This is a genomic window from Nocardia grenadensis (genome assembly GCF_050942415.1).
Lineage (GTDB): Bacteria > Actinomycetota > Actinomycetes > Mycobacteriales > Mycobacteriaceae > Nocardia > Nocardia grenadensis.
The window spans coordinates 6,295,353-6,402,906 of the sequence record NZ_CP192054.1; the positions used below are offsets into that span (position 1 = coordinate 6,295,353).

Annotated in this window: 91 protein-coding genes and 1 pseudogene (1 of these 92 running past the window's edge); 43 read left to right on the forward strand and 49 right to left on the reverse strand. The window is 67.3% G+C overall.

All coding sequences use genetic code 11. The annotated features are described in order from the left end of the window. Both ACQPYS_RS28775 and rpsF read right to left on the reverse strand, forming a co-directional pair. On the reverse strand, nucleotides 1-372 hold the 5' portion of the coding sequence (locus tag ACQPYS_RS28775; protein ID WP_431939365.1) for a single-stranded DNA-binding protein. It extends 168 nt beyond the left edge of the window; only the first 372 of its 540 coding nucleotides appear in the window; the start codon lies at nucleotides 370-372; its stop codon lies off the left edge, out of view. A 96-nt stretch (nucleotides 373-468) separates the two neighbouring features. Continuing rightward, nucleotides 469-756 carry a 30S ribosomal protein S6 gene (gene rpsF / locus ACQPYS_RS28780; protein ID WP_063042545.1) on the reverse strand — a complete coding sequence of 96 codons (288 nt, stop codon included), beginning with the start codon at nucleotides 754-756 and terminating at the stop codon, nucleotides 469-471. A gap of 292 nt (nucleotides 757-1,048) precedes the next feature. Between rpsF and ACQPYS_RS28785 the strand changes: the two genes are divergently transcribed. Beyond that, complete coding sequence (locus tag ACQPYS_RS28785) at nucleotides 1,049-2,434, forward strand: hypothetical protein (protein ID WP_433491335.1); 1,386 nt, start codon at nucleotides 1,049-1,051, stop codon at nucleotides 2,432-2,434. Nucleotides 2,435-2,616: 182 nt separating this feature from the next. Continuing rightward, nucleotides 2,617-3,744: an NAD(P)H-dependent flavin oxidoreductase gene (locus ACQPYS_RS28790; protein WP_063042540.1), complete on the forward strand. Its 1,128-nt coding sequence runs from the start codon at nucleotides 2,617-2,619 to the stop codon at nucleotides 3,742-3,744. Between the two features lie 575 nt (nucleotides 3,745-4,319). Here the strand turns inward: ACQPYS_RS28790 and ACQPYS_RS28795 are convergent. After that, nucleotides 4,320-5,111, reverse strand: a complete 792-nt coding sequence (locus ACQPYS_RS28795) for a winged helix-turn-helix domain-containing protein (protein WP_433491336.1) — start codon at nucleotides 5,109-5,111, stop codon at nucleotides 4,320-4,322. Nucleotides 5,112-5,210: 99 nt separating this feature from the next. On the opposite strand from ACQPYS_RS28795, the gene ACQPYS_RS28800 reads away from it, so the two are divergent. Next, nucleotides 5,211-6,584 (forward strand): ABC1 kinase family protein, encoded by a 1,374-nt coding sequence (locus ACQPYS_RS28800; RefSeq protein ID WP_245664808.1) that lies wholly within the window; start codon nucleotides 5,211-5,213, stop codon nucleotides 6,582-6,584. Between the two features lie 322 nt (nucleotides 6,585-6,906). Continuing rightward, a complete protein-coding gene (locus ACQPYS_RS28805; protein WP_433491337.1) occupies nucleotides 6,907-9,291 on the forward strand; it encodes a lysylphosphatidylglycerol synthase transmembrane domain-containing protein in 2,385 nt (794 codons plus the stop codon). 107 nt (nucleotides 9,292-9,398) lie between these two features. On the opposite strand, the gene ACQPYS_RS28810 is transcribed toward ACQPYS_RS28805, so the two are convergent. Together ACQPYS_RS28810 and fadD5 are read right to left on the reverse strand one after the other, a co-directional pair. After that, nucleotides 9,399-9,992 (reverse strand): cysteine hydrolase, encoded by a 594-nt coding sequence (locus ACQPYS_RS28810; RefSeq protein ID WP_063042055.1) that lies wholly within the window; start codon nucleotides 9,990-9,992, stop codon nucleotides 9,399-9,401. Nucleotides 9,993-10,134: 142 nt separating this feature from the next. Beyond that, a complete protein-coding gene (gene fadD5, locus ACQPYS_RS28815; RefSeq protein WP_433493151.1) occupies nucleotides 10,135-11,703 on the reverse strand; it encodes a fatty-acid--CoA ligase FadD5 in 1,569 nt (522 codons plus the stop codon). Nucleotides 11,704-12,034: 331 nt separating this feature from the next. Between fadD5 and ACQPYS_RS28820 the strand changes: the two genes are divergently transcribed. Beyond that, a complete protein-coding gene (locus ACQPYS_RS28820; protein WP_433491338.1) occupies nucleotides 12,035-13,012 on the forward strand; it encodes an NAD(P)H-dependent flavin oxidoreductase in 978 nt (325 codons plus the stop codon). A gap of 135 nt (nucleotides 13,013-13,147) precedes the next feature. On the opposite strand, the gene ACQPYS_RS28825 is transcribed toward ACQPYS_RS28820, so the two are convergent. Beyond that, nucleotides 13,148-14,101 (reverse strand): MBL fold metallo-hydrolase, encoded by a 954-nt coding sequence (locus tag ACQPYS_RS28825; protein WP_433491339.1) that lies wholly within the window; start codon nucleotides 14,099-14,101, stop codon nucleotides 13,148-13,150. Between the two features lie 354 nt (nucleotides 14,102-14,455). Here ACQPYS_RS28825 and ACQPYS_RS28830 point away from each other — a divergent pair, with 354 nt between their 5' ends. Beyond that, nucleotides 14,456-16,411, forward strand: coding sequence for an acyltransferase domain-containing protein (locus ACQPYS_RS28830; protein WP_433491340.1), 1,956 nt, complete (start codon nucleotides 14,456-14,458; stop codon nucleotides 16,409-16,411). Nucleotides 16,412-16,533: 122 nt separating this feature from the next. Here ACQPYS_RS28830 and ACQPYS_RS28835 read toward each other — a convergent pair whose 3' ends face one another. Together ACQPYS_RS28835 and ACQPYS_RS28840 are read right to left on the reverse strand one after the other, a co-directional pair. After that, nucleotides 16,534-16,938 carry an RNA-binding S4 domain-containing protein gene (locus ACQPYS_RS28835; protein WP_063041963.1) on the reverse strand — a complete coding sequence of 135 codons (405 nt, stop codon included), beginning with the start codon at nucleotides 16,936-16,938 and terminating at the stop codon, nucleotides 16,534-16,536. A gap of 3 nt (nucleotides 16,939-16,941) precedes the next feature. Next, complete coding sequence (locus ACQPYS_RS28840) at nucleotides 16,942-17,580, reverse strand: C40 family peptidase (RefSeq protein ID WP_431941601.1); 639 nt, start codon at nucleotides 17,578-17,580, stop codon at nucleotides 16,942-16,944. A gap of 399 nt (nucleotides 17,581-17,979) precedes the next feature. Between ACQPYS_RS28840 and ACQPYS_RS28845 the strand changes: the two genes are divergently transcribed. From ACQPYS_RS28845 to ACQPYS_RS28865, 5 genes are all read left to right on the forward strand, one after another. Next, nucleotides 17,980-19,167, forward strand: a complete 1,188-nt coding sequence (locus ACQPYS_RS28845; protein ID WP_063041967.1) for an ATP-binding protein — start codon at nucleotides 17,980-17,982, stop codon at nucleotides 19,165-19,167. A gap of 485 nt (nucleotides 19,168-19,652) precedes the next feature. After that, nucleotides 19,653-19,943, forward strand: a complete 291-nt coding sequence (locus ACQPYS_RS28850; protein ID WP_063041969.1) for a hypothetical protein — start codon at nucleotides 19,653-19,655, stop codon at nucleotides 19,941-19,943. Between the two features lie 287 nt (nucleotides 19,944-20,230). Then, the gene (locus ACQPYS_RS28855) at nucleotides 20,231-21,064 is read left to right on the forward strand and encodes a hypothetical protein (RefSeq protein ID WP_431941600.1); all 834 of its coding nucleotides are present in this window, start codon (nucleotides 20,231-20,233) and stop codon (nucleotides 21,062-21,064) included. 15 nt (nucleotides 21,065-21,079) lie between these two features. Beyond that, nucleotides 21,080-23,050: a fumarate reductase/succinate dehydrogenase flavoprotein subunit gene (locus ACQPYS_RS28860; RefSeq protein ID WP_063041973.1), complete on the forward strand. Its 1,971-nt coding sequence runs from the start codon at nucleotides 21,080-21,082 to the stop codon at nucleotides 23,048-23,050. A 4-nt stretch (nucleotides 23,051-23,054) separates the two neighbouring features. Further along, a complete protein-coding gene (locus ACQPYS_RS28865) occupies nucleotides 23,055-23,801 on the forward strand; it encodes a succinate dehydrogenase/fumarate reductase iron-sulfur subunit (RefSeq protein WP_063041975.1) in 747 nt (248 codons plus the stop codon). An 18-nt stretch (nucleotides 23,802-23,819) separates the two neighbouring features. Here ACQPYS_RS28865 and ACQPYS_RS28870 read toward each other — a convergent pair whose 3' ends face one another. After that, the gene (locus ACQPYS_RS28870; RefSeq protein WP_030524513.1) at nucleotides 23,820-24,017 is read right to left on the reverse strand and encodes a hypothetical protein; all 198 of its coding nucleotides are present in this window, start codon (nucleotides 24,015-24,017) and stop codon (nucleotides 23,820-23,822) included. A gap of 75 nt (nucleotides 24,018-24,092) precedes the next feature. Continuing rightward, entirely contained in the window at nucleotides 24,093-24,329 is a 237-nt protein-coding gene (locus tag ACQPYS_RS28875; RefSeq protein WP_431941599.1) for a DUF397 domain-containing protein, read from the reverse strand. Nucleotides 24,330-24,608: 279 nt separating this feature from the next. Here ACQPYS_RS28875 and ACQPYS_RS28880 point away from each other — a divergent pair, with 279 nt between their 5' ends. Then, nucleotides 24,609-24,809: a hypothetical protein gene (locus tag ACQPYS_RS28880; protein WP_063041979.1), complete on the forward strand. Its 201-nt coding sequence runs from the start codon at nucleotides 24,609-24,611 to the stop codon at nucleotides 24,807-24,809. A 101-nt stretch (nucleotides 24,810-24,910) separates the two neighbouring features. Here ACQPYS_RS28880 and ACQPYS_RS28885 read toward each other — a convergent pair whose 3' ends face one another. From ACQPYS_RS28885 to ACQPYS_RS28895, 3 genes are all read right to left on the reverse strand, one after another. Beyond that, complete coding sequence (locus ACQPYS_RS28885; RefSeq protein ID WP_433491341.1) at nucleotides 24,911-25,858, reverse strand: DNA-3-methyladenine glycosylase family protein; 948 nt, start codon at nucleotides 25,856-25,858, stop codon at nucleotides 24,911-24,913. Nucleotides 25,859-26,133: 275 nt separating this feature from the next. Continuing rightward, nucleotides 26,134-28,941: an FAD-binding and (Fe-S)-binding domain-containing protein gene (locus tag ACQPYS_RS28890; RefSeq protein ID WP_433491342.1), complete on the reverse strand. Its 2,808-nt coding sequence runs from the start codon at nucleotides 28,939-28,941 to the stop codon at nucleotides 26,134-26,136. A gap of 62 nt (nucleotides 28,942-29,003) precedes the next feature. Then, nucleotides 29,004-29,264, reverse strand: a complete 261-nt coding sequence (locus tag ACQPYS_RS28895) for a hypothetical protein (protein ID WP_433491343.1) — start codon at nucleotides 29,262-29,264, stop codon at nucleotides 29,004-29,006. A gap of 736 nt (nucleotides 29,265-30,000) precedes the next feature. Here ACQPYS_RS28895 and ACQPYS_RS28900 point away from each other — a divergent pair. Both ACQPYS_RS28900 and ACQPYS_RS28905 read left to right on the forward strand, forming a co-directional pair. Further along, a complete protein-coding gene (locus ACQPYS_RS28900; protein WP_433491344.1) occupies nucleotides 30,001-31,113 on the forward strand; it encodes a DNA polymerase IV in 1,113 nt (370 codons plus the stop codon). A gap of 75 nt (nucleotides 31,114-31,188) precedes the next feature. Further along, entirely contained in the window at nucleotides 31,189-33,069 is a 1,881-nt protein-coding gene (locus ACQPYS_RS28905; protein WP_433491345.1) for an ABC transporter ATP-binding protein, read from the forward strand. Between the two features lie 18 nt (nucleotides 33,070-33,087). Here ACQPYS_RS28905 and ACQPYS_RS28910 read toward each other — a convergent pair whose 3' ends face one another. From ACQPYS_RS28910 to ACQPYS_RS28940, 7 genes are all read right to left on the reverse strand, one after another. Next, nucleotides 33,088-34,695, reverse strand: coding sequence for a molybdopterin-dependent oxidoreductase (locus ACQPYS_RS28910; RefSeq protein WP_433491346.1), 1,608 nt, complete (start codon nucleotides 34,693-34,695; stop codon nucleotides 33,088-33,090). A gap of 216 nt (nucleotides 34,696-34,911) precedes the next feature. Next, the gene (locus tag ACQPYS_RS28915) at nucleotides 34,912-35,760 is read right to left on the reverse strand and encodes an anti-sigma factor domain-containing protein (RefSeq protein WP_433491347.1); all 849 of its coding nucleotides are present in this window, start codon (nucleotides 35,758-35,760) and stop codon (nucleotides 34,912-34,914) included. Next, nucleotides 35,753-36,412, reverse strand: a complete 660-nt coding sequence (sigK, locus tag ACQPYS_RS28920) for an ECF RNA polymerase sigma factor SigK (protein ID WP_063041993.1) — start codon at nucleotides 36,410-36,412, stop codon at nucleotides 35,753-35,755. The genes ACQPYS_RS28915 and sigK overlap by 8 nt, the downstream gene beginning before the upstream one ends. Nucleotides 36,413-36,563: 151 nt before the next feature. Continuing rightward, nucleotides 36,564-37,217 (reverse strand): fasciclin domain-containing protein, encoded by a 654-nt coding sequence (locus ACQPYS_RS28925; RefSeq protein ID WP_433491348.1) that lies wholly within the window; start codon nucleotides 37,215-37,217, stop codon nucleotides 36,564-36,566. Nucleotides 37,218-37,534: 317 nt separating this feature from the next. Continuing rightward, nucleotides 37,535-38,188 (reverse strand): FAD-binding oxidoreductase, encoded by a 654-nt coding sequence (locus tag ACQPYS_RS28930; protein WP_433491349.1) that lies wholly within the window; start codon nucleotides 38,186-38,188, stop codon nucleotides 37,535-37,537. Between the two features lie 256 nt (nucleotides 38,189-38,444). Next, entirely contained in the window at nucleotides 38,445-40,850 is a 2,406-nt protein-coding gene (gene lon / locus ACQPYS_RS28935; protein ID WP_433491350.1) for an endopeptidase La, read from the reverse strand. Between the two features lie 23 nt (nucleotides 40,851-40,873). Continuing rightward, complete coding sequence (locus tag ACQPYS_RS28940) at nucleotides 40,874-41,080, reverse strand: hypothetical protein (RefSeq protein WP_433491351.1); 207 nt, start codon at nucleotides 41,078-41,080, stop codon at nucleotides 40,874-40,876. Nucleotides 41,081-41,176: 96 nt separating this feature from the next. Here ACQPYS_RS28940 and ACQPYS_RS28945 point away from each other — a divergent pair, with 96 nt between their 5' ends. Next, nucleotides 41,177-41,392: a hypothetical protein gene (locus tag ACQPYS_RS28945; protein WP_431941587.1), complete on the forward strand. Its 216-nt coding sequence runs from the start codon at nucleotides 41,177-41,179 to the stop codon at nucleotides 41,390-41,392. Between the two features lie 224 nt (nucleotides 41,393-41,616). After that, nucleotides 41,617-43,530, forward strand: a complete 1,914-nt coding sequence (locus ACQPYS_RS28950) for a hypothetical protein (RefSeq protein WP_433491352.1) — start codon at nucleotides 41,617-41,619, stop codon at nucleotides 43,528-43,530. Between the two features lie 90 nt (nucleotides 43,531-43,620). Here the strand turns inward: ACQPYS_RS28950 and ACQPYS_RS28955 are convergent, their stop codons facing one another. Then, entirely contained in the window at nucleotides 43,621-44,100 is a 480-nt protein-coding gene (locus ACQPYS_RS28955; protein WP_431941585.1) for a DUF1801 domain-containing protein, read from the reverse strand. A 214-nt stretch (nucleotides 44,101-44,314) separates the two neighbouring features. On the opposite strand from ACQPYS_RS28955, the gene ACQPYS_RS28960 reads away from it, so the two are divergent. From ACQPYS_RS28960 to ACQPYS_RS28970, 3 genes are all read left to right on the forward strand, one after another. Then, a complete protein-coding gene (locus ACQPYS_RS28960) occupies nucleotides 44,315-44,749 on the forward strand; it encodes a helix-turn-helix transcriptional regulator (protein WP_063042001.1) in 435 nt (144 codons plus the stop codon). A gap of 20 nt (nucleotides 44,750-44,769) precedes the next feature. Beyond that, a complete protein-coding gene (locus ACQPYS_RS28965) occupies nucleotides 44,770-45,180 on the forward strand; it encodes a VOC family protein (RefSeq protein WP_063042068.1) in 411 nt (136 codons plus the stop codon). Between the two features lie 71 nt (nucleotides 45,181-45,251). After that, nucleotides 45,252-46,052, forward strand: coding sequence for a VOC family protein (locus ACQPYS_RS28970; RefSeq protein WP_433491353.1), 801 nt, complete (start codon nucleotides 45,252-45,254; stop codon nucleotides 46,050-46,052). A gap of 172 nt (nucleotides 46,053-46,224) precedes the next feature. On the opposite strand, the gene ACQPYS_RS28975 is transcribed toward ACQPYS_RS28970, so the two are convergent. Next, nucleotides 46,225-47,907 carry a thiamine pyrophosphate-binding protein gene (locus ACQPYS_RS28975; protein WP_433491354.1) on the reverse strand — a complete coding sequence of 561 codons (1,683 nt, stop codon included), beginning with the start codon at nucleotides 47,905-47,907 and terminating at the stop codon, nucleotides 46,225-46,227. Then, nucleotides 47,904-48,704, reverse strand: coding sequence for a cyclase family protein (locus ACQPYS_RS28980; protein WP_433491355.1), 801 nt, complete (start codon nucleotides 48,702-48,704; stop codon nucleotides 47,904-47,906). Before ACQPYS_RS28980 ends, ACQPYS_RS28975 begins: the two co-directional genes overlap by 4 nt. A gap of 145 nt (nucleotides 48,705-48,849) precedes the next feature. Between ACQPYS_RS28980 and ACQPYS_RS28985 the strand changes: the two genes are divergently transcribed. From ACQPYS_RS28985 to ACQPYS_RS29000, 4 genes are all read left to right on the forward strand, one after another. Then, nucleotides 48,850-50,205, forward strand: coding sequence for a hypothetical protein (locus tag ACQPYS_RS28985; protein WP_431941581.1), 1,356 nt, complete (start codon nucleotides 48,850-48,852; stop codon nucleotides 50,203-50,205). A 127-nt stretch (nucleotides 50,206-50,332) separates the two neighbouring features. Continuing rightward, complete coding sequence (locus tag ACQPYS_RS28990) at nucleotides 50,333-51,136, forward strand: TIGR03084 family metal-binding protein (RefSeq protein ID WP_433491356.1); 804 nt, start codon at nucleotides 50,333-50,335, stop codon at nucleotides 51,134-51,136. Between the two features lie 365 nt (nucleotides 51,137-51,501). After that, nucleotides 51,502-51,972 carry an SRPBCC family protein gene (locus ACQPYS_RS28995; protein ID WP_063042070.1) on the forward strand — a complete coding sequence of 157 codons (471 nt, stop codon included), beginning with the start codon at nucleotides 51,502-51,504 and terminating at the stop codon, nucleotides 51,970-51,972. 9 nt (nucleotides 51,973-51,981) lie between these two features. Further along, nucleotides 51,982-52,545 carry a ribonuclease H family protein gene (locus ACQPYS_RS29000; RefSeq protein WP_063042013.1) on the forward strand — a complete coding sequence of 188 codons (564 nt, stop codon included), beginning with the start codon at nucleotides 51,982-51,984 and terminating at the stop codon, nucleotides 52,543-52,545. Nucleotides 52,546-52,918: 373 nt separating this feature from the next. Here the strand turns inward: ACQPYS_RS29000 and ACQPYS_RS29005 are convergent, their stop codons facing one another. Continuing rightward, the gene (locus tag ACQPYS_RS29005) at nucleotides 52,919-54,469 is read right to left on the reverse strand and encodes a hypothetical protein (RefSeq protein ID WP_433491357.1); all 1,551 of its coding nucleotides are present in this window, start codon (nucleotides 54,467-54,469) and stop codon (nucleotides 52,919-52,921) included. Between the two features lie 41 nt (nucleotides 54,470-54,510). On the opposite strand from ACQPYS_RS29005, the gene ACQPYS_RS29010 reads away from it, so the two are divergent. Beyond that, nucleotides 54,511-55,083 (forward strand): TetR/AcrR family transcriptional regulator, encoded by a 573-nt coding sequence (locus ACQPYS_RS29010; RefSeq protein ID WP_431941578.1) that lies wholly within the window; start codon nucleotides 54,511-54,513, stop codon nucleotides 55,081-55,083. 486 nt (nucleotides 55,084-55,569) lie between these two features. Here the strand turns inward: ACQPYS_RS29010 and ACQPYS_RS29015 are convergent, their stop codons facing one another. The 10 genes from ACQPYS_RS29015 to ACQPYS_RS29060 all read right to left on the reverse strand — a co-directional run bounded on the left by ACQPYS_RS29015 (nucleotide 55,570) and on the right by ACQPYS_RS29060 (nucleotide 65,972). Further along, a complete protein-coding gene (locus ACQPYS_RS29015) occupies nucleotides 55,570-56,196 on the reverse strand; it encodes a hypothetical protein (RefSeq protein WP_063042017.1) in 627 nt (208 codons plus the stop codon). Between the two features lie 39 nt (nucleotides 56,197-56,235). Beyond that, nucleotides 56,236-57,168: a hypothetical protein gene (locus ACQPYS_RS29020; RefSeq protein WP_433491358.1), complete on the reverse strand. Its 933-nt coding sequence runs from the start codon at nucleotides 57,166-57,168 to the stop codon at nucleotides 56,236-56,238. 186 nt (nucleotides 57,169-57,354) lie between these two features. Further along, on the reverse strand, nucleotides 57,355-58,518 hold the full coding sequence (locus ACQPYS_RS29025) for an MlaD family protein (protein WP_063042021.1): 1,164 nt from the start codon (nucleotides 58,516-58,518) through the stop codon (nucleotides 57,355-57,357). After that, complete coding sequence (locus ACQPYS_RS29030) at nucleotides 58,518-59,612, reverse strand: MCE family protein (protein WP_433491359.1); 1,095 nt, start codon at nucleotides 59,610-59,612, stop codon at nucleotides 58,518-58,520. Before ACQPYS_RS29030 ends, ACQPYS_RS29025 begins: the two co-directional genes overlap by 1 nt. Further along, complete coding sequence (locus ACQPYS_RS29035; protein ID WP_433491360.1) at nucleotides 59,609-60,709, reverse strand: MCE family protein; 1,101 nt, start codon at nucleotides 60,707-60,709, stop codon at nucleotides 59,609-59,611. Before ACQPYS_RS29035 ends, ACQPYS_RS29030 begins: the two co-directional genes overlap by 4 nt. Then, nucleotides 60,706-61,704, reverse strand: coding sequence for an MCE family protein (locus ACQPYS_RS29040; RefSeq protein WP_433491361.1), 999 nt, complete (start codon nucleotides 61,702-61,704; stop codon nucleotides 60,706-60,708). The genes ACQPYS_RS29035 and ACQPYS_RS29040 overlap by 4 nt, the downstream gene beginning before the upstream one ends. Continuing rightward, nucleotides 61,701-62,732: an MCE family protein gene (locus ACQPYS_RS29045; RefSeq protein ID WP_433491362.1), complete on the reverse strand. Its 1,032-nt coding sequence runs from the start codon at nucleotides 62,730-62,732 to the stop codon at nucleotides 61,701-61,703. Before ACQPYS_RS29045 ends, ACQPYS_RS29040 begins: the two co-directional genes overlap by 4 nt. Then, the gene (locus tag ACQPYS_RS29050; protein ID WP_431941571.1) at nucleotides 62,729-64,282 is read right to left on the reverse strand and encodes an MlaD family protein; all 1,554 of its coding nucleotides are present in this window, start codon (nucleotides 64,280-64,282) and stop codon (nucleotides 62,729-62,731) included. Before ACQPYS_RS29050 ends, ACQPYS_RS29045 begins: the two co-directional genes overlap by 4 nt. A 3-nt stretch (nucleotides 64,283-64,285) precedes the next feature. Continuing rightward, nucleotides 64,286-65,149 carry an MlaE family ABC transporter permease gene (locus ACQPYS_RS29055; RefSeq protein ID WP_030524482.1) on the reverse strand — a complete coding sequence of 288 codons (864 nt, stop codon included), beginning with the start codon at nucleotides 65,147-65,149 and terminating at the stop codon, nucleotides 64,286-64,288. Nucleotides 65,150-65,153: 4 nt separating this feature from the next. After that, entirely contained in the window at nucleotides 65,154-65,972 is an 819-nt protein-coding gene (locus tag ACQPYS_RS29060; protein WP_030524481.1) for an MlaE family ABC transporter permease, read from the reverse strand. Between the two features lie 610 nt (nucleotides 65,973-66,582). On the opposite strand from ACQPYS_RS29060, the gene ACQPYS_RS29065 reads away from it, so the two are divergent. Further along, the gene (locus tag ACQPYS_RS29065; RefSeq protein WP_063042031.1) at nucleotides 66,583-67,275 is read left to right on the forward strand and encodes a hypothetical protein; all 693 of its coding nucleotides are present in this window, start codon (nucleotides 66,583-66,585) and stop codon (nucleotides 67,273-67,275) included. Between the two features lie 100 nt (nucleotides 67,276-67,375). On the opposite strand, the gene lppU is transcribed toward ACQPYS_RS29065, so the two are convergent. Beyond that, on the reverse strand, nucleotides 67,376-68,014 hold the full coding sequence (gene lppU / locus ACQPYS_RS29070) for an LppU family putative lipoprotein (RefSeq protein WP_431941570.1): 639 nt from the start codon (nucleotides 68,012-68,014) through the stop codon (nucleotides 67,376-67,378). A gap of 636 nt (nucleotides 68,015-68,650) precedes the next feature. Between lppU and ACQPYS_RS29075 the strand changes: the two genes are divergently transcribed. Beyond that, entirely contained in the window at nucleotides 68,651-69,538 is an 888-nt protein-coding gene (locus ACQPYS_RS29075; RefSeq protein ID WP_433491363.1) for a L,D-transpeptidase, read from the forward strand. 572 nt (nucleotides 69,539-70,110) lie between these two features. Here the strand turns inward: ACQPYS_RS29075 and ACQPYS_RS29080 are convergent. From ACQPYS_RS29080 to ACQPYS_RS29090, 3 genes are read right to left on the reverse strand one after another with little or no spacing between them, the layout of a single operon-like run. Beyond that, nucleotides 70,111-72,114, reverse strand: a complete 2,004-nt coding sequence (locus tag ACQPYS_RS29080; protein WP_433491364.1) for a M13 family metallopeptidase — start codon at nucleotides 72,112-72,114, stop codon at nucleotides 70,111-70,113. Nucleotides 72,115-72,173: 59 nt separating this feature from the next. Next, complete coding sequence (locus ACQPYS_RS29085; RefSeq protein WP_245664811.1) at nucleotides 72,174-72,710, reverse strand: DUF4190 domain-containing protein; 537 nt, start codon at nucleotides 72,708-72,710, stop codon at nucleotides 72,174-72,176. A 57-nt stretch (nucleotides 72,711-72,767) separates the two neighbouring features. Beyond that, nucleotides 72,768-73,547: a pirin family protein gene (locus ACQPYS_RS29090; RefSeq protein WP_431941973.1), complete on the reverse strand. Its 780-nt coding sequence runs from the start codon at nucleotides 73,545-73,547 to the stop codon at nucleotides 72,768-72,770. Nucleotides 73,548-73,748: 201 nt separating this feature from the next. Here ACQPYS_RS29090 and ACQPYS_RS29095 point away from each other — a divergent pair, with 201 nt between their 5' ends. The 5 genes from ACQPYS_RS29095 (at nucleotide 73,749) to ACQPYS_RS29115 (ending at nucleotide 78,008) form a co-directional block, all read left to right on the forward strand. After that, nucleotides 73,749-74,252: an NUDIX hydrolase gene (locus ACQPYS_RS29095; protein ID WP_431941972.1), complete on the forward strand. Its 504-nt coding sequence runs from the start codon at nucleotides 73,749-73,751 to the stop codon at nucleotides 74,250-74,252. 79 nt (nucleotides 74,253-74,331) lie between these two features. Further along, entirely contained in the window at nucleotides 74,332-75,651 is a 1,320-nt protein-coding gene (locus ACQPYS_RS29100; protein ID WP_433493152.1) for an MFS transporter, read from the forward strand. A gap of 39 nt (nucleotides 75,652-75,690) precedes the next feature. Further along, nucleotides 75,691-76,446 carry a LamB/YcsF family protein gene (locus tag ACQPYS_RS29105; RefSeq protein WP_433493153.1) on the forward strand — a complete coding sequence of 252 codons (756 nt, stop codon included), beginning with the start codon at nucleotides 75,691-75,693 and terminating at the stop codon, nucleotides 76,444-76,446. Between the two features lie 24 nt (nucleotides 76,447-76,470). Then, nucleotides 76,471-77,148 (forward strand): 5-oxoprolinase subunit B family protein, encoded by a 678-nt coding sequence (locus ACQPYS_RS29110; RefSeq protein ID WP_433491365.1) that lies wholly within the window; start codon nucleotides 76,471-76,473, stop codon nucleotides 77,146-77,148. After that, nucleotides 77,145-78,008 (forward strand): biotin-dependent carboxyltransferase family protein, encoded by an 864-nt coding sequence (locus ACQPYS_RS29115; protein ID WP_063042048.1) that lies wholly within the window; start codon nucleotides 77,145-77,147, stop codon nucleotides 78,006-78,008. The genes ACQPYS_RS29110 and ACQPYS_RS29115 overlap by 4 nt, the downstream gene beginning before the upstream one ends. Before the next feature lie 19 nt (nucleotides 78,009-78,027). Here the strand turns inward: ACQPYS_RS29115 and ACQPYS_RS29120 are convergent, their stop codons facing one another. After that, on the reverse strand, nucleotides 78,028-79,638 hold the full coding sequence (locus tag ACQPYS_RS29120; RefSeq protein ID WP_433493154.1) for a DUF4185 domain-containing protein: 1,611 nt from the start codon (nucleotides 79,636-79,638) through the stop codon (nucleotides 78,028-78,030). Between the two features lie 205 nt (nucleotides 79,639-79,843). Between ACQPYS_RS29120 and ACQPYS_RS29125 the strand changes: the two genes are divergently transcribed. Further along, nucleotides 79,844-80,668 carry a hypothetical protein gene (locus tag ACQPYS_RS29125; RefSeq protein ID WP_433491366.1) on the forward strand — a complete coding sequence of 275 codons (825 nt, stop codon included), beginning with the start codon at nucleotides 79,844-79,846 and terminating at the stop codon, nucleotides 80,666-80,668. A 9-nt stretch (nucleotides 80,669-80,677) separates the two neighbouring features. Here ACQPYS_RS29125 and ACQPYS_RS29130 read toward each other — a convergent pair whose 3' ends face one another. After that, on the reverse strand, nucleotides 80,678-82,138 hold the full coding sequence (locus ACQPYS_RS29130; RefSeq protein ID WP_063042052.1) for a CCA tRNA nucleotidyltransferase: 1,461 nt from the start codon (nucleotides 82,136-82,138) through the stop codon (nucleotides 80,678-80,680). A gap of 604 nt (nucleotides 82,139-82,742) precedes the next feature. On the opposite strand from ACQPYS_RS29130, the gene ACQPYS_RS29135 reads away from it, so the two are divergent. The 9 genes from ACQPYS_RS29135 to ACQPYS_RS29175 all read left to right on the forward strand — a co-directional run bounded on the left by ACQPYS_RS29135 (nucleotide 82,743) and on the right by ACQPYS_RS29175 (nucleotide 97,216). After that, a complete protein-coding gene (locus ACQPYS_RS29135) occupies nucleotides 82,743-83,795 on the forward strand; it encodes an IS110 family transposase (protein ID WP_433490847.1) in 1,053 nt (350 codons plus the stop codon). A gap of 330 nt (nucleotides 83,796-84,125) precedes the next feature. After that, the gene (locus tag ACQPYS_RS29140; protein ID WP_063040370.1) at nucleotides 84,126-84,662 is read left to right on the forward strand and encodes an NUDIX hydrolase; all 537 of its coding nucleotides are present in this window, start codon (nucleotides 84,126-84,128) and stop codon (nucleotides 84,660-84,662) included. After that, the gene (locus ACQPYS_RS29145; protein WP_433491367.1) at nucleotides 84,659-87,271 is read left to right on the forward strand and encodes a DUF6049 family protein; all 2,613 of its coding nucleotides are present in this window, start codon (nucleotides 84,659-84,661) and stop codon (nucleotides 87,269-87,271) included. Before ACQPYS_RS29140 ends, ACQPYS_RS29145 begins: the two co-directional genes overlap by 4 nt. Nucleotides 87,272-88,676: 1,405 nt before the next feature. Beyond that, on the forward strand, nucleotides 88,677-92,510 hold the full coding sequence (locus ACQPYS_RS29150) for a lipid II flippase MurJ (RefSeq protein WP_433493155.1): 3,834 nt from the start codon (nucleotides 88,677-88,679) through the stop codon (nucleotides 92,508-92,510). A gap of 263 nt (nucleotides 92,511-92,773) precedes the next feature. Further along, the gene (sigM, locus tag ACQPYS_RS29155; protein WP_431939588.1) at nucleotides 92,774-93,355 is read left to right on the forward strand and encodes an RNA polymerase sigma factor SigM; all 582 of its coding nucleotides are present in this window, start codon (nucleotides 92,774-92,776) and stop codon (nucleotides 93,353-93,355) included. 122 nt (nucleotides 93,356-93,477) lie between these two features. Beyond that, on the forward strand, nucleotides 93,478-94,338 hold the full coding sequence (locus ACQPYS_RS29160) for a hypothetical protein (RefSeq protein WP_433491368.1): 861 nt from the start codon (nucleotides 93,478-93,480) through the stop codon (nucleotides 94,336-94,338). 145 nt (nucleotides 94,339-94,483) lie between these two features. Further along, the gene (gene trxB, locus ACQPYS_RS29165) at nucleotides 94,484-95,473 is read left to right on the forward strand and encodes a thioredoxin-disulfide reductase (protein ID WP_063040376.1); all 990 of its coding nucleotides are present in this window, start codon (nucleotides 94,484-94,486) and stop codon (nucleotides 95,471-95,473) included. A 41-nt stretch (nucleotides 95,474-95,514) separates the two neighbouring features. Next, nucleotides 95,515-95,847 carry a thioredoxin gene (trxA, locus tag ACQPYS_RS29170; protein ID WP_030524460.1) on the forward strand — a complete coding sequence of 111 codons (333 nt, stop codon included), beginning with the start codon at nucleotides 95,515-95,517 and terminating at the stop codon, nucleotides 95,845-95,847. Between the two features lie 175 nt (nucleotides 95,848-96,022). Further along, nucleotides 96,023-97,216, forward strand: a complete 1,194-nt coding sequence (locus ACQPYS_RS29175; RefSeq protein WP_063040378.1) for an N-acetylmuramoyl-L-alanine amidase — start codon at nucleotides 96,023-96,025, stop codon at nucleotides 97,214-97,216. A gap of 21 nt (nucleotides 97,217-97,237) precedes the next feature. On the opposite strand, the gene ACQPYS_RS29180 is transcribed toward ACQPYS_RS29175, so the two are convergent. Next, on the reverse strand, nucleotides 97,238-97,963 hold the full coding sequence (locus tag ACQPYS_RS29180; protein WP_433493156.1) for a GNAT family N-acetyltransferase: 726 nt from the start codon (nucleotides 97,961-97,963) through the stop codon (nucleotides 97,238-97,240). Between ACQPYS_RS29180 and ACQPYS_RS29185 the strand changes: the two genes are divergently transcribed. Continuing rightward, nucleotides 97,947-98,087, forward strand: coding sequence for a hypothetical protein (locus ACQPYS_RS29185; RefSeq protein ID WP_169811955.1), 141 nt, complete (start codon nucleotides 97,947-97,949; stop codon nucleotides 98,085-98,087). The two genes, ACQPYS_RS29180 and ACQPYS_RS29185, sit on opposite strands and share 17 nt — an antisense overlap. A gap of 93 nt (nucleotides 98,088-98,180) precedes the next feature. Here ACQPYS_RS29185 and ACQPYS_RS29190 read toward each other — a convergent pair whose 3' ends face one another. Further along, nucleotides 98,181-99,197 carry a ParB/RepB/Spo0J family partition protein gene (locus ACQPYS_RS29190; RefSeq protein WP_431939585.1) on the reverse strand — a complete coding sequence of 339 codons (1,017 nt, stop codon included), beginning with the start codon at nucleotides 99,195-99,197 and terminating at the stop codon, nucleotides 98,181-98,183. A gap of 57 nt (nucleotides 99,198-99,254) precedes the next feature. Next, nucleotides 99,255-100,211, reverse strand: a complete 957-nt coding sequence (locus tag ACQPYS_RS29195) for a ParA family protein (protein ID WP_169811956.1) — start codon at nucleotides 100,209-100,211, stop codon at nucleotides 99,255-99,257. 2,517 nt (nucleotides 100,212-102,728) lie between these two features. Here ACQPYS_RS29195 and ACQPYS_RS29200 point away from each other — a divergent pair. After that, nucleotides 102,729-102,983, forward strand: a pseudogene (locus ACQPYS_RS29200) (ClpP family protease); the annotation flags it as partial. Nucleotides 102,984-103,337: 354 nt separating this feature from the next. On the opposite strand, the gene rsmG reads toward ACQPYS_RS29200, so the two are convergent. From rsmG to rpmH, 6 genes are all read right to left on the reverse strand, one after another. Then, a complete protein-coding gene (gene rsmG, locus ACQPYS_RS29205) occupies nucleotides 103,338-104,084 on the reverse strand; it encodes a 16S rRNA (guanine(527)-N(7))-methyltransferase RsmG (RefSeq protein WP_433491369.1) in 747 nt (248 codons plus the stop codon). A 174-nt stretch (nucleotides 104,085-104,258) separates the two neighbouring features. Then, complete coding sequence (locus ACQPYS_RS29210) at nucleotides 104,259-104,804, reverse strand: protein jag (RefSeq protein WP_063040386.1); 546 nt, start codon at nucleotides 104,802-104,804, stop codon at nucleotides 104,259-104,261. Nucleotides 104,805-104,881: 77 nt separating this feature from the next. Beyond that, on the reverse strand, nucleotides 104,882-105,979 hold the full coding sequence (gene yidC, locus ACQPYS_RS29215; RefSeq protein WP_063040388.1) for a membrane protein insertase YidC: 1,098 nt from the start codon (nucleotides 105,977-105,979) through the stop codon (nucleotides 104,882-104,884). A 4-nt stretch (nucleotides 105,980-105,983) separates the two neighbouring features. Further along, nucleotides 105,984-106,331 carry a membrane protein insertion efficiency factor YidD gene (gene yidD / locus ACQPYS_RS29220; RefSeq protein ID WP_063040390.1) on the reverse strand — a complete coding sequence of 116 codons (348 nt, stop codon included), beginning with the start codon at nucleotides 106,329-106,331 and terminating at the stop codon, nucleotides 105,984-105,986. Continuing rightward, entirely contained in the window at nucleotides 106,328-106,729 is a 402-nt protein-coding gene (gene rnpA, locus ACQPYS_RS29225) for a ribonuclease P protein component (RefSeq protein ID WP_063040392.1), read from the reverse strand. The genes yidD and rnpA overlap by 4 nt, the downstream gene beginning before the upstream one ends. A gap of 105 nt (nucleotides 106,730-106,834) precedes the next feature. Continuing rightward, nucleotides 106,835-106,978, reverse strand: coding sequence for a 50S ribosomal protein L34 (gene rpmH, locus ACQPYS_RS29230; RefSeq protein WP_058854877.1), 144 nt, complete (start codon nucleotides 106,976-106,978; stop codon nucleotides 106,835-106,837). Between the last annotated feature and the right edge of the window lie 576 nt (nucleotides 106,979-107,554).

Sequence of the window (107,554 nt, forward strand, 5' to 3'; positions counted from 1 at the left end):
ACCCCGACTGGTCTTGTTGACCTTGGCCGTGGCGTACCGCAGCGACGGGCCGACCTCGTCGACCTCGAGCTCGACGACCGTGCGCTTCTCGCCCTCACGGGTTTCGAAGGAGCGCTGCTTGAGCCGGCCGCTGACGATCACGCGGGATCCCCTGGTCAGGCTCTCGGCGACGTTCTCCGCGGCCTCGCGCCAGATATTGCAGCGCAGGAACAGCGCTTCGCCGTCTTTCCACTCGTTGGTATTACGGTCGAAAATGCGGGGCGTGGAGGCCACGGTGAAATTGGCCACCGCCGCTCCCGCGGGCGTGAATCGAAGCTCGGGATCGGCCGTCAGATTTCCGATGACCGTGATTACCGTATCGCCAGCTGCCATGGGGGGTTCCTCCTGCTCGGTGTGCAGTCCGGGTGCACTCGCCTGTTGCGCTAGAGCCTAGAGACAGGCTCCGACGAAACGGCGGTAGCGCCGGGACTACTTGTCGTTGCGCAGAACCTTGGTGCGCAGCACCTGCTCGTTGAGGCCCAGCTGGCGGTCGAGTTCGTTCACCGTGGCGGGCTCGGCGGTCAGATCGATCACCGCGTAGATGCCTTCGGCCTGTTTACGAATCTCGTAGGCGAGGCGCTTACGGCCCCAGATATCGACCTTGTCGATTTTGCCGCCCTCGGTGCGGACAACGCCGAGCATATTCTCCAGGGACGGTCCGACGGTGCGCTCGTCCATGCTCGGATCGAGGATGACCATCACTTCGTAATGACGCACGAACCAATCACCTCCTGTGGTCTGGGTTCGGCCACGGACGGTCCGTGGCAGGAGGGTCGTCGCGTCAGCAACCGGGCAAGAGTACCCGAGTGGGCCGTAGGAAACGAAATCGATCTTCGGCATCGTGACGGGCTCGCCGGCGAAGTCACGAAATGCAATTCCGCGGTCGGCACGCGGTCGCTTTCCACCATTTTTCGCACCCCTTCCGACCTGGTCGAACGTGGGTACATCCGGCGACCGGTGCCGATACGATCACGCGGCGGCACGTGGCGGAGCCCACTAGTGTGTCGGTATGTCGATCGGACCGGCCGTGCGTGTGCCCGGGGCCGATCGCGTCGGTCGCGGTACCGCCGTTCTCATGGTTGTGCTGTTGTGCGGCGCGACCCTCGCGGTGGCATTTCTCAACAAGGCGCGCTGCGCCGGAGCCCCCTTCCGCGCCGACGGTCGCAGTGCCGCTTTCGATTACGTCAAGGATGCCCGGGTCTGTTATTCCGATATCCAGTTCCTGTGGCTGGGCCGCGATATCGATCAGCATATTTTTCCCTACGTGCACGGGGGGATCACCGCCGACGGCACCCTTACCGGCGGTGCCGTGGAATACCCGGTCCTGAGCGGGCTGTTGATGTGGCTCGGCGCGCTGGGGGCCCACAACGACGCGACCTTCCTACTCCATTCGGCGCTGCTACTTACACCGTTCGCACTGGTCACGGCCTGGCTGCTGGCCAGGCTGGCCGGGCGGGCCGCCCTGCTGTGGGCCGCGGGGCCGCCGCTGGTGCTGTACGCGTACCACAACTGGGAACTACCGGTGGTGTGCACGACCGTGGCGGCCGCCGCGGTCGTGGCCACCACCCGTTGGCCGTTACGCGCTCGTGGGGCGGTGGCGGCGATACTGCTGGGCCTCGGGTTCTGTTTCAAGATCTATCCGGCGATCTTCGTGATCCCGCTGCTGCTGTATGTGCTGACCGGCGGGGAGCGAGGGCGGGCGGGGCCGGGCGAACGTCCGGATGTGACCGGCGCACTGGGCACCGCGGCCGCCGCGTGCGGCACGGTGGTGGCGGTCAATATGCCGTTCGCGCTGGCCGGGTTCGACGGCTGGCGGGCCTCGATCGAGTTCCAGCAGCAGCGCGAAGCCGATATCACCACCAACTCGATCTGGTACTGGGGTCTGCGGCCGCTGTTCGGCGCCGACCCGTTGAGCAGCGCCGCGTTCACCGAGGTCGTGTCGGTCGCCTCGCCGACACTGATCATCGCGTCGTTCGCCGTGGCACTGGGGGCCGGGTGGCTGCGGTACACCCATTCCGGTGTGTACCCCTGGCTCGGTGTCAGCGGGGCGATGCTGTGCGGGTTCCTGCTGTTCCACAAGGTGCATTCGCCGCAGTACACCCTCTGGCTTATCCCGTTCCTGGTGCTGCTGGCGGTCCCGTGGCCGGTGGTGTGGGGCTACCTGGTCGCCGATATAGCGATCGGGGTGGGCGTCTTCCGCTACTTCTACACGATGGGGACCGGGCATTCGGTCGAGCTGATGGAGGCGGTGGTCCGATTCGGTGTCTGGGGCCGGGCCACCCTGCTGGTGGTGTTGTTCTGGGTCTTCCTGAGAGTCCCGGTGCGGACACCGGGCACCCATGCCGCGGATCCGGCGGCGGCGACACCGGTGGCCGGACCGGGGCCGCGCGACTGAACCGGTTCCAATAAAACTAGAACGTGTTACATTCAAGGTATGACACCCGTCGCGTCCCGCTGCGCCGACCACCGTTATCGGAGGTGTTCGCCGTATTCGGGCCACAAGGGTGACAGCGGCCCGATCAGCCGCCGCGCGGCAATTATGTAACTTGTTCCAGGCATAGGGAGACAGCCACCGCCATGCGTACCGATATCTGCGACCGGCTGGGGATCGAGTTCCCCATCTTCGCCTTCACCCACTGCCGCGATGTGGCGGCCGCGGTCAGCAACGCCGGCGGTCTCGGCGTACTCGGCGCGGTCGGCTTCACCGCCGAACAGCTCGAGGTCGAACTGGCCTGGCTGGACGAACACGTGGGCGACAACCCCTACGGCGTCGACCTCGTCATCCCCTCCAAATACGAGGGCAAGGGCATCGATGGCCTGTCGCCCGAACAGCTCGAGACCGAACTCGCCAAACACGTCCCGCAGGGGCATCGCGACTTCGCCGAGAAGATCCTCGCCGACCACGGCGTGCCGAAGCTCCCCGAAGAGGAGGTCCACCCGCAACTGCTCGGCTGGACCGCCACCACGGCCGCGCCGCAGGTCGAGGTGATCCTGCGGCATCCGAAAGCGAAGCTGGTCGCCAACGCGCTCGGCACCCCGCCGCCGGAGTTCGTCTCCCAGATCCAGGAATCCGGCCGGCTGATCGGCGCACTGTGCGGTTCGGTGAAACACGCGCTGAACCACAAGGACGCCGGCCTGGACTTCGTGGTCTGCCAGGGCACCGAAGGCGGCGGCCACTGCGGCGAGGTCTCCTCGCTGGTGCTGTGGCCGCAGGTCATCGACGCCGTAGGCGATCTGCCGGTACTCGCGGCCGGCGGCATCGGCGACGGCCGCCAGGTCGCCGCCGCGATGGCGATGGGCGCCGCGGGCGCGTGGACCGGTTCCATCTGGCTGACCGTGGAAGAGGCCAATGTGCCCCCCGCCCAGATGAAGACCTACATCGACGCCACCAGCCACGACACCATCCGCTCCCGCGCCTGGACCGGCAAACCGGCCCGCATGCTGCGCAACGACTGGACCGACGCCTGGGAATCCGCCGACACCCCCGACCCGCTGCCCATGCCGCTGCAGATGATGGTGGCCCTGGACGGCGTGAAGCGCGGCCACCGCTATCCGGAAGCCGCCAAGGACGTCAACTTCAACCCGGTCGGCCAGGTGGTCGGCATGATGAACAAGACGGAACGCTCGGCCGACATTATGAACCGGCTGGTCGAGGAGTACGTCACGGCTTGCGAGCGGTTGAACAAACTCAACGGCGATATCTGATCGCACCGCGGAGTCGGCTATCCGGAAGCCGAAAGCAGAACGCCGCCAGAAGTCCTTCTGGCGGCGTTCTCGTCTGTAGCCTTGTACGACTGGAACCGGCGTGGATAGCGACAATGGGCGCCGTTGGGCGAAGGCCCTGCCCACGCAAGCGGGGGTTGACCTGAGGGGGCCTCAATCCTCGCGGCGCCGCAGAAAACACAGCGCCGTTCGCGAGTGAGCCCACCCCTCCATCTTCGCGAGTGAGCTCACCGGCAAAGGTGGGGTTGTGAGCTTGCTCGTGAAGGTGCTGTGTCTTTGGCGGCGCCTCCGGCGCCGCGGGGTTGAGGCCCCCTTGGTCTCGCCGATTCGGCCTCGAGCCTTGGCCGAAGGTGCTCAATGGTCGCACTCTATGGGCGGCTCACCGCACATCGCATGCGCTTCGAGGCCGAAACGGCGAGACGGGCCTCAACCCTTTGAGGTGTCTCGCAAAACTCGACGCATAGGGTTGCGTCGGCATCGAACGGCGGATCGGCATGTGGACTTGCGCCACCGCGAGACCCGCCGGATTCGGCCCTCCGGTCGTCGCGCAAATTCGTTCAGGCGGTGGCCGCGTGAACTTCTTCGGCTTCGGCGTCGGTGCCGAGTAGTTCCTCGAAGCGGGCGATGACCTTGTTGTGGTACATCCCGAACAGGTCCTCGAACAGCGCCAGCTGGGCCGGGGTGGGGCCGGATTCCGATTCCCAGACCGCGATCAATGCCCGCCACACCAGGACGTGCAGATCGGCGGCGCCGGCGAAGTAGGCGTCGACGGCCTCGGGAACTTCGAGCACCATTTCGCCGATGGAGTTCAGGATGGCGCGCTGCATACTCGATTCGAGAGCCACCAGCAGTTTGCGAACCACGCCGATCTCGATGGCGAGAATGCGCCGATAGTCGGGAACGTCCAGCCGCGCCAGCGTTTCCAGGGTGTCGATCTCGACTTTCAGTTCGGCGAGGTCGACGCCGGCCGCGGCGGCGGCACCGTGGGCGAGACCGGTGTAGGAGAGCAGTGCGTCCATGACGATGCCGCGCTCGACCTCGACGATATCGCGGAACATCTCGATCGCGACCTCGGGCATCGGGATGGAGAACCGGAAGAGGTGCCGGTAGACGTCGAGACCGCCGGCCGCGCGGACCTCACGGATGGTGAAACCCTTACCGCGCCGTGCCTCGACGAATCCGTAGGACTCCAGCCGGCCGAGGGTGAGCTGGGCGGTGGCCCGGTTCATCTCGAATTCCTCGGCGACCTGCCGGACCGAGGGCATCAGCCCACCCGGCTGATATTCCCCTGCGGCGACGCGACGCGCCAGTTCGTCTGCGACGTCGGCGACCACCGTGCGGGATCCCATGGATGCACCTTTCTCGGCAGCTGATACGTCCCAGACAGTCTAGGCGCAAATATGCCAGACTGCACAGGAGAACTGGCGAATCGCTTCTGGGGATGAGGTATGAGCAGTCGACGTGATCCTGGTGCGCCGCCGGTGCGGCGGGCGCTGCGCAGCGCCAAGCTCGTAGCACTTCCGGTCGCGTTCGCGGGTCGGCAGGCGGCGGGCGCGGGCCGCCGGGCGTTCGGCCGTTCGGCGCAGGAGGTGAACCGGGATATCCAGTCCCGGACCGCCGAGCACATGTTCGCGGTGCTGGGTGAACTGAAGGGCTGCGCGGCCAAACTCGGCCAGCTGCTGGCGATCTACCAGCTGGCACTGCCTCGCGATATCGCCGCCCCGTACCAGGCCGCCCTGGCCCGGTTACAGGATTCGGCGCCGGTGATGCTGCCCGCCACCGTGCACGCCGTACTGGCCGAACATCTGGGGCCGGACTGGCGGGCACTGTTCCGCGAGTTCGACGATCGGCGGGCCGCCGCCGCCTCGATCGGCCAGGTGCATCGGGGGGTCTGGCGCGACGGGCGCGCGGTCGCGGTGAAGGTGATGTATCCGGGCGCCCGGGCGGCGGTGGAGTCGGATCTGGTGCAACTGCGGCGGATCTCGACCTTGGCGTCGGTGTTCCTGCCGGGCGCGGATGTGAAATCGGTGACCGAGGCACTCTGCGAGAGCGTGCGGGCGGAGCTGGATTACGCGGCCGAGGCCGATAATCAGCGGGCGTTCGCGAGGGCGTATGCCGACAGTGCCGAATTCCGGGTGCCCGAGGTACTGGCACAGCGCGGCGACGTACTCGTCTCGGAATGGCTCGACGGGATTCCGGCCACCCGGCTCATCGAGTCCGGGAGCCGGGCACAGCGGGACCGGGTCGGCGAGCTGATGATGCGGTTCGTGCTGACCGGATGGGAGGAGCACGGGCTGCTGTACTGCGACCCGCATCCCGGCAATCTACGGCTGCTCGCCGACGGGCGGCTGGGGGTAATGGATTTCGGTGCGTGCGCGCCGTGGCCGCATCCGGGTTTCACCCGGCTGGTGGTCGAGATGTGCGACGCGATCTGCAACGGTGGCCCGGCCGCGGTGGAGACGGCGGTGCGGACGCACGGGTTCGCGCTGCCGGGCCGGGCCTTCGATGCGGTGGCACTCGACGCGGCCCTGTCGGCCTGCGCGGAACCGGTACGGCATCCGCGGTTCCGTATCACCACACCGTGGTTGCGCAAGCAGGTGCTGCGTACCACCGCCCTGCGGTTGTCGAATGTGATGCGGGAGCTGACCCTGCCGCCGGAATGCACTCCGTTCGCGCGGGCCGCACTCACCATGGTCGGCACCTTGAGCCAGCTGGAATGCGAATGCGATTTCGGTGACGAACTGGAACGGTCGGTGCCCGAGCTCGGGGACGTCTTCGCGGTCATGCGGCGCGCTCCGGCACCAGGCGTATCGGCGAACTGACACGCCACCGGCCGGATACGACCAGCTCACCGTCTGGGACATTTTCCGGTGAAGAAACCTAATTTACGTAAAAAATATCCTATTTATCCTGCCCGCGGCCCGGGCGTGCGCGGTCAGCCGCCCGGTCCAGCCCAGAGCCTGCGGGTCGCCCACGCCGGCGACGAAAGAATCTCCTACGAAACAGATGCGTTGATCACCACTCACCCCTGGATTCTGACAGCGTGTTGGTGTGTATCGTCCGGCTCGGGCTCCTGCATACTCACCTGCTGGTGGGCGTGACCGGCCCGTCAGCGTCACCTCGATCCGAAAGTACCGATACGACATGCGAGTCGATGGGCGGGAGATCCCGGTCACGGGCAGTCTCCTCCAGCCGCTCACGCGGCGGACCAGCGATATTCTGCGTGTCGTCTTCGCGGCCGTCGGCGTGGCTGTCGTCATCGCCGGTTCCCTGATCACCCGGCCCGAGTGGCTGGCACTGGAACGTTCGGTTTCCAATATCGTCGGATTCCTCAACCCCGACCAGTCCAACCTGGTCTATCTGCTGTACGGGATCGTCATCCTCATCCTGCCGTTCGCGATCCTGGTGGAACTGGCGTTCGGCCGGCAATGGAAACTGCTCGCCGGTTACGCCACCGCCGGGCTCACCGCGGTCCTGCTGCTGTCCATCACACCGAGTGGGTTGTCGGCCCCACAGTGGCACCTGCAGGTGCCGGAGAATCTGGACGACAAAACCTTCCTGCAGCAGTTCCTGGACGACCCCCGCTGGATCGCCATGCTGGCCGCGGTGCTCACCGTCTCCAGCCCGTGGCTGCCGGTGCGGCCACGACGCTGGTTGTGGGTGCTGCTGCTGGCGTTCGCACCGATCCACCTGGTGGTCAGCACCGTGGTTCCGGCCCGCGCCATGTTCGGCCTGGTGGTCGGCTGGCTGGTCGGCGCGGTGATCGTGCTGCTGGTGGGTACTCCGGCGCTGGAGGTACCGCTGGACGCGGCGGTGCGCCAGCTGGCCCGCCGCGACTACACCGTCACCCGGTTCACCGTCGTTCGGCCGGCCGGTCCCGGCGCGCTGCTGCTCTCGGCGACCGTGGAGGAACGCGAGCGGGCGCTGGTGGTCGAACTGTACGGCAAGAATCAGCGCTCGCTGAGCGCGCTGCGCCAGTTGTGGCGCTGGCTGACCTTCCGTTCCAGCGAAACCGCGCCGCTGCACGGTTCCATGCATCGCGCGGTCGAGCATCGCGCGCTGATGGCGATCGCGCTGGCCGAACTCGGCCTGGCCGCGCACCGACCGGTCACGGTCGCCGGACTGCCGCGCGGCTGGATGCTGTACGCGCATACGCTGCCGGCCGGACGCTCGATCGAACAGGATCCCGCCGATACCGCGGCCCTCGATTCGGTGTGGCGGGCGCTGACTGTGCTGCGCGAACGCGGGATCGCGCACGGTGAACTGCGGCCCGCCGAGATCCGGATAGGATCCGACGGTGCGCTGTTCGGTGGCTTCACCGCGGCGGAACTGTGTGCCTCCGACGCACAGCTGCAATCCGATATCGCCCAACTGCTGGTTTCGATGACCGCGGTTTTCGGCGCCACGGCAGCCGTGCGGTCGGCGATCGGCGTGCTCGGCGAGCGGACCGTGCTCACCGCCTCGCGCCGGCTCACCAAATTCGCCATGCCGGGCGGGATCCGGAAATCCATCCCGGACTGGAAATCGGTGGTGTCGGCTGCCCGCGAAGAGGTCCGCACCCAGACCGGCGAGGACCGGATCGAAGCCGAGCAGATCACCCGGTTCAGCCGGAAGAGCCTCATCCAACTGGTGTTGCTGATCGGCCTGGTCTATGTGGCCTACCCGTTCATCAGCGCGGTACCGACCTTCTTCACCCAGCTCAAAGAGGCCAACTGGTGGTGGGCCCTGGCCGGCCTGGCGCTGTCGTCGCTGACCTACCTCGGTACGGCCGCGGCCCTGTGGGCCTGCGCGTCCAGTGTGGTGAAGTACTGGCCGCTGGTCCTCATGCAGATCGCGAACACCTTCGCCGCCACCACCACTCCCGCGCGGGTGGGTGGACTGGCCCTGAGCGTGCGCTTCCTCCAGAAGGGCGGAGTCGGCGCGGTGCGGGCCACGGCCGCGGTGGCATTGCAGCAGGCTGTGCAGGTCTGCACGCATATCGGGCTGCTGGTGCTGTTCAGCGTGGCCGCCGGGACCTCGGCCGACCTCTCACATTTCGTACCGTCGCCGACTATCCTCTATCTGATCGCCGGAGTCGGGGTGGGGATCGTCGGTACTTTCATGTTCGTGCCGAAACTGCGTCGCTGGCTCAATAATTCGGTACTCCCGCAGGTGCAGGAGGTCGTCGGCGAGCTGGCGCTGCTGGCCCGCGACCCGAAACGCTGCGTGATCATCGTGCTCGGCTGCGCGGCCCTGACCCTCGGGCAGGCGCTCGCGCTGTTCGCCAGTGTCCAGGCGTTCGGCGGCGGTACGACCTTCATCACCGTCACCATCGTGACGATGATCGGCGGCACCCTGGCCTCGGCCGCGCCGACACCGGGCGGTGTCGGCGCGGTCGAGGCCGCGCTGATCGGCGGTCTGGCCGCATTCGGTCTTCCCGCCGCGGTCGCGGTGCCGTCGGTGCTGCTCTACCGGGTGCTCACCTGCTGGATCCCGGTGTTCTGCGGCTGGCAGGTGATGCGGTGGATGACCGAGAAGAACATGATCTGAGGCGTGTTCGATTGCCCCGCCTCCGGCGGGGCGGGCCCGACCACGGATGCAGACCCTCCGGAGTAGACGGAGGATCTACGCAGACCTGCACCTCGACCGGCGGAAGGTCAATCGAGGTCGTCGAAGGCGTCTGCGTTGGTGCGGAGGCCGGCGCTGACAAGTGCGATATTGGCCAGGGAGGCCGTGTGCACCTGGTGATCGGCGGCAGCCACGCAGTCGGCGACCGTATAGACGGTGAAACCGAGGTCGGTGCCGTGGCGTGCGGTCTGCTCGACGGTGAGGTTGGTGGCAACGCCGGTCAGGAACAGCGTGTCGATATCGTTCTCGACCAGCCAGCGCGGCAGATCGTTACCGGCCAGCCCCGACAGCTTCTGGTTGTCGACGATGCGGTCGGCCTGTCCGGCGATCTCGTCGATCAGCCGGCTTCCCGGAGCGTCCGGGCGGAATTCGTGCTGGGCGGCCCCGACCGACTGCATGAACCCGGTATTGCGCACCAGCCGCCCTTCCCCTTCCGGGACGATGAACCGCGTGCAGATAACCGGCAGTCCCAGCTCTGCCGCCTGTTTGTGGAAGTCCGCGGCCCGTTGCACCACTCCGCTGGCGGCCACCGGTTCGGCCAGCATCGGGCCGAAGAACCCTTCCGGCCGAATAACGTTCACCTGCCAGTGCAGGGCGAGGACTGCAGCATGTTGATCCGACATGGCGTAGATGATCGACCATGCGCTCGCGGGGCGCACCACTGCCCGGGATAAATGCTGGCCACCGGGCGCGCCGGAGTCCCCGGCGCGGCTGTGCGCCGGATCGGCGGAACCGATCCGGCGCATGATTCACGTGAAACGTTACCTACGAATCGAGCTTGCGCAGTTCGACTTTCACGACCTTGCCGCTGGCATTGCGCGGCAGTTCCGCCACGAGCACCAGCTCTTTCGGATGCTTGTAGCGGGCCAGGTTCTCGTTGAGGAACGATTCCAGTTCCGCGAGGGTGAGAGCGTCGGCCGGATCGTTGAGCGCGACCACCGCGACCGGTACCTCGCCCCACTTCTCGTGCGCTTTGCCGATCACCGCGGCCTCACGGATCTTCGGATGCGAGAACAGGACGTTCTCCACCTCGGCGCAGTAGATGTTCTCGCCACCGGAGATGATCATGTCCTTCTTGCGGTCCACGACGTAGACGAAGCCCTCATCATCCTGGCGGACCAGATCACCGGAGTGGAACCACCCGCCGGCGAACGCATCCGCGGTCGCCTCCGGCTTGTTCCAGTAGCCCGACATCATGGTGGGGCCGCGGTAGACGATTTCACCGACCTCGCCGGGCGCCACATCGTTCATCTCGTCGTCGACGATGCGGGCCTGGATGGTGGGGATGACCTTGCCGACCGAACCGAGCTTGCGGATGGCGTCCTTGCCTTCGAGTACACAGGTGATCGGCGACATCTCGGTCTGCCCGAACACCGCGACATTGAAGGCATCGGGGAACGCGTCGGCCATCGCCTTCAGCACGGTGTCCGAGGCGGGCGCGGCACCCCAGCTCAGCGCCCGCAGCGCGAGTTTGCGCTGCTTGACGGTCGGCTCGTCACAGATCAGCTGCCACTGGGCGGGCACGCAGAACGCGGAGGTGGCCTGCTCGGCCTCCACGGCGTCGAGGAACTCGGTCGCGCTGAAGGCGCCCAGCGGATGCAGCACCGTCTTCGCGCCGAGCAGGAAAGCCGGTGCCAGGCTGCCGAGTCCGGCGATATGGAACAGCGGCGAGGTGCAGAAACCGATCGACTCCTGCTCGAGCTGCAGCGCGCGGATACAGGTGAGCGCCTGGGAGTTCATATTGCCGTAGGAGAGGATGGCGCCCTTCGGGCTGCCGGTGGTGCCCGAGGTGTACATGATGAGGCACGGCGTGTCCTCGGGGATGTCGAGCGGGGTGTGCGCATCCCCAGTCTCGGCGATCGCGTCCGCGAAGCCGACGACCCCGTCGGCACTGGTACCGCCGATGACGAAGCAGTGCTCGAGGCCCGGCGCCTGGCCCTGTACCGCGGTGGCCAGCGGCTGCAGCACGGTATCGGTGACCACGGCCTTGGCACCGCTGTCGCCGACGATATAGGCGACCTCGGGCGGAGTGAGCCGGAAGTTCACCGGGACCGCGATGGCACCCAGGGCATTGATCCCGAACACGGCCTCCAGGTACTCGGGGTAGTTGAGAGCCAGGATGAGGACCCGGTCGCCGAGGCCGACGCCGCGGCGCGCTAGGGCGTCGGCGAATTTCTGCGACCGTTCGTGCAATTGCCGCCAGGTGGTGTCGGCACCGCGGAAACGCAGTGCCACCTCGTCGGGCCGCATGACCGCATGCGTGGCGAGCTGGTTGTTCCAGTGGTTGCGACGCGATCTGATCGGCTCGGCGAGGGCCTGCGCACCGGTGGACATCCCACGTACTCCTCTCGGTACCGCGCGTACCGCCGGAGTGTCCGGCGCCACACGCAGTGTGAACATGTCGGCAGAATAACAATTCACATCAGCACCGGCAAGGAAATCGGGCACGAATAGCGGTTAATCCCGAGGAACCCACCCGAGGAGAGAGTCCGCGCTCGTTGAAGCGTGTATTTGGGGTGATACTGGCCGCTGCGCACGTCATCCAGCTACGCGAGATACGATCACATATGCGAATCACGACTCACTTCCAGGGTTGATCGGGCGATGACACCCGTGGCACCATGCAGCAGACGCGGACTATCCGCGAAAGTAGAGGAGAGCACCGATGCTGCGGACCAGGTTCACCGAGACCTTCGGTATCGAACACCCGATCGTGCAGGGCGGGATGATGTGGGTCGGCCGGGCCGAACTCGTCGCAGCCGTCGCGAACGCCGGTGGGCTCGGTTTCATCACCGCACTGACCCAGCCCACGCCCGACGACCTCCGGCGCGAGATCGAGCGCACGCGCGAACTCACCGACAAGCCGTTCGGGGTGAACCTGACCATTCTGCCCTCGATCAACCCGCCGCCGTACGAGGAGTACGCGCGGGCGATCGTGGACAGCGGGATCAAGATCGTGGAGACGGCCGGCAGCAACCCCGAGCCGTTTCTGCCCACCTACCACGAGGCCGGGATCAAGGTGGTGCACAAATGCACCAGCGTCCGGCACGCCCTCAAAGCCCAGAAGATCGGCGTGGACGCGGTCAGCATCGACGGCTTCGAATGCGCCGGGCATCCCGGCGAAGACGATGTACCGGGCCTGGTGCTCATTCCCGCCGCGGCCCGCGCACTGACCATTCCGATCATCGCCTCCGGCGGTATCGCCGACGCCCGCGGCCTGGTCGCGGCGCTGGCGCTGGGCGCCGACGGCGTGAACATGGGGACCCGGTTCCTGTGCACCGAGGAGTCCTCCATCGACCGGAAGGTCAAGGAGCAGATCGTCGCCAACTCCGAGCGTGATACCAAGCTGATCTTCCGCACCATGCACAACACCGCCCGGGTCGCCGACAACGAGGTGAGCCGCAAGGTGGTCGAGATCGAGAAGGCCGGCGGCAAATTCGAGGATGTCCGCGAACTGGTGTCCGGTGCCCGCGGCCGGCGCGTTTTCGAAGAGGGCGACCTCGACGCCGGTATCTGGTCGGTCGGGCTGTGCCAGGGCCTGATCGAGGACATCCCGAGCTGCGCCGAACTCATCGGCCGCATGGTCGGCGAGGCCGAGGAACTGATCAGCGCGCGGCTGGCCGGTTTCGTCGCTTCGGCCTGAATCGGGCCGGTTCCCCGCACCGGAACCCCTGCGCCTCCGTCGGACCAATGGCGATTCGATCCGACGCAGGAAACGCGGGAAGCCATCCGGGAAAGGTTGGCTTCCCGCACTCTCCGGCCCGCCGGGCCGTCGGGTTCAGCGCGCCGCGAGCGCGGCCACCGCGTCGTAGTCGTGCGCGGCGACCACCTCGATACCGTCCGGCAGCGCGTGCAGCCGGTGGATGGTCTCGAAGGCGATATCGCGGTCGGCGTCGAACAATCGCCCGGGCATGGGCGCCTTCTCCCGGATCAGTTCGATCTGCAGCCGGTTCCATACCGAGTCGCCGGCGAGCAGCACCCGGCGTCCGTCACTCGTGGCCAGCAGGACGCCGATACTGCCCGGGGTGTGCCCGGCCAGGTCCACGAGTAGTACCGAACCGTCCCCGAACAGATCCAGGCTGCGCGCGAAGGTGAGCACCGGCGGACCGTCGAGCTCCAGCGGTTCCAGCGACCGGCCCTCCAGTGGCCCCCGCACCACACCGGTCGGCGCGTGCGGACCCCGCAGCGCCCAGCCCAGTTCCGCGGACGGCAACCGCGCCGGCACCGAATTCGGCAGTTCGAGCACCCCGGAAATATGATCCCAGTGCAGGTGGGTGGGCAGTACGAAATCGACAGTGGCGGGGTCGAGATCGCGTGCGGCCAGTGCGTCCGCCAGCCCGAGGACCGGTTCGTCCGGCGCCACCAGTGACGGAATCGGGAAGGGCAGCCCCGGCAACACCCGCCGGTGGACATGTGCGCACAGTGCCGGGTCCACGACGAACCGCGCCGAGGGATGCTCGACGATATAGGCGCCCATCGCCATGGGCAGATGCCCAAGACTTCGCACGCCCTCAGCGACGATGGTCGTCGGCGCCGACATCCGCCCCTGGACGAGCACGGTCAACTCCACACTCGCCCGGGCCGCGGGCAGCGGCGCGGATTCCAGCCGCGCCAGGAAATCGGTATCAGGCCGCCGCGGGCGCAGCAGCCGCGCCGGGGTGGCGGCCAGCGCCGCACAGCAGCGCAGCACAGTCGGGAGAGTGGGGGTTCGTCCGTCCACGGAATCGGCCACACGGCAACGGTACCGGCCGGACCCGGGAACCAGTAGCCACAGCGGGGCGGGTCCCCCGCGATACCACGACCACGCACTACCTGCCGGTCTCCGGCGGCGCGCTGTATTCCGCGCTGGATCGCACCGGCGCAAGCTAGATCAGGTGGAGACACGCCGGCCGCGCCGAGCACGGTGATCGCGCCGCCGCGCAGATATCCCACCGGTCGATCGGTCCAGACCGTTGGCGACGGAAGCCGCACGGCGCCAGGAGTTTCGGGCAAACCGAATCCCCGGATTTCTCCGGCATAATCGAGTCGTGAGGCCATCCGCTCGCCACGGCCGCCAGGCAGTCCGGCTTTCCGCAATGTCACTACGATGATCGCTTCACCCCAGGGAGTACTCTTCCTGTTCCCGGGCGAAGGCGGGGAACACGAGCGCATGGGCCGTATGCTGGCCGGCCGCTATCCGGTCTTCGCGGATGCGGTCGCCGCGGCCGGTGACGCCGTCGCCGCCGCCGGCGGGCCCCGGGTCTGGACTCCCCGATACGGCTTCCGCCCGCCCGGCGGATTCGAGCTCGCCGCGGATACCGTCGAACCTTCGGCACATCCGGAGTTCGTCCAACCCGGCCTGTTCGTCTACCAGGTCGCGCTCGCCGAACTGCTCGCCGCGTGGGGTGTGCGGCCGGATGCGGCCGTCGGTCACGGTCCCGGCGAGATCGCCGCGGCGGTGACCGCCGGGGCGCTGCCACTGGCCGAGGCCGCGAAAGTGGTGGTGACGCGCGGCCGGGCGGCGGGCCGGCTGGCGGGTTCGAGCGCGACGGCCGAACTACTGACCGCCGAGTCCGAGGCGATCCGCCTGGTACGACCGCTGGATGGCAAGGTCACGGTCGCCGCGGTCAACGGTCCGCGGTCGGTACTGGTCACCGGCGCGTCTCGCTATGTGGAGGTGGTGGTGCGCCGCGCGGAACGCCGCGGTATCGCCACCGCCCGCCACCCGCGGGATCATCCCGCGCACAGCCCGGCCATGATCGAGGCGATACCGCGATTCCTCGACGAGCTCGGCCCGGTTCGCTCCGGGCTCTCCCGCCTACCGTTGTATTCCAGTACCCACGCGGGCGCCGTCGTCGACGCGGCCGGTATGTCCGCCGGATACTGGGCCGAAAACCTCACCGGCCGCGTGGAACTCGATGCGGCGCTACGGCGGGCGGCCGATGACGGGATGGCGATGATTCTGGAGGTCGGGCCGGAATCCCTGCTCGCACCGGCGGTCCGGGCGATACCACGGTTCGCGCACACCACCTACGCAGCCGCGGACAGCTCGGATGAGGGAACCGCTTTCCTCACCTGCCTCGCGCAGTTCCACGCGGCACGCGCACTGGGCACGGCCGCGACTGCGGACGGCCGCAACGGTGTCGAGGGACAACCGGAACCGCGCGATGGCACCGCTGTGATCGCACCGGCCGGGCGGCGTCCGGGGCCGTGCGGAATCGGAACAGATTTCCCGACAATATCTTTCGATGATCGTGACACGGCTACGCGGTCGGACCGGTCACCGCGACCGGTCGGATCCACAGCCACGGCCGAGCCCGGCCGGCGATCGAACGGGGGGGATTTGCGGGCGGAGGTCACGGGTGCCGGAACGCTGGCATCGATACGGCTCGCCGATGACCCCCCACCCACAGATATCATCGCATGGACGCGGGTTGTCGATGCCAATAGGGCTATTCGCTTCATGGCCGGGCGCGTCGCGCTCGATCCGCCCATGATGATCGATCGGACCGGAACCTACGTCGTCAGTGGTGGTTTGGGTGCCCTCGGCTCGGTGATGGTGCGCCGTCTGCTCGCCGCCGGAGCACGCGATGTGGTGGTACCGACCCGGTCACCACGGCCGGTTCCGCCGCTGCTGGAGGGGTTCGAAGAGCGGATTGTGGTGGTGCGCTGCGATACCGCCGACCGCCACGATCTGGACAACGCATTGCGCGATATCCGGGAAACCGGCTGCACCATCCGCGGAGTGATCCATGCGGCACAGGTTTTCGAGGACACCGTGGTCGATGCCGCCGTATCCGTCGATATCCCGATGGGGTCGGCGACCAGGGCCCCGCAGGCGGTGGCCGAGAACTCGATACCGGATCCGGCACTCGACGCGGGCCGGCTGGCACGTCGATTCGCCCGGATCTCGGCATCGGCGGCCCATCTCATCGAACTCACCGCGGCCGACCCGGTCGCTTTCATCGCCGTGTTCTCCACCCCGGTCGTCGGAGCGCCCCGGCCCGCCGGGGCGACGACGGCCGGACCCTGGACCTATCCGGATACCGCCGACTCCCCGTAATCCGCCGCCGGTACCCGCGAGCACTGAACCTCCGGCGCGGCCCGAGCACGTGGGCCACGCCGGAGGATAGAGATCGGGTCTACCGTTGGGCGAGCAGATGGTCGCCGAGCCGGGGAGCGGGCTCAGTGATCGGTCCGGCCGAGCAGCCGGTCGGTTTCGCGACGTTCCCGTTTGGTCGGACGCCCGGTCCCGCGGTCTCGTTGTGGCAGGGCAGCGAGCACTTCCTTGGGCGGAGGCGGTGGACTGCGGTCGATCAGGCATTGGGCGGCGATCGGAGCACCTACCCGTTTTGTGATCACCCGTTCCACGACGACGATCCGCTCCAGACCGTGGTTCCGGATCCGGATCTCGTCGCCCGGACGTACCGGCTGTGCGGGTTTGGCCGTCGCCCCGTTCACACGCACATGACCGCCCCGACAGGCGGCTGCGGCAGCCGACCGAGTTTTGAACAGGCGGACAGCCCAGACCCAGGAGTCGACCCGGGCCTGGATGGTGCCGTCGTTCGGCTCGGTCGCGGCTCGGTTCACCCGCTATACGATACGACGCGCGGTGACCACATCGTCGGCGGACAGGTGGGTGTAGGAGACCGGCTCACCGGACTGCACGGCGTTCAGCAGCAGACCGTCACCGGCGTACAGGCCGACATGACCGCCACCGTTGGTGATGACGAGATCGCCGGGCTTCAGGTTGGAGAAGGCCACCGGCGCGCCCACATGGGACTGTTCGAAGCTGGTACGTGGCAGTTTGATACCGGCCTGCTTGTAGGCCCACTGGACCAGGCCGGAGCAGTCGAAGTTGGCCGGGCCGGCGGCACCCCAGGAGTACATGGCGCCGACCTTGGTCTTGGCGGCGTCGAGCGCGATATCGCCGAGGGTCTGCTGGACCGGGGCGGGCGGCGCGAAGTTGGGCAGCGCGGGAGCGGCGGGCATGGCGTGGGGGGCCTGTTCGAGGACCTGGTTCAGCTGCTGGTTGAGCTGATCGGCCTGGTTGGCGAACTGGTCCGGTACCTCGACGTCGAACTTACCGATGCCGGGGACGTCGATCGTGGTCGTCGCGGCCGAGGCGATCGCGGGCATCGTGCCCGTAGTCGCGGCCAGCGTGCCCATGACCAGTGCGCCCTTGACAGAATTAGGCAGCTTGGATTCTCGCTGCAAGCTGTGCTTACCCACCGAGCTACGTCTCCGATCCTCGTGCTCTCCCGTCGTTCCGGTCGCGCGTCCTGCTCTATTCGCGGCGGCCGACTGCGGCGGTGACCAATGGCGCCGCCTCACTTACGAAACGACTCGACTCCACTAAGTCACAAGAAGGTTACGATGCCGCCCGGGTGTTGTCCAGCCGAACGGGTGTCCTTTTCGCGCCAACAGGGAGTACACCTGCAAAGTGCAGGCGCGCCAGCGTTTTTCGACCCGGTAACAGGTCACGCGGAGGTCTCGTCCGGGCGTGTCCCGCCGATCCCGGCCGGTGTCACGGCGCGGTGGCGCGCAAGGCTCCGAAGGCCCACTAAGCCTCTCCAGAACCCGGCATAGATACGGACAGATTTTCCGATCGGTTCGCTACGGTGTGAGGGTATGGATCCCGTGCGGAACCCGTATGCGCCCGGCGCCGGCCAGCGTCCACCGGAACTCGCCGGGCGCGGCAAACAGCTCGACGCGTTCGATATCGTCCTCGAACGGATCGCCCGGGGTCGTCCGGAGCGCAGCGTGATGCTCACCGGGCTGCGCGGGGTGGGGAAGACAGTACTGCTCAACCAGTTGCGTTCGGCCGCGGTTTCCCGGGGGTGGGGCACCGGCAAGATAGAAGCCCGCCCGGACCAGGAGTTGCGCCGGCCGCTGTCCTCGGCTCTGCACACGGCCGCGCGAGCCATCGCCAAAACGCACCACAACCAGGAACGTATCGACGATTTCCTGGGCATCCTCAAAGCGTTCGCGTTGCGCGCGTCCGCGGACAAGGGCATGCGGGAGCGATGGCAACCGGGTATCGACGTACCGGCCGTGACCGGCCGCGCCGACTCCGGCGATATCGAGATCGACCTCGTGGAACTGTTGATGGAGGCCGCGGCGCTGGCCCAGGACGTCGGCGCGGGTATCGCCGTCTTCATCGACGAGATGCAAGATCTGGGCCCGGCCGATATCTCGGCCATCTGCGGCGCCTGCCACGAACTCAGCCAGGACACGGCGCCGTTGATCGTGGTGGGGGCGGGTCTGCCGCATCTGCCGGCGGTCCTGTCGGCGTCCAAGAGCTATTCCGAACGACTGTTCGGCTATCACCGCATCGACCGGCTGGACCGGGCGGCGGCCGACCGTGCGCTGATCGCGCCGGCCGAGCGCGAGGACGTGAAGTTCTCCGACGAGGCGCTCACCGCGCTCTATCGCAAGGCCGACGGGTATCCGTATTTCGTGCAAGCCTACGGCAAGGCGACCTGGGATCAGGCGCCGGGCAGTCCGATCACCGCCGAGGATGTCGAGGTGGCGGCACCGACCGCCGAGGAGGAGCTCGCGGTGGGATTCTTCGGCTCCCGGTACGAACGGGCGACCCCGGCCGAACGCGAGTACATGCGCGCGATGGCCGACCTCGCCGGTGACGACGGTCCGGTCGCCACGTCGGCGGTGGCCGCCGAGCTGGGCCGCAAACCCGCATCACTGTCGCCGGCCCGCGACGGGCTCATCAAGAAAGGTCTCATCTACTCCGCGGAGCGCGGCACCATCGGGTTCACCGTCCCGCATTTCGGGCGCTACCTGCGCAGCGTCGCCACCTGACAGCCACGCCATCAATCTATTGGCATTACTAGAGGAATTCGTAGAAAGGCGTAGAGAGTCCGATATCGTCGGCGGACCGCCACTGCCTCCGGGGCCGCTCACACAACCGCGGACCCCGGACATCCACCCGGCCAGCGGCGCACGCTCCCGCGACATCGCCTCCATACCGGCAATACATCTTTATGCCGTTTTCTAGTGCCTCGACTAGAGATGTTCATACAGCCATCGAGTCCCGCCGGAGCGATGTGTTCGCAATTCTCGCCTGAGCGCTAGACAGCCGTATAGACCCACACAGACCGTCGGTCGAGCTGTACACATCGGCCCCCAACCGAAACCCGATCTTGATCATCGGACGAGCCGGAATCGGGATTTTGACGTACTGTGTTGTAGATCACCTTGTGTGGTCGGTCACAAGCACGCCGGGCGGCCGGCGCAGTCCGGGCGGCGTTCCACATCGCGACCGGTCAGCAACTCAGGAGGTATCCATGACACGTAGCGACATCGCGGAACTCCGATACGCCGTAAACCAGCTCCGCCACTCCATCGGGGTGCTGCGCACCCATTATGGGGACGCCGGCTCCGTACGGCGGCTGGAGAACGACCTGGAACGGCTCTGCATCGATGCAGACGAACTGGAGAAGAGCCCGCCACCGCAGGTGGCGGGCCGCCGCGGCCAGGAACCCATCTACGTCCCGGACAGCAAATCCGACGAATCGGCGTGGATGGGCGCCCAGGACGAGGGCCTCGGCTTCCACTCGCGGCCGCGCACCCAGTGATCGGCCGGAGTTCACCGCCGGATAACTGAACACCGGGCATCGGGCCACAACCCGATGATCTTCGGAAGGCCGGTCACCGCACAGGCGACCGGCCTTCTTCGTTTGCGACGTGTTCACCCGCGCAAGATCGTCAGTAAATGTGGCGCAAATCACCCACCCTCTAGCTCATCGAGATTACGCAGACCCTGCTCGTTCGATAGCGAGCCGGGCGTATGGTGCTCAGCATCACATTCGATCGCGGAGGTACCCATGACCACCCGCACCGCCGATCAGCGAGGCATCGACCAGTGAGTGCCACAACGACCACGACCGCTCCCGAAGCGGGTACAGGCGTATTCAGCAGGACCCGGGCCCGGATCACCGCCCGGACCCTACGCACGGATCGGTGGTGGCTACCGCCGCTGATCACGGTGATCGGACTGGCCGCGTTCGTCATCTACGCGACCATCAGATCCTTTGTACGCACGGCGTATTGGGTACCCGACTACCACTACCTGACGCCGTTCTACTCCCCCTGCCTGAGCACCTCATGCGTCGAAGGGGCGAGCCATTTCGGCACCCCGTTCGGCGACCTGCCGATGTTCCTGCCGCTCGGGTTCCTGGTGCTGCCATTCCTGCTCGGTTTCCGGCTCACCTGCTACTACTACCGCAAGGCCTACTACCGGTCGGTGTGGTTCTCACCGCCGGCCTGCGCGGTGGCCGAACCGCACGCGAAGTACACCGGAGAGACCCGGCTGCCCCTGATCATCCAGAACGCGCACCGCTACTTCTTCTATGTCGCGGTGCTCATCTCGCTGATCAACACCTACGACGCGGTGCTCGCCTACCACGGCAGAACCGGCGGATTCGGGCTGGGTCTGGGCAGTCTGATCATCACCGGCAATGTGATCCTGCTCTGGGCCTACACCCTGTCCTGCCATTCCTGCCGGCATATCGCGGGCGGACGGCTCAAACACTTCTCCGCACATCCGGTGCGGTACTGGTTCTGGACACAGGTCTCCAAGCTCAACACCAGGCATATGCAGCTCGCCTGGACCACGCTGGGCACCCTCGTACTCACCGACTTCTACGTGATGTTGGTGGCCGGCGGCACGATTTCCGATCTTCGCATCATCGACTGAGGAGTTTGCACGGCTATGCCCGAAGTGGAGCGGCACACCTACGACGTCGTGGTGATCGGTGCCGGCGGCGCCGGACTACGCGCGGTGATCGAAGCCCGGGAACACGGTCTCTCGGTGGCGGTGGTGTGCAAATCGCTATTCGGCAAGGCCCATACCGTGATGGCCGAGGGCGGCTGCGCGGCGGCGATGGGCAACGCCAATGAGAAGGACACCTGGGAGACCCATTTCCGCGACACCATGCGCGGCGGCAAATTCCTGAACAACTGGCGGATGGCCGAACTACACGCCCGGGAGGCCCCCGACCGCGTCTGGGAGCTGGAAACCTACGGTGCCCTGTTCGACCGGACCGCCGATGGCCGGATCAGCCAGCGCAACTTCGGTGGGCACACCTACCCGCGGCTGGCGCATGTGGGAGACCGCACGGGGCTCGAACTCATCCGCACCATGCAGCAGAAGATCGTCTCGCTGCAACAGGAGGACTACGCGCAGACCGGTGACTACGAGTCACGGATCAAGGTCTTCGCCGAATGCACCATCACGGAACTGCTCAAGGACGGTGACCGGATCAGCGGCGCCTTCGGCTACTGGCGCGAATCCGGCCGCTTCATCCTGTTCGAAACCCCCGCGGTCGTGCTGGCGACGGGTGGAATCGGCAAGTCCTACAAGGTGACCTCGAACTCCTGGGAATACACCGGTGACGGCCACGCCCTGGCGCTGCGGGCCGGCGCCCGGCTGATCAATATGGAGTTCCTGCAGTTCCATCCCACCGGGATGGTGTGGCCGCCGAGCGTGAAGGGAATCCTCGTCACCGAGGGCGTCCGCGGTGACGGCGGCGTACTGAAGAACACCGACGGCGAACGGTTCATGTTCGACTACATTCCGGCGGTCTTCAAGGGGCAGTACGCCGAGAGCGAAGAAGAGGCCGATCAGTGGCTGCGCGACAACGATTCGGCGCGCCGCACCCCCGACCTGCTGCCCCGCGACGAAGTGGCCCGCGCCATCAACGAAGAGGTCAAGGCCGGCCGGGGTACCGAACACGGCGGTGTCTACCTCGATATCGCCTCGCGACTCGGCCCGGAGGAGATCATCCGCCGGTTGCCGTCGATGCACCACCAGTTCAAGGAACTGGCCGATGTGGACATCACCAAGGAACCGATGGAGGTCGGGCCCACCTGTCACTACGTGATGGGCGGGATCGAGGTCGATCCGGATACCGGCGCGGCGCACGTACCGGGGCTCTTCGCCGCCGGGGAATGTTCGGGCGGTATGCACGGGTCCAACCGGCTCGGCGGCAACTCCCTGTCCGACCTGCTGGTCTTCGGTCGGCGGGCGGGGTTGGGCGCGGCCGAGTACGTCGAAGGGCTCGCCGAGCGGCCGGCGGTGGCCGACACCGATATCGCGACGGCGGCCCGGTCCGCACTGGCTCCGTTCGACCCACCGGAGGGCGCGTCCGGGGAGAACCCGTACACCCTGCACACCGATCTGCAGCAGACCATGAACGATCTGGTGGGCATCATTCGCAAGGAAGCCGAGGTCCGCGAGGCGATCTCCCAGCTGGAGGCCCTGCGCGAGCGGTTCGCCCACGTCACCATCGAGGGGCACCGGCAGTTCAACCCGGGCTGGCATCTCGCCATAGATATGCGGAACATGCTGCTGGTCAGCCAATGCGTGGCCCAAGCCGCGCTACTGCGCACCGAGAGCCGCGGCGGACACACCCGCGACGACCACCCGGGCATGGACCCGCAGTGGCGCAACAAGCTGCTCGTCTGCGCCGCCGACGGCGCCGGAGTCGCCGACATCCCCGATATCTCGGTGACCGTGCAGGATCAGCTGCCGATGCGGGACGAACTACTCGCCCTCTTCGATTTCGGCGAGTTGGAGAAGTACTACACCCCAGCCGAACTCGCGGCCCATCCGGCCGCGGTGGACGGCGCCGCGGCCGGGACTACGCCCGAAGGCCGCGAATCAGACAGCAAGGAGGCGTGAGCGGATGAGTTACGACGCCCGGTTCCGCGTATGGCGCGGCGATACCGACGGTGGGGAACTACAGGATTTCACGGTGGCGGTGAACGAGGGCGAAGTGGTTCTCGACATCATCCACCGGCTGCAGGCGACCCAGGCGCCCGATCTCGCGGTCCGCTGGAACTGCAAGGCGGGCAAATGCGGTTCGTGTTCGGCCGAGGTGAACGGAAAACCGCGGCTACTCTGTATGACCCGTATGTCCACCTTCACGCCGGAAGATGTTGTCACTGTGACACCGCTGCGCACGTTCCCGGTGGTTCGCGACCTGGTGACCGATGTCTCCTACAACTACAAGAAGGCTCGCGAGATCCCCTCGTTCACCCCGCCGCCGGATCTGGAGCCCGGACAGTACCGGATGCAGCAGGTGGATGTGCAGCGCTCGCAGGAGTTCCGCAAGTGCATCGAATGTTTCCTGTGCCAGAACATCTGCCATGTGGTGCGCGATCACGACGAGAACAAAGAGGCCTTCGCCGGCCCGCGGTACCTCATGCGGATCGCGGAGCTGGAAATGCATCCGCTGGATGTGGCCGATCGCCGGGATGCCGCGCAGGAGCAGCACGGACTCGGCTACTGCAATATCACCAAATGCTGCACCGAGGTGTGCCCGGAGAATATCAAGATCACAGACAATGCGCTGATACCGATGAAGGAGCGCGTCGCCGACCGGAAGTACGACCCGATCGTCTGGCTCGGCAACAAGCTCTTCCGCCGCTGACCGATCCACACGACCGTCTCACAACATCGCGACCACACCGGTCGCGACCAGCCCCACCAGCACCCCGACGAACAACGCCGAGAACACCGATCCGGTGAGTACGAAAACGCCCACCGCCGATGCCGCAAAGAGCAGGCCGACGATCAATCGCGCGACGCCGTCGCCGGGCCCGAATTTGCGGAGCCGGGGACGGGAATTCTTGATCCCTGGGTCCACATATTGTTGTCTACCCGTTACCTGTTTGACCCAAACGCGGTGATCAGGGAGAGGCCGGCCCGGGCGAACAGGTAGTTATGGCCGGTCGAACTCGCCGTCGCGTACGCCGGCGGTGAAGGCCGCCCACTCGCCCGGGGTGAAGACCAGCACCGGTCCGTCGGGATTCTTGCCGTCGCGCATTCCGACATGACCGTCGGCGAGCATCGCGATCTCGACGCTGTGGGTCCCTGGCGTAGCGGCGCTTTCTCCGGTCGCGCCGCTGACCCAGCAGGCGCCGGACAGGTCCACTCTCGTACCGTTGTCGATGCTCATCCAGATTCTCCTTCACCGCCGCGGATATCGCCGTGTTTCGAGTCGAGGGTCCCGGCGCTGCGCGCCACAAGCATGTAGCGCGATGCTACGCGCAGCACCGGCCGAGGCGGGTTTACACCCGTCTACAGGAAATTTCGTGAATCGGTACCGGTAAAATCACCGAATCTCACCCGTTATCGGACCTTCTCGGCCTATGGTGAGCTGTTGGTCGTATGTGCACACCCGGAAAACCACCGCGGACAACAGGAGTCGACCGCGGGTTCAGAAGGAGGTCGTGTGATGCGGTTGAATCTGGACGCCCCGATCCCCACCCTGCTCGCCTGCGGTGACGATCCCGGCGTGATGACCCCCGAACAAGCCCATTCGGCGATGCAACTGCATCTGGACTGCACCGTCGACGAGTGCCGGGTCCGTCGGCGCGCCCGGGCCACCCTGGTGGAATCGGGCCGCTGCGTACTGGACAACCGCGCCCTCCAATAGCGAGCGGGTTCCACCGCCGTACCGGCCGCTCACCGGCCGGACCCGACAGGTTCGGCGAAGCCGGAACCTCGGATCCTCCGGACCGCGAACGCCCCTACCGGTCAGTGCCAGCGGTGATCGGTCACCGCGGCGCGCGGGCCGAACCGTGGCTTACGAGCCTGCCCACTGATCTCGAGCAGACGGATGGTGCGATAGCGATGCGGACGTACCGGTTCGAGGTAGTCGACCATCTCGGCGTCATCCATATCGCGACCGAGCAGGGTCCAGCCGACTATCGACGCCAGATGGTAATCACCCACCGACAGCGCGTCGGCGTCGCCGAAAGCGCGCTGCGCTGTCTCCGCGGCGGTCCATTCCCCGATCCCGGGGATCGTCCGGAGCCGGCGCGCGGCCTCGGCCGGGGGCAGCGTGGTCATCCGCTCCAGGGAATCGGCGAGACGGGCCACCCGTACGATGGTCCGGCTGCGCTGCGGCCCGACATTGGCCCCGTGGAAGCTCCATGAGGGAATACGGCTCCAGGCCGCCGCGTCCGGCGGTACCAGCATCCCCGCCGGGGCCGGGCCGGGCGGCGGACTGCCGAACAGGTGCACCAGGCGGCGCCACGCGGCATGGGCGGAGACGATCGTCACCTTCTGTTCCAGGATCGCCGGGATCAGCGCTTCGAGCACCCGGCCGGTGCGCAGCATCCGCAGCCCGGGATACCGCTGGTGCGCGGCCGCCACCGTGGGGTGGATCGGTACGAAATCGTCGACCCGCTGGTCCAGGCACAGCATGCGATCGAGCTCGTCCAGGAACTCCGCGGCGCCCACGCCCCACGCGTCCGCGGTGACGGTCAGCGGATCGTCCTGGACCAGCCGGTAGGTGACCGGCCCGGTCGCCATGCGCGAGGTGTGCCAATGTGCCCCGTCCGGGGTGATCTGGTGACAGGGGTCGCCGGGCCCGCGGCGCAACGGCGCGAGGGTATGGGCGAGGTGGACCGGGGCGTCGGCGGACAGGGTCCGCGTCACCCACGCATCATCGGTGGATCCGGCTGCTCGGACAGGCACCATGCCATTGTGCGCTGCCCGGAGTAACGCCGTACGATCGCCCGGCGATGAAGACGCAGTTGAGCAAATATGCGGTTTCTGCCGTGACTGGAGGTTCCTATGATCACCGAAGCGCTCAATTGGTTACTCGATCTCTGGGGTTCGGTTTTCGCCGGTAGCTCCGGCTACCAGATTCCACCCGAGACCCTCCCATTCGGGAGTTGAGCTCTTACCAACAGCGGCCGCCCATTCGAGGTCGGCCGCTGTTCGATAACCAGGAACCCGCAGCTCACCCGGAATCAATTGTCTCCCAGCAGGATCTGTGCCAGATGTCGTCCGCGGCGGGCGGTGAGCTGGGCGGCCTGGGTCCGGCAGGAGAATCCGTCGGCGACCACCACGGCATCCGGCCCGGCGCTCTCGATTGCTGGCAGTATTCCGTTGCCTGCCACCGCCGCCGATATCTCGTAATGCCCTTTCTGCATTCCGAAATTACCCGCCAAGCCGCAACATCCTGCGATCTCTGTCACATTTACCCCCATCTGGGCAAATACCTGGCGATCTGCGTCGAAGCCGAGCACCGAATGGTGGTGACAATGCGGCTGGACGACCATCGTGCGGCCGGGGAGCCGGGGTGGACGCCAGTCCGGTTGCGCGGTGAGGAACTCGGCGAGCGTGCGTACCGCGGCCGCCACCGGCCGAGAACGCGGGTCCTCGGGCAGTAGCTCCGGCAGATCGGCCCGTAACACCGCGGTGCAGGAGGGTTCGAGGCCGATCACCGTCCCACCGGCCCGCACATGGTCGTCGAGGGCGTCGAGCGTGGCACGCAGCCGCGCCCGGGCGCCGTCCAGCTGCCCGGTGCTGATCCAGGTCAGTCCACAGCACACCGGCCGATGTGGCACCACCACTCGGTAGCCGAGCGTATCGAGCAGGCGCATCGCCGCCACCGCGATATCCGGATCGAAGGCATTGGTGAAAGTGTCGATCCACAGCATCACGGTGGTCGCGTCCGGCTTCGCCACCCGCTGCTTCGCCGCCTCCCGGCGCCGGCTGCGCCGGAAGGACCGCGGTGCGAGCTCCGGCACCTCCCGGCGTGGATCCATCCCGGCGGCCCGCATCCCGAGCCGGCGCAGCGGCCCGATCCCGGCCAGCGCGTTGACCAGCCGCGGCGCCCGGGTGGCGGCGGCCAGCCAGCGCGGGAGCATACCCAGCGTGTAGTGGTCGCGGGGGCGCAGCCGACCGCGGTAGCGGCGGTAGAGGGTTTCGGACTTGTAGGTCGCCATATCGACGCCCGCCGGGCAGTCCGTTCCGCAGGCGCGACAGGACAGGCACAGGTCCAGCGATTCGGCCACCTCGGGCGCGGACCAGTCCAGTTCCCCCCGGACCACCTCCTGCAATACCCGGGCCCGGCCGCGGGTGGTGTCCTTCTCGTCGGCCGTCGCCAGATAGGAGGGGCACATGAAACCACCCGTGCCGCGGGTATCGGCCCGGCATTTGCCCACCCCGACACAACGGTGCACCGCGGTGGCCAGGTCCCCGGCGTCATCGGCGAAGGCGAAGCCGCCCGCGCGCGGCAGCGGTGGCAGACCCGCCAGCCGCAGGTCGGCATCGAGCGGGCGCGGCTGCACCAGCACACCCGGGTTGAGGAGGTTCGCGGGATCGAACAGCGCCTTGTAACCGGCGAAGACCGCGCGGACCTCGGGTGAGTACATGATCTCCAGCAGTTCCGACCGGGCCCGGCCGTCGCCGTGCTCCCCGCTCAACGAACCACCGTGGCCTACCACCAGATGCGCCGCGTCGGTCAGGAAGGCCCGGAAGCGTTCCGGCGCGGTGGCGATGGGCAGGTCCAGCCGCACATGGATACAGCCGTCGCCGATATGCCCGTAGAGCATTCCGTCGACCTTGTGCTCCCGGGTCAGCTCATCGAAATCGCGCAGGTAGGCACCGAGCCGGGCGGGCGGGACCGCCGCGTCCTCCCAGCCCGGCCAGGCGGGCTCACCGTCGCGGGTGCGTCCGGCCAGACCGGCGCCGTCGGCCCGGATCCGCCACAGCGCCGCCGCGGCGCCGGGGTCTTCGATGATCCGGCTGTCCAGCGCACCCGCCGCCCGGCACAATCGGCGGGCCGCGGCGTGGGTGGCGGCCGCGTCCTCCCCCGCCAGTTCCACGAACAGCCAGCCGGTGCCACGCGGCAGATCGGGGACCCGCCGGCCGTGTGCGCGCACCATCTCGATCAGCCGGGCATCGATACCCTCGACCGCCACCGGCGCGACCGAGACCACCGCGGCGATATCGTCGGCGGCGGTCGCCAGATCCGGGTACCCGAGCACGACCAGCAGGGTCGCCGCCGGGATCGGCACCAGTTCCACCTCGGCTTCGAGTAGCACACCGCAGGTGCCTTCGGCGCCGACGAACGAAGCGGCCACCGAACCGCCGCGTTCCGGCAGCAGATGTTCGAGCCCGTAGCCGGATGCCTGCCGGTCGAACCGGCCCAGGTCGGTGCGCAGTACAGCGAGGGATTTCGCGGTGAACTCCGGGAGCCCGGGAACCGCGTCCAGCGAGTCGGCGAGGTGGCGGGACGCGCCGGTACCGTCGATGATCCGCAGCTCCCGGACCCGGTCGGCGGTGCGGCCCCACGCGATGGCGTGCGGACCGCAGGCGTTGTTGCCGATCATGCCGCCGAGGGTGCAGCGGTTCTGGGTGGACGGATCCGGCCCGAAGCGCAGCCCGTATTCGCGGGCCCGGCGCTGCAACTCCGACAGCACCACGCCCGGCTGCACCCGGGCGGTCCGCCGATCCGGATCGATCTCCGCGATACCGGTCATATGCCTGCTGAAATCGAGGACGATGCCAGGACCGACCGCATTGCCCGCGACCGAGGTGCCGCCGCCCCGCGGGGTCACGGCTGTGCCCGCGCTCCGCGCGACCTCCAGTACGGCCGCCACGTCGTCGTCGGACCGGGGGAAGACCACCGCCGCGGGCAGTACGCGGTAGTTCGAGGCGTCCGACGAGTACTCGACGCGCCGTCGGTGTGAGATGTCCACCGCCGCGGCACCGATCCGCGCACTCAGCTGCCGTGCGAGTGTGTCCCGTCGTGCGTCGTGGTCGGTCACAGGACCCAGAGTAGCCAGCCGGCAAGGGGGTCCGGAAACATCGACGAGGTCGCGCTGAGCAGTTACTGCGGATAGCGATCCGATCCGGGCGTGCGCATTCCACGCACAGGTGCACCGTTCGGGCGATATTCCCAGTTCGAAAAGCGGGTTTTCGGTTCCGAAGCGGGGTGGTAGACGGTTTCTCTGGGCACCGGCCCGTTGCCGGTGGGTTCCTGCCTTGGAAGGACATTATCCCCTTGTTTCTCCATTTCGACCTTCGGGATATTCCAACTGGTTGCCGGCATCACCGAAATCTTTCTGCGTTCTATTTTTCCTGCCTCCACACCGCCCGATCCAGATCGAGAAGAAGGGAACGGAAATGAGTGACTACGCAGAATTCCACGGCCCCTGCGGGGAAAGTAAAGACAAGCGCCATCCGAAGGTGGTGACGTCGCAGTCCCATCTTTAACGCGATCAGGAAGTCCGCCTGAACGGCAACTCGAACCTCAGCACCTGCATCGTCGGCAACAAAAATGCCAAGGTTTACGGAATTTCGTTGACCGAGTCGGCCTCATCCGTGTATTACCGATACACGATATATGTGGATGCCGAGGGGCCCCACGGTTTCGGTTCCGGGTCCCTCTGCCTCGCCTTCAAGGACGAGACCGACGACGTTTACTACCTGAGCATATTCAGAAGCGATAGAATGCGGCATTCCGTGTCGTTCGACAGTGATGCTCCGGCAATTAAAGAGATTTACTGGTGCGATTTCGAATTCACCGTCGAGAAAGCAACCGCGAGTCGTGATCTGAACGTGTAACCCGACCACGGACATACCTGATTTATGGCCTTCCGGGATAGCGGGTCCACCTGCCGGTCGGGGTAGCCCGGTAGGTGGACCCGCGCTCCCGAACTGTCACGCAGCTCGAAGGAAGGCGACTGGTCGCGCGGTGCCATGGTGATATGTGGCCCGTCGGCCGCCGAGTATGACTTTTCGTCTCTGGCCCACAGGCCGGCCGGCGCCGGTGCGCCGGCCCCGAAATCCCGCTCCTTGTCACCCGCTAGGAGTAAGACGGTGTCGTGGCCAGATGGCTGTTGCACGTCGACCTCGACCAGTTCCAGGCCGCGGTGGAGTACCGGCGGCATCCCGAACTACGCGGGCGGCCGGTGATCGTGGGGGGAAACGGCGACCCGGACGAGCCCCGCAAGGTGGTGACCTGTGCGTCGTATCCGGCGCGCGGCTACGGGGTGCGGGCGGGTATGGCGTTGCGGTCGGCGGCGCGAAAATGCCCGGAGGCGGTCTTCCTGCCCTTGGACGTCCCCTGTTACGAGGAAGCGTCCGAGGAGGTCATGGCGCGGCTGCGCGCGTTCACCGATCAGGTCGAGGTCTGGGGGTGGGACGAGGCATTCCTGGCGGTGGATACCGAGGATCCCGAAGAATACGCTCGGGCGATCCGGGCCGCGGTGGCAGAACTGGATCTCACCTGCGCGATCGGCATCGGCGACAACAAGCTCACCGCGAAACTGGCCACCGGTTTCGCGAAATCCGTCGGGAAGCCCGGGGTGGCCGCGGCCGACCATCCGGGAGCGCACGACGGCATGTTCCGGCTCACCGCCGCCAACTGGTCGGAGGTGATGGCCCATCGTCCGACGAACGCGCTCTGGGGGATCGGTAACCGGATCGCGGCCCGGCTGGCCGCACTAAATATCCATACCGTCGGGGAGCTGATGGCCGCCGACCGGGCCCGGCTCGCGGCCGAGTTCGGTCCGGCGAACGGTCCCGCGCTGTGGGTGATGAGTCGCGGTGCCGGTGATACCGAGGTGGTGACGAAACCGCCACCGGCGGTGGGGCGCAGCCGATCGCAGACCTTCCCGCGGGATCTCGGCGATCCGGCCGAGATCGGCGCGCAGGCGGCCCGGTTGGCGGCGGAGGTCGCGGCGGAGATCGTCGAGGCGGGCCGGACGGCCACCCGGGTCTCGGTCACCGTGCGCACCAGCACCTTCTACACCCGGAGCAAGCAGTCCAAATTTCCGGAGCCGACCACCGATATTCCCACGATCGTCGATACGGCACTGCGGGTGCTGGACCGCTTTCCACTGGATCGTCCGATCCGGTTGCTCGGTGTCCGTCTCGAACTCGCCCCGGTCGCGCAGGCGCCCGGGACCGGTGGTTCCCAGGCACCCGATGCTTGACCTGAACAATGGTTCAGCTTTTAGTGTCGGTGCACCGGAGTTCAATCGTGCTCCGGAGCGGAAGGACATTCTCAGATGAGCATGGAATCGGTGGCCTGGGACCAGATGTACCGGCGTATGCACGCGCCCGAGGACACACGGTCGTTCAATCTCGCCACGGCCCGGCGCATCCTGCGCTTCGCTCGGCCGCATAGGCGGCGGCTGATCGCCTTTCTCGCCCTCAGCGTGGCCGCGGCGGTACTGGTGGTCGCCACGCCGCTGCTCGCGGGCCGGGTGGTCGACGATATCTTCGCGGGGTCGCCACCGCGGACGGTGATGCTGCTGGCACTGGCCATCGCCGCGCTGGCCGTCTTCGATGCCGGTCTCGGCCTGGCCATCCGGTGGTTGTCGGCGCGAATCGGGGAAGGCCTGATCCTCGACCTGCGGACCGCGGTCTTCGACCACGTCCAGCGGATGCCGATCGCCTTCTTCACCCGGACCCGGACCGGCGCCCTGGTGAGCCGGTTGAACAACGATGTGATCGGGGCGCAGCGCGCGTTCAGCGATACCCTCTCGGGCGTGGTCGCCAATATCGTCACCGTGGCGCTCACCCTGGTGGTGATGCTCCAATTGTCCTGGCAGATCACCTTGCTCGCGCTGCTCCTGCTGCCGGTTTTCGTGATTCCGGCCCGGCGAATGGGCGACCGGCTGGCCGATATCCAGCGTGAGGCAGCGGGCTTGAACGCGGCGATGAGCACGCAGATGACCGAGCGTTTCTCCGCGCCGGGCGCGACCTTGGTGAAACTCTTCGGCCGTCCCGCGCAGGAATCGGCCGAGTTCGCGCTACGGGCACGGCGGGTCCGCGATATCGGCGTGCGCACCGCCATGCTGCAGACCGTTTTCGTCACGGCGTTGACGCTGGTCTCGGCGCTGGCCGTCGCGCTGGTCTACGGTCTCGGCGGCTGGTACGCGCTGCGCGGGCAGTTGGACGCGGGTGCCGTGGTGGCCCTGTCACTCCTGCTCACCCGGCTGTACTCGCCGCTGACCGCGCTGGCCAGTGCCCGGATGGAGATCATGTCCGCGCTGGTCAGTTTCGAGCGGGTCTTCGAGGTCCTCGATCTGAAACCACTGATCGAGGACGCGCCCGGCGCGCGGCCGGTCCCCGCCGGCCCCGTCGCGGTGGAACTCGACGAAGTGCGGTTCGGATACCCTGCCGCCGACAAGGTCTCGCTGGCCTCGCTGGAAGAGGTCGCGACCTTGGACACCCGCGGCGGTGAGGAAGTGCTGCACGGGGTGTCACTGCGCGCGGAACCCGGGCAGCTGATCGCCCTGGTCGGCTCCTCCGGCGCCGGCAAATCGACCATCGCGCAACTGGTCTCCCGGCTCTACGACGTCGATTCCGGCGCGGTCCGGCTGGGCGGCACCGATATCCGCGAACTCACCACGGAGTCGATCCAGGAAACCGTCGGCCTGGTCACCCAGGACGGCCATCTGTTCCACGACACCATCCGGGCCAACCTGCTGCTGGCCGCCCCGGAGGCCGACGAGGAACAGTTGTGGGACGCGCTGGAGCGGGCCCGCCTGCGCGATCTGATCGCGAGCCTGCCCGACGGGCTGGACACGGTGGTCGGGGAACGCGGCTATCGCCTCTCCGGCGGTGAGCGCCAGCGTCTCACCATTGCCCGGCTGCTGCTCAAACAGCCGCGGGTGGTGGTCCTGGACGAGGCGACCGCCTCCCTCGACTCGACCTCCGAGGCCGCGGTGCAGGCGGCGCTCACCGAAGCGCTCCAGGGGCGTACCGCCCTGGTGATCGCCCACCGGCTCTCCACCGTGCGGGCTGCCGATCAGATCCTGGTGGTCGAATCCGGTCATATCGTGGAACGTGGATCGCATACCGAACTGCTCGCCGCGGGCGGACGCTACGCCGAGCTGTACCGGACCCAGTTCGCGCAAGAACCGGTGCCGGCGGCCGCATAACGGGCCGGACGGTCACCGTCACCCGACGGTGACCGTCCGGCTGTGCCAACCTGTGGCGCCATCCGGGACCGGGTCGGCGCGCTGCTCTGTCTGCACCTGCCCCGCCCCGTCGGTGGCCCGTACTCGCAGCGTGTGCGAACCGGGTGGCGCGTCCCACCGCCAGGTCCACTGCCGCCAGGTGTCCAGTGAGTACTCCGGTGCCAGATCGGCCGCCTGCCAGGGGCCGTCGTCGACCTGGACCTCCACCGCCGCGATTCCGCGATGCTGAGCCCAGGCCACCCCGGCCACCGTCACCGGTCCCGGAGCGACCCGACCGAAGGCCGCCGGAACATCGATACGGGAAGCGGTTTTGATCGGGCCGAACGCCGACCAGCCGCGCCGGGTCCAGTAGGCCTGGGCGCGATCGAATCGGGTGACCTCGAGATCGACCACCCATTTCGTGGCGCTGACGTATCCGTAGAGACCGGGGACCACCATCCGGGCCGGGTAACCGTGCTCGACCGGCAGCGGTGCACCGTTCATACCCACCGCGAGCAGGGCGTCGCGACCATCGGTGAGCGCCGCGAGCGGGGTACCGGCGGTGAAACCGTCGACGCTGGTGGACAGCACCATATCCGCGTCCGGTCGGGGCCCGGCCTCGGCGAGGAGGTCGGCGAGTGGGTATCCGATCCAGCTCGCGTTGCCGACGAGGTCACCACCGACCTCGTTGGACACGCAGGTCAGGGTGATCATTTTCTCCACGGCGGGGCGCCGCAGCAGCTCGTCCATGGTGAGCTGTATCTCACGGTCCACCATGCCGTGGATGCGCAGCTGCCAGTCGTCGCTGGTCAACGCGGGTATCCGCAGAGCGGTATCGATCCGGTAGAAGGTTTCGTCGGGAGTGCGGAACGCCGTGAGCCCCGGGACCGGCGGGTCGGTCCCCGCCGGTATGGGCGCGGCCGCCACCTGCGGACGCGGCACCACGAACCGCCGCAGATCCGCGGTCACCGCGCGGGCACGTTCGCCGACCCACCGCCCGGCGGCGGCGGATCCGGCGGCAAGCACCACGGCCCCGGCGGCCCACCCGAGGAACCGTCGCCGCGAGGCGTCGGCAGTATCCCCGCCCGCGGCGGCCGCACCGGTGGATTCGTCCTCCGGCGCCGCGCGGCGCGGTGCCCGGGTGATCAGGATTCGCAAGGTGAGGACCCCGGCGACAGCACCGAGCAGTATCGGCACGGCGAACGCCGCCGTCGCGTTCGGTCGCTGCAACACAGCGATACCGACGGCCACTGCCAGCCCGGCCAGCAGCACACTGCCATAGGGCCGACGCCGTTCCAGCAATCCAGCCACCACGGCGAGCACCACCATGGCCGCACCCATACCGAGGAACAACACGAGCTTGTCGCGCGTACCGAACTGTTCGATCGCGAATTCCCGCAACACCTGCGGGGTGTGGTCGACCACGGTGGCCCCGGTGGCCAGGAAGGGCGAGGCCTCGGGTGCGATCAGGGCCGCGACCAGCTCCCCCACTCCGAGCACCACAGCGGCGGCCAGCAGGCCGCTCGAGCCCGCCGCGAACCACCCGATGGTCCGCCGATTCTGCCGATCCGGCCCCGGGAAATCGGTCGAACTCGTCGTATCCTGCATCGGCGTCCCCGTTCTTCCGTCGGCGCGAAGCGCGCCGGAGCTGGGAATTCGTCACGTGGCCCTTCGCGGATGGTGCCACTCACGACCGCGGCAGGGAAGACCTCGCCGCACGGCGGCACCGAACAGGTCGATATCGCTCTGCGAGGGCGCGCCGGAGCAGGGTGTCGTCCACGCCCCGGCGAGAACCCTCACGTGGGTGCACCCGGACCCGCGGACTCAGCCGAGCGCCACAGCGGCCAACGGATCGCCGGTGGGCGTGGGCGATCCGCCGTCGGGCTCCAACGTGATCGCGAGCTGGTCCGAATCGGTGAATTCGGTGACGTACGGATCGTTCGCACCCGGGAGATCGGTCAGCACACCGGCCGATCGCGGTGTCCCCTTCGCATCGATGAGCCACAACTGATAATCGCTGCCGGGCGGCGGCGCGGGAGTCGCATCGAAGGAGACAGTGGCCGCCCCCAGCGCGGCGGATACGTGGACGGTGAGAATGCCGTCGGACCCGATCGCGGCGCTGGCGGTCCGGGCGTCGGGCTGGGCCAGCACCTCCTGCGCGGTCACGGTCCCGGACGGTTCGGACCCGCGCTGGGTGACCACACCCGCCCCTACCGCGATACCGACGGCGACCACCACCGCGGCCGCTGCGCCTATCAGCGTCCACCGGCGCGAAGACGCCCGGCTACGCTCGCGGGCGCGCGCCAGCTCGTCGGTGCCGGGAACCGGTGGATCGGCTTGCGGACCGCCGGCGTCGTCGGGCGTTGCTCCGGACCGCAGCGGCCACCGCACCGCGGACCGAGCGCCCGGCGCCTGCTCGAGGGACGCGAGAATCCGGGCCTCGACGCGGGCCGGGGGGGCTTGGGCATCGAGAACCGAGAGCGCCGCCATGGCTTCCCGCACCTCTCGGACGGTGTCCTGGAAAGCGCGTACGGTCGCGGGATCGGCGGCGTCCATCCGCTCCTCGATTTCCCCGCCCTCAGCGGTATCCACCGCGTCGAGGGCATAAGGGAACGCCAGATCCAGTAGGTCGCCGCCATTCTCCGGCGAATCGGGTGGTGAGGTATCAGGCATCGGAAACAACCCCTGCTAGGCAATTCTGGAGCCGCTTCAGACCGTCGCGGATGCGGCTCTTGATCGTGGGCAGCGGAGATTCGAGGTGGTCGGCCACCTCGCGATAGGTGCGCCCGCTGTAGTAGGCGAGGGCGACAGCCTCACGCTGGGTGAAGGTCAGTACCTCGAGACAGTCGCGGACCGCCTGCTCGTCGAGCCGCTGATCCACCGTTTCGGAGACAATATCGTGATCGCGCCCCAGGTGGGTGTGGCCGTAGACGATTTCTCTGCCGGTAGCCGACTCCTCGGCCCGCACCCGGTCCACAGCGCGCCGGTGGGTGATCATCATCAGCCAGCCGATGGCACTCGACCGGGACGGGTCGTAACGTGCCGCCGCGGACCAAACCTGGAGGTAAACCTCCTGGGTGGCTTCCTCGGCGGCCGCCGGGCTGCGTAGGATCCGCCGCGCCAGCCCGAACACGCGCGGGCTGGTCTCCCGGTAGAACCGGGTGAACGCTTCCCGATCACCGTCGCCTGCCGCGAACAGCAGGTCGGCGAGCCGTCGTTGCGTCGCGTGGTCCTCGTGTCCGTCGGGACGAACCGGGCAGGACGCCCCGTCCTCGGCGCCGGCATCGGCCAACCGGATCGGGCCGGACCCCGGCCCCTTCGTCATGATCGTGCCCTCGACTGCATGGCAAGGCGTTCGCCGGGGGACCCGGCCGGGACGGGTCCGAGTCCCGGATTGTTGTCCAGATCACCGTAGCGAACGCAATGCATCATGCCGACAGTCTCGTGTAGCCGGCCCGCATACGCACCCAGAACTGTCAGGCCGGTGGCATGAGGACCTTGTCGATCATGTACACCGTGGCGTTCGCTGTCTGCACTCCGCCGCAGATCACCGTGGCGTCACCGACCTCGATGGTCTCGCCGTCCCGGGTGACCTCGACAGGCGCGCCCTGCACCGTGGCGTGTTCACCGGCGATATCGGCGGGCACGATCCGGTCGGGCACGACGTGGTAGGTGAGGATCTCCGTCAGTGTGGCGGAGTCGGTCTTCAAACTGTCGAGTGTCGCCGGATCGATTTCGGCGAAGGCCGAATCGATCGGGGCGAAGACGGTGAATTCGCCGCCGTTGAGTGTATCGACCAGGTTCACCTGCGGATTGATCTTGCCGGACACCGCCTGGACCAGAGTCTTCAGCATCGGGTTGTTCGAGGCCGCCACCGCGACCGGATCCTGGGCCATACCGCCGACCGAACCCGCGCCACTGGGCACCTGGGCCGCGTAGTCCGCGCAACCGGGACCAACGAGGCCGGCGGCCGGATCGTCCGAGGCCGGGGACGCGGACTTCGCCATCGGGCTACTCGTGGCCGACCCGACGGAGTCACTGGCTGCGTCGGTGGAACAGGCCGTCGATCCCAGCAGGGCGGCGGTCGAGACGATAGCCGCCGCAAGCACAACGCGTTGCATGCTCTTCATGGATTCCATCACTTTCGGCCAGGACGACCCGCGAGCGGGTGCACCGTGAACATTGCAAGACGGAATTCGGGTGGCACGGCGTCGCGGATGGGACCTGACCGGATTCGGCCGAAAGATACCGCTACTACATGGGGTAGCCGTAGCATTCGCCGAAACACTCGGCACCCAGATCGCTGAACTCACCAACGCTCTCGGCGACTGGGCACTCGCCCATGTCGACCAGATCCTCATCGCGCGAATAGCTTTCGACACGCACGGAACGTGCCCCCACAGCCGCTCAACGCGACCTGACTGCGCGCGAACCGATGACACAGCCACTACGCCGCCCACCCGGGTTCCGGTAGTAACCGCCGAAAACCAACAGATATGGCATAGCCGTCGGCGACAAAAGCAGTAGGCGATGCGCTGAGCTGGGCGTATAGGGCCGTACGAGTCCAGATCCCGAAATTGCCCTTGCCGCCGCGGATCACGCGGAACAGCTCCGGATCCGTGGCCGGGGAGATCGTGCGAACCACAGCGTCGGCGGTGACCAGTTCGATGGAGTGCACGTGGTCCGCCGCGTATCCGTACTGACGGCCCAGCATCCCGACGCCGCCACCGAGTACGTACCCCATCACGCCGACGTGTGGACTCGACCCGTTCAACGGCGCCAAGCCGTGCTCGGCCGCGGCGGTGATCACCTCGCGCCAGCGGGCGCCGGCGCCGCCCCACGCCCGGCGCCGGATGGGGTCGATCGTGACGCGGGACAGCCGTCGGGTGGTCACGAGAACACCGTCAGCGGCCCGCGACATTCCGTGCCCGGTGGACTGAACCGCGACCGACAGGCCCCGCTCGCGCGCGAAAGTCACCGCGTCCGCTACATCGGCCGGCGACGCGACCGGACACACCACCCGCGGGTGGTGGACGACCGAGCAATTGTCGGTGCTGATCTCGTGACGGTAGCCCTCGTCGGAAGGGTACAGCCAGGTCATCATGCGGGACATACGCATTCGCCGTGGCCCGGACGGCCGGGTGGGAAAAGGATGGCGAACGAGGACAGCGCACTAAGCAGGCGGGCGGCGGCACGGCCTACACTCATGAGAACCGAGTTTGGATTCACATTCCGGACGATATGGGCACAACCACTGCCGGTCTTGTACGAAACGGACACGACTGTCGGGGTAGCGGTAGCAGACGAAAGAGCCGCGACAACCCTTTCCGGGGTTGCCGCGGCCCGTACCCGGTGGATCAGGCGCTGGCCGCCAGGGCCCGGCCGTCCAGGGCCGGTTCCCGTACCGGTTCGATGGCGTAGGCCAGGATCTCGGCGACATCGCCCACCGGGCGGACATCGAGTTCGGCCAACACATCGGCGGGCACATCGTCCAGGTCCGGTTCGTTGCGGGCCGGGATGAACACCGTCTTCAGTCCGGCACGCTGCGCGGCGAGCAGTTTCTGCTTCACCCCGCCGATCGGCAGCACCCGGCCGTTCAACGTGACCTCGCCCGTCATGCCGACATCGGAGCGCACCGGGCGGCCCAGGGCCAGCGACACCAGCGCGGTGACCATGGTGACACCGGCCGACGGTCCGTCCTTGGGCACGGCGCCGGCGGGCACGTGGACGTGCAGGTTGCCGTCGAGCACCGTCGATTCGATGCCGATCTCACCCAGATGTGACCGCACGTAGGTCAGGGCGATCTGCGCCGATTCCTTCATGACATCGCCGAGTTGGCCGGTCAGTGTCAGAGCCCGGTCGCCCTCGGCGGTGTTGGCCTCGATGTAGAGGACGTCACCGCCCAGCCCGGTGACCGCCAGGCCGGTCGACACACCCGGCACCGCGGTGCGTTCCGCCGAATCCGGAGTGAAGCGGGGCCGCCCCAGGTATTCCTTCAGATCCGCGACGTCGATGGTCAGCAGCGGTTCCGTGACACCGATCTGCCCGGATGCCGTATCCGGCTCGACGCCCACGTCGGTGCCCGATGCGGCACCGGTCTCGGACAGGCGCGTCGCCGCCTTGCGCAACGCCTTGGCGATCAATCGCTCCAGCTGCCGGACCCCGGCCTCCCTGGTGTAGTTCGCCGCGACCTCGCGCAACGCCGCGTCGGTGACCCGGACCTCCGCGCCGGTCAGCGCGTTGCGTTCCAGCTGCCGGGGCAGCAGGAAGTCGCGGGCGATGGCCACCTTGTCGTCCTCGGTGTACCCGTCGACCGTGATCACTTCCATCCGGTCCAGCAGCGGGCCGGGGATGGTGTCCATGACATTGGCCGTGGCCAGGAACAGCACATCAGACAGGTCCAGGTCCATATCCAGGTAGTGGTCGCGGAAGGTGTGGTTCTGCGCGGGGTCGAGTACCTCGAGCAGGGCCGCCGCGGGGTCGCCCCGGAAATCCGAACCGATCTTGTCGACCTCGTCCAGCAGGACGACCGGGTTCATCGAACCGGCCTCCTTGATGGCCCGCACGATCCGGCCGGGCATGGCGCCCACATAGGTGCGCCGGTGACCCCGGATCTCCGCCTCGTCCCGCACCCCGCCCAGGGCGACCCGGACGAACTTACGGCCCAGCGCACGGGCGACGGATTCGCCGAGCGAGGTCTTACCGACCCCGGGCGGACCGGCCAGCGCCAGCACCGCGCCGGATCCGCGTCCGCCCACGACCTCCAGGCCGCGTTGCGCGCGCCGCGCCCGGACCGCCAGGTACTCGACCATCCGGTCCTTCACCTCGTCCAGGCCGTGGTGGTCGGCGTCGAGCACGGCCCGGGCCGCCGCCACATCGGTGGAATCCTCGGTTTTCACCTGCCACGGCAGTTCCAGGACGGTGTCCAGCCAGGTGCGGATCCACCCGGATTCCGGGCTCTGATCGCTGGAGCGCTCCAACCGGCCGACCTCGCGCAGCGCCGCCTCCCGCACATTGCCCGGCAGATCGGCCTGTTCCACCCGGGTCCGGTAGTCGTCGGCGCCGTCGGGTTCGTCCTCGCCGAGTTCCTTGCGGATGGCGTTGAGCTGCTGGCGCAACAGGAATTCGCGCTGGCTCTTCTCCATGTTCTCGCGGACCTCGTCACCGATCTTCTCGGTGACCTCGGCCTCGGCGATATGCGCCCGGGTCCATTCGATCAGCCGGTTCAGCCGCTGCGCGACATCCGGGGTCTCGAGCAGTTCGCGTTTCTGCTCATCGGTGAGATAGGCGGCATAGCCGGCGGTATCGGCGATGGCGGACGGACCGGTGAGCTGGTTGAAGGCGTCGATCATCTGCCACGCCTCGCGCTTCTGCAGCACCGAGACGACCAGCTTCTTGTATTCGGCGGCCAGCTCCCGGGTGCGGCCGTCGGCAGCGGGGGTCTCGACCGGTTCGGCCTCCACCCACAGTGCGGCGCCGGGACCGGTGACCCCGTGGCCGATCTTCGCGCGCCGTTCCGCCTTCAGCACCGCGGCGGGCGTACCCCCGCGCATCCGGCCGATCTGTTCGATGGTGGCGAGCACACCGTAGGCGGCGTACCCCTCGGACAGGCGCGGCGCCAGCAACACGGTCCCGGTCTGCGCGGCCTGCGCGGCGTCGATGGCCGCCTGCGCGGATTCATCCAGTTCGATCGGTACGACCATCCCGGGCAGCACGATGGGATCGGTCAGGAACAGCACCGGAAGATTCAGTGGTGTAGTCACGAACACAACCTCCAATAGTTGAGCTACACCCACTCAACTTGGTCGGGCTCGCCTTTGTTCCACCCGACGCCCTTGTTCGCCCACGGCGAAGAAGATGCCGATTCTCTGGCGTGTCGCCTGCTCATGTCTCTGTCGGCGGTTACGTGCTCTTCGGCCATCCGCACCAGCTCGACCGCTGCCGGCTGCTCGGCCGAGACCTTCGCCCTTGCCATGGCATCAAGGGTTGTCATCACGTCACCCTGAGTTCGTTCCCGGCAGAGAAGTACGACGGCGACCGAAACAAGCAGAAGCGCGGTAAGAAGAAGTAGCCGAAGGAGCGAGGACGAATGACAATTCCGCAGTACACAATCTCTCACTTCTCTCAGTCGAATCCGGCTGGAGACAACCAGGGTGATCTCGTCGCGCTGTTGCGGACCGTAGCCGCTTCGATCGAAATCCTCGGCAACGTGGCCGTGCAAGACCTGGTCTTGCACAACGAGATCACTGCCGACGGCCCGTGGCCGTCGATCACCGTCTACTACTCCGAGGAACCGAAAGAGTAGTTTCGACCTCACGCCAACCTCACCGGTGTCTCCGTCGACGCACACGTATCAACGGCTGATGCCTCGTCCGGCGCGGTGTCGGTGCGCAGGCCCCGCCAACTCGTTGTGCACAGCCGGTCATTGACCGGCTGTGCACGAGCGAGCCCGCCTCGCGCCGGAAGGAAGGCGGTTACAGCGCAAGATCGGTCAGGCGCGGGAGGCGATCGACCAGACAGACTCGACGGGTGAGCAACCGACGTGATCGCCTCCGAAATCTGCTGCACGATGATCGAAACGAGGCGGTATCCGCGCAGCACGGCAGTGATGCCGGTCCGGGCAGCATCGAGGTGATCGGGGCGCGCACCAACAATTTGCGGGATGTGTCGGTGACCGTTCCCAAGGGGCGGCTGGTCGCCTTCACCGGGGTCAGCGGTAGCGGCAAGACTTCGCTCGCCGTCGATACCCTGCACAACGAGGCACAGTTGCGGTATCTGGAGGGGCTTTCGCCCTTCGTCCGGCAGTACATCACCCAGCGCAATCGGCCGCAGGTGGACCGCGTTCTGGGACTGGGCGCGACCCTCGCGGTCGACCAGCGCCGCCTGAACCGAAACCCGCGCTCCACGGTCGCCACGCTCACCGGCATCGACGGACACTTGGGTCTGTTGTACTCCCGCCTGCCCGTGATCGGCACCGACTCGGATAGGCAGGGCTGTATCGAGCCGTTGACGACAGCCAATTTCGACCGCAAGACGCCGGAAGGGAACTGCGCGGACTGCCACGGGGTAGGCGGGCGCTGGCAGGCACAGGAAGATCTGCTCATCATTCGTCCGGACCTGCCGCTGTTCGAGGGGGCTTCGCCGTGGTACGCCAAATGGCGGTCCGGGGAGCACGCGTTCGTTCCGGCGCTCGCCGAGAAGAGAGGTGTGGACCTGCGGCGGCCATGGCAGTCGCTGCCCGCGGATTTCCGCCGCTGCGTGCTGTACGGAACAGGTACCGAGAAGATCGAGGCGACTGTCGAGATACCGAACAAGAACGAGACGGCCCGCATGACCTATACCTCGAGTCAACCACTGCGGGGTGCCCTCGCCGAGGTGGAGCGGGTCTTCGTGAACGCCCGGACACCCGGCGCCAAGGAACGCTACCTGGTCTATATGCGCAAACTTCCGTGCGGCACATGCGACGGCAGCGGGTACGGCGAAGGGGCCAGGTCCATCCGGCTCGGTGGGATGACCTTTCCGCAACTCGTCGAGGTGGACGTACGGAAGGTGCGTGACTGGGCACGGCGCCTGGCAGCGGCGGTGGAACCACGGCAGCGCGAGGTGGCCGGACCGCTGCTGCACGACCTGGACCGTAGGCTGGGGATCCTCGACCGGCTCGGCCTGGGCCATGTGCAGCTGTCGCGGAGCGCGAGCACACTGTCCGGCGGTGAACTGCAGCGCACCCGCCTCGCCGCGCAGCTCAGCACCGAACTGAGCGACATCACATTCGTCCTGGACGAGCCCGGAACGGGATTACATCCGGCGGACAAGGCACATTTGCTCGAGATCGCCCTGGAACTGCGCGCCGGGGGTAACACGGTGCTGCTCGTCGAACACGATCCCGAGCTCATCGCCCGGGCCGACTGGGTCATCGATATGGGACCCGGCGCGGGGCGCCTCGGCGGTGCGGTCCTGGTGTCCGGGCCCCCGGCAGAGGTGGCCGCTCACCCGGAATCGGTTACCGGGCGTTATCTGTCCGGTGCGGGTCCACGTCTGCGGCGAGTGCGGCGCCCGGTCGGCGATACCACCGGCTGGGTGGAGCTCCGCGGCCTGCGGACGCACAACGTGACCGCGGATCTGGTGCGGTTTCCGAGCGGTCGGCTGACCTGCCTGACCGGCGTGAGCGGTAGCGGCAAGAGCAGTGTTGTGGACGCACTCGATGCGTTGCTCGATTCGGGCAATACCGTCGTCGTAGCCGAACACGATATCGCCGTCGCCGCGGCCGCGGACTGGCTCATCGACCTGGGGCCGGGCGCCGGTCCGAACGGCGGTCGCATCGTCGCGGCGGGCCCTCCGGATATCGTCTCGGCAGCGGACACCAGTACCGCCGGATTCCTGCGGCGATACGCAGCAGGGCTTCCGCTCCTGGAGCACCGGGCACACGCCACGACCGCGGACTGACCCCATCGCCGGCACTTGTCGTCCAGCAGGTGCGGTCCCGCCCGGTCCACCGGAGGTGCGTTGATGTTCGACAGCCGCGCCCCGCAACAGCTAGGAGTTCGCCGCCCGCTCGACGAGATCGGCGAGCTGCTTCCAGGCTGCTTCCGACGGGTCGGTCAGCGCGTAGGAGGTCGGCCACAGCCCACAGCCGTCATCGAGTGACGCCTGGACACTGAACCCGAAGGTCGAGTACCGCTCCTTGTCCATCTGGCCGCTTCGGAAGAAGCAGACAACCTTACCCTTACGGGCGTAGGCGGGCTGGCCGTAGTACAGCTTCGGTGCCAGCTCCGGCGCGACGGTGGTCACGATATCGTGTACGCGTTCGGCCATCGCTCGATCCCCGTCGGGCATTTCCGCGATCTTCGCCAGTACATCCGCCTCGTCGGCAGCCGCTTTGCCGACGCTGCGGGCGCGCCGCGCCTCGTTCTTCACCTCGGCCGCACGCTGCTTCATCGCGGCACGCTCTTGCCGGGAGAAAGCCGCCGCCGACGCGGCTCGGTGCTCTTCTCCCGACTTCTCGGATTGCGTCACAGTTGGTCCTTCGCTCGGTGGCGCCGTATCTCTGTCACTTCCTCACCTTGAGAAGCGTGGCCGGGCCTCTGCTTCTCGATTTCTGCTCGATCCCTCTCGAAGAATCGGGAGGTGGTCTCCTTGCCGTGGTGATCCGCCGATCGTTACCGGGTAAGTGATCAGGGGTGATGGTGTGTCGGAGGGGGGCGACTGGTCGGGGTGAAAAGATGCGAGCATGGGCTCGGAGCGTTCGGAGGCGCAACGTTTACGCGACATTGCCGTGATCCGTCGTGTGCGCGACCGCATCGATCGGGAGTACGCGAAGCCACTGAATGTCGAGGCACTGGCCCGCGGGGCGCATATGTCGGTTGGTCATCTGTGTCGAGAGTTCCGCCGCATCTACGGTGAGTCACCGTACGCGTATTTGATGACCCGGCGAATCGAACGGGCCATGACGCTGCTGCGCCGCGGCGATCTCAACGTCACGGAGGTGTGCTTCGCGGTGGGCTCCTCGTCGTTGGGCACGTTCAGCACCAGGTTCACCGAGCTGGTCGGGGTGCCGCCGAGCGTCTACCGCCGTGACCATTCCCAGGCCGCGGCGGGAATTCCGCCGTGTCTGGCGAAGCAGGTGACCAGACCGATCAGAAATCGAGAAGCGCGTGACCAGTAGCCCTGGTTAGCGTGGTCGATATGACCCTGACCATTCATTATGCTTTCCTCCCACACACCGACCCAGAAGCCGCGCTGGGTTTCTACCGCGACATCCTGGGCTTGGAAGTCCGCAAGGACGTCGGCTACGGAGATATGCGGTGGATCACCGTCGGACCGGCCGACCAACCCGGTACCTCCATCGTGCTGCATCCGCCCGCCGCCGACCCGGGAGTCACCGATGAGGAGCGGCGCACCATCTTGGAGCTCATCGCCAAGGGCGTCTATACCGCCGTCACGCTGGCGACAGACGACCTCGACGGGCTCTTCGACCGCGTTCAGGCCGCAGGTGCGGACGTGGTTCAAGAACCTACCGACCAAGACTACGGAGTCCGCGACTGCGCCTTCCGCGATCCGGCCGGGAATCTCATCCGCATCAACCAGCTGACCTGAGTGAGCCCGGCCTGCTCGGCACCGACCATCAGAAGGCCGGCTCTGACCGGTCGAAGGAAAGGAGTCGCACTATGGTGCTCGCGCTCGATGTGATCACAATCGGTGTACCGCAGGTAGAAGCCGCACGGGCCTTCTACACGGCCGCGTTTTCGACCACTGCGACCGACAGCGACCACACCGTCCACCTGGACCTGCACAACACTGGCCGACTCGCCCTCGGCCCAATCGACGTACCGGCCTCCGATACCGCTGCGAAGACGGCAACTACGTCGTTCCCCGGCTATATCCTGTCCTCCATCGTCAACCAACCCGCCGAGGTCAAGGCCCTTATCGAAGCCGCCACAACGCACGGTGCGACAGTCATCAAGCCGCCCAAAAAGCAATTCTTCGGCGATTTCAGCGCCGTTTACCAGGCACCGGACGGCACGCTCTGGAAGGTGGCAGCCACTTCGAAAAGGGATACAGAGGTCGTTTCGGGCCCGCCGAAGCCGATGGAAACCGCGATCTTCCTCGGAGTAGCCAAGCCGAAGATCTCCAAGGTCTTCTACGAGGAGCTCGGCATGAGCGCCGACCGCGACTACGGTGACAAGTTCGTCGATTTCACCCTGACCGAGGGGGTGTGCCGGCTCGGCCTGCTACCACGCAAGGCCCTCGCCAAGGATGCCGGTGTGGAGGACCGGCGCAGCGACGTGTCCCCGCTGATACTCACCCACATCGCCGGCTCGCGTCACGAGGTCGACGCCCTGCTCACCGCCGCGGACTCTGCCGGCGGCCGGATCACCGCCACCGCAAGGCACGGCGACAATGGCGACTACACCGGGCATTTCAGCGACCCCGACGGCTACCATTGGTGCGTCACCACCTCCGGGTAACCGAGACCGGTCGGGTCCGGGTGCGAGGTTGTGGTTCCGCACCCGCTCGCAGCGAGTCGTCGGGCGACAACCAGGTTGTGGGCGCCGGACCGCCGAACCCGGACCGGCATCGCGCGGCCGACGGGCTGCCGGTGGCGATCTTCTGATCGGGCACCGCTCCCGTACCCGGAGCTCAGTGCCCGGCGAATGCCTCCGCCAGCCACCACGCGCCGCCATCGCTGGTGATCTTCGCGTCGATCACCAGCGGCCGGGCCCGGCCCGTGCGCCGGTACTGCTCGACCCACTCGCGTACCGGGGCGAGATCGGCGACCGAACCGACGGTGACACCGGTGGCGCCGAATCCGGTGGCGATGGCGGCGATATCGGTCTCCGGGAAGGTCACCGTGGCGTGGTCGGCGGCGCCGAAGTGGTGCACCTCGGCGCCGTAGGCGGAGTCGTTGTATACGATCACCACCAGCGGGAGTGCGCAGCGCACTGCGGTTTCCAGCTCGGATATCGCCATGAGGAAGCCGCCGTCCCCGGTGCCGAGCACCGGGAGCCGGTCCGGCCGGGCGAAGGCCGCGCCGATGGCGGTGCCCAGCCCCAGGCCGATCGACTGGAAGGCCTGGGTGAAACAGAATCCGTTCTCGTCGGGCACCGACAGATGGGTGGCGGGATAGCCCATGAAGTTCCCCGAGTCGATCGAGACGATCCGCTGGGCCGGCAGGATCTCGTCGAGCGCGATCGTGAGGGCGCGGGGATCGATCCGCTCACCGGTGGAGGTGTCGTCCACCGGGACGTCCTGCCAGCGGCCCGTGCGGGCGATACGGTCCGCCACCTCGGCGGTGCGGTAGCCGGTCACCGGCTCCGCGCCGGACCGCCCCAGCTCGGCCAGTACATCCCGGGCGGTCGGCGCGCAATCACCGAGCACGCCGAGATCGATCGGGCGGTGTGCGCCGATGGCGTCGATATCGTCGTCGACCTGCACCACCCGGGCGCCGGGGCCGATCAGGCGGCCGTGCCGCGTCGTCCACATGTTCAGCGCACAACCCCAGCCGACCACGAGGTCGGCGCCGGTGATGAGTTCAGCGGTGGCCGGCGAGGAGAAACCACCTGAAATACCCAGCGCGAACTCGTCTCCGGCGAAGAGTCCGTTCGCGACGGCCGAGGTGGCCACCAGCGCACCGCGGGCCTGCGCCAGGGCGGCGATCTCGGGTCCGGCGTGGCGGGCGCCGCGTCCCGCTACGAAAACCGGCCGCCGCGCGCCACGCAGCGCATCCACCAATTGCGTTACCGCTTCGGCGCCGGGCCGGACCCGCGGCAACGGCATCGGGGCCGCGACCGGCCCGGATGCGGTGGCCGAGGCGGCGGCGACGTCGATCGCCACATCGAGGACCACGGTGCGGCGCTGGGCCACCGCCGTCCGGAAGGCCCGTGTCACATCGGCAACCACGGTCCGCTCCGAGAACACCCGCTCGCTCACCGCTCCGACACTGCGGGCCAGAGCTTCCTGGTCCACCCGGAAATTGGACCGCAGTGCCGCCGCCGGACTGTCCGCGGCCAGCACGATCATCGGGGTGCGGCTCTTGGCTGCTTCGCCGATCCCGGTCATCGCGTTGGTCAGCCCGCAGCCCTGGTGCAGTGACAGCACCCCCACCCGGCCCGACATCCGCGTGTAGGCGTCGGCCATACTCGCCGCGCCGCCCTCGTGCCGTGCCGCCGTGAACGGCACGCCACCCCGGCGCAGCGCATTGGTCATTACGAAATTGCCGCTGCCCACAACCCCGAAACAGTGCCCGGCACCCAGGTCGGCCAGCACCCCGCCCACCACATCGGCGACGGTCGGACCGTAACCGGCGGAGCCGCCCGCGGTCATACCGCGCCGGCCCGATCGAGCACCGCGAGCACCCGCGACGGGCTCCCGGTACCGCCGACGATCGGCAGCGGACTCACCACCAGCATCGCGCCCACGGCGGGGAGCCGGCCGAGATTGCGCAGCGAGGTCAGGCCGTACTTGTCGTTGCCGAGGAAGTAGTGGTGCACCGGGAAGGCCGGGTCGAAACCGCCGGCCAGACCGGCGTCGACCCCGACCGTTTCCACCCCGAGCCCGGCCAGGCCCCGCTCGGTGGCCAGCCAGCGCGCACAGTCGACCGTCACCCCCGGTGTATGCGAACCCGTCTCGTCGGCATTGAGGAACTCGGCCTCGGAATTACCGCGCGCCTCCCAGCCGGTGCGCAGCAGCAGCCACGCTCCCTCGGCCAACCGGCCGTGCCGCTGCTCCCACGCCTGCACCTCGTCGATCGTGAGCAGATGGTCCGGATCGGCGGCCACCTCGGCGGTCAGGTCCAGCACGGCGGCCGGGCCGACGAGCCGGCCCACCGGGATCTGTGACACATCGTCACCGTCGCGGCCGGTGACCCAGTGCACCGGGGCGTCGAGATGGGTGCCGATATGTTCCCCGGTGTGGATGTTGTTGTGCCGCCAGAACGGGCCGGGCTCGTTGTAGGCGCTGACCTCCTCGAGACTGAAATCGATCAGATTGGCGAACGGTTCGGGCAGCCGCAGGGCCGGCGTGGAACTGCTCAACGGTGTGGTCAGATCGATCACTTCCAGCCGCCCGTCGGCGAGGGCGGCGAGGAAGGCGGGGAGTACCGAGGTCTCGGGGTTGCTCATGTCGGCACCTTATTCCGGTTTTCCGCGGCGCGTCGGCCCCACCACCAGGGCCGCACTGGGCCGGTGAGCCCTGATTGACACTCGGGACGGGCCGATGACAATGTGATGATCTCGAATACCCGATCCGGACCAAGGGGAGCGCGCGATGATCACACTCTCGTCCGGAGTGTTGATCAATTGGGAAGAACTCACCGGTCAGAGCAAGTTCGTCGTCGATCTGATCAGTTTCCCGATATTCAGCGCGGCCGCCGGTTGGCTCACCAACTGGACCGGTGTACTGATGCTGTTCTGGCCGCTGTTGTTCCGCGGTATCCGGGTTCCCGGGCTCGACGTGCTGTATCCCTATCTGCCGCGCCGGGTCCAGGTACTGCCGACTTTTTCCGAGGACGGGTCCCGGCTGGGTTTCCAGGGCTTCATTCCGGCACGTGCCGAGAAAATGGCCAGTATCTGTGTGGACAAAGCTCTGCTGCGAATCGGCAGTCCCCGGGATTTCATCCATGAACTGGATCTCGACGGTATCGCCGACTATGTCGCCGCCCTGGCCCGCAAACAGGTCAAGAGCATCGTCGACGAGGTGATGAACCGGGAGAACCCGGACCTGTGGAATGCCGTACCCCGGGCGATGCGGCAACTGATCTATCAGCGGGTGGAACGGGAGCTGCCCGAGCTCACCGGCAAGGCGTTCGATTCCCTCGGCGACAATGTCGATCAGCTCATCGACGTGAAAGGTTTCGTGATCCGGTATCTGCAGGAGAATCCGCAGATCCTCAAGGATCTCACCACCACCATCGCGGCGCCGGAGCTGAAGTTCATGGTCCGGATCGGCCTGCTCGGCGCCCCGTTCGGACTGCTGCTCGCGCTCTACCTGCACATCCACTCCGATATCCCGGTCTGGGGATGGGTGCCGTCGTGGGTGATCGTGCTGGCGGCCTCGGCGCTCATCGGTGTCGTGGTGAACATCATCGCCGTGCGGGTGGTGTTCACCCCCGGCGATCCGCAACCCCGCTACAAGTACATCTGGAAACAGGCCCTGCTGGCGAAACGGCAGCCGCAGGCGGCCACCGATCTGGCCCATATCCTCGCCTATCAGGTCCTCACCCTGCCCAACCTGTCCAACGAGTTGCTCAACGGCCCCAACGGCGACAAGACCCGACTGCTGCTCGAACAGCTCATCTCCGACGAGATCCACCGTCAGCTCGGCCGCACCACCTCGGTGGTCCGGGCCGCGTTCGGGCGACGGCAGTTCGACAATCTGAAGGTCGGTGCGGCGGGCGCGGCGGTCGGGCTGGCGCCCTCGCTGGTGGAGGACGCCGATTTCATCCGGGAACAGGCCGAGAACATCGACGAATTCGCGGCCCGCAAGCTCCAGCAGCTGACACCCGGTGAATTCATGGAAATGTTCTATGCCTCGGTCGAACAGGATGCCTGGCTGCTCTATCTGCACGGTGCCGCGCTCGGGTTGCTGGTCGGGGCCACCCATCTGCTGATCTTCGGCTGGTAATACGTATCGGCACGCGCGCCACCCGTTCGCCCCATCCCCCGAATACAAGCAGGCATGCTTGTATTTTTTCGGCCCCGCTGGAATGCTGATTTCCGCACCGATGTGCGGGACGGAGATGAGGGAACCGATGGCTGATCTGGACGCGTTACTCCGCGACCTCGCCGCGGAAGGCGCCGAGCTCGAGGCATTGGTCGCGGCTCTGCCACAGTCGGACTGGGCCCGGCCGACACCGGCGGCGGGCTGGACCGTCGCCCATCAGATCGGCCACCTCTCCTGGACCGACGAAGTCGCCACGTTGGCTGCCACCGATGCCCGGACCGGCGGCAGCGCCTTCACCGATCTGCTGACCGCGGCCGCCGCCCGGGTGGCGACCTTCGTCGACGATGCCGCCGCCGAAGCCGCCGAAACTTCACCGGCGGACCTTCTCGAACGCTGGCGGCGCGGCCGCAGCGAGCTCGCCGCGGCATTGCGGGCGGTCCCCGCGGACGCGAAGGTGCCGTGGTTCGGCCCGCCCATGCGCCCGGGGTCGATGGTCACCGCCCGGCTCATGGAGACCTGGGCACACGGCCAGGACGTCGCCGACGCACTCGGGGTGGAACGGGAACCGACCGACCGCCTCCGCTCGGTGGCCCATATCGGTGTCCGTACGAGGGATTTCGCCTACACCGTCCGGGAACTGCCGGTGCCCGCCACGGAATTCCGGGTGGACCTGCAGGCGCCCTCGGGTGAGCTGTGGTCATGGGGGCCGGCGGAGGCTCCCGAACGGGTCACCGGCCCGGCGCTCGACTTCTGCCTCCTGGTGACCCAGCGCCGGCATCCGGACGATCTGGCGCTGCGCACAACGGGCACCGAAGCGGCGCGGTGGCTCACCATCGCCCAGGCCTTCGCGGGCCCGCCGGGCAGCGGGCGGCCACCGACCGGTAAGAGCTGACAGCGCCGGCGAGCGTCACACCGTCCCCGGGACAGCCGGACATCATTGGCCGGATAGCTCATCGCGGCAGTCGGGTACAGCGCTCGCCGGCGGGTGAAAAGTACCCCCGGAGAGGGTTCCCGAAACCCCGCGGCGGTCACGGGTCGGCACCTCCACGTGGGCATGGCCGACGCGGCTGTGACGCTCGTCTCGAGTGTTCAGGCCACTTGTTCTCCGTCCGGCCGGTCCTCACCTGCTCTGATACGCTCGGCGAACCGTTCGGCGCTGCGTCACAGCCGGTGTCAAGAGGCTATCGACTCCTAATCGGCCTTAAATAAACCGGAAAGCTATAGTACTTTTAGCGGGCAGCCGTGGAGGGAGGGCCCGTGGGCTTCATCAAATACGCCAGCGACGTAACGGCGCCGATCACCGTTGCCTTCGCCTATGCCGACAATCCCCGGTCCATCCCGAATTGGATGGTGGGAGCCGCCGAGATCACCCTGTGTGGCGATCCGGAACGCGGTATCGGAGCGAAGTACGAGATCGGCTACCGGCTCGGCCCCTGGCGCCCCGTCCTCCACTGCGCGGTCGCCGAACATCGTCCGGACGCGGTGCTGGGCTACACCTTCACCGGCCCGTTCACCGCCCGGCTGACACTGCGATTCGACCCGCTCGGCCGCGGCCGCTCGGTGCTGACCTCCGAACTCGACTTCCCCGGTTCCAAGGGTTTCGCCGCGACCCTGCGCGAACGACCACGTGCCGCGCTGCTGCGCCGCGCCCTGCGGCGCAGCGAATCACGATTGCGCAGAGCGATAGAGGAATTCCACGGCACAGACCTTGTCGGGCGACTTGCGTAAGGTACTGCCATGATCATCGTGAGTACCGACGGATCGTGTCTGCGCAACCCCGGCGGAGCGATCGGCTGGGCGTGGGTGGACCACGCGGGTGGCGCGGAAAGCGGCGGCGAGGCAACGGGTACCAATCAGATCGCCGAGTTACGTGCGGTCCTGGAGGCGATCCGGGCCCACCCCGGAGTGGATCCGTTACTCATCGAGAGCGATTCGCTGTACGCGATCAAATGCGCCTCCGAATGGCTGCCGAACTGGCGCAACAACGGCTGGCGCACCTCGAGCGGGTCCGCGGTCAAGAACGTCGAACTCATCCGGGAAATCGACCATGCCATCGCGGGCCGCCCCGGCCCGGTGCGATTCCGCTGGGTGCGCGGACATGTCGGTAACTATTTCAACGAACAGGCCGATGCACTGGCCGGGGCCGCCGCGCGTAAGGCCGCGGCCACGTCCACCGTGGCCACCCGGACCGTCACCCGCGTCGCCCCCGAAACTTCCGCGGCAGCAGGGAAGGCTGCGGAACCGGCGGTTGTAACGACCGCCGACTACGCGACAACAGCGCAGGCGCTCCACCTGTTCTGATCCCTGTCCGGGATCGGAGCGCCCGCGCTGTTGTCGCCGTGGTACTGCTGGATCCGGATACCAACCGAATAGCCTCCGGCGGTGGTGGCTCGACCCACCGCCGGGGGCGCCCGGATTCTTTTTCCTCTGCTCCACTATGTTTCGGTACCCGCGATTCTTCGGAAAGCACTCGATTCTCGGCTTCCCTCTCGTCTGCGTGCCCGGCATGCGCCCACGAACATGCGCGTTTCGCAGCGGCTCGCGCCCGGAACAGCGCGATCGTCGGCCAGGTGCGGAAGCGGGCAGGACCAACGCGATGTCGTGGCCCGTCACACGGCCGGCAGCGCCCACGATTCCCGCGGCGGGCTCACCGCGAGTATGTGCCCACGCAGCGTTATTCGAGAATGAGGACGGCCGAGGCATGGGCGGGGAGCGCGAGTCGGCCATCCCGGACAGTCCGGGCTGTCGGGCCACCCGTGGGCGTCGAGGCGTCGACCGAGTACAGGGTCGACTGTTGGCCGCAGTCAACGACTTCCACATTCACGGGCACACTGCGTTTGTTCACCAGAACGATGCGGCGGCGTCCGTCGGAGCCAACGGTGGATTGGGCGTGGATGCGGGCATCGGGGTACCCGGGCGCGCCTGTCGTGGTGGGTACGAGCCGGTCGCCGAGGCGGACGTGGTCGACCATGAGTTTGGTGGCATGGTATCGCGCGTTCGGTTCTCCGGTATCCCAATCGACCAGCGATACTCCTGGGATCATGCCCGGATAGCCGGTGAACTCGGCGACTCCGAAGAGGTCGATGTCGAGCGTGAGGCACCGCGCCCACAGATAGGTGTGGAAACTCGCGCTGAGCGCCCAGTACTCGTGGGGCAGGTCCGGCGCCGGGTTCATGATGTCGGAGGGATAGGTCCCGATCTCGTTGAGGAGCATCTTGGTGCCGGGCGATAGGCGCCGGGCGATCGATGAGATGAGGCGCACCTGTTCGAGAAACCCTTCGGCCTGGGCGAAGAACGTCGACTCCCATGTCGAGGTCGGCGGATTGCCGTCCGGGCCGAACGGGTTGACGATGTCGGGGGAGGCGTAGAAGTGGATCGAGAAGGCGTCGAGCGGGATACCGGGTGCGTGGTTCGCAGGGTCGAGGAAATGCCAGAAGTACTCTGGATTGTGGTGTACATGGCTCAGCGAGAGTCCGATGAACCGCATTTCCGGGTCGAGTGGACGTAGTCGTTCGACGACCGCATCGTAGAGCCGCGTATAGACTTCGGGGCTCAACTGCCGGTTGACGTCTGGTTCGCACAGGACTTCCCAGTAGGCGAATCGGTAGTGGTGGCCGGATTCGTGCCACACCCCGTGTTCGTCGTGGAATCCGCCGGCGATGTACCAGCTGGCGAGGCGATAGAAGTAGTCGGCGACCTCGGCCAGGGACTCGTCGCGAAATACCGTGCCGGATTCGTAGTCCCAGTGGATCGCGTCGGGGTCGTCTCCGAGATCGACGTTCTCGCCACCGACGAACATCCAGTGCGGGATGGTCGCGAAGTTCGCTGTGACGGGACGCCCTTCGGCAGCCTCGATGAAGTCCTCTACATATGGGTCCAGACGTTTGAAATCCCATGAGGTCGTCGTCGCCGTGGGCGCCCTCAGCGCCGGCACGGAGACCAGCGGGTTCGAGAACCAGGGCAGGAAACGCGCGTAGTCGACGCCCAGCTCGCGCAGTGCGGCGAAGGCGCGGTCATGGGCGGGAGCGCCGCGCTCGATGGGCGGCGCTGCCCACAGGTGCGTCGTCAGAACGGTCCGTATCAGGCGGCCGGCGGACGACCAGTCGGCGAGGACAGGTGTTGCCGGCAAATGCGCGGGCGGGCTGAGCAGGGAGATGTCGGTCATGGTTCCTTCTCGGGATCGGCCGTGATTTGTACATATGTACGGTACGTTTGTGAAAAACATTTGTACAGTACGTTTGTGCAATCGGCTGATAGGGTGTGCGCATGGGGCAGAAGGAGCAACTGCTGGCGGGCGCGCGCGCCTGCATAGTGGAACGCGGTTACGCGAACACCACCGCACGCGATATCGCGAACGCGTCCGGAGCGCATCTCGCCTCGATCGGATACCACTTCGGATCAAAGGATGCGCTGCTCAACGCCGCAGTCCTCGAAATCATCGAAGAGTGGGGCGACCGGCTGACATACGCGGGCACCCTCGGCGCGGGATCGCCCGCGGACCGCCTCGAACGGTTCCTCGAAGGCATCCTCGCCGCCGGCACCGATGAGCGGCGCGTGCTCGTCGCGAGCGTGCAATCCTATGCCCAAGCAGAGTTCGTCCCGGAGCTGCGCGAACAGCTCCGCCAGGTATACAACACCGCTCGCCGGGATATCGCTGCGCTCGTACTCGGCATCGAACGCGACACCGTAACCGCCGAGCAGGCGGAGACCATCGGCTCCATCGCTCTCTCCCTGATCAACGGCGCGGTTCTGCAATGGCTGGTCGATCCCGCCGACTCTCGCGGAGCGACCCGAATCGCCGCGGCCGTCTCCGCATTGGCGCCCGAACAAGTCCCGTGAAGCCGCGCGGACATCGCCCCCCCCCCCGCGGAGACACAGAGTGCTGGTAGGGATCGTCTCACCAGGTACATGAGCTGGCGGCGGGCGCGGATCATCGTCGGCCAGGGCAGCGGATCCGGCGGTTGTCCGGTCGAGTTGATCAGATTGTCGGGCTGTGTCGTCGGTCCCGGCGGCTCGGGTCGCCGTGCTATCGGCCGAATCCGAGCGGATATGGCGTAGCTGCGGGTCGGTGGTGCGGGAAGCGCCCGGGACGATAACGAGCCGGCTGCGTCGATGTACTGGTGGAGTCCGGGTTCGGAGCCGGGCCCCGCGGCAGCGTGCTGTCGATGCCGGGATATGCGGCGGCGGTCGCCGAGGCGTCACGAGAAGTGGCCGCAGTACCGGCCGAGCATCGCGCGACCGAATAACCGGCGTCGGCGCTGCGTCGTGTCGACCCGGAAATGGCAGGGTGACGCCCCGGAGCGCGCCACCCTGTCGCTGTTCGGCTCAGTTACCCGGCTGCGGGGCCGGTTGTCCGCCCTCGGGGGCGGCCGGCGCCGGACCGGCGGGCGCGGGTTGCCCGCCCTGACCACCCACACCCGCGAGCATTGCCAGCTCCCACTGGTTCACGATCCAACGGTCGCCGTCCTTTTCCAGGGTCGCGGTCACCGCGATGTCCTGGCGCTTCGGCTCGGGCGTCACCGAATTCGTCTTCATCAGGCCGATATTGACGAGTACCTTCGCGGATTTCTCGTCCCCGGACTGGAAACCGCAGGTCGCCTCGTCGACCCAGGATTTCACCTTGGATTCGGTGAGCAGCTGGCGCAGTACATCCCAGTTCTGCTCGAGCGAGGACACCACATTGTCGGTGGCGCCGTCCTTCATGGCCTGCATGAAGCCGTCCAGGTCGCCCTGATAGTCGTAGGTGTTGGTGGCGCGGGCGAAATCGCATGCGGCGCGGGTGGACTGGTCCTGGGCGGCAAGCTCTCCACGGTTCTCCTGGAACGCACGGAAGTACACGACGCCGGCGGCGACCAGCGCCACCAGCACCACACCCGCCACGAAGGCAGCCACCACCGGCAGCAGTCCGGACTTGTCGCCGCTGTCCGGTGCCGCGGTCTCGTTCTTGACCATAGCTTCGAGTCCTAACGTCTGGTCGTCTCGCGGCTGCAGCTACTGCTGCATCATCGGCGTATCGAAGTCGGCGACCAGCCAGGTGCCGTCGATCTTCTGCATGGAGACATTCGCGGCTACCTTGACCTGCCCCGGCCCCTGCTCCTGCGGAACGTTCGCGGTGGTGAACTGCTGGTCGATGACCAGCACCACGCGCGCCTCGTCACCGGACCCGGATTCGTAACCGCACTGCACCCCGGTCGCGGTGGAGCTGACCTCGGACTCGGCGAACCGGGTCTTCAGATCCGGTCCGATCTGCGAGACCAGTTTCTTCCACTCACCGGTGGCGGACCGGTCCAGGCGCTGTATGTAGTCGTCGGCCCCGTCGCCGGTGTAGGTCGCGAAATTGTTCCCGAAATCGCAGGCGGCCTTGGTGGCCGAGGCCCGCCGGTCCAGTTCGTCCTGCTTGTTCCCGGCGAGGAAGAAGAAGACCCCGACCGCGACGAGGGCGGCCACCAGCAGCGCCGCGGCACCGATCAACGCGGGCAGCGGGAACGGCGAGCGGCGGCCGGTGGGTGTCGCGCCTTCGCCGGACTTCGCCTCCTCCTCGGCGGCGGACTTCTTCCCGATATCGACCTTCTCGGTAGCGGCCTCCGATTCGCTCGCCGCCACCGTGGCGCCGGATTCCGCCGCGCCGGCTTTGTCCACCACTACTGCGTCGTCGGCGGCTGCTCCGGCCTTGCCGATCACCGCCGTCTTCTCGTCGCCCGCGGTCCCGGCGCGGGCCGCATCGGGCTCGGCGGCGGACGCCGACTTCGTGGTTTCCGAGGCCGAATCCGAAGCATCCGCCTTTCCCGACCGCGCGGTGGTGTCCGCGGCTCCGGTTTCCGACGCGGGCTCATCGGCTCTGTTCTCGGCCGCGCCGCTACTCGGCGCGGCGTCGGTTTCGTCTTTACCGGAAGGGGAGTGCTCAGCCGCGGCGTCCGCTGGCACACCGGTGCCTTCCGGCTCCAAGGGATCGGAGACGGGTTTTTCTGAGGACATCTGTACTGTTCACACCTTCCCGGCGCGGCTCTGCGAAACGCGCCGTAATCTACCGGTCGAAAACGACCGCCGGGTGTGGCGGGCATCTCTGCGAGAGTATGCACCGTCGCACCCGGCGCGCGGCGACCGGTCCTCCTACCGCACGGGCGGCAGCGTACGTTCGTTCGGATCCACCCCCGGCGGGATGGTGGCGCCGTTGTTCGGGATGTTCGGCCGCGGTGCGTTCACCGCGCCACGGATCTGCTCCCCCGGTCCGGGGCTATCGCAGTAGTTCCACCTCGGAATGGTGCCGTCCTGGATGACCTGGGTCTTCATCGGAGTGGACTGGTACTGGCAGTACGGCCGGAACCAGATATCGAGGATGGTGTGGAACTCGTTGTCGTGGGCGGGCACACCGAGTGCGGCGCCACCGATCTCGAGTGCCGGGAAGAGCGCGGCCAGCGCGGGGGTGCGCAGCTGCGCCGCCCGGGTGAGGGCGAGGAAATTGTTGGCCAGCGCGGTGATCGGGTCGCTGGTGCTGTCCAGGGTGGCGGTCACGCTCGCGAACTGTCCCGGCGCCTGATCGAGCACCTTGATCAGTTCGGCGTTGGCCTTGTTGAACTGATCGAACAGCACCCGCGAATTGGCGGTCAACGTGCCCAGATCGGGCTGGGCCTGGGAGGTGGTGCCCGCGATGGTGCGCAGATTGGCGATGAGGTGCGTGGTCTGCGGCAGCAGCGAATCCATCCCCGCGGTGACCAGGCTGACGCCTTCGATCAGTGAACGCAGCTGATCGGGCCCCCCGCTGAGCGCGGTATCGAGCTCGTTCAGGATCACCGCGAAATGTTCCGGATTCACCTGGGCGATGAGATCGCTGGAATTCTCCAGCACCGCCGAAATCGGGACCGGGGTACTCACGCGCTCTGGATCGAAGGTGACCTCCGAACCGTCGGTCAGGTACGGGCCCTGGTCGCCGGCCGGCCGGAAATCGATGTACTGTTCACCGGCGCCCGACAGGGCCTGTACGGCCACCTTCGTATCCACCGGGATGTCGTAGCGGGAATCGATCTCGGCCTTCGCCTGGATACCGGCGCCGTCGTCGACGAGCCGGAGGTCGCTCACCTCACCGACCCGGTAACCGCGCAGGGTGACATCGTTGCCGGGCTGCAGCCCACCGGACCGGTCGAGGTTCACGGTGACGGTGTAGGTGTTGCGCAGCGGATTTACCCGCATGACGTTGACCAGCAGATAGGTACCGCCGATCACCAGCGCCAGCACGAGTCCGATATTGGACAGCAGGATCTTGTTCTTGGACAACATCACTGGCCTCCCACGCGGTACTGCACGACCTGGAGGATCTGGAGCAGACTGCCCGCGAAGTCCTGCAGATCGCGCCCATCGTAGAAGTGGCTGGTGCCGGGCGCGGTCAGCATGGCGATATCGAGATTGGTCACATTGACCTGGGCCGCCAGGCTGCTACCGCGGAAGGTGGCGTTCACCGGGCCCTTCAGATCGTGCAGGGCGTCCATCAGCGCGCCGAAGTTGTCGCCGGTGGCCGCGAGCGCCGCCATCAGGCTGTTCAGATTGTCCAGCGTGCCGGCCAGATCGCCGCCGGTGGTGTTCGCGTAGTCGCCGAGCGCCGCGCTGGTGGTCGCGATCTTGCCCAGCAGATCCCCGAGCGCCCGGTTGTTCTCGGCGATGGCGCCGATCATATCGGGCAGCGTGTCGGCCACCTGACCGAGTTCGGTCCGCCGGGTATCGAGAGTATTGGCCAGCACATTGAATTCGCCGAGCACACTGTCGATCCGCGCGGAGTTGGCATTGATACTCGAGACCACGCCGGTGATCTCGTTGACCAGATGCACCAGCTGATCGCTGCGCCCGCCGACGATCGAGTCCAGTTCGGTGCCCAGCCGGGTGAGGTGGGCGATACCGCCGCCGTTGAACATCAGCGATACCGACAGCAGCAGTTCCTCCACTGTCGCACCGGCCGAGGTCTTCTCGATGGGCAGCGTATCGCCGTCGGTGAGCAGCCGCCTGCCCTGTTCGGTGGGCGGTTTGGAGACCGCGATGAACACATCGCCGAGCGGGGTGGCCTGGCGCAGTTCGGCGGTGGTGCCCTCCGGGAGGTCGATATCCTTGCGGATCTCCATATCGACGATGGCCTGGAAGTTCTTGGTCGCGATATCGGTGACCACACCGACATCGGAACCGCCGATCTTCACCTTGGCCTGGTCGGGCAGGTTCAGCGCGTTCTCGAACACCGCCTTCAGCGTGAAGGTGTCACCGCCGATACCGGGTTTCGGCAGCGGGATGTCCTCCACGGTCAGACCGCATCCGGAGGCCAGCACCACCGTCCCGGCCGCGGCGAGGGCGGCCATGGCACGGCGGGCCCGGCGGATCGTTCGCATCATTTTGTCAGTCCCAGCAGTGCGGCGGTGAGTCCGAAGTCGGGTCCGAAATCTTCGGGCCGGCCGGTGCGGCAGCCGTCGGACTTCATCTGTATCCGTTCGCAGAACAGGCTGATGAGCTCGCCGTTCGCGAGGTTCGTGCCGATCAGCGCGTGCAGCCGGACATAGCCCTGCTCGTAGTTCATCGACCGGTGGATACTCTGCAGCAGCATCGGCGCGACGTCGACCACTTCGGTGACACCGTGCGCGTTGGCCCGCAGCTGCTCGATCACGGTGTTCATCCGGTTCAGCGTGTCCACCAGCTGATCCTGATGCTGCGCGAAGACCGAACTGGTGTTGTTCAGGAAGTCGTAGAGCTGCTGCAGGGTGGCCTGCAGGCCCGGCGCCTGTTCGGCCAGCATGGTGGTCATCTGAGTGGCCTGGTTGCTGAAATCGCGGACCGCCTGGTCGTTCTCGGCCAGCATCGTGGTCAGCTCATTGAGCTTGATGATGATGTTCGCGATGTGGTCCTTGTTGTCGACACCGACCTTCAGCGCGCTCGACAGCGCGTTGAGGGTGTCACGCATCTTCGCGCCCTGGCCGTTGAGCATCGGGTACAGCACCCGGCCCGAGAGCGGGCCGACGCCTTCCTGCCCCTCCTGGGGTTTGAGCGCATCGGCGAACTTGTCGATGGTCTTGAGCATCGTGTCCAGTTCCACCGGGACATCGGTGCGTTCCAGCGGTAGGTGATCGCCGTCCTCGAGGGTGTCGCCTTCGACGTAGCGGGGGGTCATCTCGATATGCCGGTCGGTGACGATGGAGGGTGAGACCACCACCGCCATAGCGTCCTTGGGGATCTGCACATCACCGTCGAGGGTCATATGGACCTCGACCAGATCGCCGTGCGGCACGATCTTGTCGACCTTGCCGACCTCGAGCCCGAGCACGGTGATGGGGTTGCCCTCGAACATGCCGGCGATGTTCTCGAAATCGGCGGTGACCTTGATATCCCCGCCGGTCACACTGTTCACCACCGAACAGCTGCCGAGTGCGACCGCCGACACGCCGATGACCAGCGCCTGGGCGGTACGCTTCACGATCCCGATCTTGTTCTTGATCATCCCTGGCACCCCTCGGCGACTTCGGCGAAGCACAACCAGTTGTCCGGGAACAGCCACGGAATACCGACCTCGGCGTAGTTGCCGTTACCCCACGCATTGGCCAGGTAGCGCACCGAGGGCGGCATGATCGACAGCAGCCGATCCAGGTTGTCCTTGTTCTTCTGCAGGCCCGTCGCCATGGTGTTCAGCTGGTCGAGCGTGGTGCTGAACTGGTTGTTGTTCTGGGCCCCGATCGCCTGCAACTGCGCGGTCAGCGTTGCCACATTGTCGAGCAGGGTGCGCAGCAGCTGCTGCCGTTCCACCACCCGCGAGGCGATGGCCTCGCCCTGGGTGATGATCAGCAGCGCGCTGTTGCGGTTGTCGGCCAGGATGGTGGTCACCCGGTCGAGGTCGGAGAGCAACTGCGCGACATCGCCCTTACGCTTGTCGATCACCTTGGCCAGCGCGCCGATACTGTCCAGCGACTGGACGACCAGTTCCGGCGACCCCTTCAACTGCTCGTTGAACAGGTTCAGCGATTCGGCCAGTTTGCCGGGATCGAGTTCCTGGAACTCCGGGGTGCCCTTGGTGACCACATCGGCGAGGTCGTAGGGGACCGCGGTATTGGTCTTCGGGATCCGGTCGTCGGGCAGGCCGGAGCCGTCACCAGGATCCAGGTCCACGTAGCGGGCGCCGAGCAGGGTCGCCATCTTGATGGACGCCCGGGCATCGGGTCCGAGCTTCACGTCATTGCTGATCTGCAGGGTCAGCAGGACGTGGTCGCCCTCGAGTTCGGCGGACGCGACCCGGCCCACCGGCACCCCGGCGATATCGACCTTGTCCCCGACGGTGATACCGGCGGACTGGACGAATTCGGCCTCGATGGACTGTTCACCGATCCCGAGGTTGCGGAATCCGCTGGAGGCGATCACCACCACAGCGACCACGATGACGCCGATGATGCCGAGGCCGAAGTACCGATTGTTGTTGAACCAGGTTTTGAGTTTCGTCGTCATGGCCGGCACACCGCCGATTGCGAATTGCCGCCGATCTGGGAGAACAGCCCGCGCGGGAAGAGCACGCCGTAGAGCGATACATCCAGTCGGCAGATGTAGGCGTTGGCGTACGCGCCCTCGGAGGTGAAGCGCCCGGCGTCGGCGAGGATGGACGGGAGGTCGATCGCGGCCTGATCCAGCTTGGCGCCATTGGCCAGGAACAGGGTCAAAGCGTCACGTGTCGAATTCTGGACGGCCTCCAGCTTCGGCTGGATATCGCCCACCATGCCGACGAGAGCCGTGGTCGCGCCCGCGATCTGCTCGGTCGAGCCGAGCAGCTGCTGCCCCTGCTCGTACAACCCGCCGATCAGCGCCCGTGTCTGGGTTATCAGCGTCTCCAATTCGTCCCCTCGTTTGGCCAGACCGGCCATCACACCGCTGAGGTTGGTGATCACATCGCTGAGGATGGCGTCGCGCCGCTGGAAGTCGCCTGCCATGGTGGCGGCCTGGGTGATGAACGAGCTCAGCGACACCCGATCACCCTGTAACGCGAGGATGAAAGTTTCCGAGAGCCGGTTCACCTGCGCGGGCTCGAGCACTTCGAACAGCGGCTGGAAACCGTTGAGCAGCGCCGAGATATCGAAGGACGGCTCGGTGCGGTCCACCGGGATGGTGCTGTCCTCGTCCAACTGGTTCGTATCGCCACCGGATCCCGGCGCCAGCGCGACATAGCGCTGGCCGATCAGGTTCTGGTAGCGCACCAGCGCCTTCGTATTGCCGAAGAGCGTCTGATCGTCCTGGACGATAAAGCTGACCTTGGCATTGTGATCGTCGGTGACCTCGATCTTCTGGACCTTGCCGACCCGCACGCCCGCCATCCGGACGTCGTCACCCTCGCGCAAGCCCAGAACATCGGTGAAAACCGCGGAATACGATTTCGTTCCACCGTCGACGGTCCGGGCCAGCGTATTCCACACCAGCACGGTGACCAGCACGGATACCACCGCGAACAGGCCGAACCCGATCAGCGGTTTGCGAACTCCCCTCACGAGGCGGCCTCCTCGGTCACGCGCAGGGTTCCGCCTTCCAGAATCGAACTCAGCATCAAGTACTCCATCGAGGACGGCTTGCGACCCAGCAGCGTCTCCACCGCGGCGTCGCCCTCGTAGGTGATCGGTGCGGCCGCGGGCACCACGCCGGTGCCCGGGGCGGTGCCCTTGTCCGCGGCCGGTGCGGGCGCACCCGGGGCCGGCGGATTCTGCGGCTGCTCGCCGGGCTGTGCGGCGGGCGCCGGAGCCGGCGCGCCGGGAAGCCCGGGAAGCTGCGGCAAGCCCTGCGGGAAAAGCCCTTCCAGCGGCGTACCGGCGAACGGGTTGTTGCCCGGCGCCTGCGCCGCCGGGGCGGGGGCGCCGGCCGGGGTAGTGACACCCGGGATCTGCGGCAGGCCGGGCAGCGGCGGCAGCACCGGCAGCCCGTCGGCGGCGGGGAGCCGGCGCGGTTTCACCTGTTCGGGGAGGTAGCCCGGATCCGCGACCGCGGGGGCGGTGGCGCAGCTCGGGCCGGCCAAGTCGCCGTAGCGCGGGCAGTCCGCCACGGTGTTGGGGTTGAACGGGGTGAACGTGACGCCCGCGTTCCAGACCATCTGCCGCTGCGGCCCCCAGGTGAACACCGTATTCAGCTTGCGCGACGAGTTGTTCAGATTGCTGATGGCATTGGTGATCGACGACGGGTTCGCGGCCAGCGCACCGAAGGTCTGGTTCATCCCGACGGTGAGCTCTTTACCGACATTCGGGTTCCGGGCGAACAGATCATTGATCTGGTCGGTCATGCTGCCGGCGCCGGTGATCACATTCACCAGTTCCTCGCGCCGGTCGGCGATCGTGCTCGCGGTCTCCACGGACGAGGCCAGGACGTCCATGAGTTCCGGTGCCGATTCGTTGAGCGCGTGCACCGAACCCGAGAGATCGCCGAGGAAGACACCGAGATCGGGAATCGACTCGTCCACCGAAGTCACCCAGCGGTCGATCCGTTCGATGGTCGACCCGGGCATCCGGCCACTACCGTCCAGTGCGTAGGACAGCGTCCCCAGCACCCGGCCGAACTGCATCGGATCGATGGCGTCGAGGATGTTCTGCACCGTGGTCAAGGTGTCCTGCAGCGCGATGGTGCCCTGGCTGCGGTCTTCCTCGATGGTCGACCCCTCGTCGAGGTGGTCCTGGCTGGGCCCGTTGTAGACCAGTTCCACCGAGGTGACGGCGAACAGGTTGCTGGGCACCACGCGGGCGGTGACCGTTGCCGGGATACCGTCGGCGAACTCGGGCTTCAGTTCGATATCGACCTGCTGCAGTTCGCCTTGGGCGGCGACCGAGACGTTCTTGACCGCGCCGACCAGCACCCCACGGAACTTGACGTCGGCTTGTTCGGGCAGCCCGTCACCGGTGGTGGTGAGGTTGGCTGTGACCTTCACTTTCTCGACGAAATAGCCCTGGTACCGGGCCATCAGGAAGCCGAGCACGACCGCGAAGACGACCAGTCCGCAGGCGCCCGCGATCAGCAACTGTTTCATCGTGGGCCCGCGCCCACTGGGATCGATGATCATTGCCTACCCCGAGATCCGGATGCCGGGGTTGACACCCCAGATGGCCAAGGTCATGAAGAGGTCCACGAATACGGTGGCGATGATGCACATCTTGATCGCGCGACCGGCCGCGACGCCGACGCCCTCGGGGCCACCGGAGGCGAAGAAGCCGTAGTAGCACTGGATGAACGTGGTGATGGCGACGAAGACGATCGCTTTGAGCAGTGAATACAGCACGTCCGTCGGAATCAGGAACTGATAGAAGTAGTGCTGGTAGGTACCGCTGGCGGTACCGCCGATGAGCTGCACGGTCAGTGCGCAGGAGATATAGGCCATCGCCAGGCCCAGGCAGTACAGCGGCAGGATGGTGATCATCGCGGCGATCATCCGGGTGCTCACCAGGTAGGGCAGCGGGCGAATGGCCACCGACTCCAGCGCGTCGATCTCCTCGGAGATACGCATGGCGCCGAGCTGAGCGGTGAACCGGCAGCCCGCCTGGGCCGCGAAGGCCAGTGCGGCGAGCAGCGGGCCGAGCTCACGGGTGGTGGCGAAGGCCGAGATGGCGCCGGTGATCGGGCTGAGGCCGAGTAGATCGAGCGAGGTGTGACCCTGGATGGCCACGGTCATTCCGCCGAACGCGCTCAGGATGAGCACGACGCCGATGGTGCCGCCACCGACGATGAGATTTCCGTTGCCCCAGGTGACATCCGAGAGCAGGCGCCACACTTCTTTGGGATATTGCTTGAACGCCAGCGGCATCGAGCCGACCGAGCGCAGGAAGAAGAACACTTGATGCCCGAGCCGGGCCAGCCAATCGACCGGAGCCCCGGCCGCATTTCGCAGTTGCTGCAGTGGTTTGAGCAGCGGGGGCACATAGGTTGCGGACACCGGCTCACACCACCTGCGGGGGGAACAAAGTGTTGTACACCTGGGTGAAGATCACATTCACTCCGAACAACATCACCGCGGACATGACAACGGCGGTATTCACCGAGTTGGCGACACCGCCCGGACCACCGCGGGTGTTCAATCCGGTATCGCAGGCGATGATTGCCGCGAGGAGGCCGAACAACAGCGATTTCACCAGCGCGACGAGTAGGTCGAGCGTTATCGCAAAAGAGGCGAAGGTCGCGATATAGGAACCCGGGGTGCCACCCTGGGCGAAAATATTGAAAATGTATCCGGTCAGAAATCCGACGAAGACAACGAAACCGCAGAGCAGCACGCTGACCAGCATTGCGGCACCGAGCCGGGGAGCCACGAGCCGGCGCAGCGGGTCGACACCCATGACCTTCATGGCGTCGATTTCCTCCCGAATGGTCCGGGAGCCGAGATCGGCACAGATCGCGGAACCGACTGCGCCCGCGATCATCAGCACGGTGACCAGTGGCGCGCCCTGCTGAATGATACCCAGGCCGTTGGCCGCGCCGATGAACGAGGTGGCGCCGACCTGCTGTGCGACCGCGCCGACCTGGATGGATACGATGACACCGATCGGAATCGCGACGAGCAGTGTGGGCGCCGCGGCGACGCTCGCCATGAAGGCGCACTGCCGGATGAACTCGTCGAGAGGGAACCGGCCGCGGAAGATACTGACCACGAGTTCGGAGACCGCTTCGACACCCATGGTCATCTGCCGGCCGAGGGTCTCCAGTGAACGTCGGGGGTGGTCGCGCCAGTAGTCCCGCGTCCACTCGACCGCTCCGCTCAACCGAGAACCTGTTGGTGGACTCTTGGTCGACTGCACTGACTAACCCCTCTCGACGTCGGTTACCTACCCCGACGGCTGGTTTGCTTGAGGCACCTTACTACGTAGTAGTGCGGAACACACCATAGGCGCGAGACCGCGGTCACAGATGTTCATCACTTTGTGGCGTGACCACTGAGATATCGCACGTTCCTTGGTGTGTATCCCAATGAGAGTTACGCGGCACTGGAGGAACATACCTCTGACCGGCCCCGAATGCAGTGAAGACCGGGATAACCGATGCGAACCATGGTTCACTTAAATAACGGAGAGTATTCCGGGAAATTAACCCTTTCGCGGCAGTGTGGAGATTCGACCGTTACTCGACCCGCGCGCCCAAATCCGGGACAATTAATAGCGTTCGGCTATTCTTCCGAGGGTTATCGTGGCCGGAGTTCGTGCGGTACGCATCGCACGCGGAGCACCTCGGCCGAATGCACGACCGGATAGCCGAACCCCTCTGTAACGCAACGGAACTCGCGGGTAACAGCTACTCGGGGCGCGCGTCGGGGCCTTTGCTGCCACGATGAGGTGCCACACATTGATATCGTGCGGCTTCAAGGTCTGGAGGGATATGTTCAGGAAACTCGCCCAGGCGGCCAGTGCCGTCTTCGCCGTCGCGCTGAGTACGGCGCTACTCGGCACCGGGACGGCAGCCGCCGATCCCGCCCGGCCCGTACTCGGTGGTGGCTCAGGGCTCATCATCTCCTCCGAGCCCGGCCAGATGTCCGAATATGCGATCCAGTGCACGCTCACCACGATCGGTCACGATGGTGCCGGCAGACTCGTCGGCCTCACTGCGGGACACTGCGGAACGCCTGGGCACGAAGTGTATGCGGAACAGGACCCGGGTGCCGGCGCACTCGGCCGGTTCGTCTACTCCAACCAGGACCTGGACTACGCGGTACTCGAGTTCGATCCGGGCCGGGTGACCCCGGTCAACCGGATCGGCAACCTGAGCATCACCGGGGTCGGCGCGCCGGCCCAATTCCCCAATATCGTCTGCAAGGAAGGCCGCACCACCGGCAACACCTGCGGCCTGGCCTACGGAGACGTCTTCGCCAGCAGCATGGAGACCTGGTCGCAGATGTGTGTGATGGAAGGCGACTCCGGTGCCCCGGTCGTCGTCGGTTCCACGCTGGTCGGCATGGTGAACGCCTACCTGGCGATCGCCTGCTTCGGCCCCGAGGTCGGCACCAATATGACGACCATCATGGGCGATATCGACAGTCGCCACGGCATCGGAGCCGGGTACCGGCCCATCTAACGGCTACCGGAGAGACACGACGAGGCGGGCACCCCGGTGCCCGCCTCGTTCGTTTTCCGCCCTCGGGCGCTGCGGCAGCGGCCTCCGGGGTGGATGGACATCAGAGTTCGTCGACACACACCACGAAGCGGCGCTCCGGGTACACGTATCCCGAGCTGCCCGCGCCACACGCGTCGACATCGGTGGCGTCCTGCTCGATCGCGACAACCTTCACCCCGTCCGCGGCCGAGGTCGCGGTGCAGTCGATACGCTCCGGGCCGGTGGTCCCGCCGCCCACATCCATACAGCCGCCGACCACCCAGTCGATATCGAGGCACAACGCCCCCATCTCGATACCGTTGCGGCTCTCGGCGTAGTAGTTGTCGGCATCGCCGACACACTGGCTGCTCTGTTCGGCCTTGCCGATAACCTTGTAGTTCGACTCGTTGCTACCGCACGACGCCTCTTCGATACTGGCGTCGGTGGTGGTCCCGCCCAGGGTCACGCATTCACCGACCTCGGCGTCGAAGCTGATATCGCCGGCCTCCGGGGTGGTGGTCGGCGCGCTGGAGGTGGTGGTCCGCGAGGTATCCCCGGAGCCGGGGGTACCGGTCACGTCCACCGCGTCCACCGTGCCCGTCTCGAGTACCGGCTGCGCCCGCCCCTCGATGGTGGAACTACAGCCCGCGACCGCCAGGCCGACCGCGACCGCGGCCCCGGCGATCGTCACCGACAATCGAGATGATGCCCAACCAGACACGCACAGTCCTCCCGCTGTGATGCCGAACTCTGCCTCTGCATCGAATCCGCGCCTCACTACAGCTCCGCCAGCAATATCACGCCATGAATACACCATGGCGGCCCCAGCGTCGACTCCGACGACGCCGGTCACGGGGAGCCGTGACCGCACCGGCGAACAGCGAGGCCGCGGATACAGCGGGCCGGCGTGACATATCTCATCGACAGGTTTGGTAACGCAGATCACTCTCATCGCGCTCTGACACACCGCCCGAACAGGAATCCCCGGCCCACGGGGCATCCGACGGGCCGGGGAACGCCGTGCCGGGGGAGCGTGCTACGACACACCGTTGATGCGTAACGGCTATATAACGGAAAACGGGACTGGTCACGACTTCATCAAGGCAGTACTAAGGAAAACGGAGCGGAGGCGCATCGGCTGGATTTCAGCGAGCTTCCGCGATGCGCACCAGCCCGTCGCGGCCGCTCCACAACTCTACGACCGGTGGCGCGCGGACGATCCAGACGTCCACGGGCCGGACGGCCGTGGAGGGGCTCCACAGAACTCCGCGAACACTCGCCGGGGTGCTCCGCAGGACGTATCGGCGGCCCACAGGCCGCGTGCGCTCCAGAGTCGAATGGACGGACGAACACTCTTATGCATGTCTTCGACAACACCGGGTCGCTGCCGACCGGTCGCCGTGCCCAGCGGCGGCTTCGACAGGGTGTCCTGTTGACGGCCGCGGTCGCCGCAGCCACCACGGTGGCCACGGCGCCGGTCTACGCGCTGCCGAACCTGCCTTCCGGGTCGGCGGCAGGCGCCGTGGAACCCGCGCCGCCCGCGGCCAACTTCGCGCCGCCGGCGATCAACCCTTCCGAAGGCGAAGAGGTCGGCATCGCGCAGCCGATCATCATCAACTTCAAGGATCCGGTCGACGATCGGGCCGCCGCCGAGCGCGCCATCAAGATCACCTCCTCGACCGAGGTACCCGGACATTTCTACTGGTGGAGCGATAAGCAGGTGCGCTGGCGGCCGACCGAGTTCTGGCCCGCGCAGAGCGACATCGTGGTCGAGGCCGGCGGTAGCCGCAGCGCCTTCCACGTCGGTGACGCGGTGATCGCCACCGCCGACGACAACACCAAGATGATCACCGTGACCCGTAACGGCGAGGTCGTGCGCACCATGCCGACCTCGATGGGCAAGGTCGACCACGAAACGCCCAACGGCACCTATATCGTCGGCGAGCAGCGGCGGGAAATGGTCATGGACTCCTCCACCTACGGAGTCCCGATCGACGCCCCCGAGGGCTACAAACTCGATGTCGAGTACGCGACCCGCATCTCCAACAGCGGAATCTTCGTCCACGCCGCACCGTGGTCGGTCGGCTCGCAGGGCTACGCGAACACCAGTCACGGCTGCCTCAATGTGAGCACCGAGGACGCCCAGTGGTTCTACGAGAACGTCAAGAAGGGCGACGCGGTCATCGTGCAGAACACCCAGGGCGGCACCCTCAACGCCGGCGACGGCCTGGGCGACTGGAACTGAGCTGTGTTTGTGGCGGCGCCTCCGGCGCCGCGGGGTTGAGGCCCCCTTGGTCTCGCCGTTTCGGCCTCGAGCCTCGAGCCTTCGGCTCATGCGATGTGCGGCCGGCCTTCCATGGAAGGCCGGCCGTTGAGCACCTCCGGCCAAGGGGCGAGACGGGCCTCAACTCTTTGAGGTGTTTTCGCAACACTCGACACATGCGATTACGTCGGACTTGACGGGCCGGGCCGGCTTCTGGATCCGCACGCACCATAAGGACCACTGTCGGCTTCCGTCCCCCGGTCGGCTACACAGTATCGACCCTGCAGCGCTGTCTGCATCTTCTCCGATGGCATCACTGCCGTTCGCCGGATCGGTCATCTCTCGTACCCCGAGCAGAACCGCTCATCCGCTCGCCTTCCCGAACGGGACCACAACCTCGGTGCCGAGTCTTACGAGGCCCTGAAAGGGTCGAGGCCCGTCCCGTCGTTCAGGCCTCGAAGCGCATGCGGCGAAGCCGCGAGTCTCGAGGCCTGAACGGCGGGACCTTCGGGGCCTCGACCCCGCGGCGCCGAAGGCGCCGCCAATAAACACGGTCACCAGATCTTGACCCGCTCCTCGGGCGCCAGGTAGAGGGCGTCGTCGGGGGTCAGCTCGAAGGCCTCGTGGAAGGCGTCGATATTGCGGACCACCGCATTGCAGCGGAACTCCGCGGGCGAATGCGGGTCCACCGCGAGCCGGCGGATCGCTTCCTCGGGTCGCGCCTTGGTCCGCCAGACCTGCGCCCAGCCGAAGAACACCCGCTGCAGTCCGGTCAGACCGTCGATCACCGGTGCTTCCTGTCCGTCCAGGGAGATTCGGTAGGCCTGCAGGGCGATGGAGAGGCCGCCCAGATCGCCGATGTTCTCGCCGATCGTGAACTCACCGTTCACGGTGTGCTCGTCGGACAGATCGGCGGGGGAGAGCACGTCGTACTGGTCGATCAGCGCCCGCGTGCGCTTACCGAACTCGGCCCGATCGGTATCGGTCCACCAGTCGACCATATTGCCGTCGCCGTCGTACTTGGCGCCCTGATCGTCGAAGCCGTGCCCGATCTCGTGACCGATCACCGCACCGATCCCGCCGTAGTTGGCGGCGTCGTCGGCGTTCATATCGAAGAACGGCGGCTGCAGGATGGCGGCCGGGAAGACGATCTCGTTCATTCCCGGGTTGTAGTAGGCGTTCACGGTCTGCGGGGTCATGAACCATTCGTCCCGGTCCACCGGGCCACCGAGCTTGTTCAGGTCGCGATCGTGGTCGACGGCGTAGCCGCGGCGGTAGTTCCCGACCAGATCGGCCGGCGCGACGGTGAACGCGGAATAGTCGCGCCAGCGCTCGGGGTAGCCGATCTTGGGCGTGAACTTGTCCAGTTTCGCCAGCGCCGCCTGCCGCGTCGCCGGGCTCATCCACTCCAGCTCGGTGATATTGCGGCGATAGGCCTCACGCAGGTTCTCCACCAGCCGCACCATCGCCGCCTTGGCCTCCGGCGGGAAGTGCTCGGCCACATACAGTTTGCCCACGGCTTCACCGAGCAGGTCCTGGACCAGCGAGACCCCGCGCTTCCAGCGCTCCCGGTTCTCTTGGGCGCCGGTCAGCGTGCGGCCGTAGAAATCGAAGTTCTCCTCGACCACCGCTTCGGTGAGGTAGGGCGCGCGGGACCGCAGCACCCGCCACTGCGCCCACAGCCGCCACTCCTCGACCGATTCCGATGCCCACAGCTGCGCGAAGGTCCGCAGGAAGTCGGGTTGCCGGACCACCAGTTCGGCCAGCAGGTCCGGTCCGGCACCCGGAACCCCTTCGGCGAGACCGTCGGCCCAGGCGGTCCAGTCGAATTCCGGTTGCGCGGCCGCCAGATCGGTGAAAGTGGTGAGGTTGTAGCTCAGTTCGGCGTCGCGACGGCGCACCACATCCCAGTGGCCGGCCGCGAGTTTACGTTCGAGTTCGAAGACGCGGCTGCCCACCGGCCCCGCGGGCAGCAATTCCGCGATCCGCGGATCGGCCGCCGCCAGCGCGAACATCCGGTCGATATGCGCTATATAACGCTCCCGTATCTCGGCGTACTCGTCGGAGCGGTAGTAGGACTCGTCGGGCAGCCCGATCCCGGATTGCGTCGCGTAGACGAGGTAGCGCTGGGAATTCTTGTCATCGGTATCGACATAGACGGCGACCGCACCGGATACGCCGACCCGCTGCAACCGGCCCAGCAGACCGGCGAATTCGCCCCGGTCGGTGGTCCGCGCGAACGCGGCCAGTTCCTCGACGACCGGGGTCAGGCCCACGGACTCGACCGCGTCGGTGTCCATGAAGGAGGCGTAGAGATCGGCGATCTTGCGGGCGTCGCTGCCGGGCTCGCCCGTGGCATTGCGGATGATCTCCTGGACATCCAGCTCCGCCCGGTCGAACAGGGTGCGGAAGGCGCCGTCGACCGCCCGGTCGGCCGGGATCTGGTACCCGGCCAGCCAGGCACCGTTGACATGCGTGAACAGGTCGTCCTGTACCCGGACAGCCGGGTCGAGATGGGTCAGATCGATACCGGAGGGGCTGGTCACGTCGAAAGTCACAGAACCCAGTATGCCGGTGCCGGGCCGGTCCGAGCGGAATACCGGACCGGCCCGCCCGTTCAGTTGGTGGGCTCCGGCGGAGCGATCGTCACCCCGTACTGGTTCTCGAGACGCTGGTTGAACTCGTCTTCGCACTGCGACACCGCGCTCTGATCACCATTGGCCTTGTTGACGCAGTCGACGAAATCACGGCCGCCCGAATCCGACCAGATGCCCCAGCCGACGATGCCGACGACGATCACCCCGGCAATGGCGAGCACACCGAGGATCAGGCCGATCACGGCCATGACCCCGCCACCGCCGGTGCCGCGATTGGCCTTGACCAGGGCGACCACACCGAGGATCACCGCGATGAGCCCGAAGAGGATGCCGCCGACGATCGTCCAGAAGCTCAGTACGCCGAGGATGCCGAGGACCAGCGCGGCGATCGCCATCCCTTTGCGTTTGGGTGATTCCTGCCAGTACTCGGGTTGCCCGCCGGTGCCGGGGTAGGGGCCCGGCGCGGGATAGCCCGGGGGTGGTGGATAGGACATACGTTCCTCCTCGGCTGAGCTGGTCGAGACCTGCGGGTAACGCTCGGCGATCTCGGTCCGCATATCATTGTCATGGGTCGATCACCGATGGGTCGACCGCTTATCCGGACTTTTCGGACGTTACCCGGCGCCGAGCCGGGCATGCATCTCCCAGATCAGCACTTCTGCCGGCTCCCGGGCGATCAACCGCTGGCCACCGGAAAAGGTCAGGCGCACCGCGTCACCCGTGTCCAGCAGGCCCACGCCCTCCATCTCGACCGCGCCGCGCGCGACGAACACGTGGATATAGGGCGCCTCGGGCAGTTCCACCGAGGCCTGCGCGTCCGGCGCCGCCCTCGCCACGTGCAGCGCCGAATGCGAGCTGTTGATGGCGATGGCGGTGCGGTCGCGGTACCGCGGCAGGCCGGACGCGACGGTCACCAGACCACCCGCGGCCAGCTGCTCGTCGATCTCGAGTTGCTGGTACCCCGGTTCGATCCCGGGCTCGTCGGGCAGCACCCACATCTGCACGAAATGCACCGGTTCGTCGTGCTCGGGCCGGTTACCGTCCACCCGCCACGAATCGTTCTTCTCCGAATGCCGGATCCCGGTACCGGCACTCATCCGCTGGGCGAGTCCCGGGTATATGACGCCACTGTGGCCGAGCGAATCCTGATGGACCAGGGAGCCCTCCAGCACCCAGGTGACGATCTCCATATCGCGGTGCGGATGGGTATCGAAACCCTGGCCCGGTAGAACGATATCGTCATTGTTCACCAGCAGCAGACCGTGATGAGTGTTCTCGGGGTCGTAGTGCGCGCCGAAGGAGAACGAATGCTTGGAATCGAGCCAGGATATCCGGGTCTTCAGACGATCACCCGCACGATGTACATCGATATGCGGCGTCGGCAGCGTGGACATCGCAAGACTCCTTTCCGGCTCGGGCACAATTACCTTTCCCGCATGTAGTACCTCGGCGATACCACGACCTCGTCGATTGTCCGCTCCGGGCATTTTACGCGAGCGACCTCGGGGTGAACGGCTGGTGAGCAACCGGGGCGGTAATAGCGGTGTGGCACACGTTTCACGAAAATGGATCTATATGGAACCGGGAGGTGAAGGATGCGCCCCGAAGCACTCGCACGGACCGAACAGCGGCTGCGTGCCGCCGCACGGCGCGACGGCGTCACCGACCTGGTCGTCGGTGTCGCGGTGTTCCGGGACGGGAAACTGCTGGTGGTGCGCCGGGTACCGGGTGACTATCTCGGCGGGATGTACGAGCTACCCGGTGGCGGGGTCGAATCCGGCGAATCGCTCACCGAGGGCGCGGCGCGGGAACTGCTCGAGGAAACCGGCCTGGTGGCCCACCGGATCACCGATTTCCTCGGCTGGTTCGACTACGCCACCCGCACCAAGGCCAAGGTGCGGAAGTTCAGCTTCCTGGCCGAAGCCGAACCCGGTGAGATAACGCTGGACCCGGACGAGCACGACGATTACGCCTGGATAGACGCCGGCGCGCTCGGCACCCTGCCGATGGCGCCCGATATGCGCGAGGCCGTGGATCTGCTGATCGCCGAACGTGTGCCCGGACCTGCCGGAATACCTCCCGGCCTGCGGGGCAGGTAGCGTCGCGGCGGTGTCCAGCTCTGCGCCCGAACCCACCACCACGGACCGGACACCGGGAGGCGGCGGGCATCGGCACGATCTGTCGGCCTTACGGGCCGCGATCAGCGAAAGTCCCGGCGCGGTCCGGCTGACCCTGGTGCGCTTCACGAGCCAGTTCGGTGACGGCATGTTCCAGGCCGCGCTGTCCGGGGCGATCCTGTTCAATCCCGAACGGGAAACCGACCCGCTCGCCGTCGCGGCCGGTTTCGCGGTGCTGCTGCTGCCCTATTCGCTGATCGGGCCGTACGCGGGCGCACTACTGGACCGCTGGGATAGGCGCCTGGTCCTGCTGATCGCCAATCTGATGCGCGGCCTGCTCATCGCCGTGGTGGCACTGGGCCTGATCGCCGGAGCCGGGGCGGGTTTCCTGCTGCTGCTGGCGCTGGCCGTGGTAGGGATCAGCCGGTTCACCGCGGCCGGTGTATCGGCGGCGCTGCCGCGGGTGCTGGCGCAGCACCGGCTGGTGCCCGCCAACTCCGTGCTCGCGACAGTGGGATCCGCGTGCGCGGCCGGGGGAGCGGCGGCCGCGGTGGCGGTGATCGGCGCGATCGGCGCCGGCGATACCGGATCGGCGGTCGCCGTGGCGCTGAGCGTGACCGGCTCGGTGGCCGGAGTGGTGCTCACGGCCGGGTTCCGCCCCCGCACCCTGGGCCCGGAGTCGGAACCCGGCGCCGCCGCGGGCGCGGTACGGGCGGTACTGGCCGGACTGCTGGTCGGCACACGCGCGGTGCGGGGTTCGGTCGATGTGTCCACCGCCATGATCGGTATCGGAACCCACCGGATCGTATTCGGCATCAACACGCTGGTCATGGTGCTGGTGCTGCGGGAATCGCCGTCGCAGGGCGTGGCGGTGGACAGCGGGTTGATCGGTTTCGGAGTCGCGATCACCGCCACCGCCGCCGGAATGCTGCTGGCGGCGCTGCTCACCCCACTGCTCATTCCGCGCCTGGGCCGACCCCGGACCGTCCTGCTGGCGCTGTCCGGTGCGATCGCGGTACAGCTGGCGCTGGTGCTACCCACCGCCCTCACCCACGCGGCCGACAGCATGCACCGCGCCCACCAGCTCATGCTGGTCGGGGCGTTCCTGCTCGGGCTGGCCGGGCAGACCATCAAACTCACCGGCGACGCCGCCATGCAGATGGATATCCCCGACGATCGTCGCGGCCAGGTCTTCGCCCTTCAGGACACGGTGTTCAATATCGCCTTCGTCCTGGCGGTCGCGGTGACGGCGCTGGTCATCCCGGCCGACGGCCGATCGCCGGGTGTGGTCTTGGCGGGGGCGGCCTGCTATGGGCTCGGCATCGGCGCACTGCTGCTCAACAACCGCAGGAGGATTCGGCAATTCGGCGACACCGGATGAGGGAGGACAATGAAGGCACAGCCGGAAGGAGGGTGTGCCTTGGGTCTGGACCTCAACAGCGACCTCGGTGAGGGGTTCGGGGCGTGGAGCATGGGCGAGGATGCCGCCATGCTCGAAATCGTGACCAGCGCCAATATCGCCTGTGGTTTCCACGCCGGCGATCCGTCCATCATGCGGCGCACCTGTGCGACGGCGGTGGAGAAGGGGGTGCGGATCGGGGCGCATATCGGATTCCGGGACCTGGCGGGTTTCGGGCGGCGGGCGATAGCGGTGGCGCCCGCGGACCTCCGGGACGAGACGCTCTACCAGATCGGCGCGCTGGACGGCTTCGCCCGGGCGGCGGGCGACCGGGTTCGGTATGTGAAACCCCACGGCGCGCTGTACCACGCCGCCGCGGCCGACGCGGCGCTCGCCGACGCCGTGCTCGCGGGCCTGCGGGACTACGACCCCGCCCTCGTCCTGCTCGGACCCGCCGGTACCCATCTCGAGAAATCCGCGCTGGCCGTGGGGACCCCGTTCGTGAGCGAGGGTTTCGCCGACCGGGCCTATACCGCCGCGGGCGGTCTCGCACCACGTGAAACCCCGGGCGCCGTGCTCGGCACCGATCCGGCGGTCGCTCAGGCGGTCTCGCTGGCGGAGAACGGGACCGCCCGGGTGCTGGGCGACGGCGGCACCGTGGCGGTCTCGCCCGACAGTATCTGCGTACACGGCGATACCGCGGCCGCGGTCCGGATGGCCCGGCGGATCCGGGCCGCGCTCGAGGACGCCGGGATAGCGGTAGCGTCGTTCACCTGAACGACGGAACGGGGGTGAGGTGACGTGTCGCGAGCACCACGAATCCGCTCGGCGACGACGATACGGAGTGCCGGCGACCGGGCGTTCCTGCTCATCCCGGACGATCCGGAGCAGGTCGGCGGGCTGGTCGCGGAATTGTCCGGGCGCCCGGTCGCCGGGGTGGTGGACATCCTGCCCGCCGCGGAAACCGTGCTGGTGACCTTGGATTCGGTACGTTCCGCACCCCGGGTGCGGCATGAGCTGGAACGCGTGGCGGCCGCGGTCAGCGCCGCGCAACCCGATGTTTCCCGTGGAACATTCACGCCCACAGCCGAACCTGTGCGGATCCCGGTGCGCTACGACGGCCCCGATCTGGATACCGTGGCCGAGACGCTGGATCTGCGACCGGACCAAGTGATCGCCGCGCACACCGCCGCGACCTGGCGATGCGCCTTCGTCGGCTTCGCGCCCGGCTTCGGCTATCTCACCGCCCCCGGCTGGCAGCGCAGCGTCCCGCGCCGCGATATGGCACGCACCCGCATACCGGCGGGGTCGGTGGGCCTGGCCGGACGCTGGTCGGCGGTGTATCCGCGGGAGACGCCGGGTGGTTGGCAGCTCATCGGCACCACCACATTGACCATGTGGGATACCGATCGGGACCCGGCCGCCCTGGTCCATGTCGGCGCGCGGGTGCGATTCGTCGACGTGGACGCCGCCTCGTGATCGTGATCGAGCGGGTCGGTCCGGCGGCCACCGTCCAGGATCTGGGTCGTCCGGGGTGGTTCCATTCCGGCGTCGGCCCCTCCGGTGCCGCGGATCGTGGCGCCCTACGGCTGGCGAACCGCCTGGTGGGAAACCCGGAGGGCTACGCCGGGATCGAAGTCCTGCTCGGCGGTCTCACCCTGCGCGCCGAAACCTCTCTGCTGCTGGCGGTCACCGGCGCACCCGCCCCCGCCACCCTCGACGGGACCCCCGTGGGTCACGCGAGCGTGCTGCACCTCGCGCCGGGGCAGCGGCTGCGGCTGGGTACGACGCGTATCGGATTACGCAGCTATATCGGGGTACGCGGCGGAATCGACGTCCCCCCGGTACTGGGCTCCCGCAGTTACGACACACTCTCGGGTATCGGTCCGCCCCCATTACGCGAAGGCGAAACCGTCCCCACCGGTCCGCAACCCGGCGATTGGCCGAATATCGAGCAGGCGCCACTACTCGGGCCGGACGCAACACTGGAGATCCACGCCGTGCCCGGCCCCCGGGACGACTGGTTCATCGACCCGGCCGCCCTGTTCGCGGGCGACTGGTCGGTGAGCGCCGACTCCGACCGGATCGGGGCGCGCCTGGACCGGGCCGACGGGCCGGCGCTGCGGCGGAAATCCTCCGGCGAACTCGCCACCGAGGGTATGGCGCTCGGATCGGTGCAGGTTCCGCCCAGCGGTCAACCGGTGATCTTCCTCGCCGACCATCCGATCACCGGCGGTTACCCGGTGATCGCGGTGGTCACCGACGCCGATATCGACCGGGTAGCGCAGGCCCGGCCCGGGCAGCGGCTCCGGTTCCGCCGCGCGGCGGGCACCGGTTGATCTCCGGCGCCCACGGACCTCACGACACGGGCGGCTCGGCCGGCGGTGCCAGCCGGGCGTGCAGGAGATACACGTTGTACGAATCCCACGCCGACAACGCGAAATACAGATCCCGCGACGTGGACCACGGATGGAGGAAACCGCCGTAGGACTTCGGATAGTCGGCGGTCGACACGAGTTGTACCGGTTCGGTCCAGCTGCCCTGTGGCTCGGCGGCGGTCCGCAGGACGATCGCCCCGCGCGCGGGATCCAGGTAGCTCATCTGCCATGCCCCGGTCCCCGGGTCGACCCGCACCGACAGCTCACTGGCCATACCGGCCACCAGCGGCGTCGCCTGGTTCTCCGCCGCCGGGGCCCACGTGCCGTTCACCCAGTACTGGTACGCCGTCTTGTTCAGCACCTCGTCCTTCGGGACCCGGGCCAGCCCGATCATCCCGACCCTGCCGTTCGGCGTACCGAACATATAGACGTGGTCGCCGTGCGGCACCATGGCCGCCACCTGGAATCGTCCCAGCCCGAACAGGTTGTCCCAGCGGGCGTGCTGATCCTTGACCCAGGTGCTGCCGCCGTCGTCGGAGTAGGCGATACCGCCGTAGTTCGTCCACCACATCCCCGGAATACGGCTCCAGCGGTTCACCGACATGAAGCTGAGGTACTGCCGCCCCCCGAGTGCGAAACCGGAGGTCGGGATGGTGGTGGTCTCCCAATTCTTGATCTTGCGACTGCCCAGCAGTTCGGCTGCGTGGCAACGGCTGTCCTGCACCATCGTGTCCAGTGTCAGACCGTCGGAAAGGTCGCGGTCGGTGCTGTGGGCCAGCACATTGCTGCGCCAGTCGTCGTCCGGGCCACCCACACCACCGGCCGACCAGCCCTTTCCGAACGTATCGCCGAACACCATGGCGATCCGGCCCGGTTCTGTCTCCCACATCAGCCCGAGGTCGGTGCCGTCGACCTGCCAGCGCATATCGGTGCGGTTCGCCGAACCGCGCCCGGTGACCTGCTCGACCAGCCGTACCGCCTCGACCCGTGGAAGCGCCACCGGCGCCGCGACCGGACCCGGCTCGGCCGGGTGCACGACCGGTGGCGGTGCCGGTTGCGGCGGCGCGCCCTCGCCACCGGGCACCGGGTACGGGATCGGTTCGATCTCCGGCCGCACCCGGATCTCGGGTATCCGCCACGGTGTTCCGGAACCGGACGAACCCGAACCGCTGCCGCCGGCCGAACCGCCACCCGGTGCGGCCGGCGCAGGCGCCGGGTCGACGGGCGCGGGCGCCACCGGTTTCAATGTGTCGCGGATATCGGGGCAGGGGTTCCGGCAGGGGTCGGCGGGCAATGGATCCGGGGTGATCCGGGTGTTGTCCGGCGGCGGATCGGGTACGGGCACCGGTTGCAACTGCGGTACAGGCACCGGGATATCGATCCGCGGCGGCAACTGCACCGGCGGCGGGGGCGGTGCCGACGGATCGGGTTCCCGGGCCCGCGGGTCGAAACCGGTTTCGCCACAATCGTTCACCGGCGGGGGAGCCCACGGCAACGGTGCGGCATGAGCGGGGAGCGGCACGACGACACAGCCCGCGAGCACCACGCCGAGGAACGCGAGCCCGACACGACCGGCCCGCGGGCGCGGCATCACCTCGATCAAAACTTCTCGCAGTCTCTGGTCGAGTCCCATTGCCGGTCCGAACCTACCCGAACGGGGCTGTCTCCGTGCCGATTGATCGACGCGGGTCGTGGGTCGAGTTACGCGGAGGTTCCGCCTCCGCGCGACACGGCGGGTGAGCCGGACGACTCCGCGTGGTCCCGAACCGGCCGACCCAGTACCCTCGAAGGCGATCATGGCCGCCTACTCCGATCCCCGTTCGGCCTCCCTGTTCAACACACTATGGGCCGTCGACCTGGGCAAACGACTGTTCGAGCAGACCCGGCTGGAGCAGTGGATGAACCTGACCACCGCCTGGATGGAACCGATGGCCGATCTCGGCGCCGGGACCGTCACCGCGCTGCTGCCGGACACGCTGCTCACCGTGCTCAGCGAAGGCATACTGAGCCGGTTCGGCGGACAGGAGATCAGCGCGACCCTGCTGGGCCATCGGCTGACCGGCACCCTGGACCTCCTGAAGGTGCGGCGCCGCGGCGCGCATTTCCAGACCAAAGCCGTCCTGCGCGGGCTGCGCTTGGATGAACGGCCCATAGACGAGGTCACCGTTGTCTCGCACGAGGTCCGTCTGGTCCCGGGCGTGCCGACCCGCGTGCGCGCCAACCGGGTGGATATCGAGGGCATGGTCGGCCTGGACACCGTGGTGGACTGGCTCGCGAGCCGACAGCGGGAATGGGAGCTCTCGGTGACCGACCAGGGACTCGTCCACGCGGTACACCGCCGCAAGCGGATCACCGCCGACCTGGACGCCGCGGTCACCGAGGATATGCTGCACCTGGTCGTGCGGCGCGCCACCTGGGCCGGGCTGCCGGTTCCCCGGCGCTGGCGCACGATGAACCCCATCCCGATGGAGGAGCTACCCCGGGGCGCACGGGTGCGGTGGGCCGTCCGCGACGGCTCGGTGGTGCGATTCCGGATAGAACTCGCGCCGGTCAGCGGTTCGTTCGACCTGGCCCAGATCCGTTCCGCGATCGTGGCCGGCACCACCCTGATCGTGTTCTGACCGGCCCGCTCATTGCTGGGTCTGCCACCACTGCTCGAGAGCCGCCTCGGCCTCGTCCCGGGTCAGCGGTCCGCGATCGAGCCGCAGTTCCTTCAGGAAACGCCAGGCCCGCCCGACCTCCGGTCCCGGCGGCAGCCCGAGCAACTCCATGATCGCGTTACCGTCCAGATCCGGCCGGACCCGGGCCAGGTCCTCCTGCTCCTGCAGCCGCGCGATCCGCGCCTCCAGTTCGTCGTAGGTGGACCGCAACGCCGCCGCCCGGCGCTTGTTCCGGGTGGTGCAGTCGGCACGCACCAATTTGTGCAGCCGGGGAAGCAACTCGCCGCCGTCGGTGACGTAGCGGCGGACCGCGGAATCGGTCCACTGCCCCTTGCCGTAACCGTGGAACCGCAGATGCAGGAACACCAGCCGCGCCACGTCCTCGGTGAACTGCTTCGGATACTTCAACGCCCGCATCCGCTTACGCACCATCTTCGCGCCCACCACCTCGTGATGGTGGAAGCTCACCCCGCCGCCGGGCTCGTTGCGTTTGGTGTCCGGTTTACCGATATCGTGCAACAGCGCCGCCCAACGCAGCACCAGATCGGGATCCCCCTCCTCCTGGTCGATGGCCTGTTCCAGCACGGTCAGCGAATGCTGATAGACGTCCTTGTGCTGATGATGCTCGTCGATCTCCAGTTTCATCGCCGGGACCTCCGGCAACACCCGCTGGGCCAGGCCCGTTTCACACATCATGTCGATGCCGTCGATCGGATGCGCGCCGCCGATCAGCTTGTCCAGTTCGGTCCGCACCCGCTCCGCGGTGATCCGGTCGATCTCCGCGACCATCCCGGTGATCGCCGCCCGCACCCGCGGATGCACATCGAACCCGAGCTGCGAGACGAAACGCGCCGCCCGCAGCATGCGCAGTGGATCGTCACCGAACGAGTCCTCCGGAGCCGCGGGAGTATCCAGCACACCGGCCAGCAGCGCCGCCATCCCGTTCAGGGGATCCACGAATTCCAGCGCCCCGTCGGCCGCGATCCGGACCGCCATGGCATTGACCGTGAAATCCCGCCGGACGAGGTCGTCCTCCAGCGTCTCACCAAAGCTGACCTGCGGATTACGCGAAACCCGGTCATAGACGTCGCTACGGAACGTGGTGATCTCCAACTGCTGACCGTTCTTGGCGGCACTCACCGTCCCGAACACCATCCCCCCGGTGTCCCACAGCTGATCCACCCAACCCCGCAGCAACTCCTGCACCTGCTCCGGGCGCGCGTCGGTGGTGAAATCCAGATCCGTCCCGAGCCGCCCCAGCACCGCGTCCCGCACACTGCCCCCGACCAGATACAGCTGGAAACCGTGCGCGGCGAACATCTCGCCGAGCGGCGTCAGCACATCGGAGAGCCGGCCCAATGTGATCGCGGCTGCCGCGAGTAAACGGGTACGGCGATCCTGCACAACATCGTCGGACTCGGTCGAAACCACAGCAGAACCTTACCGAGTAGGAACAGCCGCAGTTTTCCGGCCGACGGTATGGCCGGGCGCTTATGGGTCCGGAGAATTGCCATCGGACTACAGGGGAGTGTGACACCACCCGACGGAAACAGCCGCCGCGGACCGGTCAGCGAAATCGAGAGGCGAGCTCATGACCAGAGAGGCGAGCTCGCGCAGGTGAGAAACCGGTGTATTTGGCGGCGGGGTCGAGGCCCCCTTGGTCTCGCCGTTTCGGCCTCGGGACTCGAGTCTTCGGCTCATGCGATGTGCGGTGGGCCGTCCATAGAGTGCGACCGTTGAGCACCTTCGGCCAAGGGGCGAGACGGGCCGCAACCCTTCGAGGTGTCTCGCAAAACAGTGAGGATGGGTGTGGCCCCGCAGCGCGTGGTTCTGACCCTTCGTAAAACTGACCGTGGTGTCTTGGTCGAGATCTGTCGGATCAGGGTTGCTGCGGGGCCACTGCCCGCACCGGGCGTGGTGGCCGTGACCTCATAGGAGCCTGTTACCGCAGACCCGTCACTGTTCTGTCCGCCTGCCCGGCCGGTGCGTGCCGCCCCACCGAACCGGTCGAGACAGCAGGACGGACCTTTCCAGCATGACCCATCACGAAGTCGAAGTCGATGTGACCGGTGGGGTCGACACCCACCGCGTCACCCACACCGCGGCAGTGCTGGACCCGCTCGGGCGGGTGCTGGGCACCGCGCAGTTCGCTGCCGACGCCGCCGGTTACACAGCGCTGCTGGCGTGGATGCGCGGGTTCGGGCGGGTGACCCGCATCGGTGTCGAGGGCAGCGGCGCCTACGGCGCCGGACTGGCCGCGAGTCTGGCCGAGCAGGCGATACCAGTGGTGGAGGTCGATCGCCCCGGCCGTAAAACCCGCCGGTTCCAGGGTAAATCCGACCCGATCGACGCGATCGAAGCCGCACGGGCCACGCTGGCCGGTCACCGTACCGGCACACCGAAACAGCGTGCGGGCCGGGTCGAAGCGGTGAGGGTTCTGCGTATCGCGCGCCGCTCGGCGATCACCGCGCGCGCCGATGCCACACTCAGAATCAAAGCGTTGATCGTCACCGCACCCGAACCCCTGCGGGCCCGGCTGCGTGGGCTCACCGATACCACGCTGATCACCACCTGCGCCGGGTTGCGTCCCGGCCGCGCCGATATCGGGTCACCGACCGGCGCGACGAAAACCGCGTTACGGTCGCTGGCGCGTCGTCACCAGCAACTCACCGTCGAGATCAACGACCTCGACGAACTACTGACCCCGCTGGTCGCCGCGATCAACCCGGGTCTGGTCGCCGCCCACGGCATCGGCACCGACACCGCCGGCCAACTCCTGATCACCATGGGAGAAAACCCCCACCGGATCCGTTCCGAAGCCGCGTTCGCACGCCTGTGCGGGGTCGCACCCATCCCTGCGTCCTCCGGACGCACCCACCGTCACCGCCTCAACAGAGGCGGTGACCGGCAAGCCAACGCCGCCCTGCACCGCATCGCGATCACCCGCTTGCGCTGGGACCCCGCCACCCGCGCCTACGCCCAACGACGCACCACACAAGGCCTGACCAAAAAAGAGATCATCCGCTGCCTCAAACGCTACATCGCCCGCGAGATCTACCACCTCATCACCAACCCACCCACCACTTGACATCCATAGGAGCATCTCGACGCACGTGGGTTACGTCGGTACCCGATGTCCGTGTCGGATGCCGACTCGACCGCCCGGCCGACCTGGCACCTGATCACTTCCACGAATAGCAGCGCCTGCTCGGTGCCGAGTCTTACCAGGCCCTGAAAGGGGCGAGGCCCGTCCCGCCCTTGGCCGAAGGTGCTCAATAGTCGGCGGTCTATGGACGGCCCACCGCACATCGCATGAGCCGCAGGCGCGAGTCTCGGGCGCTGAACGATGGGACCTTCGGGGGCCTCGACCCCGCGGCGCCGGAGGCGCCGCAAAAAGATACTGCTCTAGTATTGCGTAGTGTCTCCGGCCGATCGTGCGAACAGTAGACGCCGCCAGCCGCGGCGTCGTGGTTCGGCCGGTGGTGCGGCGAAACCTCGTATGCGTACCGTGCGGGAGACTTCGGCCGGGGGGCTGGTGGTCGATGGGCTGGACGGGCCGGCGGAAGCACGCTGCGCCGCTTTGATCGGCCGTACCGACCGGCGGGGCCGGCTGCTATGGTCGCTGCCCAAAGGACATATCGAAGAAGGTGAATCCTCGGAACAAACGGCAATCCGGGAGGTTGCCGAGGAAACCGGTATCCAAGGCGTCGTCGTCGCCGAATTGGGCAGTATCGATTACTGGTTCGTCACCGAGGGTCGGCGGGTACACAAAACGGTGCATCATTTTCTGCTGCGTTCGGTCGGTGGTGAATTGTCCGACGCGGATGTCGAGGTAACCCAGGTGGACTGGGTACCGCTGAGCGAATTGAACTCGAGGCTGGCCTACGCGGATGAGCGGAGGCTGGCCGAGGTGGCGAACCGCCTGATCGACCGGATGGAGACCGGCAAGCGATGACGCGTGGACTGAGTCGGATCATGCTCGTGATCCTGACCATCCTCGGTTCGGCGGCGCTGCCCGCGCTGCTCGGATCCCCGGCTCACGCCCAGCCCACGGGATCGGCAGAGGACGACTCGATGCCGCAGTTCCTGAAGTTATCCCTGGATTCGGTGAGTCCGGGCACCGTCACCGCGCAGAGCGAGTCGGTGCTCACGGTGGCGGGCACCGTCACCAATATCGGTGACCGCGGGGTAGACGAGGTGGCCGTGCGGGTGCAGCGGGCGCGGCCGGTATCGGATCCCAGCGAGTTGCGTACGGCGCTGAAGCTCGACCAGGTGAATTACGAACTGCCGACGCCTTTCCAGGATGTCGCGGTGCGGCTGGAACCGGGGCAGCGGCAACAGTTCACCATGACCGTCCCGCTGCGGGACGCGTCGGGGACCTCGCTGAACATCACCGAACCGGGTGTGTACCCGCTGCTGCTCAACGTCAACGGGACCCCGGATTATGGTGGCCAGGCGCGATTGGACGATGCGCGGTTCCTGTTGCCGGTGCTGGGGTTGCCGGCCGCCGCGGACGGGAGCGCTCCGCCGCTACCCACACCCGCCGCTCCGCCGGTGCAGACCACTCTCCTGTGGCCGCTGGCCGATCGCCCCCGCATGGTGGCCGGGCAGACCGGCGATCTGGATCGGGAGGTCGAGCTGACCGATGACGAGCTGGCCGCGTCGGTGAGCCGCGGGGGCCGGTTGGACGAACTGGTGGGCGCCCTGGAGTCGGTTTTCGGCGACGATCGGGCGGCCGACGGTCCGTCCTCGGCGGTCTGCCTGGCGATCGATCCCGATCTGCTACTCACCGTGCAGGCCATGACCAGCGATTATCGCGTGCTGGCCAGTCCGTCCGATCCGGACGGTGCGACGCGTCCGGGTGCGGGGACCGAGTCGGCGAACGCCTGGCTGGACCGGTTGCGGAATCTGGCGTCCTCGATGTGCACGGTGGCGCTGCCCTTCGCCCAGGTCGATATCGAGGCGCTCGCGGCGGCCGCCGATCCCGCGCTGACCGCGCGGGCGCTGGATGCGCCGGCGACGATCGTCGACTCGGTCCTGAACACCCGCTCCGTTCGCGGTGTGAGCCTGCCCGACGCCAGCAGCCTGGACCAGGGCGCGGCACAGCTTTTGAAGAACCAGGGGTTCGGGACCGCGGTGCTGGCCGCCAATGCGGTGGCGCCCGAGGGCGGCGTCGGCGATCCGTACGCGGCCGTCCCGGATCTGGTGCGGCTGCCCGGCGTGCCGGGGATGGTTCCGACCACGCCGGCTCCCGAGTCCGGTGCCACTCCCGATGCCGTACCCGCCGGTGACACCGCCGACGACGGTGCCCGGCCGGATGCCGGTGCGCCGGCACAGACCCCGGCGGGGGCCGCGCCGGCGCAACCGGGTGGTGGCGGTTCCTCGACGTCCGATCCGGCGCTGCGTGTGGCGGCCTTCGATATCTGGCCCGCGGCCGCGCTGGCCGGGGTCGGATCCAATCCGCCCACGCCGGCCTATGTACCGGAATCGGCACGGTACGCGGTGACCAACGATTCCCGGACCGCGCGGCTGCAGGACGCGCTCGGGGCGGTGTCCTGGCGAGCGCTGCAGGCCGATCCGGGCCGGCCGCGTTCGCAGTTGATCATGCCGCCGCAGCAGTGGGGAGCGAACCGGGACGAGGCCGCCGCGCTGCTGCGCCAGCTCGACCTGCTGGTCGAGAACAAACTTGTCGATCCCCGGCCGTTCGACGATCTCGTCGCTCAAGCGCCCGATCCGGTCCCGTATCAGCTGACCCCCCTGCCGGAGGCTGCCGTGGAGGCGGTGCCGGTCCATTTCGCGACCCCCGCGCGCGACCAGTCGCATCGGATCTCGCAGCTGCTACAGGCGATGGTGGAGGTGCCCGAGGCGGCGCCGACCCCGCGCGCCTATCTCGATCCGCTGCGCGACGATCTGGTGCGCGCGCTATCGCTGTCCGATCGGCGCGGCGGTCCCACCGCGCAGGCCGAGGTCTTCGCGCAGCGCCGGGTCGAGAAGGCGACATCGACGGTCGACGAGATCTTCCGTTCGGTGACGGTGCTGCCGCCCGGCGGGGTGTACACGCTGGCCTCCGAGTCGAGTCCGCTGCTGCTGGTGGCCCGCAACGATCTGCCCGTATCGGTGCGGATCAGGTTCCGGATCGACGCACCGGCGGAAACCAAGATCACCGATATCGGTGAACAGCTGCTGCCGCCGCGCGGTACCCGGTCGTTCCAGATCCCGACCGAGGTCAGTGACAGCCGCAAACTCGTGGTGCCGATCTCACTGAGCACTCCGGACGGGGTGCCGCTGGGCTACGCCACCTCGATCTCGGTGCGATCCAACGCCTACGGCCAGATTCTGGCGATCATCACCGCATGCGCGGCCGCCCTGCTGTTCCTGCTGGCCGGTCGCCGGTTGTGGCGGCGTTTCCACGGTAAACGCGATCCCGCCGACAAAGGTATCGATCCCGGATTGCGGCAGCGGGTGGTCCGGTTGGGCCGGGCGCGTCGCCGTGGGCGAGGCCGTTCCGCGCCACAGGTAAGCGAGGCGACCCGGGAGGCGACGCGCGGCCGGGAACGGGTGTAGCGGCGGATTCCCACGCCGGCGGACCGGATCGGCGTCGGTTTCCCGAGAACCTCGGCTTCCGTGTGCCGCGTGGTCGCCGCTTGTTCGGCGGCCGGCTCCGGAGCTCCGACGGCCGGGCGTGGTGCGCACGGCCGGGAGAGGGTGACCCGGACCCGGGACCCGTGGAAGATGGAGGGGTGCGCACCGGCTGCCCGGGTTCACCCGGGTGCCGGTGCGTATTCGGACGCGTTGCCGCCCGTTCGTCGGGCGCGAACGCCGAGACAATGTGTTCGACGCGACACAGGGGACAACCGCCGCGCGGGGTCCGGGCGATACAGGAGGCATGATGAGCGACGATGAATCCTCCGCTCATCGGCAGCAGCCCGGTCGACAACCCGACGGTCCACGAGCCCGCCGGTCCCCCAGCGCACCGTGGGAGCGAGCACCTCGGGCTCCCGGCTCGGAGACGGATATGACCGGCCATCCCGGCGATCCGGAACTGGACCGCGACCGCGCCGGCGCGTTCCCGGAGCCGCCCCCGCAATTGCGCCGGCCCGAGCGCTCCGGCACTCCGGCGGATCGGTCCGTCCCGCCTGGTTCGCGGCCGGGACCGGGACCTCGTCCCGGCCCGCATCCGGGGGAGGACCGCTATACCCCCAACCGGCCGCAGCAGCCGGATCCGCGCATGCCCCGGAATCAGCCGCCCGGGCGGCCCGTGAATCCGCCGGGTGCCCGCCCGCCGGTACCACCCGAGCAACGCTCCGCACCCCCCTCGGGTGCCCGCCCCGCCATCCCACCGGAACAGCGCTCCGCACCACCGGCGGGTGCCCGTCCGACGCTCCCACCCGAGCAACGCTCCGCGCCTTCCACGGGCGCCCGCCCAGCTGTCCCACCAGAACAGCGCTCCGCGCCTTCCACGGGTGCCCGCCCGGCCGTTGCCCCCGAGCAACGGCCCGCACCCCCGGGACCCCCACAGGCCGCCGTACCGCCGATGCCGGGCGGCCGTCAGCAGCCACCCCCGGGCCGGTCGCCCGGGCCGGGTCGGCCGCCGGCACCCGGTGCCCGCCCGCCGAGCCCGGGACGACCCTACGAAGGGCGCCCTCTTCCAGACGGTGCGGGCCCGTCCTCCGAGCCGTTCCCCGCGCAACGGATGCGGCCGATGCAGCCGCCACCCCCCGGTGGTCCGCCACCGGGCCGCACCGGGCCCCAGGACCGGCCTCCGATGCCTCCCCAGGCCCGGCCGCAGTCGCCGGAATCCCAGCCCCGGGTGCGCAACCGGCCCGGGCCGCAGCAGCCGCCTGCCGCCCCGGCCGCGTCGCGGCAGGCGCCACCGTCCCAGCCTTTCCGTCAGGTACCGGCGGGCCGCGAACCCGCACCGGTCGCCGCCGACGCGGTTCCCGCGCACAATCGGCCGGGCACCGGCCGGATGCCCGCGGTCGCCGTCGCGGAGAAACCCGCCGCGGACGCGGTCCCGGACAAGGCCGACAACAGCCAGGCCAGACTGCTGAAGGATTCCGGGTCGATCGCGATCGCCACCCTGATCAGCCGTATCACCGGTTTCGGTAAACAGTTGCTGCTGCTGGCGGTGCTCGGCCCGGCTGTCGCCAGCTCGTTCACCTCCGCCAGCCTCATTCCGAACATGATCGCCGAACTGGTACTGGGGGCGGTGCTGACGGCGATCGTGGTCCCCACGCTGGTCCGGGCCGAACAGGAGGACGCCGACGGCGGCGCCGCCTTCATCCGGCGCCTGGTCACCGCGGCCTCGGTCATCCTCGGCACCGCCGCGCTGCTGGCCACCGCGGCAGCGCCGATTCTGGCCACCCATGTCTTCGTCTCGGCCGACGGCAAGGTCAACACCGCCCTCACCACGGCACTCACCTTCCTGCTGGTGCCTGCGGTGCTGTTCTACGGGTTGTCCGGGATGTTCACCGCCATCCTCAATACCCGGGGCGCGTTCAAACCGGGCGCCTGGGCACCGGTGTTCAACAATGTGGTGGTCCTGGTCGTACTCGGCCTGTACGCGCTGACACCGGGGGAGATCACGCTGGACCCGGTGCGGATGAGTGACCCGAAACTGCTCGTGCTGGGTTGCGGTGTCACCCTCGGCGTCGTCGTGCAGGCCGTCGGTCTGCTACCCGCGATCCGCCGCCAGGGCATCGATCTGCGCCCGCTGTGGGGGGTGGACACCCGCCTCAAACAGTTCGGCACGATGGCGGCCGCCATCATCCTGTACGTGCTGATCAGCCAGATCGGCGCCATCTTCGCGAACAATATCTCCTCGCAGGCCGACGAGGCGGGCCCGGCGATCTACCAGAACGCCTGGCTGCTGCTCCAGCTGCCCTACGGCGTCATCGGCGTCACCCTGCTCACCGCGATCATGCCCCGGCTGAGCCGCAACGCCGCCAACGACGACACCCCCGCGGTGGTCGACGATCTCTCGGCCGCCACCCGGCTGACCATGATCGCGCTCATCCCCATCGTCACCTTCCTGACGATCGCCGGTCCGCAGGTCGGCGACGCGCTGTTCGGTTACGCCCGGTTCGCCGAAGACGCCTCCCGGCTCGGTACCGCGGTGAGCTTCTCGGCGTTCACCCTGATCCCGTACTCGCTGGTGCTGATCCATCTGCGCGTGTTCTACGCCCGCGAACAGGCGTGGACACCCACCTGGATCATTCTCGGGATCACCACGGTCAAGATCCTGTTCTCGGCGCTGGCCCCGTTCATCGCCGACAGCAGCCAGCAGGTGGTGATCGTGCTCGGCGTCGCGACCGGGCTCGGCTTCACCACCGGCGCGGTGATCGGCGGCTACCTGCTGCACCGCAGCCTGGGTGATCTGCGGATGGCCAATGTCGGGCGCACGGTCAGCCGGGTGCTTTTGGCCTCGCTGGCCGGTGGTGCGGTCATGCTCATCGCGGACCGGGTCATGGGACTGGACCGGCTTACCGAATCGCTCGGCGGTCCCGGCTCGTTCATCCGGGTGGGGATCACCGCGATCGTCATGTTCGCGGTGGCGTTCGGGTTGATGCGCCTGGCCGGTATCCCCGAGGTCGTCGCGATCACGGTGGCCGTATCGCGTCGCCTAGGCATCACCCCGCCGGCCCCCGAGATCGACCTCGGACCCGCCGAGGACGAATACGCCACTCGCATTCTGCACCGGCCGGATCCATATCTTGCGTACTCCGGCTTCGACTCCGCCATGGACGCGCAGAGCACCATGGTGCTGCCGGTGATCCGGCCGGACTCGGTTGAGCGCACCGGCGCGGGCCAGTTCCCGTACCCTGTTCGGCAGACGAGCACAAGAGGCAGGACCGCTGAAGTTGCGGCATACCAGGGCGAAGGAGGTCCGAGGGTGAGCGACGACGCGGTGGGCGAGCGCCCAGCCGCCGATTCTTCCTCGAATCCGGCGAGCGGTCGCCTGTCCACCGATGTTCCCCCGGAGCAGTCGGCACCGGGCGACCCGCACACCCGGCGCGGGGTCGGTGGACCGTCCGCGCACGATCCGGCGTACCCGGCGGAGCAGCGGTCGGAATCGGGGGCCTACCCCGACGACGACGAAACCGCGCGCTTCGCGGACGGATCGGACGACGGATACGAACCGGGGGAGCCTGGCGAACACCTGTCGGAAGAGCAGTTGCACCAGACCGGTGCGCCGGTCTCGGCCACCGACCCGGTCTACGACACCGGCATGATCCCGGTGCCGCCGATGGCCCGGTCCAGTCGGGTGCAGCGCGGCCCCGAACTCATCCCCGGCGCCTCGGTCGCCGGTGGCCGGTACCGGCTGCTGGCCGGGCACGGCGGGGCGCGCGGGCTGCGGTTCTGGCAGGCACTCGATATCAAACTCGATCGTGAGGTCGCGCTGACCTTCGTCGACGCCGATCAGAAGGCCGCCGGTAATTCCGGCCAGGACGGTCCGCAGGCGATCCTGTCCCGGACCCTGCGGTTGGGCCGGATCAACTCGCCGGGTCTGGCCCGGGTGCTGGATGTGGTGCGCGGTAGTTCCGGCGGCATCGTGGTCGCCGAATGGACTCCGGGCCGGTCACTGCGCGAGATGGCCGAAACCGTCCCGTCGCCGATCGGTGCCGCACGCGCCATCCGGATCCTGGCGTCGGCCACCGAAATGGCCCACCGCAGCGGCGGAGCCCTGTCGATCGACCATCCGGACCGAATCCGCATCAGCGCGTCCGGCGATGCGGTGCTGGCCTTCCCCGGCACCCTGGGTGACGCGGATCCGCAGGGTGACGTCCGTGGCCTGGGTGCCATGCTGTATGCCCTCATGACCGCCCGCTGGCCGCTGCGCCCGGGTGGGAGCGGTAACGCCGCGACGGTCGGCGGCCTGCGCCTGGCCGATTTCGGTCCGGACGGCACGCCGGTGGAGCCGCGTCAGATCCGGCCCGAGGTCCCGTTCGAGATCTCCGCGGTGGCGGTGCGGTCGCTGGAACCCAATACGGGTGTCCGGACCGCCGCCACCATCCAGCATGTGCTGGAGCAGGCGTCGGTGGTGGATCAGAAGACCGATTTAATTCCGGTGCTGCGGCTCGGGCAGCGGGCTCCGGCGCCGGCCGACGAATCGCTGGCCGATCCGGAACTGCTCGCCGCCGAACGCGAGAAATCGCAGCGGATGATGTGGATCATGGTGGCCCTGGGCATACTCACCGCCCTCGTCGTCGGCATCGTCATCTGGTGGCTGGTCAGCGTTTTCGCCCCGGGTGACTCCAGCGAACCGCTCAACGAGCAGCAGGTCATCGGTCTCACCACCAGCCGTGCTCCGGATGCCTCGGAGACGCCGGCGGGTCCGTCGTCGGCACCTGCCGCGGCCGACGGTGTGCCGGTGCCGGCCAGCGGAGTGGTCGTGTTCTCCCCGGAGGGTACCCCCGACGATCCGTCCGGCGCCGCCACCACCACGGACGGCGATCCGGCGACCGCCTGGCGCACCGATCAGTACTTCCAGCAGTTCCCCGCACTGAAGAAAGGTGTCGGACTGCTGGCCACCCTGCCCAGCCCCGCGACGCTGACCAAGGTGTCGATCACCTCGTCCACCCCGGGAACGAATGTCGAGATCCGCACCTCACCCACCGAAACGGCCACCCTCGATCAAACCCAGCTCGTCGGCACGGCCGTCCTGGCCGACGGGGTGACCGAGGTGCCGATCCGGACCGATCAACCGGCGCGTTACGTCCTCATCTGGGTCACCGGACTGGGTAATTCGGGGGCGCAATTCCAGAGCTCCATCGCCGAACTCGGGTTCGAAGCCAAACCCTGATCGGTGCCTTCCGAGCGGTCCGCACGTGCACGCGGGCAGGCCGAGATCGGTTGCCGCCGAATCGATTGCCGGGATATGATCGCGCTCCGCGCTCTCAGCAGGGAGCCCGGCGGGATCAGGGGTACGATTCCGCACGCTGCCACCGCGGCGGCTGTCGGTGCCGGATCACCGGCGGTCGTTGCTACCGTGAGCGCTGTCCAAGGGGTTGGTCATTGTCGTCCGAGTTGAACGCGGGGGTTCGTGCCGGGACAACACGAACCGGTGTGGTGGGAACAGGGGAACCCCAGCTGGATACGACAACCGATACGGATCTGCTGCGAGCCCACGCGAACGGGGCACCGCATGCTTTCGCCGAACTGATCCGCAGACACAACGATCATCTGTGGCAGACCGCGGTACGCGTCTGCTACACGCCGGAGGACGCGGCCGACGCCCTGCAGGAGGCTTTGCTCTCCGCGCACCGAAACGCGGGTTCCTTCCGGGCGGAGTCCGGGGTGCGCACCTGGCTGCACCGGATCGTGGTGAATGCCTGCCTCGACCGGATCCGCCGCAACCGCGCACGGCCCACATTGTTCCTCGCGCCGGAGGCCTGGCCCGAGATATCCGACGACTCCGACGATTACAGCCGGGTCGATATCTCGCTGGTGCTCGAACGCGCGCTTTTCCGGCTTCCACCGGACCAGCGGGCCGCCGTCGTCGCGGTCGACGTGGAAGGCTACAGCGTCGCGGACGCCGCGGAACTGCTCGGCGTTCCGGTGGGCACCGTCAAGAGCAGATGTGCGCGGGCCCGGCAGCGCTTGAAGACCGAACTGGATTCTCTGCACGTGGAGAGGAACCAGATGTAGTGCCCACGCGTCAGTACCAGTGACACATTTTTCCTCCCGAACGGTATGTACCCGAGGGAGTACAGAAAAACCGGCCGCAGGAATCGGTATCCGAGTCAGATGGACGCAGCAGCATTGGAGGTGTGCAGGTCGTGAGCCCCATTCCGCAACCTCCTTTCCCGGCGGAGTTGCTCGCCGATCTGCACGCCGGGAATATCGATCCGGAGCTCAGTGCTCGGCTGTGGCCCGCGGTACGGCGAGACCCGGACGCGAAACGCTACCTCGACTCGCTGGACGAGCTCCGAGGGTCGCTGAAGGCTCTGGGCGTCGCCGAGCGGATCATCCGCCCGATTCCCGGCGATGTCGCCGCCCGCCTGGATGCCCTGGCCGAATCGCTGGGCCGGCCGGGAGGTGGCTCCGGAACCGATACCGCGTGGAACGGGCTCGCCGATCCACCGCAGGATTCGCAATCTGCCGATATCCCACCACCGGCATTCGATTCCGCGCCCCCGACGCTCGACCGGGCCGGTCCAGGAACGACTTTCGAGCCCGCGGACCCCACCGCGCCCGTTGCTCTCGACGACCGCCGCAGGCGGCGGCGTCTCGCGGCCGGCCTCGCCGCCGCGGCAGTATTCGTGGTCGCCATCGGTGCCGCGTTCTTCACCGTCGGTGGTTCCGGCACCGACACCGCCCCCACAGCGGCCCCGCCGCCCTCCGCCGGTACCGAACCGGGCCCCGGGCTCGATACGGCGGTGGCACTGCGCGCGCTCGGCCGCAACGACGCCGGCGGCCGCCTGGCCGACCCCGCGGCACTCGCCGCCTGCGTAGCGGCCGCCGGAATAGACCGCCCGGTGCTGGGGTCGGCCGATATGGACTTCCACGGCCGCGAAGCGGTCCTCATCCTGGTCGGCGGCCGGGACGGAGCGCATATCACCGCCCTAGTGGTCGGTCCCGGCTGCGCTCCCGGTAACCCCGATGTCCTCACGACCACCGATATCGGCTAGGCATCGTCCCGCCCGCGCTGCGATCGCAGGAGTTCCGCGGCCGCCCACCGCCGGACAGCACCCGCCGGGCGCGGGGAGTGGGAACAAAGCGCGTCTACCCTGTTGTTGACCGAATCGTCCCCGCTAGCTTTCCTGGAAGGGTCTCATGAGCACGCCAGTTCGCGACCTGATCATCGTCGGCTCCGGACCGGCCGGTTACACCGCCGCCGTGTACGCCGCCCGCGCCGAACTCCAGCCGCTGGTATTCGAGGGCACCCAATTCGGTGGCGCGCTGATGACCACCACCGAGGTGGAGAACTTCCCCGGTTTCCGCGACGGCATCATGGGCCCCGACCTCATGGAACAGATGCGTGAGCAGGCCAAACGCTTCGGCGCCGATATCCGCACCGAAGATGTGGACGCGATCGACCTGAGCGGCCCGGTGAAGAAGATCACCGTGGGCGACGATGTGTACGAAGCACACGCGGTGATCCTCGCCATGGGCTCGGCAGCCCGCTACCTCGACGTCCCCGGTGAGCAGGACCTGCTCGGTCGCGGCGTGAGCGCGTGCGCCACCTGCGACGGCTTCTTCTTCAAGGGCCAGGACATCGTGGTGGTCGGCGGCGGCGACTCGGCAATGGAAGAGGCGATCTTCCTTACCAAATTCGCCGCCAGTGTCACCGTGGTGCACCGGCGCGAAGAGTTCCGCGCCTCCCGCATCATGCTCGAACGCGCCAAGGCCAACGAGAAGATCCGCTTCCACCTCAACGCCGAAGTCGTGCGGGTACACGGCGAGACCAGTGTCACCTCGCTGACCCTGCGTGACACCCGGACGGGCGAAACCTCCGAACTCGCCGCCACGGGCCTGTTCGTGGCCATCGGTCACGACCCGCGCAGCGAACTCGTCCGCGGCCAGGTCGAGCTGAACGCCGAGGGGTACGTGCAGGTGCGCGAACCGGGCACCCAGACCACCGTCGAGGGCGTCTTCGCCGCCGGTGACCTGGTCGACCACACCTATATGCAGGCGATCACCGCCGCCGGTACGGGCTGCCGCGCCGCCATCGACGCCGAACGCTGGCTCGCCGAAAAGGGCGATATCACCAGCAATACGCTGCGCCATGCCGACCAGCCGGTCGACGCCGCCGTAGCGAACTGACCCGCGGGCGCGTCGCGTCCGGGAGATCGAGGAGAACACCCATGTCCGAAAGCACCAACACGGTCACCGTCACCGATAAGTCGTTCGCCGACGATGTGCTGCTGAGCGAGAAGCCGGTGCTGGTCGATTTCTGGGCCACCTGGTGCGGGCCGTGCAAGATGGTCGCCCCGGTGCTGGAGGAGATCGCCGGTTCGCACGGCGAGAAGCTGACGGTGGCCAAACTGGACATCGACGCCAATCCCGAGACCGCCCGCGATTATCAGGTGATGAGCATCCCGACTATGATCCTTTTTGCCGGTGGCAAGCCGGTGAAACAGATCGTCGGAGCCAAGGGCAAGGCCGCTCTCCTGCGGGAACTCGAAGACGTGATCTGACGTCTCGAATACGCCAACAGGCGGCCGTGACACGGCGACGCGCCGTAATATGCCCTGACCAAGATTGTCGAATTCCGGTCCGGGTCTGACAGAATCGACCACGCTCCGTCGTGCGAGGGTGTAGGCCGTCGCATGAGTGGGTACCCGGGATTGACGAAAGGAAGGGCCCTCACGCATGCACCGACTTCGTCACGGCGACACCGGTCCAGCCGTAGCAGAGGTTCGGAGCACCCTGGCAAGTCTGGGGTTCCTGCACGCGCACAACGGCGTGGACACCGATAGCGCGGGCGAATACTGGAAAGACACCGAAGCCACCTTCGATTACCAGCTCGATTCCGCGGTGCGTGCGTTCCAGCAGCACCGCGGACTGCTGGTCGACGGCGTCATCGGTCCGGCCACCTACCGTGCGTTGAAAGAGGCGTCGTATCGGCTGGGCGCCCGCACCCTGATCTACCAGCTCTCCGCACCGCTTTACGGCGACGACGTGGCGACACTGCAGCGTCGGCTGCAGGATCTCGGATTCTATGTGCACCGGGTGGACGGGTTCTTCGGTCCGCACACCCACGAGGGACTGACCTCGTTCCAGCGCGAGATCGGCCTGTCGGCCGACGGTATCTGCGGTCCGGACACGCTGCGTTCGCTGGAACTGCTCGGCGCCCGGGTCACCGGTGGTAATCCGCACCGGATCGCCGAGGAGGAAGTGGTGCACCGGGCGGGGCCCCAGCTCACCGGTAAGCGCATCGTCATCGACCCGGGCCTGGGTGGAGACGACCGCGGCCGGGCCGTGCCCACCGAATTCGGCGATGTATACGAATCGGAGGTCCTGTGGGATCTCGCGAGCCGGCTGGAGGGCCGGATGGCGGCCACCGGGATGGAAACCTTCCTGTCTCGCCCGTGGGGGAGCAATCCGACCGATGTGGAACGCGCGGAAACCTCCAACGCCTTCGACGCGGATCTGATGATCTCGCTGCGGTGCGCGTCCAATTCCAGCCCCATGGCCAACGGCGTCGCCGGTTTCTACTTCGGTAATTCACACGGGTCGGTCTCCATGATCGGACAGGTCCTGGCCGGGTTCATCCAGCGCGAGGTGGTGGCCCGTACGTCATTACAGGATTGCCGCACGCATCCGCGTACCTGGGATCTGCTGCGCCTGACCAAGATGCCGACCGTTCAGGTCGACCTCGGCTATGTCACCAACCAGTACGACGCCTCGGTGCTGGCAAGTCCCCGGATGCGCGATGTCATCGCGGAGGCGATCCTGATTTCGGTGAAGCGCCTGTACCTGCTCGGGCAGGACGATCAGCCGACCGGCACATACACTTTCGCCGAGCTGCTGGCCGAAGAACTCGCCGCCGCCGACAGCGGATAGCGAGTTCCCCGGCCGGCGGTTCTACAGCGTGAGGACCCGGGTCGGCACGGTCATCGACGCGGCGGCCAGCAGCTGATCGAGGGCGTGCTCGACATCTTCCTTCCAGCCGTGGTCGGAGTCGAGTTCGAGCCGCAAGCGCGGGAAACGATGGTGCGGCGCCACCACCTCGAATCCGACCTCCTCCAGGAAGTCGGATTCGATCATGCAGTTCTGCGGACTGCAGTCCAGGCTGGATCCTCGTGTACCGCGATCGGGGGCGCCGATCCGTTCCATCAGGCGCATGGTCCCGGTGGGCCGGTCGGACAGGGCGGTGCTCGAGGGGGCGCCGCGGATACCGAATGCCTCCAGGGCGCGCACGCCGCGTCGGACGAGGTCGGTGACCACGCCCTGCACCAGGCGGTAGGCGATATCGCCATCCAGGTCGGGGTACTCCGTACCGAGGGTGGTGAGGAGTACCGCGTCGGGACTCACGGGGGAGGTGGGGAAGAGGCCGGCACGCGGAACGACCCGGGGCGGCGCGTAGAGGGCACAGCCGACGGTCTTGTCGTCGACGGTCGCCAATTGGCCGCAGGAACCCCATTCGAGCATGACCGTCGAAATCCAGGCTTCCTTCTCGAAGACCGGATCACTGAATCCACGCGAGTCCGCGGCCACCGCGGGATCCATTTCCCAGAACACACAGCGGCGGGCATGAGCCGGTAGCCGACTGATGCTCTCCAGGGTTAGTCCTGTGACGCTGGTCGACACCGCTCTGCTCAGCCTCCAGCTATCCGATTCGTCTACGCTCACGCCGCATCATGGTTTTCTCGACAGCCAGAATATGCGATCAAGCGAACCCGCCTCATTTCGCGTCACCGTGATCTTCGATTGATTCCCGTAGCCCCGCTCTGACCCCAATGCCAAACACTGTCACAGTGACGTTTCAGCGCCGAGAGAGAGGTCGCGCGGGCAACACGGCGAAATTTCAGTTTTCGAGTGCCGACTGCATCATCAGCTCGACAATCCGTTCCAGATCATCCACCGATCCGAACTCGACCACGATCTTGCCTTTTCGTTTACCGAGGCTCACCGACACCTTGGTATCGAACGATGTCGATAGGCGGTCGGCTACATCCTGTAGTCCGGGGGAGTGGATCGGTGGCCGCTTCGGCGCCGGAGGTTTGGGCGGCTCCTCATCCCGGTTCGCCAGCTTCACCGCTTCCTCGGTGGAACGCACCGATAGCCCCTCGGCGACGATCCGGGCCGCGAGCACTTCCTGGGCGTCGGCGCCACCCTCGAGACCGAGCAACGCGCGCGCATGCCCAGCGGAGAGCACGCCGGCCGCGACCCGGCGCTGCACCGGAATCGGTAGCTTCAGCAGCCGGATCATATTGGTCACCACCGGCCGGGACCGGCCGAGCCGGGTGGCCAGTTCCTCCTGGGTGACCCCGAACTCTTCGAGCAGCTGCTGATAGGCCGCTGCCTCTTCGAGCGGGTTCAGCTGAACGCGGTGGATATTCTCCAGCAGCGCGTCCCGGAGCATGGCGTCGTCGTTGGTCTCACGGACAATGGCCGGGATCGTTTCCAGGCCGGCCTGCTGGCAGGCCCGCCAGCGCCGCTCACCCATGATGAGCTGATAGCGGCCGCTGCCCGATTCGATCTCTCGGACCACGATCGGCTGCATCAGCCCGAATTCCCGGACCGAATGGACAAGCTCCGCGAGGGCCTCGTCGTCGAAATACTGACGCGGCTGCTTGGGATTCGCCTCGATCTTGTCCGGTGCTATCTCTCGATACACCGCGTCACCGGCCGAAGCCAGCTCCGGAACCTCCACGGGTTCCGGCACCTGATGAAGATAGGTGGATGCCGGGCGGGGCCCGGGATCCAGCCCGATCACCGCATTGGCCGCCTCGGTCCCCAGACCCGCCGCGACAGGCGTCGGTCCCGTCGGGATCAATGCCGCCAGACCGCGTCCCAGCCCACCCTTTTTCGACTGACTCACCGGCCTACCCTTTCCCTTGCCCGCGTCCACAACCACGCCCGATCACACTCGATCCATTCACTCCGCGCCATCCGCCGCCGCGGCGTACTTCACCGCACCGCGTGCGGCGAGCTCCCGGCCGGCATCCAGATAGCTCAAGGCGCCGCGGGAGCCCGGATCATAATCCAGAACCGTCATTCCGTACCCGGGCGCCTCGGAGACCTTGACACTGCGCGGGATCACCGAGCGCAGCACCACATCGCCGAAGTGGCTGCGCACCTCCTCGGCGACCTGGTCCGCCAGCTTGGTGCGCCCGTCGTACATCGTGAGCACCACCGTCGATACATGGAGGTCGGGGTTGAGATGCGACTGCACCAGGCCGATATTCCGAATCAACTGACCCACACCTTCCAGCGCGTAGTACTCGCACTGGATCGGGATCAAGACCTCGCGCGCCGCGACCATCGCATTGATGGTCAGCAGCCCCAGCGAAGGCGGGCAATCGATCAGGACGTAGTCGATGTCGTAGCCGGCGATATTGGCTTCCTGGATGGCTCCCTTGAGCCGGGCTTCCCGAGCCACCATGGAGACCAGTTCGATCTCTGCTCCGGCCAAATCGATCGTCGCCGGAATGCAGAGAAGGTTATCGTTGTGCGGGCTCTGCTGAATCGCGTCCTGAACCTTGATCTCGCCGATCAGTAGTTCGTATGTGGACGGGGTACCCGACTGATGCTCGACCCCCAGTGCGGTACTGGCGTTGCCCTGCGGATCGAGATCGATTACGAGCACCTTCATCCCATGGTGCGCCAGAGCTGCGGCCAGATTCACCGTCGTCGTGGTCTTACCCACCCCGCCCTTTTGGTTGGCCACGGTGATGATGCGTTGCTCATGCGGTTTCGGCACTGTCACCTTTCCTGGGTGCATTAGCTGGCTCGCGCGGTGCGCCTCGGCAGCGATCGGCGTCTCGGTGGGGGAGATGTGCCCGTACGGCGTACTCCCGAAGGCTTCCGGGCCGATATTGCTGTTATCCAGCATTCCCGGTACGCGTGATGTTTCCCGTGAAACATTCGCTGAACCGTTCGACATAGACCGCTCCTAACGCGAGAACTGCAAGTCACGTGGCCTGACGGACGCCGGCGCCGTGTCGTCGAAACAAGCCGTACTGGTTCGAATCATGCTCCACGACGACGACCTCGGCATCTACGCGAGGACCGGACAGCTTCGCTACGATCCATGATCACGCGAAGCTACCTCCTCTGACGCTGACACTCAGTCGCCAGTCGACCGAGCGGAGCTTTCGCCGCTGCAACACCAAGATTCCTACGTGGCACCGACGCTCACGCCCGACGCTCAATAGCTTGCCAGCCGCAGGCGCGATAAGAAAGCTGAATCGCGGCGACGCGCTTACGACACGCACAACTTTCCGCATTCCGAGGCAGAACGACGGTCGGCGACGAGCTGGAGCGCGATGTTTCACGGGAAACATCGACCACGCAACTCATCCATGCCTGGAAGTGCCGGAGGAAACCAGGTCCGGGAACCTCGACCGCTTCCTTCCATCCCCGTCGGCACAGCTTCCGCGTGCCTCCATTTCCGACCTTACGGAGAGCGACCAGAGGGCGACGGACGACCCGCCTCGGCGGTCAGCATGTCGAGTGAAATCTCTGCTACGAGTATCGATAGCCAACACTGTTGTCACAGTGACGGTTCGGTCGGGTAGGTCGACATACACCCGCGGCCGGGCTCAGAGAGCGCGCCCCCATCGAGTACGGCCTCCGCGCTACCCGCATCCGCAAAAGAACCGGCCGCGCACCCTGCAACACTTACGGCTGGTTGCCCTACCTCACCAGTCGTCCGCTCTGTGATTACGAACCGCCGCCGATTGGGGCCGCCCCTCCTTGGACAACTACGCAGGAGAGTTATGGGCCGCCGGGATGGCAGCTTTCGAACCAGCGCATCGTCTCGACTTCATCTCCTTGCCCCATACCGCATGCACATCGTGGCGCAGACGACCGACTATCTGCTGTTGCCCCGGCCCACCCCGCGCAGCGGGATCATTCCATTTTCCGGCCGGCGCTTCCAGCACCAGACTGAATGGCCGCGCCCTCAGCCGGCCACCCTCATCAACCACGCGGCGGCCCGTGCCCGGCAGTGATTCTCCCGGACAGCCGACCCAATCTTCGAGTAATCGCGCTGGGACGACGCGTTGATCACAAATCACGGGCGGTCGCGGCGGTGATGTTTGTCGAGGTCGCTTGGATAGCGGCGGGTGCGCTGGGAGCCGTCGTAGCCGCCCGCCCGACGCACTGAGTTCGCGGTACCGCCCCCACGCGGGCGCCGATCGGCGCTGCCTCACTGTCCGATGCCGCCGTGTTCGGCCGGACCGACACATGGCCGTCCAACCCCCAGGAAACCATCGCCCCGGCCACAAAGACGTTGGCCGAAGGAGCACGCCGGCCACCTGCGTCGACCGACCCCGACAATCCGCTGCGACGTTCCACCCGAAACCACCATTCACGTCGAGCGCAGCAGCTCGAGTTTCCGACCTCGGAGTGCTGGGTTCCGGCGGCATATCAACCACCGTCGAATGCCGTGTAGGTGCCGTTCGACTTCGCGTCGACACGAATTCGAGCATGCCCCGCGTATCCACACCGGCTGAGAGACTCGCGGCCGGTGTTCCGCGGCCAACCAGAGACCGGCCCCCCAGCCCACCCATCGGACTACAACCGAACCAACCGCATCCGAGGTTCACGCCGGGCAGCCACTTCGATGCCTACGCGTCGCCCTCACGTCAGCTCACGAAGCCGAGCCAGAGGGGAGCGGTGCATACCCGGGGGCGGACCGGTGCGCGGCGGAGCAGGACTTGGTGCGCGCCCGACGGAGAAGCAGCTCACAGCGTGCGGCATCCGCCGAACGGATCCGCCATGCGCGCCGCGTAAGGAAACAATATTCCGCACCGGACAGGCGCCGATGCGCACCCGGACGGGAGACCGATCCCGACAGCAGGGGAGCGGACCGAGATAGAACCTGAAGCGAACCCCCCTCGGTGGCGCAGGCGGTAGCTGTGCCGATCGCCCCGACCCGCCGTACCTCTCACCTGTTCGGAAACTCATCTCGTGTGGATTCCCAGGATGATCTCGCATGCTTGTGCACCGACGCGCAACCCTGGACAGCACCGTCGAATCCTCCTACCGACTCCGGCGGGCAAGTCCGCGATACCAATGAATCGCGCTCGCGTACCGCAGCAGACAAGCCGGTCCATCCAACCGTTTCACGTGAAACTCGAGCGCGGGCGTTCGGCGGCACTGCCGGGCAGCCCGGCTGCTCAACAGGCGGAACATTGGGCCCGGCTCCCATCTACCCCGACCGATCACAGAGTTAGCGCCCCGCTCCGCAGCCTTTGAAGCGGCGCCGGAACATATGGGAAGAACTACTCGGCCGATAGCCGGATACCGAGAAGCGCCCGCTACAAGCACGCGAAGCCGGTCGCCGCGCTGGGCGCCGGCACCGAGGTCCTGCGGGCGGGTGGTGTCGCCGAGCGGCGATGCTCCCGCACGGGTGGTGCTGCACCAGCCCGCGGCCCGCGGCCAGGGGGCGATTCCCGAGCTCATTCTGCAAGCCGTCGAACTCGTGCGTATGCGGGCGGAGATCGAAACGATCCTGTCCCGGCACACCGGGCGAACCCCGGAGCAACTACGGCACGACACCGACCGCGACCGGGTGTTCACCGCGGCGGCCGCGGTCGACTACGGGCTGGTCGATTCGGTGCTGACGCCGCGGAATCCGGCTCCGGCTCCCGCCCGGTGAGCGGCGACCGCGGCGACCGTGGTCGATAGACTCAGCAGACCGACCGCCGCGATGGCTGGTCCGCTCCGAGCCGTGCGTCACACGATCAGGTCTGCGATCACGCAACCAGGATCTGCGGGCGCGACCCGCAAGCTCACCGGGCAGATACACGACGACTCCGGGACCCCGGGACCCCGGGACCCCGGGACTCCGGGACTCCGGGACTCTGGGACTCTGGGACTCTGGGACTCTGGGACTCTGGGACTCTGGGACTCTGGGACTCTGGGACAGAGGGTTGCCGATCCCAAGGCCGCCGGCGGGCGAATGTTTCCCGTGAAACATGCGCCCGTCGGCCGAACCGTGACGAGTCCGCTCCTACTTCCGGCCGACTCGGCGGTCCGCCCGCACGGCACGCTTGATCGACTTCTTCGGCGCGCGCTCCGAGCGGCGCAGCCGTTCCGCCGACAGAACCATGGTGGGGGTGGCGAGGATCTGGGCGCCGCATTCCAGAACGGAGAAATTCCCGGCACCGGCCCGCTCCACCGCGGCCCGGTCGCGCGCCAACTCCTCGGCGACGCTGGACCCTTTGAGGGCGAGCATATGGCCGTGCTCGCGGAGCAGCGGAATCGACCATTCGGCCAGCCGCGCCAGGGGAGCGACCGCACGGGAAGTGACGACATCCGCGCCACCCGCCTCTTGGATGACACCGGGCTGTTCGGCCCGGCCGCGCACCACGGTGATGGCGAGACCGGCCGCGTCTATGAATTCCTTCAAGAAGACGGTGCGGCGGAGGAGCGGTTCCACGAGGACGATGCGGAGGTCCGGACGGGCCAATGCGAGGGGGATTCCAGGCAGGCCCGCGCCGCTGCCGATATCGACCACCGATGCGCCCTCGCCGATGAGTTCGCCGACTACCGCACAGTTGAGAAGATGCCGCTCCCATAGGCGCGGCACCTCCCGCGGTCCGATCAATCCGCGCTCCACTCCGGCGGTAGCGAGTGCGGTCCAGTAGTCACGTGCCAACTCCAGCCGGGCACCGAAGACGGTCTCCGCTTCGGCCGGCGGCAGCGATTCCGGTGGTCCGGCCTCCGAATCGCCGAGATCTGGTTTCACGTGAAACACCCTTCTGTGTGGTCGTGTCGACTCGCCTGTCATGAAATATTCTCTACCGGCCCTCAACCGTAGTTGTCGCGACGCAGCGACAAGGGAGGGATATCGGATACAGGTGAGGCCCGGGTCCACGGACCCGGGCCTCACCCGACCACTCGGCACCCGGCTACCGCACGGGCCGCGGTCTCACTCCGGTACGACAACCACTCGACGGTTCGGCTCGGCGCCTTCGCTCTCACTCGCGACACCCTCGATCGAGGCGACGGCATCGTGCACGATCTTGCGCTCGAACGGCGTCATCGGGGCGAGCTCTTCGGGGGCGCCGGTCTGCAGCACACGCTGCGCGGCCGCGGCGCCGAGCGCACTGAGGTCCGTACGGCGCTTGGCGCGCCAGCCCGCCACATCGAGCATCAACCGACTGCGGATACCGGTCGACTGCTGTACCGCGAGCCGGGTGAGTTCCTGAAGTGCGTCGAGCACCTCGCCGCTGTGGCCGACCAGTTTCGTCAGATCTTTACCACCGTCGATACTCACCACCGCGCGGTCGCCTTCGACGTCGAGATCGATATCACCGTCGAAGTCGAGCACATCGAGCAGCTGCTCGAGGTAGTCGGCGGCGATCTCACCCTCTTCGATGAGCGCCTCCTCGGCCTCACTCACCGCGTCGTCGGACTCGGTCTCCACGACGGTCGTGGATACGGTGGCGTCTCCACCTTCGGTCTCGAGAGTCATGTGTTTCCTTTATCTGCTCGCCGGATCCCGGCCTGCCCCGGCCGGGATCACGATCACAAGGGGTCTGGGGGAGTAGCTCAGCGCCGGCGCTTCTGATTGGCCCGGCCGCGGTTACCCGGTCGCTTCTGACCGCTCGACCGCCGCTGGCCCGATTGTTTACCGCCCGACTTGGCGGTCGGCTTCGCCGCCGAACCGTTCGTTTCCGCATTGCCGGCCTCCGCCGAATCGGACTCCGTCTCGCCACCGGCCTTCACCGGCTTCTTCTTGGTATCGACGGGCTTCGCGCCGGGCTTGGGTGCGTTTTCGGCCTGTTTCGCTGCTTTGGCCTGACGCTTGGCTTCTTCTTCTTTGGCCATCCGACCGAAGACGAGGTGCTGCTGGCCGTAGGTCCAGATGTTATTGGAGACCCAGTAGAGGAGGATGGCGATCGGCAGGAAGGGGCCACCGACGAGCACACCGAACGGGAACACCCACAGCGCCAGCTTGTTCATCAGCGCGGCCTGCGGGTTGGCCGCGGCTTCGGCGCTCTGGCGGGCCACCGAGGCGCGCGCATTGAAATGGGTGGCGATCGCGGCGATGATCATCAGCGGGATCGCGACCGCCGCAATGCTCACCTTGCTCGGGATACCGCCGTAATCGGCGAAGGCCAGCAACTCGTCGGCCGGCGCGGTGATGAATGCCGAGATCGGCGCGCCGAAGATACGGGCGCTCAGGAAGGACTGCACATCGTCGGCGTTGAAGACGTAGTTCGGAGTGTGGGCGTTGGTGTACGGGTCCATCCCGAGCTGCCCGAAGCCGTGACCGGTCCGGTTGAACGAACGCAGCACATGGAACAGACCGAGGAACACCGGAACCTGAGCCAGGATCGGCAGGCAGCCCATGAGCGGGTTGAAGCCGTGGTCCTTCTGGAGCTTCTGCATCTCCAGCGCCATCTTCTGGCGATCGTTCTTGTACTTCTTCTGCAGCTCTTTGATCTGCGGCTGCAGTTCCTGCATCTGCTTGGTGGTACGAACCTGTCTCACGAACGGCCTGTAGAGCACCAAACGCAGCGTGAAGACGAGGAACACCACGGACAGAGCCCAGGAAAGGCCGTTGTCCGCCCCGAAGGCGAAGCCGAAGACCCGGTGCCAGAACCAGAGGATCCAGGACACCGGATAGTAGATGAAATCGAGCACGGCTCTATGCACTCCCGTCGGTAGTGTCACCGATCACCGCGTGCGGTGATCCCTTACAAGCTTCGGTCCGCGGATCGTCGTGGCCGACGTTGCGCCGCCGCTCCGGTACGGGATCCCACCCACCAGGGTGCCAGGGGGCACATTTGGCCAGTCGCACGGCCGTCAATCCGAGACCGATCACCAGCCCGCGGGTGCGCAGTGCGGTGACCGCGTACTCGCTACAGGTGGGGGTGAACCGGCACACCGGCATGCGAGTGGGGGAGACATAGGTCCGGTACAGCTCGATCGAGAAGATCAGAATATTCGCGGGCCACCGGCGGACGGTCGCCGCGTAAGCACCCAGCGCGCTCATCGTGACGTACCCCGCCCGGCCGTTACGGCCGATAGGACGCCGAGCTTGCGCAACCCGCTGCGCAGCTGACGGCTCAGCTCATCGCTGCCGGCGGTCGCGGCGCCGGGAAGTGCGCGGATCACGATATCCACCTCGGCGGGGATGTCGGCGGTCAGTTCTGCACAGATATGACGCAGGCGGCGGGCCGTGCGGTGTCGTACCACCGCGTTGCCCACCGCCTTGCTGACGATCAGCCCGAATCGCGGACCGCCGAAACGGACCGGCGTGTGGTGCACTGCCGGGCCCCCCTGGTCGGCCAGCACATGGACGACCAGATCGCGATTTCCCGTTCGTCTGCCGCGCCGTACCGTTCGGGAGAAATCGGCACGGTGGTGCAGCCGGTGCGGCTCAGGAAGCACCGGGACGCCCGAGGTTCGTCGAAGCCGCCGCGGCGGCATAGTTACCGGCGGCGTTGGCTACGGGGTTCGGCGGACCCGGCATCGGACACCGAATTCGACAGGGAATCAGGCGGTGAGTGTGCCGCGGCCCTTACGACGGCGCGCGGAAACGATAGCGCGGCCCGCACGGGTCCGCATCCGGAGACGGAAACCGTGGACGCGCGCCCGACGACGGTTGTTCGGCTGGAACGTCCGCTTGCCCTTGGCCACGGTCAACACTCCTCGAATTGGTGGGCGCCCTGCGGCACCCGAAGCTTTCGGTGATTCTGGCGATGTCTACCCGGTGCCGTGGTCCTGGCGAACGGTCAGCACAGAACAATCACCACGCCGGGGGGTGACTGTACGAGGGTACTTACCCAGTTCTACCGGGTCAAACTCGCCCCCGCCGTGGCGCTCCGGCCGGGCATCCGGCGATCCGGCCACCCGGCCCGCGGCGGCGTGGCACACCGTGCGATCGTAGGTAGGGCACACAGGGGTGCAGATCGGGTGCTCACCGCCGACCCGCGCACAGCGCGGGACCGCGGGCGGTGGTCCGCTGAGATTGTCCCCAGCTGTGGATAATTGTGTGGAAATACCCTGTGAATGGCATATTCGTAGGGCCGAAGGTGCCACGCCGCAGCCGGAAGAGCGGGGATTCCGGGCAGCGTCCCCGGGCATCGTATCCACGGGATACGGCAGATCGGTGGTGCGGACGTATGCGGTGTCACTGGGCCGAACCAGTACAGTGGACGCACCGCGAGCCCCGGACGTCTGCGCCGAGCAACCGACTCCCGGGGAGGACACTGG

Bases quoted from the DNA above. Each gene is read 5' to 3' on its own strand.
- ACQPYS_RS28820 (WP_433491338.1), top strand. From the start codon at position 12,035: ATGCTGCGGACCAGGTTCACCGAGACCTTCGGTATCGAACACCCGATC.
- ACQPYS_RS29095 (WP_431941972.1), top strand. From the start codon at position 73,749: ATGCGCCCCGAAGCACTCGCACGGACCGAACAGCGGCTGCGTGCCGCC.
- ACQPYS_RS28975 (WP_433491354.1), bottom strand. From the start codon at position 47,907: ATGACCGCGGGCGGCTCCGCCGGTTACGGTCCGACCGTCGCCGATGTG.
- ACQPYS_RS29040 (WP_433491361.1), bottom strand. From the start codon at position 61,704: ATGACGACGAAACTCAAAACCTGGTTCAACAACAATCGGTACTTCGGC.
- ACQPYS_RS29010 (WP_431941578.1), top strand. From the start codon at position 54,511: ATGGGGCAGAAGGAGCAACTGCTGGCGGGCGCGCGCGCCTGCATAGTG.
- ACQPYS_RS28970 (WP_433491353.1), top strand. From the start codon at position 45,252: ATGGTGCTCGCGCTCGATGTGATCACAATCGGTGTACCGCAGGTAGAA.
- ACQPYS_RS29210 (WP_063040386.1), bottom strand. From the start codon at position 104,804: ATGACTCTCGAGACCGAAGGTGGAGACGCCACCGTATCCACGACCGTC.
- ACQPYS_RS28985 (WP_431941581.1), top strand. From the start codon at position 48,850: ATGATCACACTCTCGTCCGGAGTGTTGATCAATTGGGAAGAACTCACC.
- ACQPYS_RS29085 (WP_245664811.1), bottom strand. From the start codon at position 72,710: ATGCGGACCGAGATCGCCGAGCGTTACCCGCAGGTCTCGACCAGCTCA.
- trxA (WP_030524460.1), top strand. From the start codon at position 95,515: ATGTCCGAAAGCACCAACACGGTCACCGTCACCGATAAGTCGTTCGCC.
- ACQPYS_RS29005 (WP_433491357.1), bottom strand. From the start codon at position 54,469: ATGTTTTTCACAAACGTACCGTACATATGTACAAATCACGGCCGATCC.
- ACQPYS_RS28910 (WP_433491346.1), bottom strand. From the start codon at position 34,695: ATGCAGGATACGACGAGTTCGACCGATTTCCCGGGGCCGGATCGGCAG.
- ACQPYS_RS29145 (WP_433491367.1), top strand. From the start codon at position 84,659: ATGACGCGTGGACTGAGTCGGATCATGCTCGTGATCCTGACCATCCTC.
- ACQPYS_RS29025 (WP_063042021.1), bottom strand. From the start codon at position 58,518: ATGTTGTCCAAGAACAAGATCCTGCTGTCCAATATCGGACTCGTGCTG.
- fadD5 (WP_433493151.1), bottom strand. From the start codon at position 11,703: ATGTCCACCGGTGCGCAGGCCCTCGCCGAGCCGATCAGATCGCGTCGC.
- ACQPYS_RS28915 (WP_433491347.1), bottom strand. From the start codon at position 35,760: ATGCCTGATACCTCACCACCCGATTCGCCGGAGAATGGCGGCGACCTA.
- ACQPYS_RS29135 (WP_433490847.1), top strand. From the start codon at position 82,743: ATGACCCATCACGAAGTCGAAGTCGATGTGACCGGTGGGGTCGACACC.
- ACQPYS_RS28980 (WP_433491355.1), bottom strand. From the start codon at position 48,704: ATGAGCAACCCCGAGACCTCGGTACTCCCCGCCTTCCTCGCCGCCCTC.
- ACQPYS_RS29075 (WP_433491363.1), top strand. From the start codon at position 68,651: ATGCATGTCTTCGACAACACCGGGTCGCTGCCGACCGGTCGCCGTGCC.
- ACQPYS_RS28850 (WP_063041969.1), top strand. From the start codon at position 19,653: ATGACACGTAGCGACATCGCGGAACTCCGATACGCCGTAAACCAGCTC.
- yidD (WP_063040390.1), bottom strand. From the start codon at position 106,331: ATGAGCGCGCTGGGTGCTTACGCGGCGACCGTCCGCCGGTGGCCCGCG.
- ACQPYS_RS28960 (WP_063042001.1), top strand. From the start codon at position 44,315: ATGGGCTCGGAGCGTTCGGAGGCGCAACGTTTACGCGACATTGCCGTG.
- ACQPYS_RS28860 (WP_063041973.1), top strand. From the start codon at position 21,080: ATGCCCGAAGTGGAGCGGCACACCTACGACGTCGTGGTGATCGGTGCC.
- ACQPYS_RS29120 (WP_433493154.1), bottom strand. From the start codon at position 79,638: ATGCCGCGCCCGCGGGCCGGTCGTGTCGGGCTCGCGTTCCTCGGCGTG.
- ACQPYS_RS29065 (WP_063042031.1), top strand. From the start codon at position 66,583: ATGTTCAGGAAACTCGCCCAGGCGGCCAGTGCCGTCTTCGCCGTCGCG.
- trxB (WP_063040376.1), top strand. From the start codon at position 94,484: ATGAGCACGCCAGTTCGCGACCTGATCATCGTCGGCTCCGGACCGGCC.
- ACQPYS_RS29035 (WP_433491360.1), bottom strand. From the start codon at position 60,709: ATGATCAAGAACAAGATCGGGATCGTGAAGCGTACCGCCCAGGCGCTG.
- sigK (WP_063041993.1), bottom strand. From the start codon at position 36,412: ATGACGAAGGGGCCGGGGTCCGGCCCGATCCGGTTGGCCGATGCCGGC.
- ACQPYS_RS29030 (WP_433491359.1), bottom strand. From the start codon at position 59,612: ATGATGCGAACGATCCGCCGGGCCCGCCGTGCCATGGCCGCCCTCGCC.
- ACQPYS_RS28880 (WP_063041979.1), top strand. From the start codon at position 24,609: ATGCGGTTGAATCTGGACGCCCCGATCCCCACCCTGCTCGCCTGCGGT.
- ACQPYS_RS29090 (WP_431941973.1), bottom strand. From the start codon at position 73,547: ATGTCCACGCTGCCGACGCCGCATATCGATGTACATCGTGCGGGTGAT.
- ACQPYS_RS29175 (WP_063040378.1), top strand. From the start codon at position 96,023: ATGCACCGACTTCGTCACGGCGACACCGGTCCAGCCGTAGCAGAGGTT.
- ACQPYS_RS28885 (WP_433491341.1), bottom strand. From the start codon at position 25,858: ATGGTGCCTGTCCGAGCAGCCGGATCCACCGATGATGCGTGGGTGACG.
- ACQPYS_RS28875 (WP_431941599.1), bottom strand. From the start codon at position 24,329: ATGAGCATCGACAACGGTACGAGAGTGGACCTGTCCGGCGCCTGCTGG.
- ACQPYS_RS28790 (WP_063042540.1), top strand. From the start codon at position 2,617: ATGCGTACCGATATCTGCGACCGGCTGGGGATCGAGTTCCCCATCTTC.
- ACQPYS_RS29195 (WP_169811956.1), bottom strand. From the start codon at position 100,211: ATGCTGGATAACAGCAATATCGGCCCGGAAGCCTTCGGGAGTACGCCG.
- ACQPYS_RS28940 (WP_433491351.1), bottom strand. From the start codon at position 41,080: ATGACAACCCTTGATGCCATGGCAAGGGCGAAGGTCTCGGCCGAGCAG.
- ACQPYS_RS28965 (WP_063042068.1), top strand. From the start codon at position 44,770: ATGACCCTGACCATTCATTATGCTTTCCTCCCACACACCGACCCAGAA.
- ACQPYS_RS28830 (WP_433491340.1), top strand. From the start codon at position 14,456: ATGATCGCTTCACCCCAGGGAGTACTCTTCCTGTTCCCGGGCGAAGGC.
- ACQPYS_RS28785 (WP_433491335.1), top strand. From the start codon at position 1,049: ATGTCGATCGGACCGGCCGTGCGTGTGCCCGGGGCCGATCGCGTCGGT.
- ACQPYS_RS29015 (WP_063042017.1), bottom strand. From the start codon at position 56,196: ATGGTCAAGAACGAGACCGCGGCACCGGACAGCGGCGACAAGTCCGGA.
- ACQPYS_RS28945 (WP_431941587.1), top strand. From the start codon at position 41,177: ATGACAATTCCGCAGTACACAATCTCTCACTTCTCTCAGTCGAATCCG.
- ACQPYS_RS28845 (WP_063041967.1), top strand. From the start codon at position 17,980: ATGGATCCCGTGCGGAACCCGTATGCGCCCGGCGCCGGCCAGCGTCCA.
- ACQPYS_RS29050 (WP_431941571.1), bottom strand. From the start codon at position 64,282: ATGATCATCGATCCCAGTGGGCGCGGGCCCACGATGAAACAGTTGCTG.
- ACQPYS_RS29000 (WP_063042013.1), top strand. From the start codon at position 51,982: ATGATCATCGTGAGTACCGACGGATCGTGTCTGCGCAACCCCGGCGGA.
- ACQPYS_RS29125 (WP_433491366.1), top strand. From the start codon at position 79,844: ATGGCCGCCTACTCCGATCCCCGTTCGGCCTCCCTGTTCAACACACTA.
- ACQPYS_RS28865 (WP_063041975.1), top strand. From the start codon at position 23,055: ATGAGTTACGACGCCCGGTTCCGCGTATGGCGCGGCGATACCGACGGT.
- ACQPYS_RS28800 (WP_245664808.1), top strand. From the start codon at position 5,211: ATGAGCAGTCGACGTGATCCTGGTGCGCCGCCGGTGCGGCGGGCGCTG.
- ACQPYS_RS28930 (WP_433491349.1), bottom strand. From the start codon at position 38,188: ATGACCTGGCTGTACCCTTCCGACGAGGGCTACCGTCACGAGATCAGC.
- ACQPYS_RS29150 (WP_433493155.1), top strand. From the start codon at position 88,677: ATGCCCGCGGTCGCCGTCGCGGAGAAACCCGCCGCGGACGCGGTCCCG.
- ACQPYS_RS28805 (WP_433491337.1), top strand. From the start codon at position 6,907: ATGCGAGTCGATGGGCGGGAGATCCCGGTCACGGGCAGTCTCCTCCAG.
- ACQPYS_RS28795 (WP_433491336.1), bottom strand. From the start codon at position 5,111: ATGGGATCCCGCACGGTGGTCGCCGACGTCGCAGACGAACTGGCGCGT.
- ACQPYS_RS28905 (WP_433491345.1), top strand. From the start codon at position 31,189: ATGAGCATGGAATCGGTGGCCTGGGACCAGATGTACCGGCGTATGCAC.
- ACQPYS_RS28990 (WP_433491356.1), top strand. From the start codon at position 50,333: ATGGCTGATCTGGACGCGTTACTCCGCGACCTCGCCGCGGAAGGCGCC.
- ACQPYS_RS28925 (WP_433491348.1), bottom strand. From the start codon at position 37,217: ATGAAGAGCATGCAACGCGTTGTGCTTGCGGCGGCTATCGTCTCGACC.
- ACQPYS_RS28810 (WP_063042055.1), bottom strand. From the start codon at position 9,992: ATGTCGGATCAACATGCTGCAGTCCTCGCCCTGCACTGGCAGGTGAAC.